The organism is Massilia aurea, assembly GCF_014200505.1.
Classification (GTDB): domain Bacteria; phylum Pseudomonadota; class Gammaproteobacteria; order Burkholderiales; family Burkholderiaceae_D; genus Telluria; species Telluria aurea_B.
This window is the reverse complement of sequence record NZ_JACHBX010000004.1, coordinates 454,364-569,706: the sequence shown is the minus strand read 5'-3', so window position 1 is coordinate 569,706 and position 115,343 is coordinate 454,364. Positions and strand designations below refer to the sequence as shown.

Genomic DNA, 115,343 nt, shown 5'->3' with positions numbered 1-115,343 from the left:
ACGCAGCGCAAGCGAGGTCCAGGCCAGGATCACCAACGCCCAGCCCGCGCTTTCAATAAGAGACCAGATAATCCAGAACGCCGAATGTGGATTGCTGCCGAAACTGGCCACGCGGTGCATCAGCGCCGTATCCCACATCACCAGCGCCACGCTGGCCAGCATGAGCAACGGCGCAAAGCGACGCAATTGCGTCGTGTAACGCGCATACGCCATGGCGGCGATCATGCCGATAATGAACTGGTCGAAGCGGCCGACAAACGTGCTGAAATACATGAGCGTGCTATTGGTATTGACGGTGAAAGCGGCTGCCTTGAAGAACAGCAGCAAAACCAGCCACCCGGCCAGATAGCGCATGCCGCTGTCCATCGCGAAGCGCGCAAGAAACGGAAACACCAGATAGAACAGGAACTCGAGCGAAATCGTCCAGGCGGCCCCGGTGATCGCCGTGCCGGAGGTCGGCGCCAGGCCCAGGTTGGTCGCGAACAGGTAGAGCAGATCGGCCGGCTGAAACTTGTCACGACCGATCGAGGTAGCGACCAGGAAGATCACGAGATACAGCGGCAGGATGCGCAGGATGCGGTTGCGCAGGAAGTCCGCATACACAATCTGACGCTGGTGCAGCGCGATCAGCATGAACAGGAAGCCCGACAATGTGAAGAACAGGCCGACGCCGGTATGACCTTCAATGATCAGGGCGCCCCATGAGCTGCTCAGGCCGGTGCCGCCCAGGCCGCGGTATTCGAGATGAAAGTGGAACAGAAAAACGAGGGTGGCTGCCAACCAGCGCAGCTGGTCAATGCGTGGGTTGTACTGGATATTCAGCGACTGCATGCCATGCCTCTTTATCAAAGACAATATTGTAGCGGTAGCGCTCCTGGGATAGTTTGGTATTTTATGGTCACCTTACCGGGCTGGACTTATAATATTGCCCTGTGTCTCTTTGCTATCCAACCATGCCGGCCACTGTAACGCAGCATTCTCACAGGCCATTGGCGCGCCTGAATGCGTGAACAATCCCGACACTAACCGGCATGGCGCTTTCAGTCGCGTGCGATAACCTCTACCGATCATGTCCCGACTTGAAACATGGCTTGCATGGATTCTGCTAGCTGTAGCCATTTCACTGCTGCATCTGCGCATCGTGCTGCAAAGCGATATCCTTTTCTATGACGACCTGCTGAATGATTTAATCGTCCATGGCGGCGCGTGGAGCAACTGGAAATTCAGTGCGGCGCCGGGATTTTTTCCTGACCTCGCGTTATATGCCGTGGGATTTTTTGTTTTTCCGGATGTGCCTTCCCGCATTCTGTTCGTCTCTGCCATGCAGGCGGTCGCACTGGCACTGTTGTCCATCGCATTGGTACGGCGACTGACCCGGCACGGATTGCGCCGCAACGATGCGCAGGTCGTGCTGGCCGTCGCCTTCGCCACACTGGTGTCGGCGCAGTCGGGCATGTGGCTCTACTTCCAGACGACCAACAACCATTTTGGCGCAGTCCTGTTCGGCCTGCTGGGAACGATGCTGGCACTGCGCCTCGCGCGTCAGTCGTCGTGGCCGCATGCGCTCGCATTGCTGGTCGTGGTCGGCGCGGCGGGCGTGTCATCCAGGCTCTTCGTTCTCACCTTCACCCTGCCCTGCCTGGCCGTGGCAGCAATGGCGCTGTTGCTGACGCGCCGCACTGAACGAAGCGCCCTGCGCCAGCAGCGCACTGCGACACTGGCGCGCCTGATCGCCGTCCTCGCGGGCGGCCAGGTATTGGCCATGCTCCTCGAGCATCTGCTGATCCATCACATTCCGGTTGAGGCCAGGCCGCCGTTGTCGGTCGAGTCGATATCGGCCTCACTGACCTTCCTGACCAGGGCGACGGTCGCCGCCTTTGACCACGACAATGTCGCGACGCTGCTCCTTGCGCTGCTGCTGTCCGGCTGCCTGCTGTATCTGCTGTATCTGCTGTACCTGCGGCTGAGCCGGAAAATCCACCACGACCATGCCGCCACCGCTCCCGCGCCGATCCGGACCGATGCCGTCGACAGCGACATCCAGGCCGTTGGCGCCCTGCTCTGCGTTTCCCTGCCGCTCACCATTGCCGGCGCCGTGTTTTCCGGCGCGATCGTCGACAATGCGGGTTATCGCTATCTGGCATTTCCTCTCGTGCTTGCGGTACTGCTGGCTCTCGTTCATGCCAACCGACGCGCGTGCCGCCTCTGGTGGGCGCACCGGGTGTGGGTAGCGGGCGCTGCCCTCGTTGCCGGCAACGCGGCCTGGCTTGCGTACCAGGCGCCACAGCCTGGCGCACCGTCCACTGCCGTCGCGCAGTGCGTGGCCGCAGCCGGCGCAGAAGGTTTCCCGCTGCAAGCCGGCATTGCCGATTACTGGAATGCGCGTGCAGTGAGCTATCAACTGCCTGACCGTAACCCGATTATCGCCACATTGCGCGATGTGAGCCCCTTGTTCTGGGTGTCGACGCTCGGCCCCCTGTCAAACCCGGACCGCTATCCTGGATACCATTATAATTTTGCAATATTGCGGCGTCCGGGCGGTGGCGATCAGTTCGATTACACCCCGGAGACGATCGGGCGCCTGCTGCCCCGGCCGGCCCGTATCCGGACCTGCCCGGATGGCGTCACCCAACTGTGGCTATATAACGATGCAGAATTGCACACGGTAGTGCAGGCAGCGATCACCACGTTCATGCAACAAAGAAAAAATACTCCATGAGCTCTCCCGGCACCGAACGAATTCTTGTTTTTATTCCGGCCTACCGCTGCGCGGCCCAGATCACGCGCGTCATCGACCAGTTCGACGCACAGGTCCAGCACCGCATCGATACCGTCATGGTGGTCGACAACCGCTCACCCGACGACACGCTTGAAGCGGCGATCGCACAGGCGCGCTCGCGCATCACCGGTTGCCAGTTCATCGCATGGCGCAACGATGACAACTATGGCCTGGGCGGCTCGCACAAGGCCGCTTTCCGCTACGCGATCGAACACGGCTACACCCACCTCGTCGTCCTGCACGGCGACGACCAGGCCGATATCCGCGACCTGCTGCCCCTGCTCGACAGCGGCGCCCATCGCGACCATGACTGCCTGCTTGGCGCCCGTTTCATGCCGGGCAGCCGGCTGGTCGGCTACTCGCTGACGCGCTCCTGGGGCAACCGCGTGTTCAATCTGCTGTTTTCGCTGGCCGTGCGCGGCCGGGTGCGCGACCTCGGCTCGGGATTGAACATGTACCGCCTGAAGGCGTTCGAGCAGTTCTACTACCTGACCTTCCCGGACGACCTCACGTTCAACTACATGATGTTGTTGAGCAGCTACGCTCGCCGCCACCGAATCCGGTATTTCCCGATCAGCTGGCGTGAGGAAGACCAACGTTCGAACGTGCGGATGGTGTCGCAGTCCTTCAGGGTCCTCGGGCTGCTGGCGTCGTTCATGATCGACCGTACGCGCTTTCTGGCCAGGGATGTACGCGAACGGGTGCGGGCGGCGTACCCTGGAACAATCGTGCACCGGCACGGCGCCGAATGAGCGCATCCCTGCGCGTCTACCTGTGCCTGCTCGCTTCGCTGGCGCTGGGCTGGCTGGTGCTGCAGCTGCGCACCACTGGCGCCGGCTGGCCTGAACCGGACCTGTTACTGGCCGGCGCAATCGCCTTGTACGTGGGATCGCATGGCGTACGCATGCTGCGGCTGGGCCTGCTGACACTCGATCAGCGCGACAAGGCGCTGGCGCTGGTCTGCGCGCATGCGCTGACCGCGTTTCCCAGCGCGCTGATCCCGTTCAAGATCGGCGAAATATTACGGCTGGCCGCGTTCCGTCACGTGTTCGGGCAATGGGGCAAGGCGCTCGCTGTCTGGCTGGCCGAGCGTTTCGGCGACGTTCTCGTGCTCGCCGCCTGCATCCTGGCGCTGTATCTGCTCGATGTGCGCCTGCCGGAATCGATGCGCTGGGTATTTTTGCTGTTCGTCCTCACCAGCGTGTTCGGCCTGCTCGGCCTGTTCGCAGTGGCCACCACCTTCGTCTACCTGAACCGGCACCTCGTGCTGGCCAGTCATAGCACACGCGGCCTGCGCCTGCTCAGGGCAAGCCACGCCGTGCGCCATCTCGAACTGAACATCCAGCGCTCGGTGGAAGGCAGGATGAGCGGCCTGCTGCTGCTGTCGATCCTGACCTGGGCCCTGGAGATTGCCGCTTTTGCGCTGTTCGCCCACCGTTTCGCCGACAATGCGCCCGATGCCGGCGCGATGTTCGCGTCGGGACTGCTGGCGAGCCTGCCGGGTGGCGCGGCCGGTGCCGGCGCCTTCGGCATGATTCAAACGTTCGCCCTGGCCGCCCTGACGCTGGCGTTCCTGGCGGCCCTGTTACTGGCACTGCGCCTGCGTATCGAAAGACCCTGACATGCGTCATTCATCCCAGAATATTGTTCTCGTCCTGGACGATCGGGAGAGCACCAGCGATGAGGTACGCAGCCTGGTAGGCCACCGGCGCTACGGCAGCATCATCCTCAAACGCCAGGCGCTGAGCGACCGGTTCAAGGCAGCGCTCCCTGCCTGGTGCGCGACGCGCCTGTTCCATCTGCGCAATGCAGACGACCTGCCAGCACTGCGCGCAAGCCTGGAAAGCAGCGGCCATGACACCGTGCTGTGCGTGATCGCCGGGCGCGCCGGGTTCAGTGATCCCGAACGGCTGCGCCAGCTGTGCGAACGTATTCCGTACGCCGAGGAAGACTTCACCGATCGCCTGTACAAGCCGCTGCTCGTATTCATGCGCAACCCGCATCGCCTGGTGGAACAGTGGGAGGCGTTTTGTGCTGCGCCGCTGCACCAGTGGGGGCAAGCGTGGCAGAGCAGCCAGCGCCTGCAATCGTTGCAGCCCCTCGACCTGGCGAACATCCGCGACTTTTTGACGTTCATGCATGGCGCGACACCGGCACGCCATTTCAATGCGCTGTCGGCCGATGCCCATTATTTCACCAAGAGCTCCGCCGACCGCGACAAGATGCGTGCCGAGTACACGTTCTATCAGCTGGTGCCGGAGTCGATGCAGTCGTGGCTGGTGCAGCCGTTCGATTTCCGCGAAGACCGCAATGGCGCATCGTATCGCATGCTGCGCTATTACCTTGCAGACGCAGCCTTGCAGTGGGTCCACGGCGCCTTCGACGCGGAAAGCTTCGAGGCATTCATCGAGCGACTGCTGTTTGTCTTGAACGAACGCCCGCGCCGGCCGTGCACGAAGGCTGCATCGGCGGCCGCCGCGCGCACGCTGTTCGTGGACAAGCTCACTGCGCGTTGCGCACAATTCCTGGATTCGGCCGAAGGCAAGCGCATCAACATGCTGGCGGCCAGCGCATCGCCGGCGCTCGACCTTGAGCGCCAGCTTGCGCGTTTTCGTGGCCTGTACGAACGTCTTGCGCGCGGTTTCGAGAGCGATTACATGGCGGTGGGACACGGCGATCCGTGTTTCTCGAACATACTCTATGACCAGCAGCGTTATCTGCTGAAGCTGATCGACCCGAAGGGCGCAACGACCGAGGCCGATTTGTGGACGCACCCGCTGTATGACATATGCAAGGTGTCGCACAGCGTGCTGGGTGACTACGATTTCATCAACAGCGGGCTGTACCGTGTAGGTTTTACGGACAGCAACGATCTGCTGCTGCACCTGGAACACACCAACCATCCCGCGCTCAAGCAGCAGTTCCTGCGCCAGCTGCGCAAGCTCGGTATCGACCCCAGAGTGGTGCGCCTCGGCGAGGCGTCCCTGTTCCTGTCGATGCTGCCGCTGCACAGCGATCATCCCAACAAGGTCATGGCCTTCATGCTGCGCGCCAGACAGATTCTCGACGAGGTTGAACATGACAAAGCAAGCTGACTCAGGTACCACGATCGTGATCACCATGGCAGGTCGCGGCTCGCGCTTTCGCGAGGTGGGTTATACCGTGCCCAAATACGAGATCGTCGTGCACGGGCACAGCCTGTTTTATTGGTCGATGCTGTCGCTGAAAAATTTCATCGGGCCGCGCACCCGGGTGGTATTCGTCAGCCTGGCCGAGAATGCATCGGCCCCCTACATCCGCGAACAGTGCGCCGCACTGGGCATCGACGACCTGCGCATCATTGAACTCGACGCGCTGACCGATGGACAGGCGACGAGCGCCCTGGCGTCGCGTTCGTTGTGGCTCGGCGACGACAGCCCGCTACTGATCTACAACATCGATACCTTCGTGCAGCCATTCGCCTGGACGCCACAGCATATCCGCGCCGGATCGGACGGGTGGATACCGTGCTTCCAGGTCGCGGGCGACCACTGGAGCTTCGTCAAGATCAACGGGGATGGCTGGGCGACCGACGTGGCCGAGAAGCAGCGCATTTCCGACTATGCGTCGGTCGGGCTGTACTGGTTTGCGCGCGCCGGCGATTTTGTACGCGCCTACGATGCATTCTTCGCCGACCCGGCCAACCTGGTGCGTGGCGAACGCTATGTCGCGCCGCTGTATCGGCAACTGCTGGCCGACGGTGCACGGGTCTCGATTGCCGACCTGAATCCCGCTGACGTCCACGCGCTCGGCACGCCAGCGGAAGTGACGGCATTCAGCGCGGCGTCCGCGCCGCCAGCCGCTTCTGACAGCCATTGAAAGACTGTAAGCGGTGGCGCTCAGGCGCCACCGATGCCTGACGCGCCCCTGGCGCGCCTGGTTACTGGAAAAACGCTGCGATCTCTCGCACCGCTTCCGGCGCCATCGTGCCGGACGCTGCGCGTAGACGCATCAGCCCCACGAGGTAGGAATAGCGCGCCTGGGCCAGATCGCGCCGGGTCGTGACCAGCTGCGACTGGGCATTGAGCAGGTCGAGATTGATGCGGACCCCGCCCTTGATGCTTTGCTCGGTGGCCTTGACCAGCTCCTGGCCCGACTCTGCCGCCTTGGCAAGGGCATCGATCTTGCGGCCACTGCTCTGGACCAGGTCGTAGGCCCTGCGTAATTCGACCATGATCTCGTTGGTACGCGCATCGAGCTCTGCCTGCGAGCGGCCATAGCTGGCTGCCGCCTGACGCGTCTGGGCATTGATCGCGCCACCCGAATAGATCGGGATATTGACCTGAATGCCGAGCGTACGGTTGGTCGTTTCCTGGCCCAGCACATTGATCGTCTCGCTCAGATTCTTGCTGTACGACGCAACAAAATCGACGCGTGGCAGGTGACCGGCCTTGTTGCGGCCGATCTCCAGGCGCGAGTTTTCTACCGCCAGCCGCAGGGCCGCCAGCGTATTGTTCTGGCGCAGCGCCAGTTTCTGCCAGTCTTCATACGTCGCAACGTCGAGCGTCACCGGGCGGAAGTTCGCGCCGATCTGCCTGAGCGTGCCCGGATCCATGCCGATCACACCGGCCAGCGTGTTGCGTACCGAGGTCACATTATCCTGCGCCTCGACCAGGCTGGCTTCGGCCACGTCGAGCCTGGCCTGGGTTTCCAGCATGTCGGTGCGGGTGCCCTCGCCTTTCTCGAACAGGTACTGGTTCACCTTTTGTTGCTCGGCATTCATATCGCGCTGGGCGATCGCCAATGCCAGCTGGTCTTCGGCGAACAGCGCGTCCATGTAGGCGCTGACCGCGCGCACCGATACCTCGTCGATGCCGGCCTCGTAGGCCTGCTCCGCTTGGGCACTCTGCACCTTGCCCTGCCGATAGCGCTGCACCGCGTCCATATTGAACAGCGACTGGCGCAGCTGCACGACCGACGAGCGCCCCAGATATTGCGGGTGATCGAGCTGGAGCCGGCCGTTCTGGGTGTACTGGCGATCCACCCGGTTCTTGTTGACGGTATGGCTGGCCGAAATATTCGGCAGCAACTGGGAGCGACCGAGGATCTGGTTTTCCTTGCCGCTCTCGTTTTCGAAATAGCGCATACGGAAGACCGGGTCGTTCTTGAGAGCGGCCTGGTAGGCTTCTTCAAGTGTGAGGGCCGAGGCGCTGCCAGCAGCGCACACACCGGCGGCAAGCAGGGCTCGGGCCATGAGGCTGCGGAAATGGAACTTGGTTACAGGCGCCATTGCTTATTCCTCGCTCAGTGCCGAGTGGGCACGGTCCATGATTGGCTTGAACAGGTAACTCATCATGGTACGTTCGCCGGTCTTCACGAACAACTCGACCGGCATGCCGGAGCGAATGTCCATTTTGTGTTCGGCGATCATCTTCTCGCCCTTCGGTGTCACCTTCACGTGCACCTTGTAGTACGGGTTACCGGTACGCTCCTCGACACTGCGGTCGGCAGAAATATGCGTGATTTCGCCATCGATATGCGGAGTCTTGTTGACGTTAAAGGCAGAGAAAATCAGCTCGACCGGCAAGCCCGAATGAACCTTGTCCACCAGGTTGGTTGCCAGTTGTCCTTCGACGATCAGGGGTGCATTGCTCGGCACGATATCCATCATCTTGAACCCGGGTTGCACCACCCCGCCATTGGTAAAGACCGCCAGGCCCACCACGGTGCCATTGACCGGTGCCTTGACCTCAACATTCGACAGTTCGAAACGCTGTGCCTGAAGACGCGCGCCCTGTGCTTCGACTTCTTTCTGGTACTCGGACAACTGGCCACGAACTTCCTTCTGATAGTCCTGCATGCGCTGCGAACGACGCATGGTGAGTTCGATGACCTGACGCTGGGAGCGACCGATATTGCCGATGTCTTCCGAAATTTGACCGCCTAGCTGGGCATAGGTCCGCTCCAGATCAAGCAAACGGTTACGTGCGACGTAACCATCCTTAGCCAGGTCGCGCATGCCGCCGAGCTGCTCCTTCAAGAAATTGACCTGCTCTTTCTTGCTGTCGCGCGACTCCTGCAACCCTGTAATCTGCATCTTCAGGCCGGCAATGCTGGCATCCAGGCCAGACAACTCATTCTGCAGCGAACCCTGGCGCGACATCAGAAACTGCCGCTGCACCGTCATGAGTTCAACAACGCGCGGGTCGGACTGACGCTTTTCCAGCTCTGGCGGGAATTTGATAGTGCTCGATCCGTCGCGTTCAGCCGAAAGTCGGGCGATATTGGCCAGCGCCGACAGGTATTGTGCGTCGGTAATGTCGACCGCGGACCTGGCCATGACCGGGTTCATGCGCACCAGCACCTGACCAGCTTTCACGACATCACCGTCGCGCACCAGCAACTCCTGCACCGTGCCACCACTCTGGTGTTGAACAGCCTGGCGATTCGACTCGGACGCGACTGTGCCGGACAAGGGCACACCCTTGTCGAGTGGCGCCAGGAACGCCCATAGCAGGAAGCCGCCGAAGCCGGCCAGCACAATGAGCCAGCCGATGCGGGTAAACGCACGTGCATCCGTGTTGACTTCGAGCGGCGTCGCATCATGGGTGATGACTTCCGCTGCATCTTTCTTGGCAAGTTTCATGAATTTAACCTTCCGTACCGGTCGGTGCAGCTGCACCGGTTTGCTGCGCCTGCAGTTGCGCTTGTTGCGCCTGCAAAGCCTTCGTGTTCACTTCCTGCAACGCCGCCAACACCTGCTGCGTGGGCCCGAACATGTGCAACGCACCGTCGCGCATCAACAGCAACTTGGTCGTCGCACTGATAATGCTGGTCCGGTGGGTGATCAGGACAATCGTCTTGCCGCGTTGACGCAGGTCCTTCACCGCTGTGACCAGTGCCAGCTCGCCCGCTTCGTCCAGGTTCGAGTTCGGTTCATCCAGCACGATCAAGGCAGGGTCGCCATACATTGCGCGCGCCAGGCCCAGCCGTTGCCGCTGGCCGCCAGACAGGCCACCGCCGCCATCGCCGAGCCGGGTGTCGTAACCTTCGGGGAAGTGCAGGATCATGTCATGCACACCAGCGCGCTTGGCGGCTTCGACCACTTTTTCAGCATCCACGTCGCCAAAACGGGCAATGTTTTCGCTGACGGTACCGCCAAACAATTCAATATCCTGCGGCAGGTAACCCATGTGCGGGCCAAGTTCAGCCTTGTTCCAGCTATAGATATCGGCGCCATCCAGACGCACCTTGCCCATCATTGCTGGCCATACGCCAACCAGCAACCGCGCCAGCGTCGACTTGCCGGAACCGCTCGGTCCGATTACGCCAAGCACGTCCCCGGGAAGGATGCCAAAAGAGACGTTCTTGACGATTGGATTGCGCATCCCGGGCGGCGCCGCAGTGACGCCTTCCAGCGTCAGGTTGCCGCTTGGCTTGGGCAGCGCCATGCCGGCCTCGCGTTTCGGGTTCGTCTCGAGCAGTTTGGTCAGGCGCTCGTGCGCACTGCGGGTGGTTGCCCAGCTCTTCCAGACACCGATCACTTGCTGCACCGGCTGCATTGTGCGACCGAGCAGGATCGATGCGGCGATCATCATACCGGCCGTGATTTTGTGGTCAATCACCAGCAGGGCACCCAGGCCCAGCACCAGCGACTGCATCGAGGTCTGCACGAACTTGGTCGCGGCGCCAATGCTGCCGGCCTTCTGGCTTGCCTCTGCCTGCAGGTTCAAAAACTTGCCATGCAATTTGAACCAGCGCCCCATCAAGTTAGGCAACATGCCCATCGATTCGATGACCTCTGCATTGCGCAGGTTGTTGGTGGCCAGCGTGCTGGCCGAAATCGCCATAGTGTTGGCTTCATTCAACGGCTTCTTGGTGATGCGCTCGTTCACCACCGCCAGGATCACCAGGATAATGGTGCCGCCCAAGGCAAACAGACCCAGCATCGGGTCGAACATGAAAATCACCAACAAATAGATTGGGAACCAGGGGGCATCAAAGAACGCGAACAATGCATTGCCCGTCAAAAACTGACGCAAGGTGGTCAAGTCGTTCAGGGCCTGACCGGCATTCGCACCCGCCTGCTTCAGGTTCTGCTCGAATGATGCGGTGTACACGCGCTTGTTCATCATCATGTCGAAGCGTGCACCCACACGCACCAGAATGAAAGAGCGGATGACCTCCAGTGCGCCCATGAACAGGTAGGCCCCCAGCATGATCAGCGTCAGCATGAGTAGCGTGATCTCGTTGCGGCTTGCCAGTACGCGGTCGTAAACCTGCAGCATGTACAGGGATGGCACCAGCATCAGAAGATTGATAATGGCGCTGAAGACACCAATCGTGATAAAGGTGCGCTTGAAAGCGCGAAGCGCCTGGCCAATTTCGGTTTTGTCGTCTAAGAGTTTCATGAATGAATACGTGCGACCTTCGTCGTTAAGTGAGGATTCCTACGGGAATTACCGCGCAGCGTATTATGACGTAAATTTTGAAATTTTTGTGACACTGATCACAAATTGTTGACCAGATAGAAATTATTTGTGGCGAAGCTACCTCAAATAAAAAAACCCCACCTCCTTACGGAGGCGGGGTTCTTCGCTTTAATTTCGACCTGGTTGCCCAGGCAAAAACCTTAGGCGGTGATGATGCCGTTGTTCATCACGATATCAGCTGCATCGACGCCAACCAGGGTGATGGTGATGATTTCTGGGGTCGCGGTGCTCGAGCCGAAGACCGACGTTTCCATTTTCAGGACGGTGTCGCCACCGACTTGCGAGACGAACACTTCCAGAGCAGCGTTGTTGCCGGTGGTCAGTGCGCCGGTGTTCAGGGTGTAGCCCGAACCGACATACAGCGAGTCGGTGCCTTGCAGACCAAACAGGCTGATGGTGCTAGCGGTGCCAGCAGCGCCGACGGTTTTACCGACGACAAAGATGTCCGAAGCAGCCGAACCGATTTCGCTGGCGGTATCAACTTGTTGCAGAGCGTAACCGTTGTCGGTGAAGACTTTGCTCGATGCGGTCACAGCAGCGTGCAGCGCGTCGTACTGAGTGACGTTGGCTTCAGCTTTTTGCAGGCCGGCCACAGCATCGTTCAGCGCTTTGATCGAGTCATTTGCTGCCTTGACACTACCAGTAGCGCCAGTGGTTGCATCGGTCAAGCTAGCGGTCAGTGGGTTGGAATCATCTGCCAGCCCTTTGTGGGTGGTCACAGCAGCCTGGAAATCTTCAAACAGGCTCGAACCCGTGGTGTCACGAGCTTGCAGCAGTTGCAGCTGTTGATTGACTTGTGCTTCGGTTGGCAGAACACCAGTGGCGAACGTGAAGTCGGTCATCAGCTTAGCCAGGTTTTGCAGCGAGGTCACTTCAGCTGGGGTCGTGTCGAGGAAATCAACACTTGCCTGCGACAAGGACACGACGGTATTAGCGCTAGTATTAGCAGCTTGGGCGGCTTCCAAAGCAACCGACGAGTTCAGCAGCGCGGTCACACCAGGGTTTTTGGCTTCGGTCACGCCGGTTGCCAAGGTGAGCTTGCCGTCCACAAGGCTGATCAGGCCGGTCACCGAACCGTCAGCTGCAACGGTCACAGCCGCACCACCTTTGGTCGTGTTGTAGAACGCCAGGTCGGCGGCCAGCTTGGCTTCAGCAGCGCCCTGAGCCTTCAGAGTGGCTTCAGCCGATGCTTTAGCACCAGTCAGCGTGGTCACAGCGGCGGTCAGGCCGGCGACTTTGGCGATATTGGCGTTGGCGGCAGTAACGTTATCGCTTGCGGTTTTCAGTGCAGCTGCATTCGCAGTTTGCTGGTCAGCAACCAGAGCTGCCTTAACGGCCGTCGACGTACCAGCGGCGCTGTAAATGGCTTTAGCATCAGTAGGCAGTGCATTACCGACTGCAGTCGAAGCAGTGCTTACTGCGAGATCCAGCGAAGCTTCGGTAGCGCTCGTCGTTGCAAGAGTATCGCCATCAGCGGTCACCAGGAAAGCAGCTTCTGCTTTCGTGGCGACGTCCAGGTTTTGCAGTGCGCCGACCACGGTGAATGGGGTACCTGCGACAACAACAGCCGACACGGTAGCAGCCAGCGAGGTAGGAGCGATAGCAGCATCCAGAGTTGCATTGGTGGTGATGCCAGCAACGAAGGCCTTGGCCAGGACGGCAGCAGCAGCACCCGAGTAGCCAGCTTGCTCAGCCGAGGTATCCAGAGCTGCGGTGAACGCAGTTGCACCAACAACCTTGTTGTTGACTGCCGTGTCATCGCTGCCCTGAGCGCCTTTAGCGACTTCAGCAACGATCATGTCGACCGAGACGGTGCCTGCGGTCAGCAGATCGACCCAGTACGTACGACCAGCAGCGTCAGCAGCGTGGCCAAACATGTTGGTGTAGATCATGTCGATGATCTGAGCGTTGGTCTTGCCAGCGAACAGGTCGGTGTACTCTTTTTCTTTTGCGAAAGCAGCCGACACAGCGGTCAGCTTGCCGCCTTCAGCTGCAACGACATTGGTCCAGTAGTCCAGGCCAGCGACATCAGCAGGACGGCCGAAATATGCGACATACAGTTCCTGAACTGCTGCGACGTGGGTAGTGACGATTGCCATGTGTAACTCCAATTAGAAAGATCGATCAATCAAATGTTGATTCAAGCATTGCAAGAGTGCGTGCACCCTTGAAGACCAACGGATCGCATCATGACAGATGCGTGGCGGGGCCGGGTGTGATGGGCATCACATTTTCGACAAAGTTTCTGGAAGAATTTACATAAAGGGTACAAATAAGTAATAAATCCAGTCATCCGCCTTCCATTCTCAACAATTGTCACAAAAAACCATAAGAAAATTACCACGTTATGAGAAAGGAGTGCGGTTACATCTTGAAACAAATTGAAAGGATTTTATGCATCGTTTATAAAGTCTTACTAAATAAAAACCCCGGAGAACCGGGGTTATCTATTCAACAATCCTAATAACATTATCAGCGCCAGGTGGCCGCTCCATTCACAGTCCGACGCTCATCCATCCGGCCATCGAATATCGTGGCAGCACTGGCTGAGGAACCACGCTCATTGCTGAGCAAACCCTGCACGTTCAGGTAGCCGTGGCGGCCACCTGAGTCGCCGCTAAGGTACCCGCTGCCTGAAACAATCCCTTCACCACGCATATTCACGACGTTTGCATCTGTGATCACGTCGACGCTGGTAGCGAAGCTGCGTTTGCCGAAGTCGATATTCAGGAAACCATTTCTTAACTGCGCTGAACTTGTCGTGATTATTCCACTTCCATACTCGGTGATTACATATGCCTCGCTGCCGCGTATGGTGAATCCTACGGCGCCATTGTTTGGTGTGACGTATTCAGCACCTGGCGTACGGAACAGCGCGAAATAACCATTGAGCGCGATGCGTTCACTCGACGCATGCTGACCAGCGTAATCGAATGCTGGTGGCAGGCCGTTCACTGCCTGCCAGCGTCCCCATACGACTCTCTGCTCTGGCAAAACAGCCACTGGCGGCTGGATCGGCGGCGTGATAACGGGAGGCACCACGACGGCTGGCGGTTCGACGACTGGCGGCACGACGACAACCGGGTCTGTAACGCCGCCAGGAGAAGGCGATGGCGATGGCGATGGCGATGGCGGCAGGTTTTTGCTGATGGCCTCATTGATACCTGCGTTTTTCGCAGCCTCGACCGTCACCTTCGAGTCACCCGCCCCACCATTCTTGACAACCGGCTCGTCTGAACGCGCCGGCGCGCCTGTCTCGCTACCCGAAGGACCAGCACTCAGTACCTGCGGTGCTGCCTGACCACGCGTCACTTGGAGTAGTTGTCCACGCTGGGTGGCATTGAGTTCGCGACTGGCGGTACCTTCACACGGCCCCCCGCCTTCCGGACGGCAACCACTGGCAAAACCACTGACCACCACGCCGCCGGAGAACACCGACACACGCGAGGTGTCGTCATCGGTCACGACAGTGAAGTCAGTACCGCGCACGCCGATCGCCGCGACAGGCGTATTGAAGCGAAAATTCTGGCGGGCCTGTTTAACGGCATCGCCAGAACGGCTACGCGCGGTGCCGCTGATCAGCTCGAACTTGACCTTGGTATTGGCAGGATTCTGCTGGTCGATGTGATAGGTGACGATACGCGCCTTCGTTTGCGGCCGCAGGATGAAAAGACCATTGTCAGCCGTCTTCACATAAATATAGCCATCGACGCCGGTGGTGAGCATCTGCCCTTCTTCGACCGGAGCGCCCTGCGTGGCAGGACGACCGTCCGACTGCGCCGCGCCGGCGACAAAGATGATCTTGCCCGCTTCGGCTGCATGGGCGAATTGTGCCGAACATGCGAGCGTCGCGATAACAAGTAGTTTATGCAAGATGGGTCCCCTTTACTTTCCTTCTCACTTTACCGCGTTGCAAAGACGTGGCTCTGTGACGATGATCACATTCTATCCCAAAGGCTACATGCAAATAAATGCATTACAGTCGCTTACGTTTCCAAAAAAACAATGCAAATGAGAAACCCTAACGATATACTTACGGTCTATCCTATAGTGAGATCGTCTCGAACGAGCGGCGTGTGGCGGAACCTAGAACCCTAGCAGTATCTCGTGGTCGCTGGATCATTGCCGCAATGGCGTTCACGGTCACCCTGTGGTCGCAATATGCTGGCACGACGCGTCTGTCGTCCACTGATGACGTCTGGCTGCGCACGATCCTGACCCAGGTGTCGTTTCTGCCCAACGAATGGCTGCGCGACGCCTTTCTGCGTATGCAGGTAAGCGATGCGCCTGAACCTCGCGTGCTCGTGGTCGACATCGATGAAGCGTCACTGACCGAGCTCGGTCCCTGGCCATGGCCGCGCGCCCGCCTGGCCGACCTGGTCGAGATTTTGCTGGCCGATTACGATGCGCGCGGCGTGGCGCTCGATATCCTGCTGCCCTCGCCAACCGATACCGATGGCGATACGCGCCTGGCGTTGCTGGCTGCGCACGGGCCGCTGGTCCCGGCCCAGGCATTCGACTTCGATTTCGCCGGCAACCGCCCACAGCCCGTTCGCGACGGTCACCTGGGCGGCGCGAGCACGATATACAAGCGCGGCGTCCCGGCGACTGGCTACCTCGGCAACTACCCGGCACTCGCTGCGGCGCCCCATGTCGGCGCCATTGGCTTCATTCCTGATCCGGATGGCGCCCTGCGCCGCATTCCTCTGGTAACCCAGTTCGGCGGAAAACAGTATCCGACCCTGGCGCTGGCGCTGCTCAATTGCTGCAGCGGCCAGCCACCGCTGGCGCTTGCCGATACCGGCCTGATGCGCATTCCATATCGCCGCGACTGGAGCGCCTTTACAGTCGTCAGCGCCGCCGACATCCTGCAGCATCGCATCGCCCCGGCAGGCGCCAGTGGCCGGCTGGTGCTGGTGGGCTCGTCCTCGCTGGGCATGGGCGACCGCGTCTCGACGCCGCTCGCTGCCAACCGGCCTGGCCTGGGAGTGCAGGCCACCATCCTGTCGGCCCTGCTCGACCGCCAGCAGGGGGCGCTGCCCGCGCCCCTTCCCGGACGCCTGGCTGCCTGCCTGTTCGCGCTGGTGTCGAGCATCGCCTGCACCCTTGCGTTCCCACGCCTGTCGGCCGCTGCCGGCGTTGCACTGCTGGGTGCCAGTTCGGCGTTGTGGCTGGCGCTGGCATATGCCTTGGCACCGCATGACCCCGCTTTCGCGCCAACCGGCCCCCTGGCGACCAATTTGTTCCTGCTGACGGTGGCCGTGCCCTATCAATGGCAGCAGGCCCAGCGCCGCTCGCGCCACCTGTTGCAGACGCTGCGCCAGTACGTTGCGCCGGCCGTGGTCGAGCAATTACTGCGAAGCGAAGAACTGGATCCGCTACGCCCGCGCCGCTGCGACGTGACCACCCTGGTGGCCGACATGGAGGGTTACACCACCCAGGTCGAAACCCTGCCGGTGGAAGAAGCGGCCAGATTGACGCGTGACTTCCTCGACTGCCTCACGGGCGAAGTGATCGCTCACCAAGGTACGCTGGACAAATACACGGGCGACGGCATGATGGCATTCTGGGGTGCACCGCTGCCGTTGGAACAACATGCCGATCTGGCGCTGGATGCAGCCCATAAAATGACGCAGCGCGTGGCCGCCCTGAGTGCTGCGCGTGTGCGCGAAGGGTTTCTGCCGCTACGCGTGCGCATCGGCATCGAAAGCGGCGCTGCCATGGCCGGCGACTTTGGCACGTCGTTCCGCAGCATCTATACTGCCGTCGGCGACAGCGTGAACACCGCAGCGCGGCTCGAACAGGTAGCGCGCGATTTTTCGCACGACATCATCATCGGGCCGGGCACGATCGATCGAAGCCGGCGCCACCGTTTTCTCTCCCTTGGCGAGCGCCTTCTGCGCGGCAAAGAAAGAGCGACTCCTCTGTATACCCTCGACATGACTTTACTCGCCCCTGGAACGACTCCAGACCGCCGCGACACTGCGAAAGGCACTGCATGAACCCCGTGCGTGCGCTGGCTGCACCGTTGCTGCTGCTTTCATTATTCCTGACTCTGCCACTGGCACCCGGGACGGCGCTGGCGCAGTCCGTGCCGGATGCGCCGTCAGTCGCGCTCACACCCGAAGAGCAGCTCTATCAGCAAGCCCTGCAATCGCTGGCCGAGGGACGCAAGGGTGATGCATCGCAGCAGATGTCGCGCCTGGTCAAAATGGTGCCGCAGCACGCAGGCGCCTGGCTCGACCTGGCGCTGATCCAGTGCAGCCTCGGGCAGGCCGACGAGGCCGAGCGTCTGTTCGCCAATGTCGAAACGCGTTTCAACCCAGCACGCGAAATCCTGGAGCTGATTGCCGAAGCGCGCGACACCGGCTGCATGGCCTGGGCACCGTCAAGCTCCGGCACCATCAGCGTGAGCCGCGGTATCGACGACAACGTCAACCAGGGTGCCAGCAACTCGTCTTTCATTATCGAGGGGCCGGATGGTTCGGTCGAGCTGCCGCTGCTGGACGACTTTCTACCGAAACGCGACGGCTATACGCAAATGAGCGCCGACTATGTCCGCGACCTTACTGCCAACGGCACGCTGGGCTTTTTGCAGTTTCAGGGCCGGCGCTACGACAGCATGCGCCGTTACGATACCGCGTCGCTGTACGCGGGCATCGAGTCGCCCTGGCGCTTCGGGCGCTGGCTGGTGCGCACTACCGGCGCGCTGGGCGTCTCTGGCATGGGCGGGCATTTGTACCAGCGCCAGGCTCAGGCGCAGTTACGCGTCACGCCGCCCCTGCCGTTGCCGCCGCGCACCCAGTTGCACCTGATCGGCGCGGCCACGCATATCGATTATGCAACCCTCGATACGTTCAATTCGGACATGTTCGAGCTGCGCGCCCTGCTCAGCCATTACACCGGGTCGTTCAGCGCGAACGCCACCGTCGGCCTCATGAGTGATCGCGCGCGCGCCGACCGGCCGGGTGAAAATCGTCATGGCAATTACGTGAGCCTGACCCTGCGCCAGCCGATCGGCTTAAAGACCGTGGCCGAGCTGGCCTACACGCGCCAGACCTGGGACAGCGCCAGCGCGTATTCGCCCGAGCTGCTGATCGACCAGGTACGCGCACAGCGCACCCAGGTGCTGCGCGCGTCACTGACGTACCCAATTGCCAAGCGGCAGAACGTCGTGCTGGAAGCCCGTGCAGTGCGCAACCGTGAAAACATTTCAATCTTTCAGTACAACAACCGACAGATCCAGCTGAGCTGGCAGTGGCTTTATCCTTGAGTTGGGCGTTACAATCAGCACATTCTGAATTTACAGGTTGTCGGTGGCATGGGGCTGGAAGTAATCTTGTTTGTCTGCGCCGCCACCTGCGTGTGCATCGGTTGCCTGGTGCCAAACCGATGGCTGCCGCCACTGCCCAACGATAAATTCCTGCATTTTTCCGCGTTTGCGGTGCTGACGGTGCTGGCTCTGCGGATCGCTGACGGCCCGACGCAAAGTGCCTGGTGGCTAGTCAGCCTGCTATTGGCCGGGTGGGTGATCGAGTGCCTTCAAGCGCTGGTTCCAGACCGCCGCTTTTGCTGGCGCGATATGGCGGCCAACGCTGCAGGCATCGCCTGCGCTGCGCTGGCAATGGCGCTGCTTGCATCGACTGGATAACGCATCCAGGCCTGTATTTTTACAAGATTGAACGATCGATGAGTTCCACCGCCAAGCCTTCAGAGAATGCTGACAGCGCCCCCGGCGCAGTACCGCAATTACACGAGCAGAAGATCCAGATTCATCTGCGCAAGATCCCGTTGCTGGCCGAACTGACTGAAGACGAATTGTTGCAGGTCAAGACGGAGCTGCGCTTCCGTCACTTCCCCAAACGTACCGTGGTACTCCACAAGGGCGGCGCTGCCGATGCCCTGCTCTTTCTGCTATCCGGCCAGTTGCAGGTGATCGATGTCACCGAAGACGGCCGCGCGATCGGCTTGCGCATGCTGGCCGCCGGCGACTTCTTTGGCGAGATCGCCCTGATCAACGGCTCGACCCGCTCGGCTTCGGTGGTGGCAACGTCGGAGGTGCTCGTTGCGTTTCTGCCAGCGTCCACCGCACTGCACCTGTTCTCGCATTCGCCATCGGTGGCGCGCAAGATGCTGGGCCACCTGGCGCAAAAAATCCAGCGCGATTCGGAATTCCGGGCCGTGCTCAGCATTAACAATACATCGCGCCGCATTTTCACCTATATCTCCCTGATGCCCCAGGTCGAAAACAAGGACGGCCAACGCGTGGTCGAAAACCTGCCGACCCATCAGGACATTGCCAACATGATCAATACCAGCCGCGAAACGGTCACCCGTGCGCTCCTGACGCTGGTGCAGCAGGGTGTAGTGCAGAAGGACACGAACCGGCTGGTGATCCTCGATCCCGGCGCGCTGCTACGGCTGGCGCAGGGTATCTGAGCGACGGCGCAGGCTGGTCGCGCACCGGTCGCAGCACCTGCCCGTATGCCCGCGCCGGGCGGCACGTCGTTACAATTGAACAATTTTGGTACTGGACCGTGGAGTATAATTCCGCTGTTAACGATCCTGCACCATTATGAAAACCACCCTGCCGCCTCTCTTCCTGGCGCGCCCCGACGCGACGACCATTCAATGATTTCGCCCCTGATGCTACGTGGCCTCTGGGCCTACCGTGGTTTCGTGCTGGGCAGTGTCAAGCGCGAATTCCAGTCGAAGTATGCCAACGCTGTCCTGGGCGCCGTCTGGTCGGTACTCAGCCCGCTCGCGATGATCCTGGTGTACACCGTGATCTTTTCCGAGGTCATGCGCACCAAGCTGCCGGGCGCCGACTCGGGCTTTGCCTACTCGATTTATCTATGCGCCGGCATTCTCACCTGGGGATTGTTCGCGGAGATCATCGCGCGCGGCCAGAGCATGTTCATCGAACAGGCGAACCTGATCAAGAAGATCAGCTTCCCACGCATCTGCCTGCCGTTGATCGTGGTTCTCAATGCCCTGGTCAACTTCGGCATTATCTTCGGATTGTTCCTGGTGTTCCTGATCGCGACCGGCAATTTCCCGGGCTGGATCTTCTTCACGCTGCTGCCCGTGCTGGTGGTGCAGGTGCTGCTGGCAATCGGGCTGGCGATGATCGCCGGGGTGCTCAATGTCTTTTTCCGCGACGTCGGCCAGTTCGTGACGATCGCGATGCAGTTCTGGTTCTGGCTGACACCGATCGTCTACCCGATCAGTATCCTGCCGGCCCAAGTGCGCAGCATGCTGGTCTGGAATCCGATGGCGCCACTGATCGGCGCCTATCAGTCAGTGCTGGTGCACGGCACCGCGCCCGACTGGGCCGCGATCTGGCCCGTGGCCGTGCTGGCGCTGTTGCTGTGTGTATTCGGTATGCGCCTGTTCCGCAAGCGCGCCGGCGAAATGGTGGATGAACTCTGATGGGCTTGATTACTGTATCCGGCCTGGGCAAGGCCTATAAAACCTATCCTACCCGCCTGTCGCGCCTGGCCGAATGGCTCCTGCCGATGCGCGGCCCGCGCCACGCGCTCAAGTGGGTGCTGCGCGACGTCAGCTTTCAGGTCGCGCCGGGCGAAGCGGTGGGCCTGATCGGCATCAACGGCGCCGGCAAGAGCACGCTGCTCAAGCTGATCACCGGCACCACGCAACCGACCACCGGGGGCGTGGCGATGCACGGCAGCGTCGCTGCGCTGCTCGAACTGGGCATGGGTTTCCACCCTGACTTCACCGGGCGCCAGAACGCCTATATGGCCGGCCAGTTGCTCGGCATGACAGCCGACCAGATCACGGTGCTGATGCCGCAGATCGAGGCCTTCGCCGACATCGGCGAGTACATGGACCAGCCGGTGCGCGTGTATTCGAGCGGGATGCAGATGCGCGTGGCGTTCTCGGTCGCCACCGCGCGCCGCCCGGACATCCTGATCGTCGACGAAGCGCTGTCGGTGGGCGACGCCTATTTCCAGCACAAGAGTTTCGATCGCATCCGTCAGTTCCGCAAAGAGGGCACCACCCTGCTGCTGGTCTCGCATGACAAGCAGGCGATCCAGTCGGTGTGCGACCGCGCCATCCTGCTCGACGGCGGGCGCCTGGCGCGTGAAGGCCGCCCAGAAGAAATCATGGATTACTACAACGCCATGATCGCCGAGCGCGAAAACGACACCGTGCGCCAGCAGGAAGCCGCAGGCGGCAAGGTACAGACCGTGTCGGGCACCGGCGAAGCCACGGTGGCCGATATCGCGCTGCTCGACGAGACGGGCGAACGGGTCGAGGTGGTCGATGTAGGCAGCGCGGTCACCCTCGAGATCCGGGTCCGGGCCCATGCGCCGATCCCGCGCATGGTACTCGGCTACATGATCAAGGACCGTCTCGGCCAGCCGATGTACGGCACCAATACGCACCTGAAGGAACTGCCGCTGGACGACGTCCGGGCCGGCGAAGACGTGGTCTACCGCTTCGCGTTCCCCATGAACCTGGGCCCGGGTACGTATTCGGTCGCCACCGCGATCGTCAGCACCGAGACCCACCTGGTCAACAACTACGAATGGCGCGACCTGGCGCTGGTGTTCACGGTGATGAACATGCGTCGCCCCCACTTTGAAGGCTCGGCCTGGCTCGACCCGGCTGTCGAGATCCAACGCACATGACTTTCGTTTCCTATTCCCAGAACAGTGAGGACGTGCTGCTGTGGCGCGCACTGGGCAACATCCCGCAGGGCTTCTATATCGACATCGGCGCCAACGACCCGGTCGAACACTCTGTCACCAAGGCCTTCTATGACGCCGGCTGGCGCGGCATCAGCGTCGAGCCGCTGCCGTCGTTTCACCAGGCGTTTCTCGACCAGCGTCCGCGCGATGTCAACCTGGCCGTTGCGGCCGGCGCCACCAATGGCGAACTGACGCTGTATGACGTGCCGGCCGTGCGCGGCTGGGCCTCGCCCGAAGAGTCGGTGGCCGAACTGCACCGCAGCGAAGGGCACACGGTTGCCGAGATCACGGTGCCGGTGCGTACCCTGGCGTCGATCTGCGAAGAACACGTGCACGGCGAGATCCATTTCCTGAAGATCGACGTCGAAGGCTTCGAAGGCGAAGTGCTGCGCGGGATGGACTTCGCGCGCTGGCGTCCGTGGGTGCTGGTGATCGAGGCGACGCTGCCCAACAGCCGCGCCACCAACCACGCCGCGTGGGAGCACATGGTCACGAGCCAGCGCTACCGCTACGCCTGGTTCGATGGCCTCAACCGCTACTACGTGGCGGAAGAACACGCCGAACTGCTGGCCCATCTCGAGATCCAGCCGAACGTATTCGACGAGTATATTTCGCACCACCTGGACGGCGCCTGGAAGCAGATCGAGACGCTGCGTACGCAGGCAGCCGAAGGCTGGGCGCGCGCCGCCGACATGGAACAGAATGCACTCACGCTGCAGGAACAATCTGCGCAGGCCGCGAGCGCGCATCAGGCCCAGGTCGAGCAGATCGCGCGCGACGCTGACGCTGCAGCGCAGCGGTTCGCGCGCGAAACGCAGGCCTTGGCACAGCAAAGCGATCGGCTGCGCCAGGAACTCGGCGCCGTGCGCCAGGAATTGCACGCGACCGAAGTCCATGCACATGGGCTTGAGCTGCAATCACAGATGCTCACCTCGCAGCTGCATGACACCGCGGCCTGGGGCAAGGATCTCGAACAACGCCTGCTGGCAACCCTGGCCAGCACGTCCTGGCGCATCACCGCCCCCTTGCGCTTTGTCGCGCGCCGCGGCTCCAACAGCATGGCCGCGATCGCGCGCCGCAAGGCGCGTGGCGCCGCGCGCCGCGCCTTGCGCTGGCTGACCTCGCGCGAAGCGCTGCGCCGTATCGTGCTGCCACTTGCGATGCGCTCGCCCAGGCTGCAGACGCTGCTTGCCCGCACCTTGAGCGCCGCCAAGCAGGCCACCTCCGAGAACGCCGCGCCACATGGCGACGTGCCGCACTCGCTGCGCGACCTGCCACAGTCGGCGCGCGACGCGCTGGCGCAGCTGCGCCGTGCCTACGAACCGAACAAAGACTGAGCATGCGCCTGATCTTCGACTTTCATGCGCCGCAGGCGCACCCCGCCCACGATACCGCCATGCTGCGTACGCTGGCCCTGGCGCTGCTGCGCGAGCGCGGCCAGGCAACGGCGGACGCGCAAATCCATGTCGCCGTCAGCAGCCGTCATCCTGCCGACATCGATGTACTGCGCCAGTCCTTCGACGGCGTACTGCCCGCGGACCGTCTGCACGTCTATGCACAGCCGGTGGGCGACGACCCCTGGCGACGCCACAGCGCGGGCGCCCTGCGCAGCAACTTCCTGCGCGCGCTTGCGCCTGACCTGATCGTGGCCATGTGGCAGCCAGATGCAACTGCCAGCCAGCTGCCAGCTGATGTGCCGTATGTGCTCGGCGTGGCCGATGCCGCCGGAGTGCTCGCCGCCGGCCGGGCGCAACAGGATCTGCTGCGCAGCGCGGCGCTGGTGGTGGCCATCGATGCCGACGCGGCCAGCCGGCTCGATGCGGTGCTGGCCCCTGCGCAGGTCGTATCGGCAGCCGACGTGTCGGCCGTCGGGCACGCACTCGCGCGCGCCGTACAGAACACCCCGGCACGCCTGCCTGCAGCGCTGCCGGCAGGCACGAAGCCAAGCCTCGCGCTGGTTTCGCCCCTGCCGCCCGAACACTCGGGCATTGCCGACTACAGCGCTGAACTGGTGCTCGAACTGGAGCGCCATTACGCGGTCGAACTGGTGCTCACGCCCGGTGCCGTACCCGATCCGGCGCTCAAGCGTTTCGCGCAGCGCGATGTCGATTACTTCATGCGCCACGGCGCAGCTTACGACCGCGTGCTGTACCACTTCGGCAATTCAAACGTGCACAAGCATATGTTCGCGCTGCTGCGCCAGCATCCGGGCACGGTCGTGCTGCACGACTTTTTCCTGAGCGGCGTGCTCGACAATATGGAGCGCGACGGGGACGTGCCCGAAGCCTTCCTGCAGGCGCTGTACGCGTCGCACGGCTACACCGGTTTGCGCGACCATCGCGAACACGGCCGTAATGCAGCGATCTGGCAGTACCCGTGCAATAAAGAAGTACTGGACCGCGCCGCTGGCATCATCGTCCACGGCGATTTTTCGCGCCGCCTGGCCGAACAGTGGTACGGCCCCGGGGCCGCCCACGCCTGGCGCAGCATTCCGCTGCTGCGCGGCCAGGTGGCCGGGGACACCGATCCCACGGCCGCGCGCGCTGCCGCGCGTGCGCGCCTGGGCTTGAGCGCGGGCGACTACGTGGTCAGCAGCTTCGGCATGCTGGGCGCGACCAAGCTCAATCATCGCCTGCTCGACGCTTTCCTGGCCTCGCCACTGGCCGCCGATCCGCACTGCCGGCTGGTGTACGTCGGCGCCAACGACGCCGGTCCGTATGGCATCGAACTGCTGCGCAAGATCGCCGACAGCAGCGCCGGCGCGCACATCCGGATTACCGGCTTTGTCAGCGCCGCCGAGTACCAGGACTGGCTGGCGGCAAGCGACTGCGCCGTGCAGCTGCGCACCAGGACCCGTGGCGAAACCTCGGCCTCGGTGCTCGATTGCCTGATGCATGGCTTGCCCGCCATCGTCAACGCCCATGGCGGCGCCGCCGACCTGCCGGCGGACTCGCTGCGCATGCTGCCCGACGTGTTCGACGATGCCGCACTGACGGCGGCGCTGGCGAGCCTGCATGCCGATGCGTCGCAACGCGCCGCGCTGGCGCAGGCCGGCCGCGCCCATATCGCGCGGCACCATGCCCCCGCCGCGGTCGGGGCGCTGTATGTCGAGGCAATCGAAGCTTTCGCCAGGGACAGTGCGCCGATGCTGCGGCAACAGCTTGTGGCTGCGCTGTCCGCACCCGGCACGCCGCGCGCGCCGAACGAGACGGCGCTGATCGAAACCGCGTCCATGATCGCCGCCAACGACCTGCCGCTGGCGCCGCGCCAGTTGCTGATCGACGTCTCGGCGCTGGTCCAGGCCGACCACAAGACCGGCATCCAGCGCGTGGTGCGCAGTATCGTGCTGGCCCTGATCAAGGCGCCGCCGGCGGGCTATCGCATCGAGCCGGTGTATAGCGACGGCGGCAACCGCGCCTACCGCTACGCGCGCCGCTTCACCTGCACCATGCTCGACACGCCCCCGCTGGCGCTCGAGGATGCGCCGATCGAAGCGCGTGCCGGCGACGTGTTCCTGGGCCTGGACCTGGCCACCAACATGACAACCCAGAACCAGCCGCTGTTGCTGGCGCTGCGCCGCAAGGGCGTGGCGGTCTGGTTCACTGTCTACGACCTGCTGCCGCTGCTGCGGCCCGACTGCTTCCCGTTTGGCGCCGAAAAATACTACGGCGACTTCATCGACACCATTTCGCTGGTGGCCGACGGCATCGTGACGATTTCGCGCGCCGTGGCTGACGAACTGGCCGAATGGCTGGCGCAGCGCCCCAACCGGCGCCTGTCGCCCCTCAAGCTGTCGCACTTCCACCTCGGCGCCGACATCGACGCGAGCGCGCCGAGCAGTGGCTTGCCGGACAACGCCGCGCACGTGCTGGCCGCGCTGCGCCAGGCGCCGTCCTTGCTGATGGTTGGCACGCTCGAGCCGCGCAAGGGCCAGGCCCAGGCGCTGGCGGCCTTCGACCTGCTCTGGGCACGGGGCGTAAAAGCGAATCTGGTCATTGTCGGCAAGAACGGCTGGCTGGTCGATGCGCTGGCCGAGCGCCTCGAGACGCACCCACAGCGTGAACAGCACCTGTTCTGGTTCAACGGCGTGTCCGACGAGATGCTGGTGCAGCTCTACGAAAACAGTTCGGCCCTGCTGGCGGCTTCCGAAGGCGAAGGTTTCGGCTTGCCGCTGATCGAGGCGGCCCAGAAAGGCCTGCCGATCATCGCGCGCGGCATTCCGGTGTTCCGCGAAGTGGCAGGCGAGCACGCATTCTATTTCGATGGTGGCACGCCGGAAGACCTGGCCGCCGCCATCGACGCCTGGCTGGCCCTGCATGCGGCCGGCAAGGCGCCGCAGTCGGGCGGCATGCCATGGCTGACCTGGGAGCAAAGCGCGCAACAACTGACCGATGCTGTCATTGGCGGGCGGCATCACGCCAGCGTGGCCGCCGAACACCTGGCCCCGCAGTTGCTGGTAGACGTCTCGGCAATGGTGCGCGAAGACCTCAAAACCGGCATCCAGCGCGTGGTGCGGGCCCAGTTGCTCGAACTGCTGCGCCTCCAGGGCCGCCATGTCCAGGTGCTGCCGGTGTACCTGAGCGACGCCGGCGGCGCGTGGCACTACCGCCATGCGCGACGCTACCTGCATGACCTGATGGGCACCGTCGGCGACGGCGTGCACGACGACGAGGTCGTGGCCGGGCCGGGGGACGTGTTCTACAGCCCGGACGTGTTCCCGCGCGCGGTGATCGAAGCGGCGCGCCACGGCCTGTATGCGCGCTGGCGCCAGGCCGGCGTGCGCATCCATTTCATGGTGCACGACATCCTGCCGGTGCTGCGGCCTGACTTTTTCCCGCCCGGCGCCGAGCGCGAATTTGCCGACTGGCTGCGCACGGTCGGCCGCGAAGCCGACGGCCTGGTCTGCATCAGCGCCGCCGTGGCCGATGAAACCCGCACCTGGCTGGCGGCAGATGCGCCGGCGCAGTTACCTGAATTCATGGTGCTGCACCATGGCGCCGACATCAATGCCTCGCAACCGAGCATGGGCCTGGCGCCCGACGCCGATGCCGTACTGGCCGACATCCGCAGCGCGCCGAGCTTCGTCATGGTTGGCACCATCGAGCCGCGCAAGGGCCATCTGCAGGCCCTGGACGCGTTCGAGCGCCTGTGGGCCGCCGGTCTTGACGTGCGCCTGGTGATCGTCGGCGCCGAAGGCTGGAAAGGCTTGCCCGATGGCGCACGCCGCACCATTCCGGCACTGGTGGCGCGCCTGGGCAGGCATCCCGAACTGGGCCGCCGCCTCTACTGGTTGCAGGGCATCAGCGACGAATACCTCGACCGCGTGTACGCGGCCAGCACCTGCCTGCTGTTTGCCAGCGAAGGCGAAGGCTTCGGCCTGCCACTGATCGAGGCCGCGCGCCACGGCGTGCCGCTGCTGGCGCGCGACCTGCCGGTGTTTCGCGAAGTTGCGGGCCCGTACGCCAGTTACTTCGACGGCACCGATGGCGCAGCGCTGGCCGGCGCGGTGCAGGACTGGCTGCGCCTGCATGCCGCCGGCCAGGCGCCGGCCCCTGACGGCATCACGGCGCGGACCTGGGCCAACAATGCCACCGACCTGATGGCGCATCTATTTCCGACACCATGACCACTGCCGACATTTCTGCAAGCGACGTCACCAACCGCCCGCTGGTGGTCGATCTGGACGGCACACTGATCCATTCCGATCTGCTGTGGGAGTCGATCGTGCTGTTCTTGAAGAAGCACTTCCTGCGCGCCTGGCAGTTGCCGCTGTGGCTCCTTCTCGGCAAGGCCGGTTTCAAGGAAAAGCTGGCGCACGAGGTCGAGCTCGACCCCGCCGCCCTGCCCTATGACCAGACCGTGCTGGAACTGGTGAAGGCCGCGCGCGCGCGCGGGCGCACCGTGGTGCTGGCCACCGGCTCGCAGCGCATCTTCGCCGAGCAGATTGCGGCACACCTCGGCCTGTTCGACCTGGTGCTGGCCACCGGTGACGGCATCAACCTGACCTCGCACAACAAGGCGCACCGCCTGAACGAACTGTACGGCAGCAAGGGCTACGACTACATCGGCAATTCGCGCGCCGACCTGGCCGTGTGGCTCGACTGCGCCGATCCATACTCGGTCACGCGCAAGCCGTTCCGCCTGGCCGACGGCCGCGACACGACCCACTCGGGCAGCGTGCGCGGCGGTGCGGCAGTGGCCCTGTTCAAGGCCATGCGGCCACGCCAGTGGCTCAAGAACCTGCTGGTGTTCGTGCCGATGCTGGCCGGCCATGCACTTGACCTGTGGACTTTCGAAGCCTCGCTGCTGGCCTTCGTCGCCTTTTCGCTGTGTGCCTCGAGCGCCTACCTGCTCAACGACGCTCTCGATGCCCAGGACGACCGCGCGCACCCGACCAAGCACCGCCGTCCGATCGCGTCGGGCGCCCTGCCGCTGCCGCTGGCCCTGGCCGCCAGCCCGTTGCTGGCGCTGGCCGCGTTGACGCTGTGCGCCATCTACAATCCGCTGCTGCTCCTGGTGGTTGCGCTGTATTTCGCCAGTACGGTGGCCTATTCGCTCTACCTCAAGCGCCTGCTGATGGTCGACATCGTCACGCTCGCCATCCTGTACAGCCTGCGCATTCTGGGCGGCAGCGCCGCCACCGGCATCGCGCCCTCGTTCTGGCTGCTGGCATTCTCGTTTTTCATCTTCCTCAGCCTGGCCCTGCTCAAGCGCCATAGCGAGCTGTTCAATCTGCAGCGCGAAGGCAAGGCGAAGACCCGCGGACGCGGCTACACCACGGCCGACGCGAGTCCGATCGGCATCATGGGCATCAATGCGGCCTTCGTCTCGGTATTGATCTTCATGCTCTACTTTAATTCCGACAACGTGCTCGACCTGTATGCCAGCCCGGGCTGGCTGGGCGGCATCCTGCCGCTGCTGGTGTTCTGGCTGGGTCGCCTGTGGGTGCTGGCCTGGCGCGGCGAAGTCAACGAAGATCCCGTGTTGTATGTCAGTAAGGACAAGGTCAGCCTGATCGTTGTTGGCTGCTGCCTGACCCTGGCCGTGCTGGCCGCTTATTGATACCGACCATGCGCGATACCGCTTTTGATGACACCCGTCCCGCCATGGGCAGTACCTGGCGCTTTCCATTGCTGCTGGCCTTGGTCCTGGCAGCGCTGCTGTCCCTGTTCAAGCCCTACTATGGCGGCGATGTCGTCGAATACTCGCTGGCCACGGTGGCCATCGCAGACCACGGGAGCCCTGATATCCGGCTGGAGGACATTGCGCGCGTACGCGCGCTGATCCCGGGGATGTTCACCGAACCATTCGACTGGCTCGAACGCGATATGCGCGCCGGTAACGAAAAAGTGTACCCCGCTTTTGTGCGTGGGGGCGACGGTGACGTGTTCACGGTGCACTTCTTCGGCTATTCGCTGCTGGCAGCACCGGCCTTCAAGCTGTTCGAGATGGTGGGGATCCCACCCTTCAAAGCCTTCCAGGCGGTGAACCTGGCGGCGATCTTCGTGCTCGGCCTGGCGCTGCGCCGTTTTTTTGGCAGTGAGCGCCAGGCCTGGATCGGCCTTGGCCTGTTCATGCTGTGCGGCGGGGCGCTTTACTGGCACTGGACCAGTCCCGAATGCGTCAGCGCGGCGGCCTTGCTGGCAGCCCTGCTGCTGTTTAACAGTGGTGCGATGCTCGCCGCCTGCCTGCTGGCCGGGCTGGCAGGCCAGCAGAATCCGACCATCGTGTTTTTCTTCGCGTTCGCGCCGTTACTGCGGATGTGGCTTGACTGGCAACCGGATACAGGCCTGGTTGCCAACGTGCGGCGCCAGATCAGTGTGAAACTGATCGTGGCGCTGGCCTGTGGCGTGGCCATGATCGGCCTGCCGCCACTGTTCAATCTGATCCAGTTCGGCACGCCGAACATCATCGCGCGCCTGTTCACCGATTCAGGCCACATCGGTATCGTGCGCCTGCTGTCGTTCTACTTTGACCTCAATCAGGGCATGATCGTCGGCATACCGGCTTTGTTGGCTGGCCTGCTGCTGTGGGTGTACAAGAGCAGGCGGCACATGGCCAGCGGCCTGGTGCTGGCACTGCTGTTCACGCTGGCGCTGGCATTGCCCTCGCTGGCCATCAATAACTGGAACTCGGGCGCAGCCGGTGTGATGCGCTATGCCTTCTGGGCCGCCATGCCACTGCTGTTTGTCTTTTGCGTATTACTGCGCGATACGCCACGCTGGCCGCGCGTGCTGGTCATCGGCGTGTTCGCCTGCCAGGCCGCGGCGATGGCGCATGCCGCCAGTTACAGTTACGTCAGCTTCAGCCCGGTGGTGGACAGCCTGCTTGGTGCAGCACCGCAACTGTATCATCCTGAACCGGAAATCTTCGCCGAGCGCGCGGGTGGCAACGACGACTACATCTGGCCCGACAAAATCTACACTTACGAACGCCATGGCGTGCTGATCAAGGCACTGATCAACGATGCCAACCCGCGCGCCGAAGAAACCTTGTGCGGGCGTGACAACGTCTTCGCGCCTGACCAGCAGATCACGCAGACAGCGCGCGGCTGGCGCTATGTGGACGGTCCACTCCGCTGCGTGCATGGCGGCTACACCCGCCACAACTTTGGCATCGACGCCCTGCGCGCCGGGCAGGCCTTGCGTCTTGAAGATGGCTGGTCGACACCCGAATCCGATGGCGTGGCGTGGCATGGCGTATGGTCGACCGGTGCGCGTTCGCGCCTGCGCATCAAGGTTGGGGGCACGCCGCTGGAAAGCGTCCACCTGACCGGCGCCTACCATGGCAGCAACCGCCAGACCCGGGTCAGCGTCAACGGCGTCGACCTCGGCTGGCATGCCCTCGACCGCGAAGGCGCGCTGCCTTTGCCTGCCAGCACACGCGGATCAGAACTCGTTATCGAACTAGAACACGCTTCGCCAAGCTCGCCCGGCCCGAGTGATGGACGTCTGCTGGCCTTCTTCCTGCGCGAGGTGAGCGTACGTCAACCATCGAAACCACAACCATGACAGTTCTCGACACCCAGGCACCATTTGCCGCAATCCCGGCCCCGGTCGCCAGTGCCGCTGGCCCCACCTCGATCGCCGTTGTCATTCCGAGCTACCGGGTCACGCGCCATATTCTGGGCGTCATCGCCGGCATTGGCCCGGAAGTCACGCGCATCTACGTCGTCGACGACAAATGCCCTGACGGGAGCGGCAACTACGTGCGTGAGCATTGCCGAGATGCACGCGTTACGGTGCTCGAACATGCCCAAAACCAGGGCGTTGGCGGCGCCGTCATGACCGGCTACCGCGCAGCAATTGCCGATGGCGCGGCGGTGATCGTCAAGCTCGATGGCGATGGCCAGATGGATGCTGCCCTGATCCCGATGTTCGTCGCCCCGATCCTGGCCGGCGAAGCCGACTACACCAAGGGCAACCGCTTCTTCGACCTGGAACGCATCGGCGAAATGCCGCCGGTACGCCTGTTTGGCAATGCCATGCTGTCGTTCATGACCAAGCTGTCATCGGGTTACTGGGACCTGTTCGACCCGACGAACGGCTATACGGCGATCCACGCCGATGCGGCGCGCTATTTACCATTCGACAAGATCAGCAAGCGTTACTTCTTTGAAAGCGACATGCTGTTTCGCCTCAACACATTGGGCGCGGTAGCGCTCGACGTGCCGATGGACGCGGTCTATGGCGACGAGGTCAGTAACCTGAAAGTGTCGACGGTGGTCACCGAGTTCGCTGCCAAGAACGTACGCAACTTTTTCAAACGCCTGTTCTACAACTACTATCTGCGCAACCTGTCGGTAGCATCGATCGAGCTGCCGGCTGGCGTATTGCTGACCGGCTTTGGCCTGATCTATGGTCTGAGGCACTGGATCAAATCGGCGCAGACCCATGCCGAAACCCCGGCCGGTACCGTGATGCTCGCAGCCTTGCCAGTGATGATGGGTGTGCAATTGATTCTGGCGTTCCTGAACTACGATATCGCCTCCGTGCCGCGTCGTCCCCTCCACAAGAAAACGCTGTTCCGGCGCCGCGCTCATGGTTGATGCAGCTTCGCTACGCCAGATGGCGCTGTATATCGCCGGTGGACTGCTGTGCGCCGGGATCGACATTGCTGTGATGCAGCTTCTGATCGGCAACGGCATGCACCACTCGGCCGCCGCCAGTGCCGGCTTCCTGTCCGGACTGGTGGTGAACTACACCTACCATAGCCGCCTGACTTTCAAGCAGGCAGCCACCAAATCCAATTTCGTGCGTTACATGTGCGTCGTGGGCGTCAATTACGTGCTGACCATCGCCTGTGTCGCGCTGGCAGTGTCGCTGATCGACAGTCCGTTGATAGGCAAGATCCTGTCGCTGCCGATAGTGGCAGTCAATGGCTACCTGCTCGGGCGCTACTGGATCTTCAAGTGACGCGCTCTGCCCCTATCGATTTCACCCCCAGTTTGCCAATGAAACAACGCATGCCAAAGTCTTCTCCCCTGCCGCTTGCCGGTCCACACCTGCACCGCTGGAACGTGTTGCTGTGTCTGGGTATGGCCGGCATCGGCTGGTTCCTGCTGCAGCGCATGCTGGGCCTGTATCCAGGCGTGTTCGCCGACGAGTGGTACTACAGCAAACTGGCGCGCCTGACGCCCTTGTCCGATGCGATCCTTCCTTCGTATCTCTACCTGTGGGCATTCAGCGCAACCAATCCATGCGGCGCCGGTTTCCTCGATTGCGCGCGCATTGGCAATACCCTTCTGTTCATCGCCGCCGCACCGTTCCTGTATTTGACGGCACGGCGTTTCATCGCGCCCGGCCCGGCCTGCGCGCTGGCCCTGCTCGCATTGCTCGCCCCGCTGAATCTGTACACGGCGTTCTTCATGCCCGAGGCAATGTTCTTCTTCGGTTTCGCAGTGCTCGGTTGGGCAGTCCTGGGCACGGGACACTGGACGGCATGGCGCCGCGGCGCGCTCGGCGGCATCATCCTCGGCCTGATGAGCCTGGTGAAAGTGCACGCCCTGTTTTTATTGCCGGCCCTGGCATTGTTCGTGTTTGCCGACAGCCGCGCACGCGACGGCCGGCTGTTGGCCGTGCAAGGCCTGGTCGCGGCGCTGATGGCGATCGCTACCTTCTTTGCCGTCAAGTTCGGACTCGGCTACCTGTTCGCCGGCGCAGCAGGCGTGTCGCTGTTCGGCAGCTTCTACAAATCCGGCGCCAGCTCGGCAGCCCAGCATTCCCTGCTGCAGCTGGCCGCGCCGTTGTGGATCAGCGCACGCGGCCACCTGATGGCGCTGGCGGTGGTCGTCGGTTTGCCACTGGCAGTGCTATTGCAGTTCGTTCTTGATCGTCATGCGCGCAGCGCCGACAGCAGGCTGACCAGGCTGTGGCTCTATGCGTTCCTGATGTTCGGTTCGGCGGTGGGCGTGGCCGCACTGTATACCGCGACGATCGCTTCGGCCGGCCCGGACGAGGGCATTCGCCTCCATTCGCGTTATTACAGCTTTGCCCTGCCGCTCCTGCTGCTGGCGGCGCTCGCACCAACGGTGGGCGCGCCTGACCGGCAGGCGCGCGCGCCAGGCACGAGGCTGCCACGCCTGCTCGTGGCACTGGTCGTGGCAGGGCTGATGCTGGCAGGCTGGTTCCTGCTGCCAGGCTATGCGATGCGCATCACCGACGGCCCCGAATTCACGATGCTGGCAACGATGCAGAGCGCGGAACACCTGCTGTTCGCGCTTGGCCTGGTGGTGCTGGGGCTGTGGGTGATGCGCCCGCGAGCAGCGACGTTGCTGTTCGTCTGCGTGATATTGCCGTTGATACTGCTGCGTGCTGGCCATGGAACCGGTGTGTATCTGAGGGGCCTGGCCGCCGCGGCCGCCGCGGACAGCGCAGGACGCGCCGCGCGCGCCGTGATCCCTGTCGATGAACTGGGTGCCGTCACGATCGTGGCAACCGACGCCGACCTGTTCCGGGTACAGTTTCAAATGGACGCTCCGGATGCATTGCTGATCAATCTGCCTCCGGCGGCCCCGGTGGAAGCCTACAAGCTGGCCTCAAGCAGCCGTTGGCTCGTGGTCTCGGGCGCGCGCGCCATTCCGCCGGGACTCCAGGCAGTGAGCGCCGGCAGCGATTGGCAGGTGGTTCGCCTGCCCCACAGCAACCGGCGCCTGGTGGCGACATTTGCGTTCAGCGCGCCCTTTGGCAATGGTCTGGTGCAGGCAGCCGACGGCCTGCCCAGTGCGGAGAGCTGGGGGCGCTGGTCAGAAGGCAAGGTGGTGCGGCTGCACCTCGACCGTCCGCTGCCGCCCCACGCAACCCTGATCCTCAAGGCCAATGCTTTTGGCGCCAATATCAACCAGTCATTCATCGCACGCGCCGGCAGCGCCAGCGCCACCTTCGAGCTTGGAAATGATCCGCGCGAAGTCGTACTGCAGCTCGAGACCGACGGCATGCAGCGGACGCTGGAGATCGAGGTACCGCACCCGCAACGCCCAAGCGAAGATGGCCTTTCGGTCGACACCCGCATGCTGGGGATCGCCCTGTCGACGCTGACGATCGAAGCGCCAGCGTCGGACTGACCTACCGGCGCTGCAGCGCCCTGGCCTGCTGCTCCTCGGCGAATTTTGCGCCGACATACAGGTCACCATCGTAGGAAAGATGGTTGGTGTCGCGATACAGCAGTTTGTTGTCGCGCTTGGCCAGGCAATGCTGTTCGTCACACAAGTACCTGGCTGGTTCAAAGGTCAGGACAGACGGGAATGCCTGCAGCACCGATGCAACGATCTTGTTGTGCCCCTGGACCGCCTTGTTGAAATCAGCGACGTCCATGGCGCAATCGCGATTCGTGGTCGAACTTGGTATTCCAGCCCGTTTGATGCAGGACCGTGGGTCAAAGTTCAGCGTCGGCACATCGTACAAATAAATGACTTCCTTGCCCGCGTCGCGCAACTGCTGCAACGTGGTGCGGAATTGCTCGATCAGCAGCCTGCCCTCGGGGGATTCGTCATTGTGCTTCAGGATCGTGGAGATGATGACGGTCTTGATACTCCTGGTCGACAGGACCAGCTCCAGCATCTGGGCCGTGGCTTCCTGATAAGGATCATTCAAGCCTGGCTGCACGCCGATGTAAGGAATCCGGGTACCGAAATACACGAGATTCTCGCCCTGCCCGGTATAGTATTTCATCAGACCGGCAACGACGTGATAGGCGTGACTGTCGCCAACCATGGCAATCGTTGGCGCATCATCGACGTGCGCCATCAGGCAGTACTCATAAATTGTGTCGAAGCCGTAGCGCTTCTTGCATGCTGCCGCATTCGCGACGTCTTCCACCAGAATCAGCGCTTTCTGGAAGTTCGCATTCTCGACAATGCCTGCGCGTGCCGGCATGCCATCGTTCTTGTACACCCATGCGCCAGCGGCGCCGACCACCACGACCAGGATGGCCAGGACGATCGCCACTGCCGGATGGCGTGCCCCGCGCCGACGGATCGGCTGCTCCACAAGCTTGTACGTCAGCCATGCGAGCACGATGGCGCCTGCCACGGCCGCCATCCGGATCTCCCGCGCCGGCACGCCCGACTCGACGATCTGCGCGTACGACAGCAACGGCCAGTGCCACAGGTACAAGGGGTAGCTGATCAGGCCGACCCAGACCAGTACACGGTTCGAGAGAATGACGCGGTTGACCCAGGCCTGCGGCCCGGCGGCAATCAGGCAGCCGGCGCCCAGCGTTGGCAGCAGTGCCCACCAGCCCGGAAACCCTTTACCGCCGCGCACCAGGACGCACGCCAGGACGATCAGTGCCAGACCGGCGAACGACAGCGCATTGCGGCCGCCCGGACTGTTCGAATCGAACAAGGGCTGGGTTTGCATCCCGCTGCCGTCGGCGGCAGGCCGGCGCATGCCTCCGAAAAACACCGAGACTTCCTGCAGCGACAAACAGGCCAGCATGGCGCCAATCAGCAATTCCCAGGCGCGGCTTGCAATGGAATAGAACGTCGCGCTCGGGAAGTGACGGATACCGCCGACATTGACCAGGAACGACAGCGCCAGCAGCGTCATCGTCAGCCAGAACAGATTGGCGCGGAAGCGGAACGCCAGTGCCAGCAGGATCGGCCAGAAAATATAGAACTGCTCTTCGATACCCAGCGACCAGAGGTGCAGCAGCGGCTTGGTTTCGGCGGCAGTGTCGAAATAGCCGACTTCAAACCACAGGAACACATTCGACAGGAAGGTCGAGCCGCCGACGATGTGCTTGCCCAGCATCTTGAATTCGTCCGGGAACAGTGCGACCCAGCCAAAGGCCAGCGTCGCACCCATCACCAGGATCAGGGCCGGGAAGATGCGCCTGGCGCGGCGCGCATAGAAATGCCCGTAGCTGAACGTCCTGGTCTCGAATTCGGTGATCAGAATCGTCGAAATCAGATAGCCGGAAATCACGAAGAAGATATCGACGCCAATGAAGCCGCCAGGGATCAGTGTGGGGAAAGCATGGAACAGGACGACGATGGCCACTGCAATGCCGCGCATGCCATCAATGTCTGCGCGATACGGCGAATGTTGAGCAGCGACGATTGCCTGACGATCAGTGTGCACGAGAACTCCGAGAGAAAATGCAGGTCAGAAAATAGCTTTAAGGCAAGATTATCGCATGGGGTGCTTGTTACCGAAAGGTATTTGCCTGCATGAGCCCCCAAGGTGAACGTTTTTGTGCGCTCACGAACGGAATCCTCTGCTATCCGACAGTTATATTAATTGCCATACTCCGAGATGCGTCTTCAGCATCTTGGCCTCCCACGCTCAAGGAAACGCATGGTACTCGGACCACCCAAGGACGACACGCTCAAGAAAGACCTCGATGTGCAAGGAGGCGGCCAGAGCCGCGGCGTACCGGCCGCCGGCCAGGTCGAGGGCAATGCCGTCAACCCGATGGGCCCGCCCGAGGACAATCCCGGTGTGAACCACTGGCAGGCCAGCTATATCGAGCATGGCGGCCTGGACGAGCGCGGCAATATCTTCTTCGCGGCCGTGGAAATGACCCGCATGCCGATGCTGATCACCGACCCGCGCCAGCCCGACAATCCGATCGTGTTCGCCAACGGCGCGTTCGAAGACCTGACAGGTTACACGCAAGAAGACATCCTCGGGCGCAACTGCCGCTTCCTGCAGGGCCCCGACACCGACCGCAACACCGTGGCCGAGCTGCGCCAGGCCGTCGCCGAGGCGCGCGCGGTGGCGGTCGACCTGCTGAACTACAAGGCTGACGGCACGCCGTTCTGGAATGCGCTGTTCTTCGGTCCGATCTTCGATAAGGAAGGACAGCTGCTGTTTTTCTTCGCCTCGCAGATGGACATCACCGAGCGCCGTACGACCCAGGAATCGTTCCTGCAGGCGCAGAAGATGGAAGCAATCGGCCAGCTGTCGGCTGGCATGGCGCACGATTTCAATAACCTGCTGCAAGTCATCAACGGCAACCTGGACGTGGCCCTCTTGGGCACCGAGCGCCAGCACAAGGCGCTCGAGCCGATCCGCCGCGCCCAGCGCGCGACGATGCAGGCGGCCAAGCTCACCCAGCAACTGCTGACCTTTGCACGCAAGCAGCGGCTCGAGCCGAAGCGCCTGAGCCTCAATAGCCTCGTGGTCGAGTTTTCCGACATGCTGGTGCGTACGCTGGGCGACAAGATCAACCTGCAGCTCGACCTCAAGCCGGGCTTGCCGGCCTGCACGATCGATCCGACCAACCTCGAAATGGCGCTGCTCAACGTGGTGCTCAATGCACGCGATGCGATGCCGGGTGGCGGCGGCGTGAAGGTTGGCACCACCGTGCTGTCCGAAGAGCGGCGCCGCCAGCTGGGCCTGCGCGCCGGCGACTATGTCTGCATCTGCGTGGTCGACGAAGGCCAGGGCATGACGCCCGACGTGCGGCGCCGCGCGACCGAGCCGTTCTTCACCACCAAGGGACCGGGCACGGGGCTGGGCCTGGCGATGGTCCACGGTTTCGTGCAGCAGTCGCATGGCCGCCTGGACATCGACAGCGAACCGGGGCGCGGCACACAGGTGCGCATGATCTTCCGCGTGGCAGATCAGGCCGAGGGCACTGAGGATGCGAGCACAACGGCGCAGGGACCCGGCGCCGATGGCAAGCGACGCTGCCGCATCCTGGTGGTCGAAGACAATGTCGACGTGCGCGAACTGGCCGAGGCGATGCTGCAGATGGCGGAGTATGACGTGGTGGCCGCGCCCAGCGGCGAGCGCGCGCTCGAGATTCTCGATGCCGACCAGGGGTTTGACCTGCTGTTCACCGATGTGATCATGCCGGGAGGAATGAACGGACTGGAGCTGATCGAGCGCGTGCACGCCCGGCTGCCCGAGATGCCGGTGCTGGTCACGACCGGCTATATGGAACAATTGCCGGGCTCGGACATGCGCAGCGACGGCCTGAACGTGCTGGCCAAGCCGTACCAGCATCAGGACTTGCTGGACCGGATCAAGGCGGCGTTGAAGCGCGCGCCTTGACGTTGGTTTGAACGCGTGGACGGGAAACCCGTCCACCCTACGGTAATGCAGCGGTAGGGTGGACGGCTATGCCGTCCACGCGTTCAGATTCATGTAATGTTCGTTGAACCCGTCCACGCGAACCAATGGTTACTTCGGCCCGCCGCCCAGCAGGAACGCCAGCTTCTGCTTGCCCGGTTTGGCCGGTGCGTTGACCGGATCGGGCTCCTTGCGCGGGCTGCTGGTTGGCTCGTAAGGCTTCAGGAACCATGGATCGATGCGCTCACGGCGCGAACCCGGGCCGGGTCCGGTGCGCGGCGTGCGTGGCGCGCCACGGCCGGCTTCGGCGTCGCGGCGCGGCCCCCGTTCGGTATCGCGTGGCGCTGCTGCATCGCGGCTGCCATCGCGCACGAATTCTCGGCTGGCGTCGCGTGGTGGACGGGCGGACTCTCGGCCCGAATCGCGGCCAAATTCGCGACCACCAGCAGCATCACGGCCACGGCTGGCCGGCGCAACGAACCCGTCGAGCGTGCCGCGCGTGATCGTCTGCTTGATCAGCTTTTCGATGTCGAGCAGCAGGCGCTCGTCTTTTTCGGAATACACCGACAGCGCATCGCCCGAAGCGCCCGCGCGGCCGGTGCGGCCGATCCGGTGCACGTAGTCTTCAGCGTTGTACGGCAGGTCGTAGTTGATCACGGCCGGCAGGTCGGTGATGTCCAGGCCGCGGGCGGCGACGTCGGTCGCGACCAGCACTTCGACACCGCCATCCTTGAACGCGTCCAGGGCGGCCATGCGCTCCTGCTGCGTCTTGTCGCCGTGGATCGCCGAGGCCTTGATGCCACGCTTTTCGAGGTGCGTCGACAGGCGCGAGGCGCCGATCTTGGTGTTCGAGAAGATGATCACCTGCTTGAGGTTGCGCGAGCGGATCAGGTGCTCGACGACATCGCTCTTCTGGCCTTCTTCGACCTTGTAGACGATCTGCGTGACCTTGTCGGCGGTGGCATTGCTGCGCGCGACTTCGATGGTCAGCGGATTGTTCAGGAAGGTGTTGGCCAGCTTTTTGATCTCGGGCGAGAACGTGGCCGAGAACATCAGGTTCTGGCGCTGCTTCGGCAGCAGGTTGATGATGCGCTGCAGGTCGGGCAAAAAGCCCATGTCGAGCATGCGGTCGGCTTCGTCCATCACCAGCATCTGCACCTGGCCGAGGCTGACGTTCTTTTGCTCGATGTGGTCCAGCAGGCGACCCGGCGTGGCGATGACGATCTCGACGCCACCGCGCAGGATTTCGGTCTGCGGCTTCATGTCCATGCCGCCAAAGACGACGGTGGCGCGCAGCGGCGTGTGCTTGGCGTAGGCCTTGACGTTTTCGGCGACCTGCACCGCCAGTTCGCGGGTCGGCACGAGGATCAGCGCGCGCACCGGGTGGCGCGCCGGCGACATGCTCGGGTTGGCATGCTGCATCAGCAGCTGGATGATCGGCAGCGAGAAGCCGGCCGTCTTGCCGGTGCCGGTCTGGGCCGCGCCCATGACGTCACGGCCCTGCAGCACGACAGGAATGGCTTCGGCCTGGATCGGCGTCGGGTGCACATAGCCCTGGTCCGTCAGCGCGCGCAGGATTTCCGGCGCCAGGCCGAAATCGGCAAAGCGCACGACCGGGACGGCGTCGGCAGCGACCAGCACGTCCACGTCTGGCGTGACAGCGACTTCGGTATTGTTCGGGGTATCAGACATAGTTTTTTCGGGAAATCATTCGTTCAGCTCTACGATCGGGCAGGTTGGCCCATCGCGATCGGCAGTACGCAGCGAGGGGTGACAACGGAAACCGGACGCCGGCGCAAGGCGGCGGGACCGGAAGATTGGCCTGCAAGCGGGCCGGAGAAAGCGGACGTAGAGACACTTTTAGCGGGTGACAAGATACCCGAAATCGGCAACCCTGTATATGCCCGCCACTTTTTTAAGCAGTTTATCAGAAGAAACAGCAGGAAGCGTGCAGCGCGCGGCGGGACCATCCTCACCGGATCCAGCCGCGTTGCTGGGCGGCGCGTTCGGCGGCCGGGTCGAGCGCATTGCCGGCGATGCGGGCCTCGATGGCGGCGCGCACGGCAGGCGGCGGAATGCTGCCGTCGAGCCAGGCGGCGCCGGCCGTGCCCTGGGACAGGACCGGAATCGTCCAGCGCCCACGGCGCAGGCAGGCCAGGCCGGCGGTGGTGTCGACCACGAAGCTGCGGCAATAGCCGCCATCCTTGGCCACGAACGTGATCCCGATGCGCACGCCGCTGTCGGACGGGCCCGGCGTGGCCAGTTGCTCGGCCAGGGCCGTCACCAGCGCACCGCGCGCGATCAGCACGCCATTGTCATGGTCGAGCACGGCCACGCCGGTGCCCTGCCCCAGGTGATGCCAGCCGACCGCGCCCAGTATGGCGCTGCCGAGCAACGCCGCAGCCAGCGTCACCCAGTGCAGGCCGACGACGCGGTTGGGCGCGGGCGCTTGCGGCATCGGCATCGGGCGCCCGGGGCGCAGGCTGTTCAGGTGTACCACCTTGGCCCCGTGCGGCACCGCGCGCTGCGCGCTGGGACCGCCATCGTGGCCATTGGCCGAGACCCCGATGCTGCGCCCGTCCCCGCTGCGCAGTTCGGCCCGATGCTGCGCCACGCGCGCCGCCAGGACCGGATCGGCCCGCGCAGCCCGTTCGACCGCCGCACGCGCCGGCTCGGCAAGGTCGCCGTTGATGTACGCAATGAGCAGGTCGTCCGAGAATGTCATGCTGGCTGAACCCCGATGAGCGGCTAGGAAGTGATCAACCCATGTTCGTCGAGGACATCGTGCAGCAGTTCAAGCCGGATCACGGGGTTATCAAGCATCAGCATATTGTGCTTTTGCTGGTTGGGCAATGGCAATAGCTCACACCAGCGATTGGCGACCCAGCCACAGTCGTCCAGCCGGAACGGCGGCTGCACCGGCCAGCGGTGCTGCGGGACTTCGTGCAGCGAATTGAGCACGCGGTCGAGCGCATCGGCGGCGCCCTGCAGCTCGGACGGAATGCGCACGATCTGGTCATCTTCGGCCAGTTCGGCTTCGGCCACCCACAGCCCGTTGACACGCTGCTCGGCAGTAACGACATTGAAACGCGCCCCGCCACGGCACAGCACTTGCAGCAGGCCCGGGGTTTCGGCGGTGGTTTCGGTAACCGAGGCGATGGTGCCGGCGGCCACGAAGCGCTCTTGCTGGGCATCGGCTTTGCGCACCTCGTGGCCGCTGGTGAGCAAAACGACGCCGAACGGCGTGCCGTCGACGATGCAACGGCTGATCATGTCGAGGTAGCGTACCTCGAACACCTGCAGCGGCAGCACCCCGTCCGGAAACAGCACCGTACTGAGCGGGAACAGTGGCATGGAAATCGTCGACATGGGTTCATGATGACAGAATCGTCGCCAACACGGGACACGATTGCCCGGGCCCACGGCTGCTGCGGATCACCCTGCCTTTGGGGCCCCGCCGCAGCTCATCAGTCCTGCGGCGAGCGCAGCGGCAGGTAGCGCACCCACTGGCGCAGGCTGCCCAGGCGCCAGACCAGGCGCGCCCAGCCGGGGCCGGGTGCGGTCACCACGCGCACGCGCACCACCTTGCCCAGCACCGGCGGGCACACGTACTCGAACACGCCCTCGTCACTGAATGGCAGGCGCACGTCGCGCCCGGGCGCGATCTTGAGCGGACCGAATACGATCGGCACCCGGTCGCTGTTGCGTAGAAGCAGCACATCCTGCACGCCACGCGTCAGGCGGATTTCGCCAGGGACGGCCATGCCACTGACCGTCACGCCGGGTGGAAACGCCAGGAGTAACTGGTGACTGCGGCCCTTGACCGGCGCCAGCATGCTCCACAGCACGACCAGGCCAAGCACTGCAGCCAGCACCGTCAATGGCAGATAGCGATACAGGAATTGCCTCATACCGCACCCGCATACTTACAACAAAGAAGATTCCGGCTAGAATGTTTCATAAAATAAATTAACAGCGACGAGCCCGATTGGCAGCTCATTAACAAATTAGCAAAGTTGCGTGCGCCCCATGAATGCGAGGGTGCGTATCCTGTGGTGACCCTACCGCTCCCATCTACTGCGCCACCACGGCTGCACTACACAAGGACATGCAGCACACCCCTCTCCGCCCTCCTGCCTCACCGCCGCCGCCCGCCGCCGGCCACGCGCCACTGTTGATGGCGCTGCTGGTGTTCGTGCTGACGCTGCTGGTGACCTGGGCGGCCTGGGCGAGCGCGCAGCGCAGTGCCGAGGCGCAGCTGCGCGAAGCCTTCGATTATCGCACCCGCGCGATGACCTACAACATCAGCCGGCGCATGCTCGTCTACGAGCAGGTGCTGCAAAGCGCGCGCGGGTTCCTGCGCGGCTCGGTCGACCTGCCGCGCGCCGTGTTCGGCGAGTATTACCAGAGCCTGGACCTGGTGCAGAATTTCCCCGGCATCGGCGCGCTCGGCATCGCCACGCGGCTGGCGCCCGGCGACGTGGCGGCGCACGAGGCGCAGGTGCGCGCCGATGGCTTTCCCGATTACCGTGTTCAACCAGCGCCGGGCGACCCGGCGTCGGGCGCGCTGCTCGCGGTGATCTCGCACATCGAGCCGTTCAATGCGCGCAACCTGCGCGCGTTCGGTTTCGACATGGCCAGCGAACCGGCGCGCCGCGCGGCCCTGCTGGCAGCGCGCGACAGCGGTCAGGCGACCCTGAGCGGCAAGGTGGTGCTGGTGCAGGAAGACGATGGCAGCGCCGAATCCGGGGTGCTGATGTACCTGCCCGTGTATCGCACGGGCCGCCTGACCGACGACACCGCACAGCGCCGCGCCGCGCTGACCGGCTGGATCTATGCGCCGTTTCGCATGAATGACCTGATGCGCCGCGTGGGCGGCGTGAGCGCGCTGGACCTCGACGTCACGATCCACGATGGCGACACCAGCTCACCGGCCACGCTGCTGTACGAGTCGGCCGGCGTCGCCACGCACACGGCGCCGCGCCTGTCCACGACCACCCGGATGATGATCGCGGGCCGCGTCTGGACCGTGCGGATGGGTTCCGGCACCACGCTGGAAGCCACGCTCGACACCGCCCGCCCGCGCATGATCGCCATCGCCGGCGTCGTGCTCGGTGCACTTGCCAGCCTGATCGTCTGGCTGCTGGCCAGCTCGCGCCGGCGCGCGCTGGAACTGGCGCATGCCATGACGCTCGAATTGCGCGAGTCGCACGATCGCATCGCCGCTGACGGCCGCCGTACCCGCGTGATCCTCGAAACTGCCTACGACGGCTTTGTCGCGCTCGACCGCCAGGGGCGCGTGACCGACTGGAACGCGCAGGCGTCGCAGATCTTCGGCATGGAAGCCGAAGACGCCATCGGCCGCCCGGCCGAGGAATTGCTGCCTGCCGAAGGCCATGCAGCCTTCCGCAACGCGTTCGATGCGTTTGCCAAAAGTGGCGTGGGCCCGCTGCCGGGCCAGCCGGCCGAAACCGAGGTGCTGCACACGAGCGGCCGGCGCGTGCCGGTCGAACTGGCGGTGGCGCTGTTGCCGCCGTCGGACGGCGCCGGCGCCACCGTGTTCGTGCGCGACATCACGTCGCGCCGCGCCGCCGAGGAACGCGAACTGCAGCGCCAGGCGCGCCTGGTCGAAGCGCGCATGGCACTGCACCGTGCGCAAAAGCTCGAAGCGGTGGGCAAGCTGACGGGCGGCGTGGCGCACGACTTCAACAATATCCTGCACATCATCAGCGCCAACGTGCAGCTGATGCTGCGCGCCGATGGCCCGCCCACGCGCAAGCGCCTGCACAACGTGCTCGATGCGGTCGAACGCGGCTCGAAGCTGGCCGGCCAGCTGCTCGCGTTCGCACGGCGCCAGCCGCTGCACCCGAGCGTGGTCAACGTGGCCGAGCTGCTCGACCGTAGCGACAGCCTGCTGCAGCGCGCCGCCAGCGATGCCGTCAAGCTCGAGCGCAGCAGTGCGCCCGACCTGTGGCCGACGCTGGTCGACCCGAACCAGCTCGAGCATGTGCTGCTCAACCTGATCATCAATGCACGCGATGCAATGGAAGGCGGCGGCCACATCGCGCTGCGCCTGGAGAACGTGACGATCAGCACCGCCGCCGGCCAGCTCGATGCCGAGCTGGCGCCGGGCGACTACGTGATGATCACGGTAGCCGACACGGGCCACGGCATGCCGCCCGAGGTGATGGAGCACGCATTCGAGCCATTCTTCACCACCAAGCCGGAAGGCAAAGGCACGGGACTGGGACTGTCGATGGCGCACGGCTTCGTGCGCCAGAGCGGCGGGCAGATCCGGCTGGCGAGCAAGCCGGGTGCCGGCACCACGGTAACGATCTACCTGCCGCGCCACACGGCGCATGCGCTGCCGACGCAGGCGGCGCCAGACATGGGCGCGCTGCTGTGATGCCGGCCGCCGGCTGTCAGCCGACGCGGGTGCGGTAGCTGCCCGAGATCCGGTTGCGCCCGTGCGCCTTGGCGTCGTACATCGCCAGGTCGGCGCAGTGCAGCAGCACTTCGCCATCGTCGCCGCAATCGGGATACATGGCGTAACCAATGCTGCCGGAGATATTCAGTTCGCGCGGGCCGTCGATGAACGGTTGCTCCAGGCAGGCCAGGATGGCGGCGGCCACGCGCTCGGTGTCCTGGGCCTGCGCGCAGCGCGGCAGCAGCACGGCGAATTCGTCGCCGCCCACCCGCGCAAGCGTGTCCGATTCACGCAGCACCCCGCGCACGCGCTCGGCCACCATGCACAGCAGACGATCGCCCACCGCGTGGCCGTAGGTGTCGTTGACTGGCTTGAACTTGTCGAGGTCAAAATAGATCAGGCCCACCTTGTGGCCGTCGCGCGCCGCAACCCGGATCGCCTGGCGCATGCGGTCGTCGAGCAGCACGCGGTTGGGCAGCTTGGTCAGCGGGTCTTCATGCGCCATGCGCCGCATGCGCTCTTCTTCCTGCTTGCGCGCGTCAATGTTCGAGAAGGTGCCAACCATGCGCAGCGGTTCATTGCGCTCGCCCCGCTCGGTAACGGTGCCACGTGCCTCGATCCAGCGCCAGCTGCCATCGCGCATGCGGATCCGGTGCACCATCGCGTAGTCGGGCGTGATGCCCTCGATATGGTCGCGCAAGGCTGCGCGCACGGCCCCGAATTCGTCCGGATGCACCAGCTCGGCCAGGCCATTGCTGCCAAACCACGAGACGGTCGCATGTTCGCTGTCGAGGATGCGCTGCGCACTGGGCGAGAGCAGCGCCGTGCCTTGCGTGATGTCGCAATCCCAGACGCCATCGCCGGCAGCGTTCAGCGCCAGCTTCCAGCGCGCCTCGGCCGCCGCCAGCGCCCTGAGCGCGCGCCGGCGTCGGTCGGCAGCGCCGATTGCCGCCCACCCCAGCAGACCCAGCACGAGCGAGACGACCACGCCCACATTGCGCATCATCGCGCTTTGCTGGGTGAAGCGCGCCTCGGCGTCGTGGACGGCCTGGCCGACCGTGACCACCAGGCCGTAATCCGGCATCTTGTACCAGGCAAAGATACGGTCGATACCGTCGAGTACGCTGACCTTGCGGAACATGCCGCTGATACCTTTGGCGCGAATATGCGGCGCCTGCGCCATGTTGACGCCCATATAACGTTCGCCGTCCGGGAGCGAGCTGCGCGCGATGATGGTGCCATCCAGGCGCATCAGGCTGACAGCGGCATCCGGCCCCAGATCGATACTGTTGTAAAAGCGCAGGAAATACGACGGCGGCACCGCAGCAGCAATCACGCCCGTCAGGCGCCCGCCGGCATCGCGGATCGGGCGCGTAAACTGGACCGACCACTGCCCGCTGACACGATGTCTCTCGGGGCGGCCGACATACAACCGGTCGCCGGCCTGCGTGCGGTGGATGGCGAACTCGGGCAACTCTCCCAGCGCCAGCCCTGGCGGGCCCGCACCATCATTCGTGTACAGCAGACGGCCACCCGCATCGGTGACGGTGAAATGGATGGGCATGCGCAGATGGCGCGCGTGTTCGGCCACGCCCTGGGCGAAATCAGCCGGGTCGCGCTGCCACGTACCGCGCAGCTGGACCAGCGACAAATCGATCAGCCCGACGGTGGCCTTGACCTCTTCCGAAAACGCGCGCGACAGGTTCTGGACATTGCTCTTGCCGCCGGCTTCGGCCAGCTCGGCAAAGCGCGCCTGTTCGACGGCGACCAGGCCCCAGACGACTAGCAGCATGAGCGCCAGGTACAGCAGCAGGTGGCGCAGCACGCGGCGCTTGACGTAGCCGCCGAACACGGCCACGGAAGAGTGGGACGACATGGGATAAGGCATGGAAGACGGCCGGATCGAGCCAGGCAACAGATGGACAGCACATGGAATGGATAGCCGGGCGTCAAAACAATTCCTGGTCCTGCCAAATAAACGCGCCCGTCGTTGGACTGGACATTATACTGACTTCTGCGTTAAAAGTTGCAAATGGGAATTTAAAGTTGTGTAACAATATACGGTTCAACCACGCGTCATGCGACCGAGTTGCAAAGAATGCATACCGGGTAGTCATTTCGACAAGTTTGATCCGAGGGTGCTAGAGTAACGCCATGAAAGTTTTCTATAACGTCCTCGGCGTGCTGGCTGTACTGCTGGGCATCCTCGGCATCTTCCTGCCGCTGCTGCCGACGACACCCTTCCTGCTGCTGGCCTCGGCCTGCTTCGCGCGTGGCTCGGTGCGCCTGCACCGCTGGCTGATCGGGCACCGGGTATTCGGCAAGTACATCGCCAATTTCGAGGCCGGCCACGGCATCCCGCTCAAGGGCAAGATCGTGGCGACGGTGATGCTGTGGGGCTCGATGGCATGGTCATCGCGGCACTTCGACAGCATCGCGATCCTGATCATGATGGGCGTGATCGGCGCCTGCGTGAGCACGTATATGTGGTGGTATCTGCCGACCCTGAAGCTGCCTTCTACTCCCACCAAGCCCATCGTTTCCCCCACCGAGCTGCCGTAAATCGCTGCTTTTCCAGCGCATCACGATCTGCTGCCCGTTTTTGTACTATCATTAGTTACATGAAACGCGACAGCAAACTCTCTTCCGTCCTCCACGTGCTGCTGCACCTGGCCTACAGTGACCGCCCGATGACCTCGGAGCAGATGGCCGCCATGCTCGGCACCAACCCAGTATTGGTGCGGCGCGTGCTGGCCGGCCTGCGCGAACGCGGCTACATCAGCTCCGAGCGCGGCCATGGCGGCGGCTGGACCGTGACGTGCGACCTGGCCCAGGTCACGCTGCGCGATGTCTACGATGCCGTCGGCGCGCCCACTGTGTTCGCAATGGGCAACCGCAACGAGCACAGCGAATGCCTGGTCGAGCGCGTCGTGAATGCCTCGCTCGAAAGCGCGTTTGCCGATGCCGAGGCACTGCTGGTCGAGCGCCTCGGCCAGGTGAGCCTGGCCGACCTGTCGCGCGACTTCAACGGACGTTACGACAATCACCTTCATACGAGGCCCAAGCATGAACACGACTGACCCGACACCGGCATCACCATTGCCCTACGACGCCATCATCATCGGCGGCAGCTACGCCGGCCTGTCGGCCGCGCTGCAACTGGCGCGCGCACGGCGCCGCATCCTGGTGGTCGACGCGGGCCAGCGCCGCAACCGCTACGCCGCCAATTCGCACGGCTTTCTGACACGCGACGGCCAGCCGGCCGCCGACATCGCCGCCGAGGGCCGCGCCAACGTCGCCGCCTATCCCAACGTGGACTGGCACGACGGCACGGCGACCTCGGCCCGCCAGGATGGCGATGGGTTCATCGTCGAACTCGATGGCGCCGACACCGTGCGCGCTGCACGCCTCGTGCTGGCCACCGGCGTGCGCGACGACCTGCCCCCCATCGACGGCCTGGCCGAGCGCTGGGGCAAGAGTGTGTTCCACTGCCCGTACTGCCACGGCTACGAACTGAACGAAGGCCGCATCGGCGTACTGGCCAGCGGCCCGCTGTCGGTGCACCAGGCGCAGATGCTGCCGCACTGGGGCCAGGTGACGTTGTTCACCAACGGGGTGTGCCCGCTGGACGACGCGCAACGGGCCGACCTGCAGGCACGCGGCGTGGAGATCGACGAGACACCGGTGCGCCGGCTGGTCAATGTCGCTACGGTCGTGCTGGAAGACGGGCGCCAGGAAATCATGACGGGCCTCTTCACCTACGGGCGCGTGCACATGACCAGCCCGATTGCGGAGCAACTCGGTTGCGCATTCGATCAGGGGCCGCTGGGACCGTTCATTCGCACGGACGACAGCCGGCAGACCACGGTGCCCGCCGTGTTCGCCGCTGGTGACGCCATGCGCGCCGCCAGCACGGTGGCGCTCTCGGTGGCCGATGGCGCCATGGCGGGCGTCGGCGCGCATCGCTCGCTGCTGTTTGGCGTGACGCCGTTTGCGGCACCGATGATGCCTGCCGTGGCATCGTCGGCGCCTGCGGTCACCCGCGAATAAGCTTCTGCCCGTTTGCGTTGGCGTGACGGATAATGGCAACGTCACTTCACGGGAACCGCTTATGGAAATCATTGTCCTGGGGACGTCGGCCGGCACGCCGACCCGGCAACGCAATATGTCGGGCCTGGCGCTGCGCCTGCGCGGTGCAAAACAATGGGTGCTGGTCGATTGCGCCGAAGGCACGCAGCACCGCATCCTGCGCACGCCTCTATCCGTCATGAGCCTGCGCGCCGTGTTCATCACGCACCTGCACGGCGACCATTGCTACGGCCTGCCGGGGCTGCTCGCCAGCGCCGCCATGGCGGGCCGCAGCGACGCCTTGACGGTCGTCGGCCCGCCGCCGCTGCGCGGCATGATCGAGGCCATCATGGTGGCGAGCCAGCTGAGTCTGCCCTTCCCGCTCGTCTGGCTGACGCCGAGTGATCTGGCTGGCGACTCGGCTGGTGACTTGGCCAATGCGCCGCTCATGCCCGAGCTGGCGGTGGATGCAACGGCGTTGTCACACGGCCTTCCCTGCTGGGCCTATGGATTCACGGAAGCGGCCATGGCGCGCCACCTGGACACGGAGAAATTACGTGCGGATGCCGTGCCGGCGTCGCCGTTGTGGGGCGATCTACAGAAAGGGCGCGACGTGACGCTGGCCGATGGACGCTTCATCAAGGCGACGGACTACCTGATGCCGCCACGCCGCGCGCGGCGTATCGTCGTCGCCGGCGACAACGATCGGCCAGAGCTGCTGGCCACCGCAGCGCATGGCGCGGACGTGCTGGTGCACGAGGCCACCTATACCGAAGACGTGCTGCAAAAGATCGGCCCGGGTCCGCAGCACACTTCAGCAATGCGGGTAGCGCGCTTTGCCGAAGAAGCGGGCGTGCGCAATCTGGTGCTGACGCATTTCAGTCCGCGCTATCAGGACCATGGCGCGCTGCCGATGGCGCTGCTGGAGGATGAGGCACGCGCGCAGTACAACGGCAATCTGATCCTGGCGCGCGACCTGGATCATTATGTGCTGGACCGCAGCGGCGCCCTGGCGCACGCGGAGCAAGCGCCCACCGGCGCCAGGACGGCGCCGTCAACGTCCGACAGACAACCGCGTTGAACTGACGCCGTATTACGCTGTTTCGCCAAATTCGGTTCTGGCGACCTGCACCCGCTTCATGGCGGTATCCGGATCGATGCCGGCCATGATCAGGTTGACGATTTCCTGCTTGTCCTCTTTCCCGATCCACTCACATTCCTTGCGGTGCGAGCAGAAATAGGCGTACCACGACACGTCGGCCGGCCGTTCCTTGCGCGGCTTCAGGCGTGCCGACACGGCGGCGCGTGCGGTCTTGGCATAGTCGGCAAGCTGCGCGTTGATCGTGGTCCAGTCGAACGCCGCGACGGCGTGGCGGTCAGCGTCCCAGTCGCCCTCGTACTGCGCAGGCGGCCGCATCGTTGTTGGCCCGACGGCAAGGACCGCGAGATTGGGCAAGCCATGGGCCGCGCAGAATGCCTCGACGAACCGGAGTTTGGCACCGATACCAACCTGCACTGCGCGATCGAGGATCAGGTCTTTGGGATACAGAAGACGGGCCAGCCTGAGCAGGTCCTTGTAGTTGACAGGCGCGCCCTTGGCAGCGCCCGCGTGGTGCCGCAGAGCGTCGACCAGACGCACGCCGACGTCGATATCATTATGCGTACGCTGTGTATCTGCGGCGGTATGGATGACCATGCGAATCTTGTCAGAGGAATCTGGCCGTGGGCCCAATCCGTCATTATGCATGGGTTTGCATGCCCGATGAATGGCGCTCGACCAGATTCCCGGTGTCGCGGCCTGCGCCTTCCTGCAAGCAGATAAGGCATATCAATGTTGCACAAAATGCCGTGCTGCGATGATTTGGCCCTACAATGGGACGGATAACGTTCTGAAAAACAGCACTCATGCCAATGGAGGCTGCAGGCGTCTTGCCTGGGAGGCCGACCATGATGTATGAATTCCTGTCCAACAATGCGGATGATCTGATCCAGCGGTGTATCGACAAGGTGAACAAGCGCCCGCAACGGAACGCATCCAGAGAGCAACTGCGTACTGGCATACCCATGTTTTTGGAGCAGTTGACGAAAACGCTATACGCAGAAGAGAAGATTGACACAGCGGCTGCAATGGCTATCTCCGGCGCCTCCGGGGGCGAGAGAAAGGACGCATCGGAAATGGGTGCGACGGCTGCCGCGCACGGCGCCGCGTTGCTTGCTCTGGATTACACGGTGGACCAGGTGGTGCACGATTATGGCGACTTGTGCCAGGCGATCACCGACCTGGCCATCGAGCGCGATGCACCGTTTTCAGCGGATGAATTTCGTACCCTCAACCGCTGCCTGGACAACGCCATCGCCAGTGCAGTCACTGAATTTTCCTTCCAACGCGACTGTGCCATCTCTGATCGCTACGCCTCCGAAACCAACGAGCGCCTCGGTTTCCTGATGCACGAACTGCGCAATTCGCTGAGCGTGGCCACCATGGCAGTCGCCGCGATGGAAGTTGGCCATCTGTCCATTTCGGGCGCCACCGGCGCCTTGCTCAAACGTGGGCACGCGGCGATGCAGCGCCTGATCAACCTGTCACTGGAAGATGTGCGAGCCGAGGGCGCCGCAGCGGGGCCGAAAGGCATTTTCTCGCTTGCCGATTTCATTCACGAAGCACGTGATTCGGCGCAGCTTGAAGCTGACAAGCGTGGCTCGGCCCTCGTTGTCGCTGACGTCGACAAACTGCTGGCCATCCAGGGCGACCGGGATCTGTTACTCGCCGCGCTGGCCAATCTGCTCAATAACGCGCTGAAGTTTACCTGCGCGCATACCGCTGTCTCACTGACAGCGTATGCGGAAGGGCAACGTGTTCTGATCGTTGTGCGAGACCACTGTGGTGGTTTGCCAGCGGGGAATGCAGAAAAAATGTTTTCACCGTTCACGCAACGTGGTGATGATCGCTCGGGGCTTGGCTTGGGCTTGTCGATTGCGCGCCAGAGCATCTCGCGTAATGGCGGTCAGCTGTCGGTGGAGGATTTTCCGGGTGTGGGGTGTGCTTTTACGATGAATTTGCCGCGGCATCTGGCGCTGGATGGAATTCCGCCTGCTGAACAGACGCATTGAGTTGAAGAAAAGGGATAGCTTGTCAGCTAACCCTTTTTGATTAATAGATCTCTGGCCTGTGCAGGGCTCTGACGCACTTGCATAGGCTACTAATCGTTCATTATTTCTTGACTCGCACAGCATCAAAAAACCAACCCTGCCAAAAAATGACCAAGTGATTTGGCTTGGTGATAAAGACGGAAGTACAGCTCAGGTCGACGACCGTAACTGGCGTGGGCATACCAAGTTCCTTTGAACTGGCATGAAATTCTTTGCGCAAATGAAGCTGCGGTTCGACCTTGTGCGCATCAAATCCCGTTTTTCCGCAGTCCATTTCTCCAAATTTTACTTGCTCTTTTTTTATTGTAAAAACCTGGCCAAGCAGTTGTTGTGCCTCGCGCTCGTCAAGGGAGGCAATCTCCGCACCGTCAAGCGCAGCAGTAAATCGCCATTCACCAGTGACTCTGCGCTCAATCGGGTCCGAGGCGTGAGCGGATGACGATATGCTCATAGCAATGACTACAATAAGCAACAATATATTGCAGCGCTTAATCCAGGCCATACATGCAAGAAAAGACATTTTCATTCTCCTCATTTACTGACTGCAGTCGCCCGCTACCAAAACTGCCCTAGTAGGACAGTTTTTCTGATTCGTGACAGCGCATTGATTTTGCTTGTCCCACTCGCTCGAAAAATGTCCTAGTAGGACACTTTCGCCGCATGAGTTGCTCGCGCCTGCCGCGGCGGCAAAATGGATAGGCCGGCGGCGAGCTTCGGACTAGAAAGTGTTGCTCGACAGTTTCGCGCCAAGTGCCACCTGACGCGCTCAGCTCAGCTCAGCCCCGGTTGGTCGGCCAATAAAATACCCAGAAATAAAGGTGTCCTAATAAGACAGTTCGCCCCGTGGTTGCTAGGCATGCCGACTGCAATGCCGCCATGTATGAGCTGAACAACGAGACCCGCCGCAAAACTGTCCTACTAGTAAAGTTTTCTACCGCCCTTGCGAATACACGGCCGAAGTCCATTTGCCGCGCGCATATGCGAGTCACTGGTTAAAGAACTTCGCGTCGCATAACGCGGCGTCAGTATCTAGCCGGAGATTAGTCACCGAGTGCTTTCAGAAGCGCATCACGTCCATCCTGATAGAACTCGATGTCGAGCTTTGTGGCCATTTCATCAGACAGGTCAAATAGCTGCCGACGGCAAGCTACAGGGAGCAGCAGCGCCTTTGCTCCCTTTTCGACGGCAATCTCGGCCAAAGTAACCGCGTTGTGGATTGGCTCGATGGTTCCACCCAGTGTCACCTCACCAGCGACTACTAAACCACCTCGAACCGATTTTTTTAGAAGCGCGCTCGAGAGGGCGATTAACGCGGCCACTCCGGTCTTAGCACCCGACTTGGCTGCGTCAAAGCCACGCAGTTGTACTGAGAACTCGTGAGAACGCGGGTCTCGGTCGCCAACTAGCTGCTGGGCTCTCGCATAAAGGTTCTGTTCAGCACAGCGGATGGACTCTTTAAACGGTGCTGGTACAGGGTTGTTGAGAACTCGAACCCCACTACCGGGCCCCTCTGTCACTTCAAGGCGGAACAGACCTGAGTGCTCATCTTGACCACCAGGACTAAGCGTCCAAATCTGCCCACATTCCAGTGGTTCATCTCCAATGCCGGCTTGACTCTGAAGCTCGGGCGTGCTGACGAACTTTTCAACACCTTCGATGCCCATCTTGTAGCTAAAGTGCGTGTTTCGGAACTCGGCTGCGCCGATGCGCTTTTGCTGCTCCTTCACCCGCCGCCGTACCTCTAATGCCAGGCGCACTGCCCACTCGAGGTCCTCGTCGCTAACCGGCATCTCGGCGTTCGGATAAAGGAGCTTGAGAAGGCCGCTGACCGTCTTGTTCACTCCGTTGAGGTCGCGGCCCGAAAGCGCGCCGCCCCAGAATACGCGGCCTTGCAAGGTCGAGACGCGGCTCTGATTCCGCAACTGCGTGAAACATTCGGAAAGGAAGTCGCTGACTAAGCCGAAATGCTCGGTGAACGACCCTGGATTGAGCTTAGGCACGTCCCAGCCAGGCAAGAAACAGTGAATTCGGTCCATGAAGGCCGTGTCATCACGCATCTCTGGCGGCAACGGCCCGAATAGGTGGCCGATTCGCTGCTGATGTTCAACATCGACGTCGAAGTTACCCACCAATACGATGGAACCGTCCGCTCGAATGCTTTCTTTGCCTCGCGAGAACTCACCGCTCTCCATGTAGCCCTTCATAATGTTGACGCCATCCTTTTGGTCGAAGGACACGCCGGACACCTCATCGAAACAGACAACATCGTATTGACACACTAGCCCGCGCTGACCGCTAGCGTTATTGACGAACATACGGGCAACCGTGGCCTTGCCCCCCGAGATGAGGTGCGCGTAGGGAGATACCTGCTGGAATAGGTGTGACTTACCTGTGCCGCGTGGGCCTAACTCCACCAGGTTGTAGTTGCGCTCGACAAATGGGACGATGCGCAATAAGAGCGCATCCTTCGCACGTGCAGACAAGGTTTCCGGCTCAAAGCCCACACTGCGCAGCAGCAGGTCGCACCATTCCACCGTCGAAAATTGCTCGCGTCCCTTGGCCAGCACATCCAGCACCTCGCGCTTGGAGAGTTGAATGGCACGTAAAGCATCCACACCAAAGGGCCGTCCGCCCTTCTCTTGCGCAATCGACGAGTCATAGCCTAGCGTGACTTCGGCGTAGAAGCCGCCAGTCAGCATGCGCTCGTTCTCCTTTACCATCTCTGGCGTCAGCCGTACGTCATTGAGTCGTAAGCTAGGCAAAGTGGCAACATAAGAATCTGTCTTCGAGTCCAAGCGCGCAGTGATGATATCAATGATTTTCACAGAACCGGCCTCACGGGCGCGGGCCTTAAATAGCTCTTCCTCACCCGCCTTGACCGTACGCGAACCCAGTTGTCGCTGCACGATGTCCAGGCCTTCCTGGATTTCGGCTTCGTCGGTCGTAGCGCAGTAGCGGCCAAGTAGGAACTCCACCACGTAGGTTGGCACAGGGAACTGACGACTGAAAGTTCGCACCAGGTCCTTTCGTACCACATAGCCTTCGAACGCTGTTGTGGCCTTACGGTCCAGCTCATCGAGTTGCATTACTATTTCTCTCCCACCGTGGTGGCCTGCTTCAGAAGTATCTCGCCTTTGGAGTCCAACACAACCACCACAGCGGCCGCGTCCATGTGTTCATCATCGGCCACAGCTAAGCTGGCCTTACCCCCTTCCAAAAGCTTGACGCTGGCCACCAGCGAGCTGGAAGCTAAAGCCGCCTCAGTGCGGATGTCCACGCGCTGACCGGGCGATGCGCCCTCCACGACGACCGTGCAGCGTAATCCTTTCCATGTCACCGCTTTCAGCACGACAGGGGAAGCCGCCCCAGAGGTGCCGACACTGTTCAACTCCAGCACCGGCACCAGGCATTCCTGCAGACTAATGCCGCCATGAGCATACTCGGCCCCGGCGATGAAGTTGGTCACCCCAGGCGCATACGCCACTTGTACATCCTTGCACCAGTCCCAGCCAAATGTCAGCGAGGTGCCATGTGCACTGTCCTTAAGTACGGCGCAACGGCCCCAACGCGTCTCCGCCTGATGCTTGGCCAGGTCGGATTTAGGTAAGCCGTACGGAATAAGCAGCCAACCGTGGTCAGTGACGATGCGGATGCGTCTCCACCCTGCGTCGCAAAGTTCGTTGACCCTCTCGACTACTTGGTCGAGTTGAGTGTCCATGTCGCGAGCCAGTCGAATGCCATGTTCGTGCCCATAGTGGTCCAGGTCGCCAGCTTCTGTCCAAGCACGGCCCTGCGGGTCGCCGCACTCATGCTTGCCTAGTGGCTGCACGCCGTGTTCGGCGAGAAGCTTGCGAAAGTTATGACCGGACAGAGGCTTGCCGTCTGCAGCCACCCGAGGTTCGAAGTCGACGTCATCGGCAGCACCAGCGATGAAGGCCGCCACCGGCGAACACCACGCCTTTCCCGACGCTGTCACCGACGGAAGGCTGGTCCAGCGTGCTGACAACTTCGTTGTTCCCAAGGCCGAAATGCGTTGTTGAAGTCGCATTGCAACGTCGTACCGCAGACCATCAACAAACACAGTACAAGTGCCGGCAGCCAGGGCATTGACAGTCGAGAGCTCAACCGGCGTCAACCCACCCGTCTCCTTCACGGCCTCCTGCAACCGACGTGCCGCTTCTTCCAGCCAGGGTAAGTACATCGCGCGCATCGCTCCACTCACAGCCTCCAGGTCGCTCTTAGAATGCACACATCCAAGTGCCTGCAGCGCGGCGTTGTCAACACGCCACCCAGTCTGCTGGTAGCTCACTGCCAATTCCGAAGGAGTCTGCCCAACGGGCACATTTGCGCTGCATTGGGCCAGCTCAGTCAAATGCTCCAACGCCGTCGCCAGCTGCGAGCGCCCCATGCGGGCCCACAACCAGCCACGCCGAAAGCCGTGCTCTTTCTCAGCAGCAGCGACGGCCGCGCGAGCCTGCGGTGCATCCATGACGGCACAAGCCGATAGGGCATAGCGCAACGCAGCTTCGCCCTGCTCGTTGGCCTGCGGATAGCCTGCCAGCTGGTCCTGTTCGGGGAAAAGCCCAAACTGCGGCGGCTGGACCTTGGACAGTAGACCGAAGATATTCGGGAAGCTTGCAAAGGAGTCTCGGTAGAGCACTGCCACCGCTCCCCATTTGCCTTCACCCTTGGCCAAACGCTCGGTGGCAACCAGCACACCATCGGCCAACGGGTCAAAGCCGAAGTCCGACTTGCAGCGCTTGGCAAATACCTCCCATAGCACGAGTCCCCAGTCCTGGCGTGCCGCTTCTGGCGCATTCATCCACAGCAACAGGTCGCGTGCTGGGTTCGGCGCTAGCAGACTGAGCAACCACTCCGCGTTGATGGCGCGGTTGTGTAGTTCTTCCATTGAGTGCTCAAGTAACAAGCCAGCTTGCAGCGCTTGGCCCAGGACCTCTTGCGTCGCATTGTCTTGCGCTACGTTCAAACCCAGGCCGCCACTTTTCGATGCCAAGAAGGCGCTCACCGTCCAGTCCTTTGCATTGGCCTGGCTCCAAAATACTCCGCGGTATTGCAGTTCGGCCAAAGGCTGCAGGTCGCGTGGGCAGGACTCGATGGCCCGTAACTCCGCGCGACTCACGCCCGGCAGATATACGATTGGCACGCCCTCGAATGAAACTTCGGGAATGAGGCCGGCCAATGCGCACTTGAGCCACACCGCCGGGCCGCGACGCCCGTCAGGTTCATAGGAACCCAGTTCGCACAGTCCGGGTAGCAGACTTTTCAACGCAGGCATGGCGGTTTGCCACTGCCGCTCTTTGTCGGGCCATAGCACTGCGGCAGCAGGCGCAGCGGCATGCGAATTAACCTTGGACGCGGCCTGCAAGGCGGTCACAAGTTGTGAGCAGACTGTTGCTCCAGGGGGAAGTCTCATGCGGCTAACTCCAGCGCCTTAAAGTCACGAAAGCTGAGCACGCTTAGTAGTTTCATGCTGCATCACCTCTTGCTTTTTTCTTCTCCGCCACCGTCAAGTGATAGTCATTGATGCGGTCGCCACTAAAGACCTTGAACCAGGGTGCTCTTTCCAAATCTTTTCCGCGGTCTTTGTCCCAAGTGATGTTGAGCTTCGGCTTCTTGTTGTGCCGCAAGACCTCGGCGGTCATGAACGGACGGATATTCAGGCGTATTCCGTCGTTGAGGTCTGGGTTCCAGCCGATGGGTTGCTCAGATAGCGGTTTCCAGCGCACGAAGATGTCGTAAGGTGTCTCGCCTTCGAGGATAAGTTCCAGACGGCGCTTCAGGTCCTGGGCAACGGCCAAACGCAGTTGTGCACCGTCGATACCATCGCGGACTCCAGCCTCCTGCTGGCGAATCCAGTCACCTAAATAAGTGTGGACGAGGCGTTCTAGGTTTTTGGCGTCAAGCTGGTGATAGTTTACTATCGCGGAGAACCCATCTTTTAGGCCGTCCCACACATGCCAAACAAAGGGGCGGTAGTGAAAACGCTTAGCGTGCTGCTCGAAGAACTTATCGCGCAGCCAGAACTCTAGGCTTTTGCCGGCGCAGTCCGCATCGGCTAGTAGCTTGTCGAGCACACTCGGCTTCCAACTGCCGGGCTGCACGGTCTCCCAACTGGCGATTAGCAATTTGAGCAGTCGTTCGTGCGCAGCTGGCTCGCCACGCACCGCAGGCAGGCAAATGATGCCATCATCGTCGGTATATTCGGCCAGTTTCTCACAGTGGGTAATCCATTCACGCGCCTCGTCGGCCAACTCCATTGCAGCATCAGTTTCTGCGGGCCAGCGGTAACCAGTTAAGCGAGCGACTGCAACATGCAGCGGGTCAGTAGCGGGCTGCGGATGGCCGTGAAACAGCCATTGAGTGGGGTCGTCGGAATATGGCTTAGGCAGCCCGCAGGGGTACCGCTCAGCCGCAATTTCCTGCCAGCGGAGAGAATCAAATGGGAGTTTGGCTAAGTATCCGTTATCAATGCTTAGCGACTGATTCATTGCCCGTGCAGAGGAAAGAAACTCTTCGCTGGAGAGGAAGCACCATAGTGCGGGCAGTAGAGACTCATTTACCGGAACGACAACAGGCATGGTGTTAGCGAAGTAGTCGCCAAAATAGAGTGAGGCTGCCAAGCTGCGCACTCGGCAAATAGAGATGCCTCGCTTGTTCCATGCCTCCCGACCTCGCAATGCTGCAGTTGAGGTCGGACCGAAGACATTCGTATTTAGGAGCGATTGAAAACCTGCGAACATTTCTGTCTCGTCAGCGGGCGTTTGAAATAGCGTGAACTGGGAACCACGCTTCTCTACCTCCCAAAAGCAAATAACGAATCGTGGATTGTCTCCAGTGGAAATGCCTTGATATGAGCCAGCGACCCGAGCAAGCAGGGGCGTAGCCGAACGCTCGCCAAGCGAAATAATTGCATCTGGGTTTCCCAGTTGCTCCATTTGGCTGACCGAGATTATCTCTCCTTCACGTATCAAAACCGCTTTCTCCTGTGCCGCCTTTGGCGAACTGGCATCCAGACCGCGTAGCTGAAAATCTTTTGCCGCTGGAATCTTAGTCTGTGTCAGCAAGACGATGAATGCCCCGGCAGCCTGTGGGCTGTCGAATCCGCCTTCGCCCAGCCGCGCAAGCAAGTTCCATTGCACGCGCTGAAGCAACGATTCGCGCTGCTTCTTGTAACTGGTGAGGAACAACCAGTTTTGCGGCATTACGATTTGGACAGCACCCCCACCCTTATCGCTGCTGAGTTCTAGGCAGCGCTCCAGGAAGACGTTAGCCAAGTCGTTCTTAGCCTCAGGGTAGTGGGTCTCGCAGTAGCCCTTCAGCGTGTCGTTCTGCTTTCCGCGCGCCAAATAGGGGACGTTAGTCACCACTAGGTGATAGCGCCCATCGAGCAGCCTAGCCGCATCTAGCAAGCCCTTGGCCGTGAGCGCCAGGTCCCAGCTGTCGTCCTGCAACTCGCTGGCCTGGCCCCACAGAGTCCCAGGACGTTCGGTAGCCAGCGCACGCTCCAATAGGACGCGCAAGGTGTCGAAGCTGGTCGTGGCCAGGTCGTTTTTCAGGCTGCGTGCCGGGTCCAACAGACTACCCAGCAGCGGCGCCTGGGCAAAGCTGGCGTGAAGCAAGCGCAGTTCCTGTCGCACATAGGCGGCGTTGGCTGTACCGTCAGGCACCAGTGCCATCCAGTCCTCGGGCTTGGCCGCCACCTTCAAGCCGCAACAGGCTACCTTCGGTGCCGGCATGTTGGCGCGCACGCCCAGTGGGTCGCCATTCTCGTCCGGAAAGCGCCAGGCCGCCAAGGCTAGCGCGAAGACGGCGATTTCAACGCAGCGTGCATCCAGCTCCAGCCCATGCAGGTTATCAGCAAGTACAGCATCCACTGCGTCCATTGCGCTCAAGCCCTCAGCCTCCATGCGCATGGGAACTAGCATCAGGAAAGCCGCAACCAAGAAGTGGCCTGAGCCGCAGCAAGGGTCGAGCAACATGAAGTCTTGCAGGCGGTCGGGCCAGCCTTCGAACTTGCCAGCGGCGGGTGTTCCGTCTTCCAGCGTGCGTAGGTAGGTCAGCGGAACCGGGCGCGGCTTGGCAGGATGGTGCGTTACCCACCAGGCGCCAAGCGAGTTGTGGAGCAAAAAGTCCACCATGTAGGGTTCAGTAAACAGTTGGGTGACGGCGGGCAGCTCGTCGGCGCCAATCTTCACTTCGGCGGCGTTGACCTCATCCTTGCGCTTGGCCTGCCAGAACTGGTAGACCCAGCCAAGGCTGTCGCTGGCCTTGAACACTTCGAGCGGCAGTGCGGCCAGCAGACGCTCAAGTTCACGCTGATGCTCTGGAGCCAAGGCTAGCTCGAACACCGGGCTCTGCGGCTTAAATACCTGCGGCAGCATGCGGGCGGCAAGCTTGCCGGCCAGCTCCCACTTGGTCGTGGCAGCCAGGTTCATCGCCGGGTCCGCCTCCTGCATCAAAGCTTCGCAGTCGTCCAGTGAGACGGCTGCGCCAGGCTCCCACAACAGCAAGCCGTTCTCAGCAAGAAAGCGAGCAAATAGCATGCGGTGCCAGTGTTCGTAGGACACTTCCCAGACCAGGTGTTGCATGTCCTGGGTATCGTCGGCAGCCTTGACATCGCCTAGGGCGCGACCGTGGGCGCGCAAGCGACGGCGCAAAGTCTTGAGCTCGTCGGTCAGATAGTCGGGAGCCTTGGCTTCACCGACTGCGACCTGACTCAGGGTAGCGCGAGCTCCTTTTTCGGCAACCTCACGTGCCGTTTTGACGGTATTCTCAAGCTGGGTGCGCAGTGGCTTAGCCAACGGCTGGTTATTGATGCTGTGGGTCGGCATGTGTTCTGTATCTTGTTTTCGACATAACGTGGGAAGCGTATACCCGACGTCCTTGTTCATTGTTCAAAGCGCTACAGGGCCGTGCTTGAGTTTGGCGTTCAACAGCGCCTCAACTTCCGTAAGCCATGCCGTGAGCTCTGCTTCGTCGTTCAACGTGCGTTTTGGCAGCGCCACATGGACGACGTTGGGCTTCAAGAGCTGGACCGCCGCGTGCCGGGCCGCCTCAAAGCGACTAGAAAGCGCCTGGGTCTTCGAGACCCAGTGGTCGAGGTCACACTCGTCCAGAGCATCCTGCAATTGCTCTGGCGTGCCAAGCTGCACCGTGCCAGGGGCAGTCAAATTATGCTTGGAGCTGAGTTCGGCACGTTGGACTTCGTCCAGCTTGTTCCAGTCGGTATCCGCCTGGAGCTGGGCCTGCTGTTGCTCGAAGGTTTGATGAAACACTTCCAGCTTGGCGTTCAGGGCCTGGCGCAGTAGGTCTACCGTTTTGTCCAGCAACGGTCGAACTGGGTTTGGGTCGGCCAGGAGGCTGCGCTGCAACTCAATGGCATCTACCTCGGCCCTGAGCGTGGCGTAAGGACCCAGTCCCTTCGCATGGCGCAGAAGCTCCTTTAACTTGCCCCATACAGGCAGCCGCTTGGCAATGTCGTCGGCCGTCTTAGTCCAGGCTTTGGAGAGGCCAATTACTTCGTCGTTGCGAGTGAACAGCTCTAGTAATTGCGCGTTGCCGGTTTGCGCCTCAATGGCCTCAATTGACGTTAGCTTTGGTTCTTCGGGTACGGGTGCTTGGCCACCCGCTTTTGATGCTTGCTCTCGCAATTTAGCCAGCAGGGCTGGCACCTTAGAAAGCTCTTCCTTTGGTTGGCACGGCACACCGACAGTGCTGAAAAGAGTGCGAATCTTGATGAGCTGCGGCGGCGTGATGTTCACGCTCTCACGCTGGAAGCTGGCCTGAGTAAGTTTGGCACGGTCCAGACTTTTGGCGTCAACTGACTTAGAAGACGCATCATTCGCTTTGATGTGCCCCGCAGATAGCAGAGCATACAAAGCACCATCGATTGCATCCCGAGGCCACCCAAAAGGCGGTGCTTCAAAATTCTCGCGAATCTCGGCCCCCTTTTTTCCAGGCCCAATGTAGCTCAGCAGCTTCAGGCACACTGGGTGTTTGTCCGTCTCCTGAGTATGCCCTACGGCCTTCAGCGCCTCCATGTTGCCTTTGCGAGCCTCATCGAGCACCTTACTCCACATGTCGTGGTCGGCGGCATCAAACTGGCTGTAGAGGCGAATGGTAGAGGATTTGGCCGCACGGTTGATGCGGTCGGCTAGGTCATTACCGTCGGTTGCTTCCTGCCCGCCTGCTTGGAACACCCGCACTCCCGCCACGAGTTGGTCCAGCAATTCGGCCAACTCCCTCTCGGCGGTACGCTGTCGACTCTCCATTGAGCGCTGGGCATCACGGCCTTCTTCCGTAGAGGGGCTCCCTTTTTTCTGCAACGTGGTACGTGCTGCTTCCAATGCGACGATAGCATTGCTCAGTTCTGTCTTATGCTGTGCCGGCAGGAAAGCAAACAAAGTCGGGTTATTGGAATTCTTCACCTTGGCTTCGGCAACGACAGATTTTTCTTCGGCCTGCCAGCCATCCTGAATCCACAGGTAGAGATTCTTGTCGTGGTCTTTGGGTAGACTATCGTCGTAAGTAGGTGTGAGACGACGCTCAACGTTGTCCTTGCCCTGCACAACGCGTACCTTCTTCAAGACGTCGCTAAAGCGAGCCTTGAGCAGGTCCGCGCGCTTTTGCTCCACTCGTTGAGGCGCTGCCTTGAGCTCGGCCTCTTGCGCACGGAACTCGTCGTACCAGGAACTCGACTCTCGGGTTTGCAGGCGGTACTCGGTGCCGCTACTCCCCGCCATCGCCATCACCAGGCGGTCCTTGTTCTGGAGCTCATCGAGCAAATCGGGTAGCTTTTTGCGCAGTTCGGAGGAGCCGGCGGATAGGTCTGTAACCAGCAGGTCAGCCAGCGAATCCTCGGTCGCCTTTAGGCCGAGGTCCAGCGCAGCATCGGCAGGCAACTTGTTGATGAGGTAAATGAGCTTGAGCAGTTTGCCTTTCAGCTGTGCCCGCTCGTCGCCAGCGGCAAAGCGTTGGACGTTCTCAAATACCTCCTTGGGTAACTGGGCGGTGGCAAGCAAGTTTGCGGCAATCTGGTCATACAAAAAATCGCCAGACACGACATGACCAAGCGGTGCTTCTGCCGTATCGAGCACGGCCTCATGCACCACGCGAAGCTGGCTACGTAATTGCGACACCGTGCCTGTCGTGTCGATTGTGCGGAGAACACGCTCCCAGAAGCGACGTCGCACCGGCAATAGCGGATAGTCGGATGTCAGAACATCTTCGTCATCGGTGACATGTTCAAGCTTAGTACCACGCAGGTGCCGAGAAATCTCACCCAAGTTAGCTCTCCAGACTTGCTCTACCTGTGGTTGCGCAGAGGGCTTTTTGGCCAGGATAATTTGACGCGTGACATTCTCAACATCCCAGTCACCGAGCATGATTTGAACAGGAAAGCGCCCCATCAGTCTCTGTAGGTTGGGCATGCCAGACAGCGCTGACTGACCAGTACCAACAACGAGCAACTTGCCGTTGAAGTGCTTGCTGAGCGTTTCGGTGACTTCCTGCACCTGGAACGCTTTCTCTGCATCTGCGCCAATGAACTGCTGCACTTCGTCGAGGACAAGCAGTGTTAGTGGAAACTTACCGTCTACTGAAAGCGCAGCATCAACTGCATGCACCAGTTGGTCGCTAGTGATGTCGGAAACCTCAGGAAATTGGCTCTTCAAAATCAGTCTCAAATCCTTCTGACTGCCCGCCAAGTCAGGACGGTGCTTTAAGAGTGACTGAGCCAACGCCATGGACACGTACATTTCAGCCAAGGTTTTTTCGAGGCTGCGCCCTTCGGCTTCCAAGTCAGCGCGTATTGCTTCTAGAATACCCTCCCGCTTCAGCCACATATACAACTGCGCTTGGTTGTATTGCGCCGGCAGGCCTTTGGACTTAAAAACAATGCCCAGCAATGCCAAGCGCACTTTATCGCCAGCACCAGCTCCCAGCTTGCCTGCAGCAGCGTGCAGCGACCCGTATCGCTTACCCTGGATGCTCAACTCCGTCAGGTGTTCAAAAACGCCAGTCGGCAGCTTGGCAAGGCTGCGAGCTGTGGCGGAGTCAGAGAACTGATAATCAGTCCATAACGTGCGCAGCATCTTGACCAAGTGTGATTTACCGCTACCGTAGAAACCGGAAATCCAGACGCCCGGCTGCTCAGTGCCGGCATCCAAATTCAACAGGAACTTGTCGAGAATAGTCTCCAGGCCCTTCTCATATTGGCCGTCACAAACAAAGGACTCCAACTCATAGCGCAGGACAGCCTGAGCCGCGTCAGAATGGTCCTCCGATACTTCAGCCACCCCGTTATTGACGAGGCGGTTCTCTTTCGGTGCCTTGTTGTAGATTTCTTTGTTCAGCATGTTGTGTTCTTTGCCCGTTTTACGATATGGGTAATTAGTCTTGCGCCAGCAGAGGGACGGCCAAATAATCCCAGCCGTCGCGTGCATCCAGCAGTCGATAGGTGTGGTTTTCCGGATGGTGCTCACCTGGGAAGAACACCAGCAAACGGCCTTGAACCGCATCTTTTATGCCTTCCACTACAGACGAAACACGCGCCAAACCAAACAGCGCGCCGGCGCCTAGCAGCGCGACAACGGTGTCCGCGCCTGCCTCAGCACCGATGCGCGCTTTCAGCTTCGTCGTAAGGTCGGCGACAAACTCGGTCAATTCGCCAGCCTGGTAGCCCGCTAAGTCCTCAGGAAATTCAAAGTAGGCTTCGCGGTACTCTTGACTGGCCATCCACTCTGGAAAGGCATTGGTCACATCGAGCAATAGCCACTGTTTGCCCGCCTGATGAGTGGCCAACTCAAACTCCTCGACATTGGCTCGCAGGCGCAGCTCATCGGCCTTGTCGTAAACAGCAAAGATAACCCGCTGAATGGCAGCAAGTCCTCCTTGCCAAGGAACAGTTAAGTGCTGTCGATAAGCCGACACTAGCTTTGATACCTTAGATGACATGGGCAACCTCTTGGCGGATTTGTTCTTCTTCAGAGGTAACGTATCCCGGGAAACGAACCTCTTTAACTCCACCTGCATTCATGAAGATTAACAATCCCCGATGGGATGCGGAATTGGCAAGTGACTCGAATTCCTCGGCCGAAACACACAGCAAGCTCACCCATTCGGAGGTGAACAATCTCTGTCCGCTACGACCTTCGAGAAATCCCAGAAACAGCAGCATCGCCGCAGATTCGGGACGCGCCTCGGGCAGTGCGCGTGATTTCCGGACATGACCCAGCAGGTGGCCTGCAGCCGTCCATGTGCCGGCCACGTTCTGCGAGAAGGATTTGAGAGAAGCAGGACTGAAACGGTCCGGGTAGGTTGAGCCTAGAAACGCTTCGACGGCATCCCGCGTTACTCGAGCTCCTGGCGACAGACCCAAGATGAACTCCTGCGTACTGCGCAAGAGTGGGTCGCGTGCGAGTGCGACAGCAAGAGCCAGCATCGGTTGAGCACCCTCATCCAAAGCCCAAAGCTGGCGCATGGCACGAAAAATTGGGTTGACCGGGTCTAGGTCATACAACGCCGTCATGTGCCTCAATGCCAACTCGCGCGACTTGCGTGTAGGCTTGCCTAAAACATTATTTTCTACGATGGCGATGACGTAGTCAGCACGTGATGCATTCAGCTGAGTGTGCGACAGTAGCACACGCAGGTCATCGAGCATCATGGTGCGAGCAGCATGAGGCCCATTGAGTCCGTAGCGAAAACCAAGCCTGGTGAGTAGTTCGTAGCGCCGTTCAGTCACGTAACACTTCCATGCAGCTTCGTGTTGGCCAAGGTCTCTTTGGAAACTCCTTCCAACGGATAACCCTGTGCTCGACAGTAGGCTACGACCATGACCTCGACCATATTCGCAAGGCTACGCATTTCTCGGTCAGCCGCCAGCTGCAGAGCCGCCTTGAGATGCGGTTCTACTCTGACACTGACTACCTGTGACTTGGCAACGGGCATTGCACGACTCCTGTAAGCATAACGCTAGCGAAATGCTATCTTAACGTAAGTAAATTAGGCATGCTAGGCGGTATTAGCCACAAGATTAGAAGCTGTGACAAGGTGGGTTCTCGCCGCACCGGCGAAATGCTTAATCTGCCACTCGGGAGATATGCGCTATGCTTTGTCGACGTTGACATATCTGCGTCGAATTGTAGAAAAATGTGCCGTTTGGCAATTTTGAAATAGACCCACTGTCCGCAGGCAATAATCCCTATTTGCAATAGTATTGCACACGGGATTGTGAGAAACAAATGAAAAAACTGCGCAGCATAGGTGCGAAAAATGGTTTTTTTAGCACTGCCTGAGTAGTACAAGTCACTGATTTATTAGAAAACTATGACTCGCAGAACTGTGACTGTATTGGTAGGCCTCCCGTGAGTCGAACACGGCACCAACGGATTATGAGTCCGCTGCTCTAACCAAGCATGAGCTAGAGGCCCAGAAACTGGGATAGTGGCAAGTAACTCGCCACCTGCTCACCAACACGAACGTGATGAGCGAAGTGGCGAGAGCATATTGCCTTTAGTACAGATTCGTCAAGCCCGCATCAGCAATCAGCTGTTGTTCTCGAGGAAGCTCTTGAGCTTGTCCGAGCGCGATGGGTGACGCAGCTTGCGCAGCGCCTTCGCCTCGATTTGGCGAATCCGCTCGCGGGTGACGTCGAACTGCTTGCCGACCTCTTCCAGCGTGTGGTCGGTCGACATCTCGATGCCGAAGCGCATGCGCAGCACCTTGGCTTCGCGTGGCGTCAGCGAGTCGAGCACATCCTTGACCACGCCGCGCATCGAGGCGTGCAGCGCGGCGTCCGATGGCGCCAGCGTGTTATTGTCTTCGATAAAATCGCCCAGATGCGAATCGTCGTCGTCACCAATCGGCGTTTCCATGGAAATCGGCTCTTTCGCGATCTTCATGATCTTGCGGATTTTATCTTCCGGCATTTCCATCTTGATCGCGAGCGTGGCCGGATCGGGCTCGGCGCCGGTCTCTTGCAGGATCTGGCGCGAGATCCGGTTCATCTTGTTGATCGTTTCGATCATGTGCACCGGAATACGGATCGTGCGCGCCTGGTCGGCGATCGAACGGGTGATCGCCTGGCGAATCCACCACGTTGCGTACGTCGAGAACTTGTAGCCGCGGCGGTACTCGAACTTGTCCACGGCCTTCATCAGGCCGATATTGCCTTCCTGGATCAGGTCGAGGAATTGCAGGCCGCGGTTCGTGTATTTCTTGGCGATCGAAATCACCAGGCGCAGGTTGGCCTCGGTCATTTCGCGCTTGGCCTTGCGCGCCTTCATTTCACCGGCCGCCATCTGGCGGTTGATGTTGCGCAGGTCAGGCAGCGGCAGCACGACGCGCGCCTGCAGGTCGATCAGGCGTTGCTGCAGTTCCTTGATCGTCGGGATGTTGCGGCCCAGGATTGCGCTGTAGGCGTGGCCGGCGTTGACTTCGCCATCCACCCATTCCAGATTGGTTTCATTGCCCGGGAAGACCTTGATGAAGTGGGCGCGCGGCATGCCGCAGCGGTTCACGGCCACGTCGAGGATCTGCTTTTCGATGTGGCGCACTTCATCGACCTGGCCGCGCAGCGTGTCGCACAGCTTTTCCACGACCTTGGCCGTGAAGCGGATGCCCAGCAGCTCGTTGGAGATCGCGTCCTGCGCCTTGACGTAGGCTTTCGAGTTGTAGCCATCCTTTTCGAACGCCTTGCGCATCTTGTCGAATTGCTGGGCGATCTCGGCGAACTTGGCCAGGGCCGTGACTTTCAACGCTTCGAGCTGCTCGGCCGAGTAGCCGGCGGCGCCAGAGTTGCTCGGCGCCTCTTCTTCTTCCTCTTCGCCTTCGGCGTCGTCCTCGTCTTCTTCGTCCTCGTCCGACTCGCTGGCGACGGGCGCGGCGACTTGCGGCGTGTTGTCTTCGCCTTCCTGGTCGACCAGGCCGTCGACGATTTCGTCGATCTTGATCTCGTCGCTGTCGATCTTGGCGGCGGTGCCGATGATCTCGGCGATTGTCACCGGGCAGGCCGAGATGGCCTGGATCATGTCCTTCAAGCCGTCTTCGATGCGCTTGGCGATCTCGATTTCGCCTTCGCGCGTGAGCAGCTCGACCGAACCCATTTCGCGCATGTACATGCGAACCGGATCCGTGGTGCGGCCGAAATCGGAGTCGACCGTCGACAGCGCAGCTTCGGCAGCCGCTTCGGCTTCATCGTCGCTGGTGGCGTTGGGGACGTTGTCGGACAGCAGCAGCGTCTCGGCATCGGGTGCGTGCTCGTAGACCGCAATGCCCATGTCGTTGAACGTGCCGATGATGCCTTCGATCGCTTCCGGATCGACGATGTTTTCGGGCAGGTGGTCGTTGATCTCGGCGTACGTGAGGAAGCCGCGCTCCTTGCCCGACTTGATTAGGGCCTTGAGCTTGCTGCGGCGCAGTTCGAGTTCTTCTTCGCTGGCCTCGGTATCGGACGAGAACGCATCCTTGAGCAGCGCCTTCTCTTTGGCCTTGCGGTCCTTGGCCTTGGCCTTGTCCGCAGCCTTGAGCTCGGCGCGCTCGACCGCGTTCAGCGCGGCGATCTCATCGTTTTCAGGGGTGAATTCTTTTGGCTTGCGACCGCGCCGGCCCGGCACTTTGACAGACGGCAAGACGTAGCCCGACGTGTCGATGGCGGCAAGCGTGGCCGCATCGGTCGTCTGGTTGACAGGCGCCGAGGTCGCCGTACGCACCTCAGCCTTGTCTTGCGCGTTGTCGGCCTTGGCGGCGGACGTTCTCGTGGTCGTGGCAGCCACGTTGGTTTCGGGTTTCTTGGTTGGCACAGGCGCTTTCGATGTCACAACGACTAACTTTACGGTGGTTAAGAATAAAGTTTTGTTACCTTCATCATCCTGCAGGCACAAATCCATGCCCCGCTAACTAATACTCCACGCACGCAATTGAACCAAGAAGTGTTTCAACAGTTGCAATAGTTAGCGTTTTATTATAGCACGCACCCTTTCTTTTTCCAGTCGTGAGCGCCTTGGCCCACGGGGAGAAAGCCCGTGTTCATCGGGGTGCCATCGCCGCGGTGGCTTCACGTTCCAGAAGGTCCAGCTGGGCAGTAATCTCGCGATAGCGAGTACTGACCTGATCTGGGGTCAAGCCGGCAGAAAACAACTGGTTCAATTCTTCTCGTAACGAATCCATCTTGATTTGGCGTACTGAACTGAGCAGGACGATGCGATCGCCATCGACCTCGTTTTCGGGTTCGGCGGCGATTTCGGCAATCATGCCATCATACTCGTTAGTGACCTCATGCAACTGTTGTGACAGTGCGGCAAACGTGCCGTGCTGACCAAGGGCCTGCGCCGTGTCGATCAGATGCCGCAGGCGATCCGCGCCCTCTTCGCCAAAATAGTCGAAGGCGCTCAGCGCGACCTCGTCGAGTTCGAGCGCCAGGTGCGGATGCGCGACCAGGATGCGCAGCATCTTGCGCTCCAGGCCCACTGGCTCAGGCCGGCCCTGGCGTGGCGGCGCGCGGCGCGCGGTGGCCACTGGTTTGGACAACTCGAACAGGCTTTCGATCTCCGCCGGTGTCGATTGCGTCATGCTGGCCAGGCCGCGCACGATCTGCAGGCGCAGACTCGACGGTGTCATCGATTGCAGCAGCGGCTTGGCGTCGAACTGCGATTTGGCGCGTCCTTCCGGCGTGTCGAGGTCGTGCTCCTGCGTCACTTCGCGCAGCAGGAATTGGGACAGCGGCATCGCATCGGCAATTTCTTGCTCGAAGGCTTCGGCGCCGCGCTCACGCACGAAGCTGTCCGGGTCGTGCTCTTGTGGCAGGAACAGAAACTTGATGGTCTTGTTGTCGCTCACTTGCGGCAGGCACGCTTCCAGGGCGCGGCGGGCAGCCTTGCGGCCGGCCTTGTCGCCGTCAAAGCTGAAGATCACGTCGTCGGTCTGGCGCAGCAGCTTTTGCACGTGGGTACTGGTGCAGGCGGTGCCAAGCGTGGCCACCGCTTGCGGGAAGCCCAATTGTGCCAGCGCGACGACGTCCATATAGCCTTCGGTCACCAGCACATAGCCGGCGTCGCGAATCGCCTGGCGCGCCTCGAACAGGCCGTACAGCTCCAGGCCTTTCTGGAACAGCGGCGTTTCGGGCGAGTTCAGGTACTTCGGTTCGCCGCTGTCGAGCACGCGTCCGCCAAAGCCGATGACCTGGCCCTTGGTGTTGCGGATCGGGAACATCACGCGCTCGCGGAAGCGGTCATAGCGTTTGTGGCGGTTGCCTTCTTCGTCGACCTTGTCAATCACCAGGCCCGACTCGACCAGCACATGCGCCTCGTACTCGGGGAACACGGCGCGCAGGCTGTCCCAGCCGGCCGGAGCGTAGCCCATGCCGAAGCGGGCGGCCACTTCGCCGGTCAGGCCACGGTTCTTCAGATACGCGATGGCGTCCGGTGCGTCGCGCAGCTGGGCGCGGTAAAACGCGCACGCCTGCGTCAGCGCATCGGTCAGCGCCAGCGACTGCGCCTGCTGGGCGGCGCGCTGGGCCGGCGGGATCTTGTCGTCGACGTCGGGCACGATCATGCCGACGTTCTGGGCCAGGTCTTTCACCGCATCGACGAAGCCCATGCCCGAGTATTCGATCAGGAAGCCGATCGACGTACCATGGGCGCCACAGCCGAAGCAGTGATAGAACTGTTTCGTTGGGCTGACGGTGAAGCTGGGGGACTTTTCGTTGTGAAATGGGCACAGGCCCATGAAGTTCGCCCCGCCCTTCTTGAGCTGGACGTAGCGGCCCACGATATCGACAATGTCGACCCGGTTGAGCAAATCGGTGATGAAAGTTTGCGGAATCACTTGAGCTTACACAGTGTTTGTCTAGGGCCAGACTATACCGCAGCGCCTGCTGCAAATTGATATGCAACAAGTTGTCGTCCCTGCCCGAGGGTGGGCAGGGACGACGCGTTGCAGGTGACGCTTATGGCGTTTATGCGCCAGCCAGGGCTTTCTTGACCAGGCCGGAGACCACGGTCATGTCGGCGCGGCCAGCCAGCTTTGGCTTGAGCACGCCCATCAGCTTGCCCATGTCCTGCGGGCCGGTCGCGCCGGTTTCGGCAACGGCAGCAGCGACTTCGGCGGCGATTTCTTCGTCCGACAGCCCAGCCGGCATGTAGGCCGACAGGATGACCATCTCGGCCTTCTCGATGTCGGCCAGGTCAGGACGGTTGCCGGCTTCAAACTGGCTGATCGAATCCTTGCGCTGCTTGATCATTTTTTCGATCACGGCCAGCACCTGGGTATCGTCCAGCTGGGTCTGCTCGTCGAGTTCCTTGCGCTTGACTTCGGAAATGATCAGGCGCACCGCTGCCAGGCGGCCGGTTTCCTTGGCGCGCATGGCGCTTTTCATGTCTTCGGTCAGTTGTTCTTTTAAGCTCATGGGATCTCCGTATTCAAAAGGGTGAAACGACAAAACCCGCTGCGGCGAAACCGAAGCGGGTTTGCGGACTTCAGCGACTCGCCGGGACTGGCAATGCCGTCACCGGGTCTTGGCCGTCTGAACTGTCTTAGTACAGTTTCTTCGGCAGTTGCTGGCTGCGGATGCGCTTGTAGTGACGCTTCACTGCTGCTGCCAGCTTGCGCTTGCGTTCTGCGGTCGGTTTTTCGTAGAACTCGCGTGCGCGCAGTTCCGTCAACAGACCGGTCTTTTCGATGGTGCGTTTGAAGCGACGCATGGCGACTTCGAACGGCTCGTTTTCTTTAAGGCGGATAGTGGTCATGTAAAAATCAAACCGTTGGATTTAGGGAAGAACGAAATTCTAGCATCGTTTGCAGTTCAGTGGAAGCTTTAATCACGAAGTGGTGTTTTCAAACGTCAACTATTTGCCACCGCCAGACCGGCTGCCACGCCCGATGCCCAGGCCCACTGGAAGTTGTAACCACCGAGCCAACCGGTCACGTCGACCGTCTCGCCGATGAAGTACAGGCCGGTCACGTTGTTGGCCATCATCGTCTGCTGCGACAGGCCCTTGGTGTCGACGCCGCCCAGCGTGACCTCGGCCTTGCGGTAGCCTTCCGAGCCGGTCGGGACGATGGCCCAGCGGTTGATGGCGTCACCCAGCGCGCGCAATTTCGCGTCGGCCATGTCGGCCAGGCGCGCGGTAGCGTCAAAGCCATTGGCCGCAAGCAAGCCTTCGGCCAGGCGCGCGGGCAGCCACTGTGTCAGCACATTGCCCAGCTGCTTTTTCTCGGTTTTCTTCAGGCCGATCAGCGTGTCGGCCACGTCCATTTCAGGCAAAAGATTCAGCACAATCGGCGTGCCTGGCTGCCAGTAGCTTGAAATCTGCAGGATTGCCGGACCCGACAGGCCGCGGTGCGTGAACAACAAGTCTTCACGGAAGTGGCCTCCCCGTGCGCCCTTGCCTTTGCTGCTGCCGGTGCTGACCTCGACCTCGAGCGCGATGCCCGCCAGCGGCACGAACGGCTCCCAGCTGGGGCCGTCGAACGTCAGCGGCACCAGGCCCGGACGGGTCTCGATCAGTTTCAGGTCGAATTGCGTGGCGATGCGATAGCCGAGATCGGTAGCGCCGATCTTCGGGATCGACAGGCCGCCCGTGGCGACCACGACACTACCCACCAGCAACTCGCCGGCGTCGGTGTCGATGGCAAAGCCACCATCGGTCTTGCGCACACCGGCCACCTTGCACGGCATGCGCCACTCGACACCGCCCAGGTCGCACTCGGCGCGCAGCATCGCGATGATCTGCTCGGCCGAATCGTTGCAGAACAATTGGCCGCGGTGCTTTTCGTGGTGGGCGATCCGGTACTTCTTGACGAGCGCCAGGAAATCCTGCGCCGTGTAGCGCGACAGCGCGCTGCGGCAGAAATGGGGATTGTTCGACAGGTAATGCTGCGGCCCGGCATTGACGTTGGTGAAGTTGCAACGTCCGCCGCCCGAGATGCGGATCTTTTCGGCCAGCTTGGCCGCGTGGTCGACCAGCACCACGCGCTTGCCGCCTTGCGCCGCCACGGCCGCGCACATCATCCCGGCCGCGCCCGCGCCGATTACCGCCACATCGAATTGATTTGCCATGCCTGCCACCACCTTTGCTCAACCCGCCATTGTAAGGCAGTGGCGGATTGGCGAACAGCGGCGCGGTGGGTCTTTACTCGACCACAGGCAGGCTGCGCGCGCGGATCTTGCGCGAGACTTCGACGCAGTACGCCACCTGCGTGGCAATCGATGGCGGCACCGGCACCTCGCCGCGCAGCGCGGCGCCGATCCAGGCAGCCGTGGTAGCCGCATCGCGGCCGTCGGGCACGATGGCCAGGTCGTCGGTGGGCGCGTCGCGCTCCACCAGCAGGGCGCGCTGGCCGGCGTGGAACCAGTCGATGCGCTGGGCGCGGTGCGGGTGGGCAACGGTTTCGCCCTCGGTGCCGCGCATCAGGAATGCGTCGCCCCGGGTTTCACTGTCGACGCCTTCGAAGTATTCGCCCAGCGTTACCAGATATTCAGGGTGCGTGTACGACACCAGGCGCAGCGCCGGGCCGTCGAAGGGCTGCAGGATCTTGACGATGGTGTGGGTCGAATTGCGCACGCCCAGCACGCGGCGCAGCGCGAGCATGCGCGCCAGTTCCGGGGCCAGATGCTCGATCGGCATGAACGCCACACGGCCATGGACGAATTCGTTGTGCACCTCGGCGCCGGTGGTCGCGTCGGTCACGCCCAGTTCGTGCAGGATTTCTGCCGTGGTGACGCGCCCCGGATCGTTGCTCACGCCATGCACCAGCACTGGCACGCCTTCGCGCGCCAGCAGCAGCGCCAGCAGTGGCGTCAGGTTGGCCAGCTTGCGCGAACCGTTGTAGGTGGGAATCGATACCGGCGCGAATTCGCCGCGCGGCGCAGGCAGCGGCGTGAACGCGGCGCTTGCTGCATCCATGAAGCCGGCCAGTTCATCCACCGACTCGCCCTTGATGCGCATGGCAAGCAAAATGGCGCCCAGTTCGAGGTCGGACACGCGGCCCTCGAGGATGGCCGCGTAGAGCCGGTGCGCGTCGTCGCGCGTCATGCTGCGCGCCCCTTTTACGCCGCGGCCGATTTCCTTGATGAAGGGGGCAGCGACAAAGCGTTCGATATCGGTAGTCATGACAAAAGGATACACGGGAACGTCGAACGAAGGCAGCACGCACGGGTGCAGAGCGCAGCGAGACGCCGCCCGACGCTGCCATTTGGGGCTGCGCATGTGCACATACAGCAATTTCCGCTTACACTGATCCATCCCCCAAAAGAAATATAGATCGCATCATGACCAGTACGCCACAAATCGAAAATACCAACGTCAGCTCGTTCGCCCGCATGCCAACGCCGGTCGAGCTGCATACCACCCTGCCGCTGAACGAACGCGCCTATGCCACCGTGATGCAGGGCCGCGAGACGCTGCGCAATATCCTCGACCGCAAGGACAAGCGCCTGTTCGTTGTCGTGGGTCCGTGCTCGATCCATGATCCCGAAGCTGGCCTGGACTATGCGCGCCGCCTCAAGGCGCTGCAGGACGAAGTGAGCGAGACGATGGTGCTGGTGATGCGCGTGTACTTTGAAAAGCCACGCACGACCACCGGCTGGAAGGGCTATATCAATGACCCGTTCATGGACGATTCGTTCCGCGTCGAGGTCGGCATGGAGCGGGCGCGCCAGTTCCTGCTGGATGTCTGCGAAATCGGCTTGCCGACCGCCACCGAGGCGCTCGATCCGATCTCGCCGCAATACCTGGGCGACCTGATCGCCTGGACCGCCATCGGCGCGCGCACGACCGAATCGCAGACGCACCGCGAAATGTCGTCGGGCCTGTCCACGCCCGTGGGCTTCAAGAACGGCACCGATGGCGACGTGAGCATTGCGATCAATGCGGTGCTGTCGTCGTCGAACCCGCATGCGTTCCTGGGCATCAATGGCCAGGGCTCCGTGTCGATCGTGCGCACTAGCGGCAATGCCTACGGCCACGTGGTGCTGCGCGGCGGCGGCGGCCGGCCGAACTATGATTCAGTCTCGGTGGCCATTGCCGAACAGGCGCTGACCAAGGCCAAGCTGCCGGCCAACCTGGTGGTCGACTGCTCGCACGCCAACAGCTACAAGAAGCCGGAGCTGCAACCGCTCGTCATGTCCGACGTCATCCAGCAAATCCGTCATGGCAACAAGTCGCTGGTCGGCGTGATGATCGAGTCGAACATCGTCAGCGGCAGCCAGTCGATTCCGAGCGACCTGTCGCAGCTGGTCTATGGCTGCTCGGTGACCGACGGCTGCATCGGCTGGGAAGAAACCGAAACCATGCTGCGCGAAGCGCACAAGGAATTGCTGCAGCGTCCGTAACAAACCGCGCAACATCCGCAGGGTGGGCGGCGGCGCCCTCCGCCCTGCGGTAGAATGCCCGGTTCCGCTTAATCTACCTGGCCTTCCCCATGATCGTTCTCGGCGTCGAATCCTCCTGCGATGAAACCGGCTTTGCTCTGTATGACACCGAGCGCGGCCTGCTGTCCCACGCCCTGCACTCGCAGGTCGCGATGCACGAAGAATATGGTGGCGTCGTGCCCGAACTCGCCTCGCGCGACCATATCCGGCGCGCCATTCCGCTGCTGGACGAGGTGCTCAAGCGCGCCAATCTGCCGGCGTCGAATATCGACGCCATCGCTTACACGCAAGGCCCTGGCCTGGCCGGCGCGCTGCTGGTCGGCTCGTCGGTGGCGTGCAGCCTGGCGCTCGCGCTCGACAAGCCGGTGCTGGGCGTGCATCACCTCGAAGGCCACCTGCTCTCGCCGCTGCTTGCCTCGGAACGCCCGGACTTCCCGTTCATCGCCCTGCTCGTCTCGGGCGGTCACACGCAGCTGATGCGCGTCGATGGCGTGGGCAGCTACACGCTGCTGGGCGAAACGCTGGACGATGCTGCCGGCGAAGCCTTTGACAAATCGGCCAAGCTGCTGGGCCTGGGGTATCCGGGTGGCCCGGCGATCTCGCAACTGGCCGAGCGTGGCGACCCCGCGGCCTACAAACTGCCGCGGCCGATGTTGCACAGCAAGGATTTCAACTTCAGCTTTTCGGGCCTGAAGACGGCGGTGCTTACGGTCGTCAAGAACCACGACATCAAGGTGATTGCGGATATTCCCGAACAGGACAAGGCCAATATCGCGCGCGGCTTTGTCGACGCGATTGTCGACGTGCTCACCGCCAAGTGCGTGAGCGCCATGAAGCACACAGGTTTGACCCGTCTGGTGATCGCCGGCGGCGTTGGCGCCAACAAGCAATTGCGCGCGTCGCTCAATGCAGCTGCGGCCAAACGCAAGTTCAAGGTCTATTATCCGGAGCTGGAATTTTGCACCGACAATGGCGCGATGATCGCGTTTGCCGGCGCGATGCGTCTTGAGCGCAACCCTGCGCTGGCACAGCGTGATTATGCATTCAATGTGCGTCCGCGCTGGCCGCTGGACGAGCTCGAAGCGGCCTGAACTCAGCGCCAAAACCAGCCTTAAGCTACGAGAAACAGCCTGCCGCCAACATTGAACTTGCCTGTCTGACACCGATCCTACGGTGTGACCGTTGCCATTAAAACGGTGGCAATATCCGTCGATCAAGTTTTACGGAGGTGAGCAATGCGCGTAGTCAGCTGGAATATTCATTGGGGTTGTGGCAAGGACGGTCGGATCCGCATTCACGCGATGATCGACGTGCTACGCCGCTTGAACCCCGATGTGATTTGCCTGCAAGAGGTGGCTGCCAATCACCCCGAGCTCGAAGGCAGCGCCAGCGCCAACCAGTTCAAGCAACTCGCCGGCGCCTTCGGCGGCTACCACGCGATGGAGCACGCGCCGAGCGAGATTTACCAGAACAATGTCCCGCGCCTGTTCGGCAACCTGATCCTGTCCAAATACCGCATCTCGCAAGTGCACCGGCACCTGCTGCCATGGCCGGCTGACCCTGACCATGCGGCGGGCATGCCGCGCGGCCTGCTCGAGACCGTCGTCGAAGCACCTGGCGGCAAGCTGCGGCTGCTCACGACGCATCTCGAATATTATTCGCCCGTCCAGCGCATGGCGCAGGTCAACCGCATCCGTGAACTGCATGCCGAGGCCAGCGCACGTGCACTGCTGTTCCAGCCCGATCCGAACCTGGACGCGCCGTACCAGCTGGGCTTTCGGCCCGGCTCGGCAATCCTGTGTGGTGATTTCAATTTCGCGCCCGATGCGCCGGATTACGCGGCACTGCTGGCCCCGCCGGATGGCAGCGCGCTGGCGCTGGTCGATGCCTGGCGCGTCGTGCACGGCGACATGGCGCGCGCGCCAACCACCGGGCTGCACGGCTATCCATGGCCCGAGCGGCCTGAATGCTACGATTATTTCTTTGTCACCGATGACCTGGCGCCGCGCCTGACCGCCCTGGACGTGCAGTCCGAGACGGCGGCGTCGGACCACCAGCCGGTGGTCCTCGATCTGACTTAAGCGACGGCGTCGGCCGGCGTTTCCAGGCCCGGAATCTCGCGCAGCGCGCGCTCGAAGACTTCAGGCAACTGACCGCCCGAAATCAGGTGTTTCTGGTTGATGATCACGGCCGGCACCGACTTGATGCCGGCGTTGAGGAAGAACTGCTCGCGCTCGCGCACTTCGTCCTTGTACTCGTCCGACGCCAGGATGCGCGCGGCCGTCTCACGCTCCAGGCCAACGCTCTCGGCCGCGCGCAGCAGCACGGCGTGGTTGCTCGGGTCTTCGCAGCGGGTGAAATATGCTTCGAGCAGCGCGACCTTGAGCTGGCGCTGCTTCCCTTCTTCTTCGGCCCACGACAGCAGGCGGTGCGCGTCGAAGGTGTTGTAGATGCGGCCGCGCCGCTCCATGTCGAACGTGAAGCCCACGGCGGCCCCGCGCTCGCGGATCATTTCGCGGCTGGATGCCTGCTGCTCGAGGCTGGCGCCATATTTTTCAGTGACGTGCTCGACGATGTCCTGGCCTTCCGGCGGCATGTTCGGGTTCAGTTCGAACGGCTGAAAATGCAGGTCGACACGCACGTCGTCGCCTAGTGTCAACAGTGCCTGTTCGAGCGATTTAAGACCGACCGCGCACCATGGGCACGAGACGTCCGACACGAAATCAATCCTGAGTTGCTTGGTCACGGCGTACCACCTTTCTGTCCGGCGCGGCACGAATGTGCCGCTATTGCCGACCATGGTAACGCCTCGGCAAAAAAGCCGCGCACGCTGCCCTGCTTTGCCTTATTTTGCCTTCCCTGCCCCGGCTGACTTGCTGCCAAGCTTGGATTCCTTGCCGGCGATCAGGTTGCCGATATTGCCGGTGTGACGCCACACGAGCAGCGCGCTCATGACGATCACGGCCACCAGAATCGCATCGACGCCGAACAGCATGCCGTAGTACAAGGGCGCGAAGACGGCAGCCACCAGGGATGCCAGCGACGAGTAGCGAAACGCATAGGCGATGATCATCCAGGTGGCCAGCGTTGCCAGCCCCAGCCATGGATTGATGCCGAGCAGCACGCCCAGTGCGGTAGCCACGCCCTTGCCGCCGACAAAGCGGAAGAACACGGGCCACAGGTGGCCGATGAACACGGCGATGGCCACCAGCGCGATGCCGGTATCGTCCAGCCCGTAATCGTAGCCATAGCGCATCGCCAGCCAGACGGCCAGCCAGCCCTTGGCCGCATCGCCGATCAGCGTGGCAATCGCGGCTTTCTTGCTGCCGCTGCGCAGCACATTCGTGGCGCCGGGGTTTTTCGAACCATACGTGCGCGGATCGGACAGGCCGAACGCGTGGCTCATCACGACCGCGAAGGAAATCGAACCGAGCAAATAGGCGGCAATGGTGGCAATCAGGGTGTTCATCGTGTCTCTTTCGTGGGCGCCGGTATCGGGCTCATTTTTCTACCGGAAATTGGTGCGTGAATATACACCATCGGATGCATGCGGCGAAGCTACTCGGCGATGGCGCAGATCACCGGCTGCGCCTGCAGCACATCAACCAGCACATGCGGATCGATGCCCACCAGATAGCCGCGGCGCCCGCCGTTAATGTAGATCTTGTCGAGCTGCAGGATGCTTTCTTCGACATACACCGGCATCGCCTTGCGGATGCCGAACGGCGATGTTCCACCAACCAGATACCCTGAATGGCGCTGGGCCACATCCGGCTTGCATGGTTCGACCGACTTGCAAGGGATGGCGCGGGCCAGATTCTTGGTCGACACCTTGCAATCGCCGTGCATCAGAACGATCAATGGCCTGGCTGCTTCATCCTGCATGACCAGGGTCTTGATCACGTCATGTTCCGGCACGCCCAGCGCGCTGGAGGAGACCGATGTACCGCCGTGCTCCTGGTACGCATACGGATGCTCTGTAAAGGCGACGCCATGCTTGCGCAGGAATTGGGTGGCGGGGGTCTCGGAGACGTGCTCTTTCTTGGCCATGCGTGTTACGCTAAAGACGAACAATAGGGGTTTCTATTATGCAGGAAGAACTTCGGTTTGCCACCTTCAATACTTTCAATCTGGCACCGCCCGGTGCACGCTTGTACGACAATCTGGCACCCACGACGGCCGACGAATACGAAGCCAAACTGGACTGGACGGCGCACCAGCTCGACCTGATCAATGCCGACGTAATCGGCTTTCAAGAAATTTTTTCGCAGAGCGTGCTGGCGGAAGTCCTGCAGCGCACGCGGCGCTACCGCGACGCGCACCATATCGGCTTCGATCCCGACCCGGGCGCCGTGCGCCTGACGCCCAGCGTGGCCCTGGTTTCGCGCCTGCCGCTGGCCGAACCGGGCACTGAACTGGGCAAGTTTCCGGCCAATGTCACGATGCCACCCGGCAGCCGCGACCCCGACCGCTTCACGCGCGCGCCGCTGCATGCGGGCGTGATTGCGCCGTCGGGTGTGGTGATCGACGTGATCGTCGTGCATTTAAAATCGCGCCGCCCCGATTACCGCTCGAGCGACAGCGGGGCCGACCCGCACCTGTACGCGCTGGCTTGCCTGCGCTCGCTCATCCGGCGCGGCACCGAGGCCACCGCGCTGCGCGTGCTGCTCACGGACATGGCGCACACGCACCGCCGCCCGCGCATCGTGCTGGGCGACTTCAATGACGTGGCCGATTCGGTGACGACCGAGATCGTGCTGGGGGCGGGCACGCCGCTGGCCGAGCGCCTGTACGACGCGAGCCAGGTGCAGCGCCGGCTCGATCATCAGCGCCATGTGGGGTTTTCGATCCTGCACGACACGCGCCACTCGACGATCGACCATATCCTGGTGTCGCCCGAATTCAATCCGGCGCTGCCCGAAGCGATCGGCGAAGTCATCGATGTGGTGTACTTGAACGATCACCTGAACCTGGCGTTGCCCGAGTCGTCGGACCACGGGCAGGTGCTGGCCAGGATCCGGCTGTTCGACTAGGGCCGCCGCACCAAGGTCGCCGCATCACGGCCTCCGCATCACTGCCTCCGCATTAGGGCCTCATATACCAGGCCCGGTGCGGGCTCAGGTTCGGCCGTGTGCTGGCCGCGCTGGCATAAAACCCCTGGTAGTCGTCGCACCCATGCCGGCGCAGAAAGTCGAGCTGCTCGGCCGTTTCTACGCCCTCCCCCACGACCCGCAGCTGCAGGCTGCGCGCCACCGCGATGATGGCCGGCACCATCGCGGCATCCACCGGATCGTGCCCGACGTCGCCCACGTAACTGCGGTCGATCTTGACCGTGGTGAGCGGAAAGCGCCGCAATGCCTCCAGGCTCGACAGGCCGGTGCCGAAGCGGTCGATACTCAGCCGCACCCCGCGGGCACGCAGCGCCAGCGCCGTATCGGCAAACGCGGGCTCGCCCCGGATCAGCGCGTCTTCTGCGATCTCGAGTTCGAGCGCGTCCGGCGGCAGGCCGGCGCCCTCCAATGCGGCATCGATTGCTGGCAGCAAGCCGTCGTGTTCCAGCTGGGCGTCCGACAGGTTGACCGCCACCGCGACGGCGGCCCCGGCATGGCGCCACGCACGCGCCCGCTGGCATGCTGCGCGCAACACCCACTCGCCGATCGGGATGATCAGCCCGGAATCCTCGGCCACCGGCAGGAATTCGTGCGGCAACAACAGCCCGCGTTGCGGATGACGCCAGCGCAGCAACGCTTCGACCGATGTCACGCGCCCGGTCGCCACTTCGATCGCGGGCTGGTATTGCAGCATGAATTCCTTGCCGTCGAGCGCCTGGCGCAGGCGGTTTTCAAGCTCGACGCGCTCGATCACGTGGGCGTTCATGGCGGGGCTGAAAAACTGGAAGCTGCCGCGCCCGTTCTGCTTGGCGTGGTACATCGCGACATCGGCGTGGTGCAGCAGGGTATCGACCTCGGCGCCATCGTCGGGGCACAGCGCGATGCCGATCGAGGCCGACAACGTCACTTCCTGGCCGCCGATGTCGATCGGCAGCGCCACGGCCTGGGTCACGGCGAGGGCCACGTGGGCAGCCTGGTCGGCGCCCTTGATATCGGCCAGCAGCACGACGAACTCGTCGCCACCGAGCCGGCTGATGGTGTCGACCTGGCGCACACAGGCACGTACGCGCAGCGCCACTTCGCGCAGCACGATGTCGCCGGCCTGGTGGCCGTGGGTGTCGTTGACAGCCTTGAACTTGTCGAGGTCGAGGAACATGACGGCGGAGCTGCTGCCGTGGCGGCGCCAGGTGGCCAGCGCCTGGTGCAGGCGGTCCAGGAACAGGATGCGGTTGGGCAGGCCCGTGAGGGCGTCGTGCTCGGCCTGGTGGCGCACCTGCTCTTCGATGCGCTTGCGCTCGCTGATATCGGACAGCATCGCCATATAGCTCGATACGTCGCCATGGGCATCGCGAATGGCCGTCAGCGTGACGCGCACCGGATAGCGCTGGCCGTTGCTGCGCGCGCTGGCCAGTTCGCCTTCCCAGTGGTCGGCCCCCTCAAGCCCGGTCCAGATGCGCTGATAGAAGTCGTCGTCGACGCCCCAGCCGAGGCTGGCCAGCGGCTGGCCGATGATCTGCTCGGGGGCATGCCCGGTGATGGCGGTAAAGGCGCCATTGACGGCGCGCACGCGGTACTCGGCATCCATCATGATGATGGCGTCGCGCGCATTCTGGAACACTTGCGCAGCCTGCTCGAGATTGGTCTCGGCCTCCTTGCGCGCCGTGATGTCGATTTCCATGCAGAACACTTCGTGCATCACGTCGTCGTGCTTGACGGGATAGTGGCATGAATAGACCCAATGGCGCCGGCCCGTCATCGATTGCACGAGCCAGTCGCTTGCCTGCGGCGCCTGGCCGGTGCGCCAGATGGTGGCGATGACGTCTTCGAATTCGCTCTGGCGATCGAGATGGAATACCAGGTCGCGAAACGCGCGGCCGACGGCGTCGCCCGACGGGATGCCGTAGAGCTCTTCGCTGGCGTGGTTCCAGAAGCGGATGATGCCAGCGCGGTCCATCGAGTGCACGGCAACGGCCGGCGCCAGCTCGAGGGCCGTGACGAAATGGTAGAGCCAGTCGAAGGCTTGTACGCCGCCCCCGGATGGGTCAGCCGCCGGACGACCCGGGGAATCTGGCAGTAGCTTGCTCACGGCAGCGCCTTTCGCTTGGGCAGCGACAGCAATCAGAAAGACAAGCCTGTCAGTGGCATGCTGGAGACACGCTTTGTGTGCGAAGCGGCACATGGCGCGCTGGCAAAGAATCGGGGAGGTAAGAAGGCAATTGCACCCCGCCATCAACTCGGGCAGCCAGCTGGCCGCTTGTCGCATTCAGATGGCTCAGACCGCAATTGCCGCGGTTAGTTCAATGATGGGTTCAGGCCGGGCTGGCAGGCACGGCTGCCGGGGCAACGGCGTCGCTGTCCGTATTGCTGTCGGTATCGTTGTCGCTGGCGCTGTCAGCGTCTTGCACGATGGCGTTGCCATCGGCATCGACATCATTCTTTGGTTCGAGCTTGCGCTTGGCCTTGTCGTCGGCCTTGCGCTTCTTGTCGAGTTCCCGTTGCCGTTTTTCGTATTGAAAATTATTCCGTGCCATAGTCACCTCGATATGATGGAGCGGTAGGGCTACCGTCCTGACCGGCCATTATGGACTACCGCGCCGATCCCGGCTTGCCTTAACGCTAACCGCGGGGATGGTGCTCGGTGTGCAGGCGCTTGAGGCGCTCGCGCGCCACGTGGGTATAGATCTGCGTGGTCGAGATATCGGCATGGCCCAGCAGCAGTTGCACCACGCGCAGGTCGGCACCATGGTTGAGCAGGTGCGTGGCGAACGCGTGGCGCAGCGTGTGCGGCGACAGCGGCCCCGTGATGCCGGCTTTCTTTGCGTGCTTCTTGATCAGGATCCAGAACATCTGGCGCGTCATCGGGCCACCCCGGCTTGTGACGAACAGGGCGTCGTCCATCTGGCCATTGAGGATGATGCCGCGCGCATCCTTCAGGTAGCGCTCGATCCAGCGGCGCGCCTCTTCGCCGAACGGCACCAGGCGCGTCTTGCTGCCCTTGCCCGTCACGCGTAGCACACCATCGTTGAGGCTGACTTCGACCAGCTTCAGGGCCACCAGTTCCGACACCCGCAAGCCGCTGGCATACATCAGTTCGAGCATCGTGCGTTCGCGCAGGCCCAGCGGCGTGGCCACATCCGGCGCAGCGAGCAGCGCCTCGACCTGGCTTTCGTTCACCGTGTGCACGAACCGGGTCGGCTGGCGCGCCGACGCCATCTTCAGGCACGGGTCGACGTCGATCCGGTTGCGGCGCAGCGCCAGCCCATAGAAGCGCTTGAGCACCGACAGCCGGCGGTTGGCCGTGCTCGGGCGCGAGTCGGGATGGCGGTCGGCAAAATAGGCAGACAGGTCGTCCGCGCCGACCGCCAGCAAGCCACGGTCGGGCTGGCGCGCGTGCAGCCAGGTGGCGAACAGGCGCATGTCGCGCCGGTAAGCGTCGAGCGAGTTCTTGGCCAGGCCCTGTTCCAGCCAGAGCGTGTCGCAGAACTCGTCGATCAGGGCCAGATCGACTGCTGTTGCCATGGGCTTGCGGTGGCGCCTTCATGGCGCAGCAACCAGCGTTTGACGGACAAATGGAAGCCGTTTTCGTCATCCTGGTTGGCAAAGCCGCCCAGGCCGCCGGTGGCGGTGACGCGATGGCACGGGATCACGAGCGGGAACCGGTTGGCACCGCAGGCCTGGCCGACGGCGCGCGGGGCCGAGCCGATCATGCGCGCCACGTGCCCGTAGGTGTGCACGGCGCCGCGCGGGATCGCGTGGATGTGCTGCCAGACCTTGCGCTGGAATTCGGTGCCGACCTCCAGAAGCGGCAGGTCGAACATAACATCGGGATCCTGCAGGTAGCGCGCGACCTGCTGCGCTGCCTGCCCGGCAAGCGCGCTGTCGGCGCTTTTTTCGGCGAACGATGGCGGCAGGTAGACCAGCTCGCATACCTTGTCGTCGGCCGTACGGATGCCCAGTGCGCCAAAGGGCGCCGGTACGATGGCGTTGAACAACAGGGAGGCGCGATCTGGCTTCATGGCGACGGTTGGCAGTGCGCGGCAACGGGACCATCCCGCTGGCAGGCACTCCGGCATCTTACCCGCCGCAGCGCGTGCGCGGCCAGTCGTTTGGCATCAGGAAATAAAAAAACAGGCAAAAAAAAGCGCACCATCAGGTGCGCTCCAATTCGGGTCACGTTCCCGGTCGTTTGGCAGTGCCAACGACTTCTGTAAAACGTGGTGTCTCCTCGAATATTCTCCGGTACGAGTACCGTTCTTATAGCAATGCTCCCCCAAAACCTGTACTGCCTGCTGCTGGCCCTGCACCGCACCACTTCAGTGCGTATGAGCGCCATGATAACGCAAATGCTTATAGAAAATGTATCTTTTAGGTCACAAAATCAGAAAATTGTTTTACTTATAAACAAAATGCCTTGGTGACCAGACACTCGCGCTCATCGTGCAACTTCGCGCAGGATGGCATGTACCGTCTCCTTGCCGATCCTGTTTTCCATCTGGCCGTACACGGGCTGCAATGCGCGGCGCCATTCGGCCTGCTGCGCCGGATTGAGTGTATGGATCACCGTGGTGCCGGCCTTGCGAATCTTTTCCATCGACTCATCATTGGCGCGCTGGGCAATCTGCTTTTCGTACACGGTCGCTTCGCGCATCGCGCGCGCCAGAATCGTGCGGGTCGCTGCCGGCAAGCCATCCCAGAATTTCTTGTTGACGATCACGGCGTAACCCAGATAGCCGTGGTTCGACACGGTCAGGTGTTTCTGCGTTTCGTGCATGCGCTGCGTGTACATGTTCGACGGCGTGTTTTCGGTGCCTTCCACCACGCCATCACGCAGCGCCGGCGCGGCTTCGGAAAACGCCAGCACCATCGGCTGCGCGCCCAGCGCCCGCATCTGCGCATCGAGCACCATGGAGGCCTGGATACGCATGCGCACACCGTCGAAATCCTTCAGCGCAACCAGCGGCTGATTGGCCGACATGACCTTGAAACCGTTGTCCCAGAAGGCCAGACCGGTGATGCCCTTCGGTTCGAGCTTGCGCAGCAGCTCGCGCCCGATGCGCCCTTCGGTCACCTTGTACAGCGCCGCCTTGTCCGGAAAAATATACGGCAGGTCGAACGCTTCGAATTCGCGCACGCCCAGCGGCGAAAACTTGGCCAGCGACGGCGCCAGCATCTGCACGGCGCCCAGTTGCAGCGCTTCGAGTTCTTCGCGGTCCTTGTACAGCTGGCTGTTCGGATAGACTTCCACCCTGACCTGGCCGCGCGTCATTTGCTCGGCCAGCGCCTTGAATCGCTCGGCGGCGCGGCCCTTGGGCGTATCCGGCGCCACCACGTGACTGAACTTGATCACGATCGGCCCCTGTGCCCAGGCATTCATACTGGCGGCTGCGGCCAACGCGGCGCACAGCGCACGGATGGCCAGGGAATTGAGTTGCATGACGGTTCGATTCTTCCTGATGAAACGTTACACTGGCACATGCCGCATTGCCCGCCATCGCGGCGATGCCGCGATGCGCCCGACAGTGTAACCAAAACAGGACCTTGCATGAAATTTCCATTCATCCAGCCCGGGGCGACAGACGACCTGGACGCCGAGCCCGAGCCGCGCGCGCGCTCGCGCGGCTGGCGTTTCCTGCGCTGGATGGTGCCAATCCTGCTGGTGCTGCTGTTTTTGGCCGTGCTGATCTGGCTGCCATGGCAGGCGCGCCAGATGGAAAGCAACGATCGGCAAGAGCAATTGATTGCCGATACGCTGTGGGTCGAGCAGACGCTGCGCTTCGAACTGGCGCGCAGCGAAGAAGCACTGGCCGCCCTCGGCGCCGACCTCGTCGTCGCGCCGCTGCCGCCGGCCAAGCTGACGGCGCGCTTCCGCCAGATGTTTACCAATGGCCCCGAACTGGTGCGCGTCGTCTGGAGCGATGCCGACGGCGTCCAGCAAGCCATCCACGGCAGCGACCTGCCTGCCACCGGGCTGCCCGCGGCCACCGTGCTGGCCGGTGAAATGGCGCGCTCGATCCGGCGCGGCCGCTACAGCGTGCCGTATGGTGCCACGGCGTCGACCCACGGCGTGATCGATTACTACCTGCCGCTGTTTCGTGGCGGCCAGTTCGCCGGCAGCCTGGTGGCGACCTACAGCCTGCAAGTGCTGCTGGATGAAACGGTGCCGTGGTGGTTCGCGCAGGACAATGCGCTGACGCTGCTTGACCGTAATGAATTGCCGGTGGCGCGCCGCGCATCGGGCGGCCCAGGCCGCAACGTCTACACGCACCAGCGCGAGCTCGACCTGCCCGGCGCCCAACTGGTGCTGTCGACCAACAGCGTCAAGCGCGCGCCGCAACTGCTGCCCAATCTGCTGGTCGGCTCGGTGATCGTGCTGGCGCTTGGCCTCTTGATGAGCCTGGCGGCGCTGTGGCGCCACATCTCGCGCACGCTGGCGGCCGAGGCCGCGCTGCGCCAGCAGATGGCGTTTCGCACGGCAATGGAAAACTCGCTGATCACGGGCTTGCGCGCGCGCGACCTCGAAGGCCGCGTGACGTACGTGAACCGCGCCTTCTGCCAGATCGTCGGCCTGTCGCAGGAAGAATTGATCGGCAAGAAGCCGCCGATGGCGTACTGGGCGCCGGAAGCGATGGCCGAATACGAAGACCGCTTCCAGGGCATCCTGTCGGGCAAGGTCACGCCGCAGTTCGAGACCGTGTTCCAGCGGCCTGACGAAGTGCGGGTGCCGGTGCTGGTGTTCGAGTCGCCGCTGGTCGACGTCGACGGGCGCCATACCGGCTGGATGAGCTCGGTGCTCGACATCACGGACCGCAAGCGCGTCGAAGAACTCAACCGCCAGCAGGAAGAAAAGCTGCAGGCCAGCGCGCGCCTGGCCACGATGGGCGAGCTGTCGTCGATGCTGGCGCACGAGCTGAACCAGCCGCTGGCCGCGATCTCAAGCTATACCGTTGGCGCGCTGAACATGCTCGACCGCGCCGCCGGCGCCGGCCAGGAAGTCAAACCCGGCATGCTGCGCCACGCGCTCGAACAGGCGCGCCAGCAGGCCCAGCGCGCCGGGCACATCATCCGCAGCGTGCACGAGTTCGTCAAAAAACGCGAACCGCTGCGCCAGGAACTGACGATCCGCAGCGTGATTGCAAGCGTGCACGCGCTGATCGAATTGCAGGCACGCCAGGCCGGCGTCGTGCTGCGCGTGCACTTGCCGCCGGGCTTGCCGCCGGTGCTGGCCGACCGTGTCCTGCTCGAGCAGGTGCTGCTGAACCTCACGCGCAACGGCATCCAGGCCATGCAGGACACCGTGCCTGACCAGCGCGTGCTGCGCATCGAGGCAGCGCACATTGACGACCAGGTGGCCGTCTCGGTGATCGACCGCGGCCATGGCATTTCGGCCGAAGTGGCCGAGCGGCTGTATTCGCCGTTCTATTCGACCAAGGCCGAGGGCATGGGCATGGGGCTGTCGATCTGCCGCACGGCGATCGAGTTCCATGGCGGCACGCTGAGCCACGCGCCGTACCCGCCCGGAGGCACCGTGTTCACGTTTTCGCTGCCGGCGCAGGCGGCAAGTCGGGCGGTCGGCTAGAATCGCGTGCGGCGCCCTGCCCGACTATTACGGAGACCCCCATGCTGCACATCGTCGACGACGAAGAAGTCATACGCGATTCGCTCGCCTGGCTGGCGCAATCGCGCGGCCTCAACGCGCGCAGCTATCCCGGCGGCCAGGAATTTCTCGACGTCATCAAGGATCTCGACGTCAGCGGCGACTGCGTCCTGCTCGACGTGCGCATGCCCGGCATGAACGGCATTGCCGTGTTCGACCAGTTGATCGGCCGCGGCCTGTTGCCGCGCCTGCCGGTGATTTTTCTGACCGGCCACGGCGAAGTGCCGATGGCGGTCGATTCCCTGAAGCGCGGCGCTTTTGATTTCTTCGAGAAACCGTTCAACGACAATGTCTTGATGGACCGCGTGGAAGAAGCGCTGGCCGCCTCGCGCAAGGCAGCCACGTCCGCTGCAGTGCAGGCGCGGCTGGCGACGCTGTCCACGCGCGAACGCGAGGTGCTCGACCTGATCCTGGCCGGCATGATGAACAAGGTCGTGGCCGACAAGCTCGGCATCAGCATGCGCACGGTCGAGGTGCACCGGGCCCATATCTTCGACAAGATGCAGGTCAAGACGGCGGTCGAACTGGCCGGCCTGCTCAAGTAACTACCGGCGGCGCGCTCGCGCTGCCTTCACATTGTCTTCATTTCCTGCGCGTAAAGGGTCTGAAGGGTGCGCAACAGCCTTGTAAAATAATGTCTGAACGCGCCGCGGCCAGGGCGCCGCGATGCACAGGCTTTTTCAGGAAACGCGCATGAACGAAAAGACAGTTGCAGACAAGATGTTTTTACGCACGGCGACATCAATGCTCGTGCTCAATGGCCAAGCCAATCCAACCGTGACGGCGCAGCTGCCGGCCGACATCGTCAAACAAGGGGACGGGCCGTTCGACGTCATCCTGATGTTTTGCCTGGGTCAGAACGACCTCGCGCATTACCTGCCGCTCGCCAAACAACAGCTGAGTGACACCGGCTCGCTCTGGATCGCGTACCTCAAGCAGACCGCGTCCAAGGCAACCGACATCAACCGTGATTCGATCAATGCCTATGCCAAGGAGCATGGCATCACCGGCGTGGCCATGATTTCCATCGATGGTGACTGGTCGGCGCTGCGCCTGAAACGCATCGCAGTCTAAGTGGCCGAATGGCGGTTAGGCACCGTGGCGCGCCAGCGCCCACGCCACATGCTCACGCACCAGCTCGGATGGATGCTCGGCCCGCGCTTGCAGCGCCGCCACGATGGCCGCATCGCCAGGCAGCTGTTCGGCCGCATTGCCCAGCCCCACCGCCAGATTGCGCAACCAGCGCTCGTGCCCGATGCGGCGGATCGGACTGCCTTCCATGCGCCGGTTGAATTCCGCTTCTTCCCATGCGAACAGGCCGATCAGGTCGCCCTCGCCCAGGCCGTTGCGCTCATCGAAATCGGGCACCTGTGCACGCTGCGCGAACTTGTTCCACGGGCACGCGACCTGGCAATCGTCGCAGCCGTAGATGCGGTTGCCGATCAGCGGGCGCAGCTCTTCGGGGATGCTGCTTTTCAGCTCGATCGTCAGGTACGAGATGCAGCGCCGCGCGTCGAGCTTGCCCGGGCCCAGGATCGCGCCGGTCGGGCACATGTCGATGCAGGCCGTGCAGCCGCCGCAATGTTTGCCGGTGGGCGGGTCGACCGGCAGCGGCAGGTCGATCAGGATTTCGCCGATGAAGAAGGTCGAGCCGGCCGCGCGCGACAGCAGCAGCGTGTGCTTGCCGCGCCAGCCCAGGCCCGCTTTTTCGGCCAGCGGCAATTCCATCACGGGCGCCGAATCGGTGAACACGCGAAAGCCGAACGGCCCAATTTCTTGCTGGATTTTCTCGGCCAGTGCTTGCAGCCGGTTGCGCAGCACCTTGTGGTAGTCGCGGCCCCGCGCATACACCGACACGACGGCCGCGTTCGGGTCAGCCTGGCGCTGGCGTTCCCCGGCCCGCCAGTCGCCCTGGCGTTCGGTCGGCAGATAGTCCATCCGCACCACGATCGCGCGCACGGTCCCGGGCACGAGTTCGGCCGGCCGCGCACGCTTCATGCCGTGGGTTGCCATATAATCCATCTCGCCGTGGTAGCCCGCATCCAGCCAGGCTTGCAGGCCTGCTTCGAGGTGCCCCAGGTCGACATCGGCAATGCGCACGTCGGCAAAGCCCAGCCCCGCGCCCCATCCCTTGATGGCGCGCGCTAGCTGGGGCAGATCGACGGATGAGGTTGGGGAATCGGCCATACCGGGGTGGGAACACCACAAGAAAAGAATGCAGCAGAATGCAGTACAACACGCTATTTTATGCCATGCAGCCCATCAAAGCGCACCAGCACCACTATTTGCCGGACGAGTCCGCCACCAACGCACTGGGCGGCGCGCTAGCCCGCGCGCTGGCGCCGGGCCTCGTCATCTACCTGCACGGCGACCTGGGCGCCGGCAAGACCGCCCTCACCCGCGCCCTGCTGCGCGCGCTGGGTCATACAGGCACGGTCAAGAGTCCGACCTACACGTTGTCGGAGCCGTACAACGTGATGCTTGACGACAATCCGCTGAGCGTGATCCACTACGATCTGTATCGCATGGCGAGTCCGGAAGAATTCCTGGACGCCGGCTTTCGCGAAGATTTTGACGGCCACAACGTCTGCATCGTCGAATGGCCCGAAAAAGGCGAGCCCGTATTGCCGCCGCCGGACATCCGTTTACTGCTGAGCGTCAGCGGAAACGGCCGTGCTGTAGAATTGCAAGCGTTGTCTGAATTAGGCCTGCTATGCCTCGATCGTCTCGCTTTCCTCCCGCCGCCCCAGTAACTACTGCGTCCGCACGCCGCCGCGTCATGCTCAAGGCCGGCGGCACGTTGCTGCTGTCCGTCGTCGCGCCGCTGCCTGCCAGCGCCAACCAGATCCTGGCAGTACGTGTCTGGCCCGCGCCCGAATACACCCGCGTCACGCTCGAAAACGATACCAATCTCAAGACCGAGCACTTCCTGATTCCCGATCCGCCGCGCCTGGTCGTCGACATCGACGGCCTGGGCTTGAATCCCACGCTCAAGAGCCTGGTGGCCAAGATCGAATCGAACGACCCGTACATCAAGCAGGTGCGCGTGGGCCAGAACCGGCCGAACGTCGTGCGCCTGGTGTTTGATCTCAAGGCCGAGGTCAAGCCGCAGGTGTTTACGCTCGCGCCCGTGGCCGGCTACCAGCACCGCCTGATCTTCGACCTGTACCCGGTCACGCCGGTCGACCCGATCGCAGCGATGATCGAAAGCGGCGAATGGAGCACCGGCCCGACCAAGACCGTGGCAGCCGGCACGCCGGCGCTGGGCGATCCGGTGTCCGGCCCGCCGGGCGCCACGATGCCGGCCACCGTGCTGCCGCCGTCCGGAGCCATCAGCCCGGGCACGGCCGCGGCAGCAGGCGCCATCGTTGCCGCCACGCCGCCGGTACAGATCCCGACCCCGCCGCCAGTGGCGCCGCGCACCCAGCCGAACGCCGCGCCGGACGCTATCGCCCGGCTCGAATCCGAGATCTCGGGCCTGCGCGGTACACCGCCGGCCCAGGCAGTGCAGCCCACACCCGGCAGGGCCAGCGCGCGCCAGCCGCAGAAAGTGGCGCGCATGGTCACCATTGCGCTCGACCCGGGCCATGGCGGCGAAGACCCGGGTGCGATCGGCGCCAACGGCAGCCGCGAAAAAGACATCGTGCTCGAAGTGGCCAAGCGCCTCAAGACCAAGCTCGAACAGTTGCCCAACACGCGCGTGATGCTCACCCGCGACGGCGACTTCTTCGTGCCCCTGAACACCCGCGTGCAAAAGGCACGCAAGGTGCAGGCCGACCTGTTCGTGTCGATCCACGCCGACGCCTGGGTTTCGCCAACGGCGAGCGGCTCATCGGTGTTCGTGCTGTCCGAAAAAGGCGCCAGTTCCAGCGCCGCGCGCTGGCTGGCCAGTGACCAGAACCGGGCCGACCTCGTGGGCGGCGTGAACCTGGCTGGCGGCAGCGCCGACAAGCAGCTTGCCAGCGTGCTGTTCGACCTGTCGACGACGGCGCAGATCAACGACAGTCTCAAGCTCGGCAAGGCCGTGCTGCGGGAAATCGGCGGCATCAACCGGCTGCACAAGGCATCGGTCGAGCAGGCCGGCTTTGCCGTGCTGAAGGCGCCGGACATCCCGTCGATTCTTGTGGAGACTGCGTTCATCTCGAATCCGCAAGAAGAAGCGCGCCTGAACGACAACGGCTACCAGGACCAACTGGCCAACGCCATCACAAACGGCATCCGCCGTTATTTCGCCGACAACCCGCCGATGGCCAAGAGCCGCCAGACCTGACATGGACCACATCACTTTCGGGCAGCTGCCCGCGATCCGCATCACGGCGCCCGACGGCGCCACCGCCGTCGTCACGCTATACGGCGCGCACCTGGTCTCGTGGCATGGGGCCGATGGTGGCGAGCGCCTGTTCCTGAGCGCCCGCTCGGCGCTCGACGGCAGCCGCGCGATCCGTGGCGGCGTGCCGGTGATCTTCCCGCAATTCGCCGAGCGCGGCGACGGCATGCGCCATGGCTTTGCGCGCGTGTCCACCTGGCGCCTCGAAGACAGCGGTGTCGAAGATGGCGCGGCGTGGGCCGTGTTCGGCCTGAACGAGGCCGATCTGCCGCCAGCCATGGCGGGCGCGTGGCCGCACCGGTTTGCGCTGCAACTGCGCGTGGCCGTGCGCGCCAACGAACTGATCATGGCCTTGAATGTGCGTAACACGGGCGACGCAGCATTCCCGTTTGCGGCGGCGCTGCACAGCTACCACCTAGTGCCGCACCTGGCCGACGTGCGCATCGAAGGGCTCGAAGCCGGCACGCTGTCGATCGCCGACAAGCTCGACGTGGTGTACGAACAGGTCGACGACACCATCTTCCTGGGCACCTGGGCGCGCGTGCTGACGCTCGAGCAGGAAGGCTTTTCCGATGCAGTCGTGTGGAATCCGGGCGCAGCCGACACGGCGGCGCTGCCGGACATGGAAGACGAAGAGTATCAGCGCTTCGTCTGCATCGAACCGGCGCAGCTGACGCCGGTGCAGCTCGAACCTGGCGCGGCCTGGGAAGGCCGCTACCGCGTTAGCTGAGCGCCGTCACATTGACTCTTTAATCATCCGTCCATTGCTCGGCTGCACAGGCCGCGCATTGTACGGATAGAGGCGCGAGAACAGGGCCATCTGCTGCGGCGAGGCCGTCATCGGCTGTTTCATCACGATCCACAGCACGTTCTCGGTACACGGCGGCTCGCTCAGCGAGCCCATGTACGTGAAGTAGTCGCGCCGCGTCGGCAGGATCTCGTTCACATTCAGCACGATCGATGGCGTCACGGTCGTCAACTTTTCCAGCGGCAGGTTGTTCCACACGGTCTGGATCATCGGATTGGCGTCGCCACGCTCGAGCTGCACCGCCAGCACGGCGATCTTGTTGTCGTAGCTCTTGTGCACCAGGTGCACCACCATCTCGGTGCCGCGGCCATTCACGCGTTCTTCGCCCGGCCGGTGAAAGTGAAACTGCTGCAACTCGTACGTGGTGCCGCCCACGGTCAGGAAGTTCCCGCCCGCGACATTGACCTGCACCGTGTGACCGTTGTCGATCTCGTTGAACGAGCTCGGCTGATAGTCGAACGTGATCTGCTCGAGATTGACCTTGATGCCGTCGCGCAGGTCGATCGGCGACTGGCGATTGCCCGCATTGCAGGCCGCCCACGCGGTATTAATCTTGGACCAGTTCTCGGGCCCGAACTCGCCGTCGTAACTCCAGTGCGTGCCGTTCTTCGGTTTGGCTGCTTCAACGGCCACGGCCGCCACCATCGCGGCTTCCCGCTTGCGACGCGCGTCGGCCGCCTTGCGGGCGCGCGCGGCTTCTTCGGCGCGCAGGGCCTGCTTGGCGCGCAGCTCGGCGAGCTTTTCGGCGATGCGCACCGACAGGTCGACCTCGGTATCCTCTTCGGATTTCGCGGGCGTAGCGGCAGCAGCAGCAACAGGCGCAGCAGCTGGCTTGAGGTTCGGCCGAATGGACGCGATCGCAGGCTTGGCCGGCTCGGCCACAGGCTTGGCGGTCTTCGGTGTCGGTTCGTTCGCCTGTGCCAGGGCAGTGACCAGGCCCAGCGTACAAAGTGCGATCAGGTTACGCATGTGATTTTCGGATAGTTTGATTCTCTCCATCCTTTATCGGACCGGGGGCGGGTAACTTGAGTGCGCTGCAGCAACATCGGGCATTTAATGTCCGGATCGGCTGCTTTGCTGGCAAGGGCAACAACACCTCATACCATCCTTGCATCACCGGCCCTGCGCGCTGTGCCCTCGATTACAATTGCCCGATACTTATAAGGCGGCGCCGCCGCGACAGGGAGAGCAGATGCAGGCAGTGTCATCAAAAAAGAACACGATCCACGCAACCGTCGGCGCGGCGCTGTGCGCGCTGCTGACCATCGCCAGCGCGCACGCCGCAGCGGCCAAGGCCGAGCAGGAATTGCCGCCCCGGCTGACGGTGGCCGATGTCGTCAAGGCGTCCAAAGCAGCCGAATGGCGTGCGCTCGATCCCGAAAACACGATGTACATCGAGCTGCCAACAGGGCGCGTCGTCATCGAACTGGCGCCCCGCTTCGCGCCGAACACGGTGGCCAATATCCGCGCACTGGTACGCGAGCGCTACTTCGACGGCTTGTGGGTGATGCGCGCGCAGGACGGCTTTGTCGTGCAATGGGGCGACCCGGATGAAGAAAAGCCGCGCCCGTTCAAGGCCGCCAAGACCGTGGCCGCTGAATTCACCGTGCCGTTCACGAAGAGCGACCCCTTCACGCGCCTGAAGGAACGCGACGTCTACGCGCCGCAGGTCGGCCACGTCGACGGCTTTCCCGTCGCGCGCAATCCGGCAACCAGGCAGACCTGGCTCCCGCACTGCTACGCGATGATCGGCGTGGCGCGCGACAACGGCGCCGACACCGGCAATGGCTCGCAGCTCTACACGGTGATCGGCCACGCGCCGCGCCACCTGGACCGCAACATCACGGTCGTGGGCCGCATCGTGGCCGGCATGCCGCTATTGACCGTCATGCCGCGCGGGACCGGCGCCTCGGGCTTCTACGAGAAGGCCGAACAGCGCACGCCGCTCGCCAGCGTGCGCATGGCAGCGGACGTGCCGCCTGCCGAGCGCAGCAAGCTCGAAGTCATGCGCTCGGACAGCGCTGCTTTCCAGGCCGTGATCGACGCCCAGCGCAATCGCGGCGGGCCGTGGAGCAAGGTCGCGGCTGGCGCGATCGACCTGTGCAACGTGCCGATTCCCGTGCGCGAGCAGCTCTGAAGCGACAGGGGCGGCCGCGCAATTTGCAGCCGGGGACGATCCGGCGCTTTTTGGGCGGGCTATAATCTGCGGATGAACGCCCCTGCCCCGACCATCCGCCCCATCCAGCAGCTTCCCGACCAGCTCATCTCGCAGATCGCCGCCGGCGAAGTGGTCGAGCGGCCCTCGGCCGTCGTCAAGGAGTTGCTGGAAAACGCGCTCGACGCCGGCTCGACGACGATCACCATCCGCCTCGAAGAAGGCGGCGTCAAGCGCATCGCCATCACCGACAACGGCCGCGGCATCGCGCCCGAGCAGCTGCCCCTCGCGCTGTCGCGCCACGCAACGTCCAAGATCGCTTCGCTGAGCGACCTGGAAAACGTGGGCACGCTGGGCTTTCGCGGCGAAGCGCTGGCTTCGATTGCGTCGGTCGCCTCGGTGCGCGTGACCTCGCGCACGGCCAACGCCGCCCACGCGTTCGAGATCGTCGGCTCGCACGAAGGCGTGGTGGCGCCATCGTCGGGCGCCTGCGGCACCACGATCGACGTGCAGGACCTGTACTTCAATACGCCGGCGCGGCGCAAGTTCCTCAAGTCCGAGCAGACCGAATACGCCCACTGCGCCGAGGTCGTGCGCCGCATCGCGCTGTCGCGCCCCGATGTGGCCTTCAGCCTGTCGCACAACGGGCGCACGATCGACCACTGGAACGTCAGCGAAGCGGCCAAGCGCAGCGCCCACATCCTGGGCAACGATTTCGCCGAAGCGCGCCTGGCGCTCGACGAAGCGGCCGGCCCGCTGCACCTGCACGGCTACGTCGGCCTGCCGACGGCCTCCAAGGCGCGCGCCGACGGCCAGTTCTTCTACGTGAACGGGCGCTTCGTGCGCGACAAGGTGCTGGTGCACGCGGTCAAGGCCGCCTACCAGGACGTGCTGCACGGTGACCGCTTCCCGGCCTATGTACTCTCGCTCGACCTCGACCCGGCGCTGGTCGACGTCAACGTGCACCCGTCGAAAACCGAGGTGCGCTTCCGTGACAGCCGCGCGGTGCACCAGTTCGTGTTCCACGCGGTGCAGCGCACGCTGGCGCAGACCTCGGCCACCGCGCATGGCAGCGTGCCGGGGCCGATGACGGCGGCCGAGGTGCGCCCGAGCGGCACGCCGCTATGGCAGTTGTCGCAGTCGCCATCGCAGCCGCAACAGCGCCCGCACGAGCAGACCTCGTTCGGCGCGCAGCTGACGCAGACCTTCTCGCCATCGCCGTATGCACCTGGCAGCCGCTGGGACGATGCAGCCACCGGTGGCGGCGTGGCGCAACGCCTTGAAGCCTACGGCGCGCTGTTTGCCTCCGATGCGGCCAGCAGTTCGTCTGGCACTGCGTCGAGCCCGGCGCCGATGCCGGTACCGATGACAGCGGCCGACAAGCCGCTGTCGAATGACGACTTCCCGCTCGGTTTCGCACTGGCCCAGCTGCACGGCATCTACATCCTGGCGCAGAACACGCGCGGCCTGGTGCTGGTGGACATGCACGCGGCGCACGAGCGCATCCTGTACGAGCAGATCAAGAATGCACTCGACGCCCAGGCGCAAGGTCAGGAAATGCAGGTGCAGGCGCTGCTGATCCCGGTCACGTTCTACGCCGACGCAATGGAGGTCGCCACCGTGCACGAGCATGCGGACACGCTGGCAACGCTGGGCTTTGACATCGCGGCCCTGTCGCCGACGACGCTGGCAGTGCGCAGCGTGCCGACGCTGCTCAAGAACGCCGATGCGCAAACGCTCGCGCGCGACGTGCTGCGCGACGTGCGCGAATTCGGTGGCTCGCGCGTGTTGATCGAACGGCGCAACGAGCTGCTGGGCACCCTCGCCTGCCACACGGCGGTGCGCGCCAACCGCATCCTGAGCCAGCCCGAAATGAACGCGCTGCTGCGTCAGATGGAAAGCACCGAGCGCGCCGACCAGTGCAACCACGGCCGCCCGACCTGGGTGCAGCTCGAGATTTCTGCGCTCGACAAACTGTTCCTGCGCGGTCAGTGATGGTGGACATGAACAAACCGCTGGCCGTGGCCATCATGGGCCCGACCGCCTCCGGCAAGACCGCCGCCGCCCTGCGCATCGCCCAAACGCGCCCCGTCGAAATCATCTCGGTCGACTCGGCCCTGGTCTATCGCGAGATGGACATCGGCACCGCCAAGCCCACGCCGGCCGAACTGGCCGCCGTGCCGCATCACCTGATCGATATACTCGATCCGCTCGATGCGTATTCGGTGATGCAGTTCAGGAACGATGCGATCCGCCTGGTGGCCGAGATCACGGCGCGCGGCGCGCTGCCGCTGCTGGTCGGCGGCACGATGATGTATTTCAAGGGCCTGGTTGAGGGGCTGGACGACTTGCCCACCGCCGACGTGGCACTGCGCGCCGCGCTCGACGCCGAAGCCGCCCGCATCGGCTGGCCCGGCATGCACGACAAGCTGCGCGCGCTCGACCCCATCACCGCTGACCGGCTGGCGCCGAACGACGCCCAGCGCATCAACCGCGCACTGGAAATCATCGAACTGACCGGCAAGCCGATGTCGGCGCTGCTGGCGCTGCGCACCAAGCCCGTGCTGCCGTTCAGGCTCGTCTCGTTTGGCCTGGAGACCGACGACCGCGCGGTGCTGCACAAGCGCATCGCGCAGCGTTTCGATGCGATGCTGGGCACGCGCGACGACAGCGGGCTGGTGGCAGAGGTAGCGCGGCTGCGGGCACGGGGCGACCTGTCGCCGCTGCTGCCGTCGATCCGCTGCGTGGGCTATCGCCAGGCCTGGGATTACCTCGACGGGCGCATCGACCGCGCCACGCTGCGTGAGACGGGCATCATCGCCACGCGCCAGCTGGCCAAGCGCCAGATCACGTGGCTGCGCGCGATGCCCGACCGGGTCGTCATCGATTGCCTGGGCCCGGATCCGGCCGGCGCGATGCTGGCGCACCTTGCGCTGTTGGAAAATTGACATGGCGGCGACTATTTGTGACCCACACGCCCTAGCGATCTTGACAGCCATCCACTCACGCCGGATAATACTTGCCGTTGCGGTGATATAGCTCAGTTGGTTAGAGCACAGCACTCATAATGCTGGGGTCGGTGGTTCAAGTCCACCTATCACCACCAAAGATTTCAGGCGATGGCCTGGCTCCAACGAGTCAGGCCATTTTGCTTTTGCCCGTTCCGGTGATATAGCTCAGTTGGTTAGAGCACAGCACTCATAATGCTGGGGTCGGTGGTTCAAGTCCACCTATCACCACCAGAAGTACCAAAAAGCCGCTGCATCGAACGATGCAGCGGCTTTTTGTTTGTGCGCTGGTTTTCTTGAAGGGGCATCAATTCTTCTTGCCGCCACCCGAGACCTTGTTCTCGGTAGCCCACGCGCGGCGTTCTGCTTCCTTCTTTCCGACGCCCTTCTTCTCGTACCCTTCTTCGATATGTTTGACCTGGCGCTTCTGCTTGTCGGTGTACGACGATTTATCACCTTGCGGCATGATGATTCTCCTGTCAGCAAATGCGTTGGCCAGCCGGGATGACCGGCCACGACAGCATCAGCCTACGCCGCTGCCGGTTCGCGTTTTGTGCGCCAGACCACCGATCCTAGCACTTGCTCCAGCCACCTCAGGTCGGCGTGCGCCACTCGCCATCGGGCGCATCCTCATCCAGCGCGAAGTCCCCGCGCGCCAGCGCCAGCAGCACCTCATGCGCCGCCTGCACATGCTCGGCCGGCACCAGGAGCCGCACGCCGCCCAGCGCGGGCGCCAGCAGCAGGTCGGTCTGCATCAGGTGGGCGTCGGCCAGCATCGCCGGGATGCCGGATGCTTCCAGGCAGCCCTGCGCCAGCGTGGCGTCCACGGGAATCATGTAGCGGGCCACGACGTAGAGATCGCGCTCGGGCACGGCTTCGATGTCGGGGTGGGCGGCGAGCCAGTCGTTCAGGGAGAGCGTGTGCATCTGGGTTCCTTGGCTTAGCGCAGCAGTGCGGGAAGGTGCGACAACAGGTACAGGATCACGCCAATCATCCCGCCCACGATGGTGCCGTTGATGCGGATGTATTGGAGGTCCTTGCCGATATTGAGTTCGATCTGGGCCGACATTTCGCGGTCGTCCCATTGCTTGACGGTGTCGGCGATGTGGCGCGTGAGGTAGCCTGCGAATTCGGGTGCCACGCCGCGCGCCGCCGCCTCGAGGTTTTCTTGCAGCGACTGGCGCAGTTGCGGATCGTCGCCCAGCGCCTTGCCGATCCAGGCGCCCATGCCGATGATGCGGCGACGCATGCTCGAATCGTCGCTGGCCAAGTCGCGCTTGAGCCACGCCTTCAGCTCGGCCCACAGCGAACCGACGTAGCCGTTGAACGTGTCGTCTTCCAGCAGGTAGCGCTTGACGTCGTCGGCCTTGGCGATGAAGTCGGGGTCGGCCTTCATGCGCTCGATGAAATCGGCCACGTACTCGTCGAAACGCTCACGCAACGGGTGCGCGGGGTCGGCTGCGACCTTGTTGAGAATACCCGACGCCAGGCGCACGGCAATGTCGGCGCCCTTGCGGCCAATGAGTTCGGACGGCAGCATGCGTTCGACCAGCGCGTAGTCTTCCTTGAGCCAGTCGACAATGCCATTGGCGATGGCGCCCTGGGTCTCGGTATTGTCCAGCAGATGGGCGAGCTGGCGGATGCCTTCGTCGAGCAGTTGCTGGTGGCGCCGGCCGCGCGTCAGGCTCTCGAGAATGGCGCCGCCGGACTTCGATAAGTCGACGCTCCCCACCATCGTGTGCACCGCGCGCCGGATGACGTTCTGCACTGGCGCATCCTCGATGAAGTCGAGCATGAAGGTGGCGGCGCGCACCAGGTGCGCGCCCATCAGTTCGGTGTTGGCGGGTTTCGCCAGCCAGTCGGCCAGCAGTTGCACCGGGTCGTGGCGGCGGATCAGCTTGAGGATCGACTCGGTGTCGAGGAATTTTTCGCGCACGAACAGCGCCAGGTTGTCGGCGATCTTGTCCTTGTTGCCGGGGATGATGGCGGTGTGGCGCGAGATGATCGGGATCGGGATACGCTTGAACAGCGCCACCACCGCGAACCAGTCGGCCAGCGCGCCGACCATCGCGGCTTCGGAAAACGCGCGCAACAGGCCCGTCCACCAGGTCTGCGGCAGCAGCAGGCTGACCACGAACAGCACGGCTGCGCCGACAAAGAAGCCGAGGGCGATCAGTTTGGACTTGCGCAGTTCGTCGTGCTTTTGCATGCGGGGCGGCCCGGCTGTGGCGATGCTGCCATGCTAGCCGACTTTGCCCGCGCGTGACGCGCCGGCTACCCGCGGCGCATCCTTCTTCCAGGGGAGATCGGGCGCGTTACGCCGCCACTTCTTCCTCGCACAAGGTCAGCTTCGCGCAGCGCTGTCCGTGCAGCTGCGGCAGCAGGAGTTCGCTGCGTTCTTCCAGCAGCGCAAACACCTCATCCTTCGACAGCACGTACTGCTCCAGCAGCGTGTCCTTGAGCGATTCCATCATCAGCTTGTAGTCGCGGATCGCGTCCAGCGTGTAGCTGTACAAGGCGTCGGCCTTTTCTTCCACCAGCCGCACCGTGTGCTCGCCGCCGATCTCCTTCTGCAGCTGGCTGTAGTCGATCTTCGAGCGCGAATACATCGACAGGCGGCTCACCATCAGGTTGAGCATCTTGGTGATCTTTTCGATGTCGTTCTGGCTGCCCACCGAAATACCGCGCGGGCCATAGAACATTTCTTCGGCCGCGACGCCTCCGTACAGGCCCACCACGTCGCGCTCGAGTTCTTCCAGCGTGCGCAGCGACATGTCTTCGCCCGATTGCAGCACATAGCCCAGCGCGCCAATCTTCGACACCGCCTCGGTGCTGATCTTGAGCAGGTGCGAGCGTTCCTTGACTTCGGCCAGCGTCAGGCCCTGGCGCAGGAACGGGTCGATCTGCATGAAGAAGTGGCCCAGCTCGTGCAGGGCGATCCGTTCGCGCTGCTTGTGCTTGTCGAGCGTCGTGGCGCGGTCGGTCAGGCCGATCGTGGCGCGCTCGTAGGCGCGGAACAGCAGGTTCGTGTTGATGATCGTCTTTTCCTGGATCGACAGCATGCTGGCGCGTTCGACCACGGTTTCCAGCAGCGCCGGGCTCAGGTTCTGGGTGATCTCGGCGACCTGGTCCAGGTTCAGGTCATTCCAGTCGACGAGGCCATCCTTCTTGCGCGACAGGAAGCTGCGCAGCAGTTCGCGGCGCTCGGCCTTGTTCGGCAGGCGGAAGTTGATCTTGACCGAGAAGCGGCGCAGCATCGCTTCGTCCATCTCGGTCGAGCTGTCATCGAAGTTCGACGCGACGATCCAGATGACGCCCGCGCCCTTGTCGCTTTTCACGCCATCCAGCAGGCCAAGCATCGTGTTGGCGGTGTCGTCTTCCCATTTCTTTTCGCTGCGGCCGCGCGGCATGAAGAGGCTCTGCGCTTCGTCGAGGAAAATGATGCACTTGCCCTTGGCGCAGGCCTTGCGGTGCAAGGCGTTCAGCGCCTTGGAGCCGCCGCCGACATACCCCGATTCGAGCGCGGAGCCGGATGCCGAAATCATCGGCAGGTCCAGGCGCTTGGCCAGATAGCCGACCAGCTTGGTCTTGCCGGTGCCGGCCGGGCCGGTGAGCATGACATTAAACGGCTTGTCGATATTGTGCGACTGGTACTCGGCGCGGTTGCGGATCATTTCTTCCAGGTGCAGCACTTCCTGCTTGATGTCTTCCATGCCGATCAGGTCATCCATGCTGCCCTTGAGCTTGTCCGGCGTGATGACCGATGCGCTCATGCCCGTGCCCGGCATGCCGAATTTGATGAGGTAGAGCACCAGCAGCACGATCGCGATATTGAACGCGTTCTGCTTGAAGAAGGCACCGGTGCGCGCCAGCGTGCTTTCACCCTCGTCCATGACGGCTTCGTGGGCTGCGAGGAAGTCGTCCTTGGCGATCGAATACGGAATCGCGTTCTTGAGCAGCACTTCGCGCTCGAGCGACAGGTGCGACGTGCTCGGCACCTTGACCACGTTCAGCGCTGCCGAATCCTTGAACTTGTAGATATAACGCGGCGCTTCGGACAGCGGTTTGGCAATCAAGAGGTATTCCAGGCGAGCTTTCTGGTTGGCCAGCGCGGTAATCTCGGCGATGTTCTGCGAATGGACCACCGGGCGTGCATCCTGCGGCACATTGGATTTGAAGATCGCCAGCGTCACCAGCATGGCCATCAGGATGACGGCGAGGATGCGGACGTAGACGTTCTTGAATGCAATCTGAAGACGGGAAAAATTGGGCATAAGGTGTACTCGTCGAAAATGCGTACAGCGAAGAGAGACTGGGGTGCCATGCCATCGGTAACCGTGGCCGGCGTCGGCAGTGGGCCGACGAATTCGAGATATTGCAGCTTGCTTTTTGATGCTTTGCGGCAAGGGAGTAAGAAGACTATACCTTCAAAAAAAACCGCCGGGAATACCAAAAAGTCAAAAACGGACGCGATTTAAGTCGAATGAAAGTCTTGATAAGAGAATTGATTATCCGACTGACAGCATTCGTGATGAGTCTGTCAAATAAATCGAACATTCTTGCGAGAACGGCATGATGAAATGCCTAGAAGATGAATAACCGTATTGCTGAGCGCTGCATATTTACCACAGTCAACTTTTTCGGACTGCACGCAATATGACGCTATCGGTATATAAAGTGATGGCTATTTCTGCAACTGCTCCGGCAAAGGCGTGCCGGCTCGCGCCGATTGAACAAACCATCGGGCGAGAATGGGGGGGGGGGGGAATCAGGCGCTGAAATTGATGCCATCAAAAGGCAGCAAATGTTTATTCAGGCAGGCGTCGGTTAATCGGCGCCAGCGCAGCACAGGCTATGCAACTTGATCATCGTATTCCAGTTGCGCGACGTGGCGCCATCGCCCAGCCGCTTGCCGAGCGCCGCCGCGGCTGCGCTGTCGAGCAAGCCTTGCGGACACCAGACATAGACAGCGCGACGTCCAAGCGCCATATTCTCGGGCGCCCAATCCTGGCCGCACAGGTCTGCCGCCAGCGCGCGTTGCGGCGCACCTGCCAGCAGGAAGACGAACAGGCGCGCGTGGTCGGTGGCCACGTGCAGCAAAGGGTTGTCGTCAACGATCTCGGCCACTTCATGGCTTGCAAACACGAACACGCGCGCGCTGACACCCAGATGCAGGGCCATAGCCGCTTCGATCTCTTGCGCCGCATCGCTCGGCGGGACAACGGCGTCGAACACGATATTGCCGCTATTAAGCAGACTGCGCACGCCCGTATAGCCGAGGTCTTCGACCAGTTTGCGCAGGTCGGCCATGGCAATGCGTTTGGCGCGGCCGACGTTCACACCGCGCAGCAGGGCAATGCAGCGCGACCGCGGCGCGGTGTCGGCCCCCATGCTATTGCAACCCTTCCTGGCGCATCGCTTCCTGCACCGCAGGCAGTGCCTTGATGCGTGCATGATAGGCCTGCAATGCCGGCCAGTTATCCAGCGAGAAGCTGGTAAACCCCACCCAGTTCAACACGGTAAACAAGTAGGCATCGGCCACGGTGAACCCGTCTCCCATCAGGTAGCCGTCGTCACCGATCTGGCCCGCCACATAGGTCAGTGGCGCGGCCAGCGCGGCCCAGGCGGCTTCCTTGGCCTCGCTCGACGCGCCCGGTGTGAAGATGGGCGAAAAGCGCTTGTGCAGCTCGGCCGATGTCCACGCCAGCCATTCCATCGATTCGTAGTGTTCGAAGGTACCGGCGGCAGGCGCCAGCGCGCTTGCCGGAGCCTGGTCGGCCACGTATTGCAGGATGACCTGGTTCTCGGTAAGCAGATGGCCATCTTCCAGCGCCAGCACCGGCACATAGCCCTTGGGATTGATGGCCCGGAAATCTTCGCCGCCTGCGGTCAGCTTGGTGCGCAGGTTGACGCGCTCGCTGTCGAACGGCAGGCCGGAGGCGATCAGGGCGATACGGGGCGCAAGCGAGCAGGCGCCGGGGCTGAAGTAGAGTTTCACGGGGTTCCTGAAAATAATGATGGATGGCAAAAGCCTACAGTATTTTGGCACCGCCCTCCAGCCACAAGTCATGCGGCATGAATGCGACATATTGCGTCGCCGTCGTGATCGGCCTGCACACCGGTGATACCATCTCCAGAGTATTGAATGGAGGAAACTATGAGCGACGATCATGAGCTGGTCCCGGTGGCCAGCGCCCTGCCGGGGATGGTGCTGTCGGACGAACTGCTCGACAGCCATGGCCTGGTGCTGCTGGCCAAAGGCACGGTCTTGAGCGAGGCGATCATCGCGTCGTTCGCGCGCCATCAGATCGACGTGGTGCCGGTGGCGCGCGTCGAAGCGCACCGCGCGCCGGATGCGGCCGCGGTGCAAGCGCGGCTCGACATCCTGTTCCGCCGCCACGACCGCGACGACGACAACGACTGGGCCGGCAACCTGCTGCGCCGCTACGTCGAGGATTACCGGCTCGAACGGCAGGTGGCGCCATGACTCTTGATGAATTGACGGCCGGCCTGGACGACCTGCCCTCGCTGCCGGCCGTCGTGATGGAGCTGCTGGGCAGCATCGACCAGGAAGATGCCGATCTGGCCTTGCTGGCAAAAAAGGTGGCGCTCGATCAGGCGCTGACTGCCAAGACACTGCGTCTGGCCAACTCGTCGGCCTTCGGCCTGCAGGTCAAGGTCACGACGATCCAGCAGGCATTGACGTTCCTGGGCGTGCAAGCCACGCGCAACCTGATCATGGCAGCATCGATCACCGGCTGCTTTCCCAGCGGCCGCTGCCCGGCGTTCAATGACAAGGCCTTCTGGCGCTTGTCTATCGCCACCGCCGCCTGCGCGCGGGTGCTGGCGCGGCACATGCACTTCAATCCGGATGTGGCGTTCACGGCCGGCTTGCTGCACGGCATCGGCCGCCTGGTGCTGGTAACGCGTTACCCCGAGCAATACGACGCCGTCCTGCGCGAATGCGAGCGCGTCGATGGCGATCTGCTCGAGACGGAGCGCGCCATGCTGGGTGTCGACCACGTATTGGCAGGCCGGGCGCTGGCCGAGCACTGGCAATTTTCGGACACGCTGCGCCAGGCCATCGCGTTTCATGTTCAGCCGGAGATGCCGGGCGCGGGTTTCCTGGCCACCATCGTGCATGTGGCAAGCGCGGTGGCGCATGCGCTCGATCTGGCGGGCTATGCCAACGAAGTGGTACCGACGGTGTCGAGTGTCGCCTGGACGGCGCTGGGATTATCCGAGGAAGCGTGGTTGCAGGTGTTCCGCGAGACGGAGCTGCAATTTGAAGAGATGACCGCCATCCTGTTGGCGTAGGCCGCAGGACGGAATCAACGGGTAGGAATCAGGTAGTACGGGGAGAACTGCGACGGGGAGAACTGCGGTGCGGCGCCACTCAGGCGGCGCCGCGGCACGCCAACAACGAAGGCATGACAGACACGTCTGCCATGCCCACGATTTCAGTGCGCATAATTACCGGTTTTTGGCGTCACGTCGCCCGACTGGTTTGCCTGACCCTGTGCTGGCTGACCTGCCTGCTGGGCTGCTGCGGCAGCGGCTGCTGCTGCTTTTTCTTCTGGCTTCGGACGGCCTTGTGCATCCGACAGACGGTACTTGGTGCGGCGATCGCCCATCAGATCACGCAGGTCACGGATGCTCATGCCCGTCACTTCGTGCATGCGGATCAGCAGCGACGCGCCAACCGGCAGACGGTGGTGACGAATCTTGCTGATCACGGGTGGCGCCACCTCGAGCATGCGCGACAGCGCAGCGTCGTTCTTCAGCTGCATCTTGCCAAGCAGAATGTCGAGCAGATGGTTCGGGTTGTAACTCTCTTGCGACGACAGAGCGTGATGTTGTTGTGCCATGATATTACCTCACGAGTTGGTTAAAATAGTTCCCTTGTGAACCTTAGTAGAAGACAACATGTCTTCCACTTAAGTTCCCGGAACGTGTTCAGGAATTAAACAGGGCGAATCTGAGTAGTTCCTTAAGAATTCCGGTCTTGCCGTGCACTACGTCGTTTCTGCATGCGCACTTGTCTTTCAAACAAATTATGGCGGCGTGCGCCGGACCGAGGCCGACCCTGCGCACGTGACTCCTTGTCAGAAATCAAGCTAACGTATGGAAAGCTTGTCACGTTTGCATTTCAGCACATGGGGCCACATTGTGGCGCACGCAAGAGATTTCCCTGATAAATTTTTCCAATCAGAATGATCACGGAACTCTTTGATTTACATAGAGAAATACTTGATGCGTGCGGTGCCATATCGCAGCGAAAATAAAGTATGTTCGCTAGCGGACATTTAACATTGTAAATAAAACGATAATTACTTAAAGTAAAGAAATTAACAATTCCAACAGGAATGATTTCTTCGTTCCTGCCCGTGTTTTTATCGGGTCAATACCGAATTACGGTAAACTGGTTCTCCTGCCTTGTCGGCACAGCAATTCGTCCCCAACTACCCTCTCCATGCAGAAAAAAGTCTTTATCAAAACCTTCGGTTGCCAGATGAACGAGTACGACTCGGACAAGATGGTCGATGTCCTTGGCGCCTCGGATGGGTTGGTACGCACCGACAAGCCGGAAGACGCAGACGTCATCCTGCTCAACACGTGCTCGATCCGCGAAAAAGCGCAAGAGAAAGTGTTCTCCGATCTTGGCCGCCTGCGTGAACTCAAGCGCAACAAGCCGGACCTCGTCATTGGCGTGGGCGGCTGCGTTGCTTCGCAAGAAGGCCAGGCCATCATCAAGCGCGCGCCGTTCGTCGATGTCGTGTTCGGCCCTCAAACGCTGCACCGCCTGCCCAAGCTGATCAGCGACCGGCGCGCATCCGGCGTGGCCCAGGTCGACATCGCCTTCCCCGAAATCGAAAAGTTCGACCACCTGCCACCCGCCAAGGTCGACGGCCCCGTGGCGTATGTGTCGATCATGGAAGGTTGCAGCAAGTACTGCAGCTACTGCGTCGTGCCGTACACGCGTGGCGAAGAAGTCTCGCGCCGCTTCGAGGACGTGCTGACCGAGGTCGCGGGTCTGGCCGCGCAAGGCGTCAAGGAAATCATGTTGTTGGGCCAGAACGTGAATGCGTTCCGGGGCGCGATGGAAAACGGCGAGATCGCCGACTTCGCGCTGCTGCTGGAATACATCGCCGAAATCCCCGGCGTCGAGCGCCTACGCTTCGTGACCAGCCACCCGAAAGAATTCAGCCAGCGCCTGATCGACGCCTACGCCAAGATCCCGCAACTGGTGAACCACCTGTACCTGCCCGTGCAGCATGGCTCGGACCGCATCCTGTCGGCCATGAAGCGCGGCTACACGGGCCTCGAATACAAATCGATCATCCGCCGCATCCGCGCGGTGCGTCCCGATATCACGTTCTCGTCCGACTTCATCGTGGGCTTTCCCGGCGAGACCGAGGCCGACTTCGAGGCCATGATGAAACTGGTGGCCGACGTCAATTTCGATAACAGCTTCAGCTTCATCTTCAGCAAGCGCCCCGGCACGCCGGCCGCGAACCTCGACGACGACACGCCGCACGAGGTCAAGCTGGCGCGCCTGCAGCGCCTGCAAGCTCTGATCGACGCCAACACCCGCAAGCACAGCGCCGCCATGGTCGGCACCGTGCAGCGCGTGCTGGTCGAAGGGTATGCCAAAAAAGATGTAACCCAGCTCCAGGGGCGCGCCGAGAACAACCGCGTCGTCCTGTTCCCCGTGGATGCGACCAATGTCCAGCTCATCGGCCAGCTGGTCGACGTGCGCATCAGCGCCAGCCACGATTATTATTTGCGCGGCGAACTCGTCGCCAACCTTGATACGATTGCCATCGCCAGTTGAAAACACAGCCAACCCAGCCCTCGTACTTCATTCCTGAGCCGCTCGACAACACGCGGCTTGCCCACCTGTGCGGTCCACTCGATGAAAACCTGCGCCAGATCTCGGCCGCGCTCGACGTGACCGTATTTCGCCGTGGCGAGAAATTCATCGTCACCGGCGACAACGCCGAGCGCGCCGTCGAATTGCTCGAACGCTTCTACGCGGTCGCCAACAAGGTCGTGCCGATCGAAGAAGTGCAGCTGGCCCTGGTCGAGCAGCGCGCCGGCATCAAGCCGCGCAGCCTCGAGGCGCCCGGCGGCGAGCCGCGCGCCATCAAGGGCGTCAAGGCGGTCAAGGCCGTGCCCGACGTGGCGCAGGCCGACGCGCAGGACGACGTTGCACCCAACGACACCGACAGCCCGGCCCTGAGAACCCGCCGCAGCGATCTGCGCGGGCGCACGCCGCACCAGATCCAGTACCTCAACGATGTGCTGAACCACGACATCGCCTTCGGTGTGGGCCCGGCCGGTACCGGCAAGACCTACCTGGCCGTGGCGTGCGCGGTGGACGCGCTCGAACGCGACGCCGTCAAGCGCATCATCCTGACCCGCCCTGCAGTCGAGGCCGGCGAGCGCCTGGGCTTCCTGCCGGGAGACCTGGCGCAAAAGGTCGACCCGTACCTGCGTCCGCTGTACGACGCGCTGTACGACCTGCTCGGTTTCGACCGCACGCAAAAGCTGTTCGAAAAGCAGATCATCGAGATTGCCCCGCTGGCCTATATGCGTGGCCGCACGCTGAACCACGCGTTCGTCATCCTCGATGAAGCGCAGAACACGACCGTCGAGCAGATGAAGATGTTCCTGACCCGTATCGGCTTTGGCAGCAAGGCCGTGATCACGGGCGACGTCACCCAGGTCGACCTGCACAAGAACCAGCGCAGCGGCCTGGTCGACGCCATGCACGTGCTCAGGGATGTGCGCGGCATCGCGTTTTCCCAGTTCTCGAGCGTGGACGTGGTGCGCCACCCGCTGGTCGGGCGCATCATCGATGCCTACGAATCCGACAATTCGGTGCAGGAACTGGCCGATCTCCCCAAACCGATCCCGGTGAAAAATGCAAGAAAAAAAACATCCGCTTGAACTCGAGGTGCAGTTCGCCGACCCGCGCCTGGAAAGCCTGCTGCCCGAGGCCACCCTGCGTACCTGGGTCGAGTCTGCCCTGCTCGGCCCGGCCGAACTGACGATCCGGTTTGTCGATGCGGCCGAAGGCCAGGCGCTGAACCTGGCGTATCGGGGTAAGGACTACGCGACCAACGTCCTCACCTTCGCCTACAACGAAGATGAAGACCTGGCCGAGGACGATCCGGTCAAGGCCGACATCGTCCTGTGCACCGACGTACTGCAGCGCGAAGCCGACGAGCAGAAGAAAACCGTCGAGGAACACACGGCGCACCTGGTCGTGCACGGCGTGCTGCATGCGCAAGGCTGGGACCACGACAACGACGACGATGCCGAAGAAATGGAACAGTTCGAGCGCGACATCATGGAAGTGCTGGGGTTCCCCGATCCCTACGCGGACTGAGTAAAGTCACCTTGACCTGAGCGGCGGCGTGCCCGCTGCTCAGGCCGCACGCCTGCATCAAAAACAGGCAATGTGCCTTTTGGTGTATCCTACGCCCATCGCAACAACGGCTTCTCGCCAACTATGCCCGAGTATCCCAGTGACGTCCGTCCGGACGCCAAACCCCATCGGTCCCTGCTGGAAAGGTTGACCGCATTCATCTCCCCCGAGCCTGAAAACCGCGCAGAGCTGCTTGAAGTGCTGCACGACGCCCACGAACGCAACCTTCTCGATGCCGACGCCCTGTCGATGATCGAAGGCGTGTTCCAGGTGTCCGACCTGTCTGCGCGCGACATCATGGTGCCCCGTTCCCAGATGGACGTGATCGATATCACGAAGCCCATCGAAGAGTGGATGCCCTACGTGCTCGAGACCGCCCACTCCCGCTTCCCGGCCATCGAAGGTGAACGCGACAAGGTCGTGGGCATCCTGCTGGCCAAGGATTTGCTGCGCTATTACGCCGAAGAATCATTCGACGTGCGCACCAAACTGCGCCCGGCCGTGTTCATTCCGGAATCGAAACGCCTGAACGTGTTGCTGCGCGACTTCCGCGCCAACCACAATCACATGGCGATCGTCGTCGACGAGTATTCCGGCGTGGCCGGCCTGATCACGATTGAAGACGTGCTCGAGCAGATCGTCGGCGACATCGAGGACGAATACGATTTCGACGAAGAAGAAGACAATGTGATCTCGATCCGCGAAGGCCAGCTTGGCCCGCGCTGGCGCGTCAAGGCGCTCACCGAGATCGAACAGTTCAACGACGAAGTCGGCACCAACCTGCCGGACGACGACGTCGACACCGTCGGCGGCCTGGTCGCCAGCCACCTCGGCCACATGCCCCACAAGGGTGAAGTGGTCGATCTGCACGGTGTGCGCTTCGAAGTGCTGCGCGCCGACGCGCGTCAGATTCACGTTCTGCTGGTCGAAAAACTGCCATTGGCGGACGACGAACACGACTGATGCTGCGTCGCCGTACCCAATCAGCCGCAGCGCCGGTCCCGGCGCTGCGCGCAAACAAGCCCTCGGCCCTGCTGCTGCTGGGCGCCGCACTCGCCGGCGCCTCGTCCCTGCTGTCATTCCAGCCTGTTGGCTGGTGGCCGCTGCAATTCCTGTCCCTCGCCTGGCTGTTCTATCAGGTCGGCATGAGCCCGTCCGTCAAGCGCGCCACACTGATCGGCTGGGCTTTCGGCTTTGGCTGGACGCTGGCCGGCGTGCACTGGCTGTACGTCTTCATGACCGATTTCGCCCACTTGCCGGCCGTGCTGGCGGCGGTGGGCTTGACGCTGCTGTGCCTGTACATGGGCTTGTGGGGCGCCTTCACGGCCGGTGTGGCCACCTGGCTGCGCCGCCGCTGGTCGCTGCCGGTGGCCGCGTTCCTGCTGCTGGTGCTGCCCGTAACCTGGGGCGTCTCGGAATGGCTGCGCGGCTGGGTATTCACCGGTTTTCCATGGGCCTCGTCCGGCTACGCGCATGATCTCGCGCCACTGGCTGGTTACGCGCCGCTGATCGGCGTGTACGGCATGGGCATCGTCGTGGGCATCATCGCCGGTTGTTTCGCCATGCTGACCCAGCGCGCGCGCTGGCCGGCCATGGGTTTGATGGCTGCCTTGCTGCTGGGCGGCGCGGGCCTGCGCACGGTCGAATGGACGCAGGATGTCGGTCAGCCGATCAGCGTGCGCCTGTTGCAAGGCAACATCGCGCAAGACCGCAAGTTCGACGCTGAATTCCTGAACAGTATCCTCACGCGCTACCAGGGCCTGATCACGGCGGCGCCGGCCGACCTGATCGCCACGCCCGAAACAGCGATCCCGACCTTCCCGCAACACCTGCCCGACGGTTACCTGGCCGGTCTGCAGCGCTACGCCACCACCAGCGGCAGCACGCTGGCCATCGGCATGCCGCTGCTGGACGGCCCGGGCAAGTACGGCAACAGCCTGGTCACGCTGACGCCGCAGCCCCAGGCCACCGTGTACCGCTACGACAAGGCGCACCTGGTGCCGTTCGGCGAATTCATCCCGCCGGGTTTCCGCTGGGTGACGGACATGCTCGACATTCCGCTGAATGACGCCACCCGTGGTGCCGCGCTGCAGGCACCGTTCGCGGTCAAGGACCAGCTGGTGCTGCCGAATATCTGCTACGAAGACGTGTTCGGCGAAGAAATCGCCTACCAGCTGCGCAATGCGCCGCAACCGGCGACGCTGCTGCTGAACGTGTCGAACCTGTCGTGGTACGGCCAGTCGGTGGCGATCCCGCAGCACCTGCAGATTTCGCGCATGCGCACGCTGGAAACGGGCCGCCCGATGCTGCGCGCGACCAACGACGGCGCCACCGCCATCATCGACCGCCGCGGCAATCTGACGCACGCGCTGCCCTTCTACACGGACGGCATGCTCGCTGCCACCGTGCGCGGCGCGACCGGCATGACGCCGTTCATTCGTCTGGGGAGCGCATCGTTCCTGCTGCTGGGGGCATGCATGCTGCTTGGCGCCTGGTTTGCCGGGCGGCGTTATCTGCGCAAGAAAGCGTAGCGTGGATGGCTCTGCCATCCACGCGGTGATGGTTACCGGTTGATCCGAGGTAGACGAAATCGAAAGCGGCTTCGTCAACCTATGCGTCTTGTTGACGTTATCGATCACCGCGTGGACGGCGTAGCCGTCCACCCTACGCAAAACAGCTCCCAGAGGTGGGAAGAAATTCAGTAGAATTGGCCATTTGGCAAACATACCGCGTTCACGGTCCACGGGCCGCGTTCCACTCGACATGCTCACATTCCAGCAAATCATCCTCACCCTGCAGTCCTACTGGGACAAACAGGGTTGCGCACTGCTCCAGCCCTACGACATGGAAGTCGGCGCCGGCACCTTCCACACCGGTACCTTCCTGCGCGCGATCGGCCCGGAGCCATGGCGCGCCGCCTATGTGCAGCCATCGCGCCGCCCGAAGGATGGCCGTTACGGCGAGAACCCGAACCGCCTCCAGCACTATTACCAGTTCCAGGTTGCGCTCAAACCCGCGCCCGAGAATATCCTCGACCTGTATCTCGGTTCGCTCGAGGCACTGGGCCTGGACCTGAAGAAGAACGATGTGCGCTTCGTCGAGGATGACTGGGAAAGCCCGACGCTGGGCGCCTGGGGCCTGGGCTGGGAAGTCTGGCTCAACGGGATGGAAGTCACGCAGTTCACCTACTTCCAGCAAGTGGGCGGGCTCGATTGCAAGCCGGTGCTGGGCGAGATCACGTACGGCATCGAGCGCCTGGCCATGTACCTGCAGGGCGTCGAGAACGTGTACGACCTGGTCTGGACCGAGTGGCAGGAAGACGGCAAGACCAAGAGCCTGAGCTATGGCGACGTGTTCCACCAGAACGAGGTCGAGCAGTCGACCTACAACTTCGAACACTCCAACACCGAGATGCTGTTCCAGGCGTTCGCCAACCACGAATCGGAAGCCAAGCGCCTGGTCGAACTGGCGCTGACGCTGCCGGCCTACGAGCAGATCATGAAGGCCTCGCACAGCTTCAACCTGCTGGACGCGCGCGGCGCCATTTCCGTGACCGAGCGCGCCGCCTACATCGGCCGCGTGCGCACGCTGTCGCGCCTGGTGGCGCAAGCCTATTACGACTCGCGCGAAAAGCTGGGCTTCCCGATGGTACCAAAAGCTGACGTCACCGCTGCTTGATAAGAACAGAACAGACCATGAACCAAACACTCCTCGTCGAACTGCAGACCGAAGAACTGCCGCCGAAGGCGCTCGTCAAGCTGGGCGCTGCTTTTTCCGCCGGCATCGCGAATGGCCTCAAAGCGCGCGACTTCCTCGAAGCCGACAGCGTCGTCACGACGTACGCCACGCCACGCCGCCTGGCCGTCTCGATCACGAACGTGCGCGATACGTCACCTGACAAAGCGATCCGCGAAAAAGTGCTGCCGGTGACGGTAGCCCTGGACAAGGAAGGCAATCCAAGTGCGCCGCTGGCCAAGAAGCTGGCGGCACTGGGCTTTCCCGACCTGACGATCGACCAGCTCGAACGCGCCCCGGATGGCAAGACCGAAAGCTTCTTCTATACCTACACCGCCGCCGGCAGTGCGCTCACCGGCGCGCTGCAGGACGTGCTGCAGGATGCAGTGGGCAAGCTGCCGATCCCGAAGCTCATGAGCTACCAGCGTCCGAACGGCGACACCGTGCAGTTCGTGCGCCCGGTGCACCGGCTGCTCGCGCTGCACGGCGAGCAGGTGCTGCCACTGACGCTGCTCGGCCTGACGGCCGGCCGCGAGACCGCCGGCCACCGCTTCCTGTCGCATGGCGGCGCCATCACGATTGCGCACGCCGATCAGTACGCGAACACGCTGGAAACCGAGGGCAAGGTCATCACGTCGCCGCAGGCGCGCAAGGACAGCATCCGCGCCCAGTTGCTGGAACAGGCAGGCGCCGACCAGGTCCTGATGCCCGAGTCGCTGCTCGATGAAGTCGCGGCCCTGGTCGAATGGCCGGTCGTGTACGAATGCCGCTTCGAAGAAGAATTTTTGGCCGTGCCGCAGGAATGCCTGATCCTGACGATGCAGACGAACCAGAAATACTTCGCGCTGACCGATGCCGACGGCAAGCTGCGCTCGCGCTTTCTGATCGTGTCGAACATCGCGACGGACGACGCGTCCGCGATCGTCGGCGGCAACGAGCGCGTCGTGCGCCCGCGCCTGTCGGATGCCAAGTTCTTCTTCGAGCAGGACAAGAAGAAAACGCTCGAGTCGCGCCTGCCGGCACTCAGCAACGTCGTGTACCACAACAAACTGGGCTCGCAGGCCGAACGCAGCGAGCGCGTGACCAAGCTGGCCATGTACATCGCCACGCGCCTGGGTTTTGACGCGTCGCTCGCCGAACGCGGCGCGCGCCTGTCGAAGGCCGACCTCTTGACCGACATGGTCGGCGAGTTCCCGGAACTGCAAGGCATCATGGGCACGTACTACGCGCGCCACGATGGCGAGCACGATGAAGTGGCGCGCGCGGCGTCCGAGCACTACCAGCCGCGCTTTGCCGGCGACACCTTGCCGACCACCGATACCGGCCTGGCCGTCGCACTGGCCGACAAGCTCGAAACGCTGGTGGGCATCTGGGCCATCGGCCTGCAGCCAACGGGCGAAAAAGACCCGTTCGCGCTGCGCCGCCACGCGCTGGGCATCATGCGCATGCTGGTTGAAAAGCGCCTGCCGCTCGAACTGTCCGACATGCTGCGCGATGCGGTCACGACGTTTGCCGACCAGCCGGCGTTCAAGGACCCGAGTACGGAGGTCACGGCCTTCATGCTCGACCGCCTGCGCGGCCTGCTGCGC

Annotated in this window: 90 protein-coding genes and 3 tRNA genes (2 of these 93 running past the window's edge); 49 read left to right on the top strand and 44 right to left on the bottom strand. The window is 62.5% G+C overall.

The features are described from left to right. Positions 1–831: the 5' portion of an acyltransferase family protein gene (locus HD842_RS19595; RefSeq protein ID WP_183556417.1), read on the bottom strand. Its footprint begins 282 nt before the window's first position; 831 of the gene's 1,113 nt are visible here — the first part of the coding sequence; its start codon is at positions 829–831; its stop codon lies beyond the left edge, outside the window. Positions 832–1,069: 238 nt separating this feature from the next. On the opposite strand from HD842_RS19595, the gene HD842_RS19590 reads away from it, so the two are divergent. From HD842_RS19590 to HD842_RS19570, 5 genes are read left to right on the top strand one after another with little or no spacing between them, the layout of a single operon-like run. Beyond that, entirely contained in the window at positions 1,070–2,719 is a 1,650-nt protein-coding gene (locus tag HD842_RS19590) for a hypothetical protein (protein ID WP_183556416.1), read from the top strand. Then, positions 2,716–3,531 (top strand): glycosyltransferase family 2 protein, encoded by an 816-nt coding sequence (locus HD842_RS19585; protein WP_183556415.1) that lies wholly within the window; start codon positions 2,716–2,718, stop codon positions 3,529–3,531. The genes HD842_RS19590 and HD842_RS19585 overlap by 4 nt, the downstream gene beginning before the upstream one ends. After that, a complete protein-coding gene (locus tag HD842_RS19580; protein WP_183556414.1) occupies positions 3,528–4,400 on the top strand; it encodes a lysylphosphatidylglycerol synthase domain-containing protein in 873 nt (290 codons plus the stop codon). Before HD842_RS19585 ends, HD842_RS19580 begins: the two co-directional genes overlap by 4 nt. A gap of 1 nt (position 4,401) precedes the next feature. After that, positions 4,402–5,874: a hypothetical protein gene (locus tag HD842_RS19575; RefSeq protein ID WP_183556413.1), complete on the top strand. Its 1,473-nt coding sequence runs from the start codon at positions 4,402–4,404 to the stop codon at positions 5,872–5,874. Beyond that, positions 5,858–6,637: a glycosyltransferase family 2 protein gene (locus HD842_RS19570; protein WP_183556412.1), complete on the top strand. Its 780-nt coding sequence runs from the start codon at positions 5,858–5,860 to the stop codon at positions 6,635–6,637. The genes HD842_RS19575 and HD842_RS19570 overlap by 17 nt, the downstream gene beginning before the upstream one ends. Positions 6,638–6,698: 61 nt before the next feature. Here the strand turns inward: HD842_RS19570 and HD842_RS19565 are convergent, their stop codons facing one another. The 5 genes from HD842_RS19565 to HD842_RS19545 all read right to left on the bottom strand — a co-directional run bounded on the left by HD842_RS19565 (position 6,699) and on the right by HD842_RS19545 (position 15,123). Continuing rightward, positions 6,699–8,048, bottom strand: coding sequence for a TolC family outer membrane protein (locus tag HD842_RS19565; RefSeq protein ID WP_183556411.1), 1,350 nt, complete (start codon positions 8,046–8,048; stop codon positions 6,699–6,701). A gap of 3 nt (positions 8,049–8,051) precedes the next feature. Beyond that, a complete protein-coding gene (locus HD842_RS19560) occupies positions 8,052–9,404 on the bottom strand; it encodes an HlyD family type I secretion periplasmic adaptor subunit (RefSeq protein ID WP_183556410.1) in 1,353 nt (450 codons plus the stop codon). A 4-nt stretch (positions 9,405–9,408) separates the two neighbouring features. After that, positions 9,409–11,169, bottom strand: coding sequence for a type I secretion system permease/ATPase (locus HD842_RS19555; protein WP_183556409.1), 1,761 nt, complete (start codon positions 11,167–11,169; stop codon positions 9,409–9,411). 221 nt (positions 11,170–11,390) lie between these two features. Then, a complete protein-coding gene (locus HD842_RS19550; protein ID WP_183556408.1) occupies positions 11,391–13,349 on the bottom strand; it encodes a DUF4214 domain-containing protein in 1,959 nt (652 codons plus the stop codon). A 373-nt stretch (positions 13,350–13,722) separates the two neighbouring features. Beyond that, positions 13,723–15,123 (bottom strand): FecR family protein, encoded by a 1,401-nt coding sequence (locus HD842_RS19545; protein ID WP_183556407.1) that lies wholly within the window; start codon positions 15,121–15,123, stop codon positions 13,723–13,725. Between the two features lie 257 nt (positions 15,124–15,380). Between HD842_RS19545 and HD842_RS19540 the strand changes: the two genes are divergently transcribed. The 13 genes from HD842_RS19540 to HD842_RS19480 all read left to right on the top strand — a co-directional run bounded on the left by HD842_RS19540 (position 15,381) and on the right by HD842_RS19480 (position 34,527). Then, complete coding sequence (locus HD842_RS19540; protein WP_183556406.1) at positions 15,381–17,252, top strand: CHASE2 domain-containing protein; 1,872 nt, start codon at positions 15,381–15,383, stop codon at positions 17,250–17,252. Next, the gene (locus tag HD842_RS19535) at positions 17,249–18,523 is read left to right on the top strand and encodes a tetratricopeptide repeat protein (RefSeq protein WP_183556405.1); all 1,275 of its coding nucleotides are present in this window, start codon (positions 17,249–17,251) and stop codon (positions 18,521–18,523) included. Before HD842_RS19540 ends, HD842_RS19535 begins: the two co-directional genes overlap by 4 nt. Positions 18,524–18,589: 66 nt before the next feature. Continuing rightward, positions 18,590–18,901 (top strand): VanZ family protein, encoded by a 312-nt coding sequence (locus tag HD842_RS19530; RefSeq protein WP_229424838.1) that lies wholly within the window; start codon positions 18,590–18,592, stop codon positions 18,899–18,901. A 38-nt stretch (positions 18,902–18,939) separates the two neighbouring features. Next, positions 18,940–19,689 (top strand): Crp/Fnr family transcriptional regulator, encoded by a 750-nt coding sequence (locus tag HD842_RS19525; RefSeq protein WP_183556403.1) that lies wholly within the window; start codon positions 18,940–18,942, stop codon positions 19,687–19,689. A gap of 192 nt (positions 19,690–19,881) precedes the next feature. After that, positions 19,882–20,682 (top strand): ABC transporter permease, encoded by an 801-nt coding sequence (locus tag HD842_RS19520; RefSeq protein ID WP_308638596.1) that lies wholly within the window; start codon positions 19,882–19,884, stop codon positions 20,680–20,682. Beyond that, positions 20,682–21,905, top strand: a complete 1,224-nt coding sequence (locus HD842_RS19515; protein WP_183556402.1) for an ABC transporter ATP-binding protein — start codon at positions 20,682–20,684, stop codon at positions 21,903–21,905. Before HD842_RS19520 ends, HD842_RS19515 begins: the two co-directional genes overlap by 1 nt. After that, positions 21,902–23,302: an FkbM family methyltransferase gene (locus tag HD842_RS19510; RefSeq protein WP_183556401.1), complete on the top strand. Its 1,401-nt coding sequence runs from the start codon at positions 21,902–21,904 to the stop codon at positions 23,300–23,302. Before HD842_RS19515 ends, HD842_RS19510 begins: the two co-directional genes overlap by 4 nt. Before the next feature lie 2 nt (positions 23,303–23,304). After that, entirely contained in the window at positions 23,305–27,591 is a 4,287-nt protein-coding gene (locus tag HD842_RS19505) for a glycosyltransferase (RefSeq protein ID WP_229424837.1), read from the top strand. Next, complete coding sequence (locus tag HD842_RS19500; protein WP_183556400.1) at positions 27,588–29,027, top strand: UbiA family prenyltransferase; 1,440 nt, start codon at positions 27,588–27,590, stop codon at positions 29,025–29,027. The genes HD842_RS19505 and HD842_RS19500 overlap by 4 nt, the downstream gene beginning before the upstream one ends. 8 nt (positions 29,028–29,035) lie before the next feature. Next, the gene (locus tag HD842_RS19495; RefSeq protein ID WP_183556399.1) at positions 29,036–30,976 is read left to right on the top strand and encodes a hypothetical protein; all 1,941 of its coding nucleotides are present in this window, start codon (positions 29,036–29,038) and stop codon (positions 30,974–30,976) included. After that, positions 30,973–32,013, top strand: coding sequence for a glycosyltransferase family 2 protein (locus HD842_RS19490; protein WP_183556398.1), 1,041 nt, complete (start codon positions 30,973–30,975; stop codon positions 32,011–32,013). Before HD842_RS19495 ends, HD842_RS19490 begins: the two co-directional genes overlap by 4 nt. Further along, positions 32,006–32,380 (top strand): GtrA family protein, encoded by a 375-nt coding sequence (locus HD842_RS19485; protein WP_183556397.1) that lies wholly within the window; start codon positions 32,006–32,008, stop codon positions 32,378–32,380. The genes HD842_RS19490 and HD842_RS19485 overlap by 8 nt, the downstream gene beginning before the upstream one ends. Before the next feature lie 50 nt (positions 32,381–32,430). Beyond that, positions 32,431–34,527, top strand: coding sequence for a DUF7024 domain-containing protein (locus HD842_RS19480; protein ID WP_183556396.1), 2,097 nt, complete (start codon positions 32,431–32,433; stop codon positions 34,525–34,527). 1 nt (position 34,528) lies between these two features. On the opposite strand, the gene HD842_RS24490 is transcribed toward HD842_RS19480, so the two are convergent. Beyond that, positions 34,529–36,547 (bottom strand): acyltransferase family protein, encoded by a 2,019-nt coding sequence (locus HD842_RS24490; RefSeq protein WP_370660859.1) that lies wholly within the window; start codon positions 36,545–36,547, stop codon positions 34,529–34,531. A gap of 216 nt (positions 36,548–36,763) precedes the next feature. Here HD842_RS24490 and HD842_RS19470 point away from each other — a divergent pair, with 216 nt between their 5' ends. Beyond that, positions 36,764–38,467 carry a PAS domain-containing protein gene (locus HD842_RS19470; protein WP_183556395.1) on the top strand — a complete coding sequence of 568 codons (1,704 nt, stop codon included), beginning with the start codon at positions 36,764–36,766 and terminating at the stop codon, positions 38,465–38,467. Positions 38,468–38,596: 129 nt separating this feature from the next. Here HD842_RS19470 and HD842_RS19465 read toward each other — a convergent pair whose 3' ends face one another. The 4 genes from HD842_RS19465 to HD842_RS19450 all read right to left on the bottom strand — a co-directional run bounded on the left by HD842_RS19465 (position 38,597) and on the right by HD842_RS19450 (position 42,396). Further along, positions 38,597–40,177, bottom strand: a complete 1,581-nt coding sequence (locus HD842_RS19465) for a DEAD/DEAH box helicase (protein WP_183556394.1) — start codon at positions 40,175–40,177, stop codon at positions 38,597–38,599. Between the two features lie 280 nt (positions 40,178–40,457). Continuing rightward, on the bottom strand, positions 40,458–41,210 hold the full coding sequence (locus HD842_RS19460; RefSeq protein WP_183556393.1) for a hypothetical protein: 753 nt from the start codon (positions 41,208–41,210) through the stop codon (positions 40,458–40,460). Between the two features lie 23 nt (positions 41,211–41,233). Further along, positions 41,234–41,854 carry an LON peptidase substrate-binding domain-containing protein gene (locus HD842_RS19455; protein WP_183556392.1) on the bottom strand — a complete coding sequence of 207 codons (621 nt, stop codon included), beginning with the start codon at positions 41,852–41,854 and terminating at the stop codon, positions 41,234–41,236. A gap of 98 nt (positions 41,855–41,952) precedes the next feature. Continuing rightward, positions 41,953–42,396 (bottom strand): hypothetical protein, encoded by a 444-nt coding sequence (locus tag HD842_RS19450; RefSeq protein WP_183556391.1) that lies wholly within the window; start codon positions 42,394–42,396, stop codon positions 41,953–41,955. A 197-nt stretch (positions 42,397–42,593) separates the two neighbouring features. On the opposite strand from HD842_RS19450, the gene HD842_RS19445 reads away from it, so the two are divergent. Further along, positions 42,594–44,891, top strand: coding sequence for a CHASE domain-containing protein (locus HD842_RS19445; RefSeq protein WP_229424836.1), 2,298 nt, complete (start codon positions 42,594–42,596; stop codon positions 44,889–44,891). Positions 44,892–44,907: 16 nt separating this feature from the next. On the opposite strand, the gene HD842_RS19440 is transcribed toward HD842_RS19445, so the two are convergent. Further along, positions 44,908–46,788 (bottom strand): bifunctional diguanylate cyclase/phosphodiesterase, encoded by a 1,881-nt coding sequence (locus HD842_RS19440; protein ID WP_229424835.1) that lies wholly within the window; start codon positions 46,786–46,788, stop codon positions 44,908–44,910. Positions 46,789–47,066: 278 nt separating this feature from the next. Between HD842_RS19440 and HD842_RS19435 the strand changes: the two genes are divergently transcribed. From HD842_RS19435 to HD842_RS19420, 4 genes are all read left to right on the top strand, one after another. Next, entirely contained in the window at positions 47,067–47,474 is a 408-nt protein-coding gene (locus tag HD842_RS19435; RefSeq protein WP_183556388.1) for a YbaN family protein, read from the top strand. 59 nt (positions 47,475–47,533) lie between these two features. Beyond that, positions 47,534–47,992 (top strand): Rrf2 family transcriptional regulator, encoded by a 459-nt coding sequence (locus HD842_RS19430; protein ID WP_183556387.1) that lies wholly within the window; start codon positions 47,534–47,536, stop codon positions 47,990–47,992. Then, positions 47,979–48,962, top strand: a complete 984-nt coding sequence (locus tag HD842_RS19425) for an NAD(P)/FAD-dependent oxidoreductase (protein WP_183556386.1) — start codon at positions 47,979–47,981, stop codon at positions 48,960–48,962. The genes HD842_RS19430 and HD842_RS19425 overlap by 14 nt, the downstream gene beginning before the upstream one ends. A 61-nt stretch (positions 48,963–49,023) precedes the next feature. Next, on the top strand, positions 49,024–50,061 hold the full coding sequence (locus tag HD842_RS19420) for a ribonuclease Z (RefSeq protein WP_183556385.1): 1,038 nt from the start codon (positions 49,024–49,026) through the stop codon (positions 50,059–50,061). A 12-nt stretch (positions 50,062–50,073) separates the two neighbouring features. On the opposite strand, the gene HD842_RS19415 is transcribed toward HD842_RS19420, so the two are convergent. Continuing rightward, positions 50,074–50,676, bottom strand: coding sequence for a hypothetical protein (locus tag HD842_RS19415; RefSeq protein WP_183556384.1), 603 nt, complete (start codon positions 50,674–50,676; stop codon positions 50,074–50,076). Positions 50,677–50,927: 251 nt separating this feature from the next. Between HD842_RS19415 and HD842_RS19410 the strand changes: the two genes are divergently transcribed. Beyond that, complete coding sequence (locus tag HD842_RS19410; RefSeq protein WP_229424834.1) at positions 50,928–52,091, top strand: sensor histidine kinase; 1,164 nt, start codon at positions 50,928–50,930, stop codon at positions 52,089–52,091. 100 nt (positions 52,092–52,191) lie between these two features. Here HD842_RS19410 and HD842_RS19405 read toward each other — a convergent pair whose 3' ends face one another. From HD842_RS19405 to ybiB, 14 genes are all read right to left on the bottom strand, one after another. Continuing rightward, positions 52,192–52,650: a hypothetical protein gene (locus HD842_RS19405; protein WP_183556383.1), complete on the bottom strand. Its 459-nt coding sequence runs from the start codon at positions 52,648–52,650 to the stop codon at positions 52,192–52,194. Positions 52,651–53,170: 520 nt separating this feature from the next. Then, entirely contained in the window at positions 53,171–55,216 is a 2,046-nt protein-coding gene (brxL, locus tag HD842_RS19400) for a protease Lon-related BREX system protein BrxL (protein ID WP_183556382.1), read from the bottom strand. A 2-nt stretch (positions 55,217–55,218) separates the two neighbouring features. Next, complete coding sequence (gene pglZ / locus HD842_RS19395; RefSeq protein ID WP_183556381.1) at positions 55,219–57,564, bottom strand: BREX-1 system phosphatase PglZ type B; 2,346 nt, start codon at positions 57,562–57,564, stop codon at positions 55,219–55,221. Between the two features lie 52 nt (positions 57,565–57,616). Next, on the bottom strand, positions 57,617–60,982 hold the full coding sequence (locus HD842_RS19390; protein ID WP_183556380.1) for an Eco57I restriction-modification methylase domain-containing protein: 3,366 nt from the start codon (positions 60,980–60,982) through the stop codon (positions 57,617–57,619). A 63-nt stretch (positions 60,983–61,045) separates the two neighbouring features. Then, the gene (gene brxC, locus HD842_RS19385; protein WP_183556379.1) at positions 61,046–64,507 is read right to left on the bottom strand and encodes a BREX system P-loop protein BrxC; all 3,462 of its coding nucleotides are present in this window, start codon (positions 64,505–64,507) and stop codon (positions 61,046–61,048) included. Between the two features lie 34 nt (positions 64,508–64,541). Further along, complete coding sequence (locus HD842_RS19380) at positions 64,542–65,105, bottom strand: DUF1788 domain-containing protein (RefSeq protein ID WP_183556378.1); 564 nt, start codon at positions 65,103–65,105, stop codon at positions 64,542–64,544. Beyond that, on the bottom strand, positions 65,095–65,817 hold the full coding sequence (locus HD842_RS19375) for a hypothetical protein (RefSeq protein ID WP_183556377.1): 723 nt from the start codon (positions 65,815–65,817) through the stop codon (positions 65,095–65,097). The genes HD842_RS19380 and HD842_RS19375 overlap by 11 nt, the downstream gene beginning before the upstream one ends. A gap of 687 nt (positions 65,818–66,504) precedes the next feature. Further along, positions 66,505–66,583, bottom strand: a tRNA-Ile gene (locus HD842_RS19370). Between the two features lie 114 nt (positions 66,584–66,697). After that, positions 66,698–68,953: an RNA polymerase sigma factor RpoD gene (gene rpoD, locus HD842_RS19365; protein ID WP_183556376.1), complete on the bottom strand. Its 2,256-nt coding sequence runs from the start codon at positions 68,951–68,953 to the stop codon at positions 66,698–66,700. Between the two features lie 226 nt (positions 68,954–69,179). Further along, positions 69,180–70,976: a DNA primase gene (gene dnaG / locus HD842_RS19360; protein WP_183556375.1), complete on the bottom strand. Its 1,797-nt coding sequence runs from the start codon at positions 70,974–70,976 to the stop codon at positions 69,180–69,182. 130 nt (positions 70,977–71,106) lie between these two features. Then, positions 71,107–71,556 (bottom strand): GatB/YqeY domain-containing protein, encoded by a 450-nt coding sequence (locus tag HD842_RS19355; protein ID WP_183556374.1) that lies wholly within the window; start codon positions 71,554–71,556, stop codon positions 71,107–71,109. A 127-nt stretch (positions 71,557–71,683) separates the two neighbouring features. Then, positions 71,684–71,896, bottom strand: a complete 213-nt coding sequence (gene rpsU, locus HD842_RS19350; protein WP_005665410.1) for a 30S ribosomal protein S21 — start codon at positions 71,894–71,896, stop codon at positions 71,684–71,686. A 95-nt stretch (positions 71,897–71,991) separates the two neighbouring features. After that, positions 71,992–73,209: an NAD(P)/FAD-dependent oxidoreductase gene (locus HD842_RS19345; protein ID WP_183556373.1), complete on the bottom strand. Its 1,218-nt coding sequence runs from the start codon at positions 73,207–73,209 to the stop codon at positions 71,992–71,994. Positions 73,210–73,282: 73 nt separating this feature from the next. Further along, the gene (gene ybiB / locus HD842_RS19340) at positions 73,283–74,263 is read right to left on the bottom strand and encodes a DNA-binding protein YbiB (RefSeq protein WP_183556372.1); all 981 of its coding nucleotides are present in this window, start codon (positions 74,261–74,263) and stop codon (positions 73,283–73,285) included. 158 nt (positions 74,264–74,421) lie between these two features. On the opposite strand from ybiB, the gene HD842_RS19335 reads away from it, so the two are divergent. The 3 genes from HD842_RS19335 (at position 74,422) to HD842_RS19325 (ending at position 77,603) form a co-directional block, all read left to right on the top strand. Beyond that, positions 74,422–75,483 (top strand): 3-deoxy-7-phosphoheptulonate synthase, encoded by a 1,062-nt coding sequence (locus HD842_RS19335; RefSeq protein WP_183556371.1) that lies wholly within the window; start codon positions 74,422–74,424, stop codon positions 75,481–75,483. 89 nt (positions 75,484–75,572) lie between these two features. Continuing rightward, on the top strand, positions 75,573–76,613 hold the full coding sequence (gene tsaD / locus HD842_RS19330; protein WP_183556370.1) for a tRNA (adenosine(37)-N6)-threonylcarbamoyltransferase complex transferase subunit TsaD: 1,041 nt from the start codon (positions 75,573–75,575) through the stop codon (positions 76,611–76,613). 144 nt (positions 76,614–76,757) lie between these two features. Then, positions 76,758–77,603: an endonuclease/exonuclease/phosphatase family protein gene (locus HD842_RS19325; protein WP_183556369.1), complete on the top strand. Its 846-nt coding sequence runs from the start codon at positions 76,758–76,760 to the stop codon at positions 77,601–77,603. Here the strand turns inward: HD842_RS19325 and HD842_RS19320 are convergent. The 3 genes from HD842_RS19320 to ybaK all read right to left on the bottom strand — a co-directional run bounded on the left by HD842_RS19320 (position 77,600) and on the right by ybaK (position 79,572). Then, positions 77,600–78,268 carry a DsbA family oxidoreductase gene (locus tag HD842_RS19320; protein ID WP_183556368.1) on the bottom strand — a complete coding sequence of 223 codons (669 nt, stop codon included), beginning with the start codon at positions 78,266–78,268 and terminating at the stop codon, positions 77,600–77,602. The genes HD842_RS19325 and HD842_RS19320 overlap by 4 nt on opposite strands. A gap of 99 nt (positions 78,269–78,367) precedes the next feature. After that, positions 78,368–78,991: a glycerol-3-phosphate 1-O-acyltransferase PlsY gene (gene plsY, locus HD842_RS19315; RefSeq protein WP_183556367.1), complete on the bottom strand. Its 624-nt coding sequence runs from the start codon at positions 78,989–78,991 to the stop codon at positions 78,368–78,370. Between the two features lie 89 nt (positions 78,992–79,080). Further along, positions 79,081–79,572 carry a Cys-tRNA(Pro) deacylase gene (gene ybaK, locus HD842_RS19310; protein WP_183556366.1) on the bottom strand — a complete coding sequence of 164 codons (492 nt, stop codon included), beginning with the start codon at positions 79,570–79,572 and terminating at the stop codon, positions 79,081–79,083. Positions 79,573–79,610: 38 nt separating this feature from the next. On the opposite strand from ybaK, the gene HD842_RS19305 reads away from it, so the two are divergent. Further along, on the top strand, positions 79,611–80,555 hold the full coding sequence (locus HD842_RS19305; RefSeq protein ID WP_183556365.1) for an endonuclease/exonuclease/phosphatase family protein: 945 nt from the start codon (positions 79,611–79,613) through the stop codon (positions 80,553–80,555). 52 nt (positions 80,556–80,607) lie between these two features. Here HD842_RS19305 and HD842_RS19300 read toward each other — a convergent pair whose 3' ends face one another. The 5 genes from HD842_RS19300 to HD842_RS19280 all read right to left on the bottom strand — a co-directional run bounded on the left by HD842_RS19300 (position 80,608) and on the right by HD842_RS19280 (position 86,067). Beyond that, a complete protein-coding gene (locus HD842_RS19300; protein ID WP_370660858.1) occupies positions 80,608–82,719 on the bottom strand; it encodes a putative bifunctional diguanylate cyclase/phosphodiesterase in 2,112 nt (703 codons plus the stop codon). Positions 82,720–82,942: 223 nt separating this feature from the next. Further along, positions 82,943–83,164: a hypothetical protein gene (locus tag HD842_RS19295; protein ID WP_183556588.1), complete on the bottom strand. Its 222-nt coding sequence runs from the start codon at positions 83,162–83,164 to the stop codon at positions 82,943–82,945. Positions 83,165–83,249: 85 nt separating this feature from the next. Further along, on the bottom strand, positions 83,250–84,152 hold the full coding sequence (gene xerD / locus HD842_RS19290; protein WP_183556363.1) for a site-specific tyrosine recombinase XerD: 903 nt from the start codon (positions 84,150–84,152) through the stop codon (positions 83,250–83,252). Beyond that, a complete protein-coding gene (locus HD842_RS19285; protein WP_183556362.1) occupies positions 84,125–84,649 on the bottom strand; it encodes a methylated-DNA--[protein]-cysteine S-methyltransferase in 525 nt (174 codons plus the stop codon). The genes xerD and HD842_RS19285 overlap by 28 nt, the downstream gene beginning before the upstream one ends. Before the next feature lie 416 nt (positions 84,650–85,065). Continuing rightward, complete coding sequence (locus HD842_RS19280; RefSeq protein ID WP_183556361.1) at positions 85,066–86,067, bottom strand: TRAP transporter substrate-binding protein; 1,002 nt, start codon at positions 86,065–86,067, stop codon at positions 85,066–85,068. A gap of 108 nt (positions 86,068–86,175) precedes the next feature. Between HD842_RS19280 and HD842_RS19275 the strand changes: the two genes are divergently transcribed. The 3 genes from HD842_RS19275 to HD842_RS19265 all read left to right on the top strand — a co-directional run bounded on the left by HD842_RS19275 (position 86,176) and on the right by HD842_RS19265 (position 89,361). Continuing rightward, complete coding sequence (locus HD842_RS19275; RefSeq protein ID WP_370660857.1) at positions 86,176–88,209, top strand: two-component system sensor histidine kinase NtrB; 2,034 nt, start codon at positions 86,176–86,178, stop codon at positions 88,207–88,209. A 41-nt stretch (positions 88,210–88,250) separates the two neighbouring features. Then, a complete protein-coding gene (locus HD842_RS19270; RefSeq protein ID WP_183556360.1) occupies positions 88,251–88,832 on the top strand; it encodes a response regulator transcription factor in 582 nt (193 codons plus the stop codon). A 148-nt stretch (positions 88,833–88,980) separates the two neighbouring features. After that, the gene (locus HD842_RS19265; protein ID WP_183556359.1) at positions 88,981–89,361 is read left to right on the top strand and encodes a DUF3052 family protein; all 381 of its coding nucleotides are present in this window, start codon (positions 88,981–88,983) and stop codon (positions 89,359–89,361) included. Between the two features lie 15 nt (positions 89,362–89,376). On the opposite strand, the gene queG is transcribed toward HD842_RS19265, so the two are convergent. Beyond that, positions 89,377–90,474, bottom strand: coding sequence for a tRNA epoxyqueuosine(34) reductase QueG (queG, locus tag HD842_RS19260; RefSeq protein WP_183556358.1), 1,098 nt, complete (start codon positions 90,472–90,474; stop codon positions 89,377–89,379). Between the two features lie 65 nt (positions 90,475–90,539). Here queG and tsaE point away from each other — a divergent pair, with 65 nt between their 5' ends. Genes tsaE through HD842_RS19245 form a run of 3 tightly spaced genes read left to right on the top strand, consistent with a single transcriptional unit; the run spans position 90,540 to position 93,344 of the window. Beyond that, the gene (gene tsaE / locus HD842_RS19255) at positions 90,540–91,040 is read left to right on the top strand and encodes a tRNA (adenosine(37)-N6)-threonylcarbamoyltransferase complex ATPase subunit type 1 TsaE (RefSeq protein WP_183556357.1); all 501 of its coding nucleotides are present in this window, start codon (positions 90,540–90,542) and stop codon (positions 91,038–91,040) included. Further along, positions 91,001–92,557 (top strand): N-acetylmuramoyl-L-alanine amidase, encoded by a 1,557-nt coding sequence (locus HD842_RS19250; RefSeq protein WP_221290722.1) that lies wholly within the window; start codon positions 91,001–91,003, stop codon positions 92,555–92,557. Before tsaE ends, HD842_RS19250 begins: the two co-directional genes overlap by 40 nt. 1 nt (position 92,558) lies before the next feature. Then, complete coding sequence (locus HD842_RS19245) at positions 92,559–93,344, top strand: D-hexose-6-phosphate mutarotase (RefSeq protein ID WP_183556355.1); 786 nt, start codon at positions 92,559–92,561, stop codon at positions 93,342–93,344. Positions 93,345–93,350: 6 nt separating this feature from the next. On the opposite strand, the gene HD842_RS19240 is transcribed toward HD842_RS19245, so the two are convergent. Then, positions 93,351–94,391, bottom strand: coding sequence for a carbonic anhydrase (locus tag HD842_RS19240; protein ID WP_183556354.1), 1,041 nt, complete (start codon positions 94,389–94,391; stop codon positions 93,351–93,353). Between the two features lie 223 nt (positions 94,392–94,614). Between HD842_RS19240 and HD842_RS19235 the strand changes: the two genes are divergently transcribed. The 5 genes from HD842_RS19235 (at position 94,615) to HD842_RS19215 (ending at position 98,819) form a co-directional block, all read left to right on the top strand. Further along, positions 94,615–95,559 (top strand): peptidylprolyl isomerase, encoded by a 945-nt coding sequence (locus HD842_RS19235; RefSeq protein ID WP_183556353.1) that lies wholly within the window; start codon positions 94,615–94,617, stop codon positions 95,557–95,559. A gap of 72 nt (positions 95,560–95,631) precedes the next feature. Next, a complete protein-coding gene (mutL, locus tag HD842_RS19230; protein ID WP_183556352.1) occupies positions 95,632–97,572 on the top strand; it encodes a DNA mismatch repair endonuclease MutL in 1,941 nt (646 codons plus the stop codon). Beyond that, on the top strand, positions 97,572–98,525 hold the full coding sequence (miaA, locus tag HD842_RS19225; protein ID WP_183556351.1) for a tRNA (adenosine(37)-N6)-dimethylallyltransferase MiaA: 954 nt from the start codon (positions 97,572–97,574) through the stop codon (positions 98,523–98,525). Before mutL ends, miaA begins: the two co-directional genes overlap by 1 nt. 81 nt (positions 98,526–98,606) lie before the next feature. Next, positions 98,607–98,683: transfer RNA gene (locus tag HD842_RS19220), tRNA-Met, on the top strand. A 59-nt stretch (positions 98,684–98,742) separates the two neighbouring features. Beyond that, positions 98,743–98,819 (top strand) — tRNA-Met (locus HD842_RS19215). Between the two features lie 73 nt (positions 98,820–98,892). Here the strand turns inward: HD842_RS19215 and HD842_RS19210 are convergent. The 6 genes from HD842_RS19210 to gstA form a co-directional block, all read right to left on the bottom strand. Next, positions 98,893–99,051, bottom strand: coding sequence for a hypothetical protein (locus HD842_RS19210; RefSeq protein ID WP_183556350.1), 159 nt, complete (start codon positions 99,049–99,051; stop codon positions 98,893–98,895). Between the two features lie 127 nt (positions 99,052–99,178). Continuing rightward, positions 99,179–99,511, bottom strand: coding sequence for a putative signal transducing protein (locus HD842_RS19205; protein WP_183556349.1), 333 nt, complete (start codon positions 99,509–99,511; stop codon positions 99,179–99,181). A gap of 14 nt (positions 99,512–99,525) precedes the next feature. Further along, positions 99,526–100,794 (bottom strand): DUF445 domain-containing protein, encoded by a 1,269-nt coding sequence (locus HD842_RS19200; protein ID WP_183556348.1) that lies wholly within the window; start codon positions 100,792–100,794, stop codon positions 99,526–99,528. Between the two features lie 106 nt (positions 100,795–100,900). Continuing rightward, entirely contained in the window at positions 100,901–102,859 is a 1,959-nt protein-coding gene (locus tag HD842_RS19195; RefSeq protein WP_183556347.1) for an AAA family ATPase, read from the bottom strand. Between the two features lie 553 nt (positions 102,860–103,412). Next, entirely contained in the window at positions 103,413–103,976 is a 564-nt protein-coding gene (locus HD842_RS19190; protein ID WP_183556346.1) for a DUF1697 domain-containing protein, read from the bottom strand. A gap of 1 nt (position 103,977) precedes the next feature. After that, positions 103,978–104,583, bottom strand: a complete 606-nt coding sequence (gene gstA, locus HD842_RS19185) for a glutathione transferase GstA (protein WP_183556345.1) — start codon at positions 104,581–104,583, stop codon at positions 103,978–103,980. 159 nt (positions 104,584–104,742) lie between these two features. Between gstA and HD842_RS19180 the strand changes: the two genes are divergently transcribed. Both HD842_RS19180 and HD842_RS19175 read left to right on the top strand, forming a co-directional pair. Next, positions 104,743–105,072 carry a hypothetical protein gene (locus HD842_RS19180; protein ID WP_183556344.1) on the top strand — a complete coding sequence of 110 codons (330 nt, stop codon included), beginning with the start codon at positions 104,743–104,745 and terminating at the stop codon, positions 105,070–105,072. After that, complete coding sequence (locus tag HD842_RS19175; protein WP_183556343.1) at positions 105,069–105,902, top strand: HDOD domain-containing protein; 834 nt, start codon at positions 105,069–105,071, stop codon at positions 105,900–105,902. Before HD842_RS19180 ends, HD842_RS19175 begins: the two co-directional genes overlap by 4 nt. 143 nt (positions 105,903–106,045) lie before the next feature. Here the strand turns inward: HD842_RS19175 and HD842_RS19170 are convergent, their stop codons facing one another. Continuing rightward, a complete protein-coding gene (locus HD842_RS19170; protein WP_183556342.1) occupies positions 106,046–106,453 on the bottom strand; it encodes a hypothetical protein in 408 nt (135 codons plus the stop codon). A 605-nt stretch (positions 106,454–107,058) separates the two neighbouring features. Between HD842_RS19170 and miaB the strand changes: the two genes are divergently transcribed. The 7 genes from miaB to glyS form a co-directional block, all read left to right on the top strand. Then, positions 107,059–108,420 carry a tRNA (N6-isopentenyl adenosine(37)-C2)-methylthiotransferase MiaB gene (miaB, locus tag HD842_RS19165; RefSeq protein ID WP_183556341.1) on the top strand — a complete coding sequence of 454 codons (1,362 nt, stop codon included), beginning with the start codon at positions 107,059–107,061 and terminating at the stop codon, positions 108,418–108,420. After that, positions 108,417–109,538, top strand: a complete 1,122-nt coding sequence (locus HD842_RS19160; protein ID WP_183556340.1) for a PhoH family protein — start codon at positions 108,417–108,419, stop codon at positions 109,536–109,538. The genes miaB and HD842_RS19160 overlap by 4 nt, the downstream gene beginning before the upstream one ends. Continuing rightward, the gene (gene ybeY / locus HD842_RS19155) at positions 109,513–109,980 is read left to right on the top strand and encodes an rRNA maturation RNase YbeY (protein ID WP_183556339.1); all 468 of its coding nucleotides are present in this window, start codon (positions 109,513–109,515) and stop codon (positions 109,978–109,980) included. Before HD842_RS19160 ends, ybeY begins: the two co-directional genes overlap by 26 nt. A 123-nt stretch (positions 109,981–110,103) precedes the next feature. After that, positions 110,104–110,982, top strand: coding sequence for an HlyC/CorC family transporter (locus HD842_RS19150; protein ID WP_183556338.1), 879 nt, complete (start codon positions 110,104–110,106; stop codon positions 110,980–110,982). Then, on the top strand, positions 110,982–112,550 hold the full coding sequence (gene lnt / locus HD842_RS19145; protein WP_183556337.1) for an apolipoprotein N-acyltransferase: 1,569 nt from the start codon (positions 110,982–110,984) through the stop codon (positions 112,548–112,550). Before HD842_RS19150 ends, lnt begins: the two co-directional genes overlap by 1 nt. 232 nt (positions 112,551–112,782) lie before the next feature. Continuing rightward, positions 112,783–113,697, top strand: coding sequence for a glycine--tRNA ligase subunit alpha (gene glyQ, locus HD842_RS19140; protein ID WP_183556336.1), 915 nt, complete (start codon positions 112,783–112,785; stop codon positions 113,695–113,697). Positions 113,698–113,714: 17 nt separating this feature from the next. Continuing rightward, a protein-coding gene (glyS, locus tag HD842_RS19135; RefSeq protein ID WP_183556335.1) for a glycine--tRNA ligase subunit beta crosses the window boundary here: on the top strand, positions 113,715–115,343 show its 5' portion. The gene runs 468 nt beyond the window's last position; only the first 1,629 of its 2,097 coding nucleotides appear in the window; the start codon lies at positions 113,715–113,717; its stop codon lies beyond the right edge, outside the window.

Bases quoted from the DNA above. Each gene is read 5' to 3' on its own strand.
- HD842_RS19325 (WP_183556369.1), top strand. From the start codon at position 76,758: ATGCGCGTAGTCAGCTGGAATATTCATTGGGGTTGTGGCAAGGACGGT.
- HD842_RS19585 (WP_183556415.1), top strand. From the start codon at position 2,716: ATGAGCTCTCCCGGCACCGAACGAATTCTTGTTTTTATTCCGGCCTAC.
- tsaD (WP_183556370.1), top strand. From the start codon at position 75,573: ATGATCGTTCTCGGCGTCGAATCCTCCTGCGATGAAACCGGCTTTGCT.
- HD842_RS19305 (WP_183556365.1), top strand. From the start codon at position 79,611: ATGCAGGAAGAACTTCGGTTTGCCACCTTCAATACTTTCAATCTGGCA.
- HD842_RS19480 (WP_183556396.1), top strand. From the start codon at position 32,431: ATGCCAAAGTCTTCTCCCCTGCCGCTTGCCGGTCCACACCTGCACCGC.
- HD842_RS19200 (WP_183556348.1), bottom strand. From the start codon at position 100,794: ATGCAAAAGCACGACGAACTGCGCAAGTCCAAACTGATCGCCCTCGGC.
- HD842_RS19180 (WP_183556344.1), top strand. From the start codon at position 104,743: ATGAGCGACGATCATGAGCTGGTCCCGGTGGCCAGCGCCCTGCCGGGG.
- HD842_RS19150 (WP_183556338.1), top strand. From the start codon at position 110,104: ATGCCCGAGTATCCCAGTGACGTCCGTCCGGACGCCAAACCCCATCGG.
- HD842_RS19570 (WP_183556412.1), top strand. From the start codon at position 5,858: ATGACAAAGCAAGCTGACTCAGGTACCACGATCGTGATCACCATGGCA.
- HD842_RS19575 (WP_183556413.1), top strand. From the start codon at position 4,402: ATGCGTCATTCATCCCAGAATATTGTTCTCGTCCTGGACGATCGGGAG.
- HD842_RS19410 (WP_229424834.1), top strand. From the start codon at position 50,928: ATGATGTATGAATTCCTGTCCAACAATGCGGATGATCTGATCCAGCGG.
- HD842_RS19580 (WP_183556414.1), top strand. From the start codon at position 3,528: ATGAGCGCATCCCTGCGCGTCTACCTGTGCCTGCTCGCTTCGCTGGCG.
- HD842_RS19415 (WP_183556384.1), bottom strand. From the start codon at position 50,676: ATGGTCATCCATACCGCCGCAGATACACAGCGTACGCATAATGATATC.
- HD842_RS19355 (WP_183556374.1), bottom strand. From the start codon at position 71,556: ATGAGCTTAAAAGAACAACTGACCGAAGACATGAAAAGCGCCATGCGC.
- HD842_RS19275 (WP_370660857.1), top strand. From the start codon at position 86,176: ATGAAATTTCCATTCATCCAGCCCGGGGCGACAGACGACCTGGACGCC.
- HD842_RS19460 (WP_183556393.1), bottom strand. From the start codon at position 41,210: ATGACATTCTCGGACGACCTGCTCATTGCGTACATCAACGGCGACCTT.
- lnt (WP_183556337.1), top strand. From the start codon at position 110,982: ATGCTGCGTCGCCGTACCCAATCAGCCGCAGCGCCGGTCCCGGCGCTG.
- HD842_RS19170 (WP_183556342.1), bottom strand. From the start codon at position 106,453: ATGGCACAACAACATCACGCTCTGTCGTCGCAAGAGAGTTACAACCCG.
- HD842_RS19265 (WP_183556359.1), top strand. From the start codon at position 88,981: ATGAACGAAAAGACAGTTGCAGACAAGATGTTTTTACGCACGGCGACA.
- HD842_RS19450 (WP_183556391.1), bottom strand. From the start codon at position 42,396: ATGAGGCAATTCCTGTATCGCTATCTGCCATTGACGGTGCTGGCTGCA.
- HD842_RS19235 (WP_183556353.1), top strand. From the start codon at position 94,615: ATGCAGGCAGTGTCATCAAAAAAGAACACGATCCACGCAACCGTCGGC.
- HD842_RS19195 (WP_183556347.1), bottom strand. From the start codon at position 102,859: ATGCCCAATTTTTCCCGTCTTCAGATTGCATTCAAGAACGTCTACGTC.
- HD842_RS19175 (WP_183556343.1), top strand. From the start codon at position 105,069: ATGACTCTTGATGAATTGACGGCCGGCCTGGACGACCTGCCCTCGCTG.
- HD842_RS19465 (WP_183556394.1), bottom strand. From the start codon at position 40,177: ATGTCTGATACCCCGAACAATACCGAAGTCGCTGTCACGCCAGACGTG.
- miaB (WP_183556341.1), top strand. From the start codon at position 107,059: ATGCAGAAAAAAGTCTTTATCAAAACCTTCGGTTGCCAGATGAACGAG.
- HD842_RS19565 (WP_183556411.1), bottom strand. From the start codon at position 8,048: ATGGCGCCTGTAACCAAGTTCCATTTCCGCAGCCTCATGGCCCGAGCC.
- HD842_RS19210 (WP_183556350.1), bottom strand. From the start codon at position 99,051: ATGCCGCAAGGTGATAAATCGTCGTACACCGACAAGCAGAAGCGCCAG.
- HD842_RS19425 (WP_183556386.1), top strand. From the start codon at position 47,979: ATGAACACGACTGACCCGACACCGGCATCACCATTGCCCTACGACGCC.
- HD842_RS19190 (WP_183556346.1), bottom strand. From the start codon at position 103,976: ATGGGGGCCGACACCGCGCCGCGGTCGCGCTGCATTGCCCTGCTGCGC.
- HD842_RS19590 (WP_183556416.1), top strand. From the start codon at position 1,070: ATGTCCCGACTTGAAACATGGCTTGCATGGATTCTGCTAGCTGTAGCC.
- HD842_RS19380 (WP_183556378.1), bottom strand. From the start codon at position 65,105: ATGTCATCTAAGGTATCAAAGCTAGTGTCGGCTTATCGACAGCACTTA.
- HD842_RS19550 (WP_183556408.1), bottom strand. From the start codon at position 13,349: ATGGCAATCGTCACTACCCACGTCGCAGCAGTTCAGGAACTGTATGTC.
- HD842_RS19520 (WP_308638596.1), top strand. From the start codon at position 19,882: ATGATTTCGCCCCTGATGCTACGTGGCCTCTGGGCCTACCGTGGTTTC.
- HD842_RS19345 (WP_183556373.1), bottom strand. From the start codon at position 73,209: ATGGCAAATCAATTCGATGTGGCGGTAATCGGCGCGGGCGCGGCCGGG.
- ybiB (WP_183556372.1), bottom strand. From the start codon at position 74,263: ATGACTACCGATATCGAACGCTTTGTCGCTGCCCCCTTCATCAAGGAA.
- HD842_RS19490 (WP_183556398.1), top strand. From the start codon at position 30,973: ATGACAGTTCTCGACACCCAGGCACCATTTGCCGCAATCCCGGCCCCG.
- HD842_RS19555 (WP_183556409.1), bottom strand. From the start codon at position 11,169: ATGAAACTCTTAGACGACAAAACCGAAATTGGCCAGGCGCTTCGCGCT.
- HD842_RS19250 (WP_221290722.1), top strand. From the start codon at position 91,001: ATGCCTCGATCGTCTCGCTTTCCTCCCGCCGCCCCAGTAACTACTGCG.
- HD842_RS19540 (WP_183556406.1), top strand. From the start codon at position 15,381: ATGGCGTTCACGGTCACCCTGTGGTCGCAATATGCTGGCACGACGCGT.
- HD842_RS19335 (WP_183556371.1), top strand. From the start codon at position 74,422: ATGACCAGTACGCCACAAATCGAAAATACCAACGTCAGCTCGTTCGCC.
- HD842_RS19485 (WP_183556397.1), top strand. From the start codon at position 32,006: ATGGTTGATGCAGCTTCGCTACGCCAGATGGCGCTGTATATCGCCGGT.
- HD842_RS19285 (WP_183556362.1), bottom strand. From the start codon at position 84,649: ATGAAGCCAGATCGCGCCTCCCTGTTGTTCAACGCCATCGTACCGGCG.
- HD842_RS19455 (WP_183556392.1), bottom strand. From the start codon at position 41,854: ATGTCGACGATTTCCATGCCACTGTTCCCGCTCAGTACGGTGCTGTTT.
- plsY (WP_183556367.1), bottom strand. From the start codon at position 78,991: ATGAACACCCTGATTGCCACCATTGCCGCCTATTTGCTCGGTTCGATT.
- HD842_RS19270 (WP_183556360.1), top strand. From the start codon at position 88,251: ATGCTGCACATCGTCGACGACGAAGAAGTCATACGCGATTCGCTCGCC.
- HD842_RS19240 (WP_183556354.1), bottom strand. From the start codon at position 94,391: ATGCGTAACCTGATCGCACTTTGTACGCTGGGCCTGGTCACTGCCCTG.
- HD842_RS19560 (WP_183556410.1), bottom strand. From the start codon at position 9,404: ATGAAACTTGCCAAGAAAGATGCAGCGGAAGTCATCACCCATGATGCG.
- HD842_RS19495 (WP_183556399.1), top strand. From the start codon at position 29,036: ATGCGCGATACCGCTTTTGATGACACCCGTCCCGCCATGGGCAGTACC.
- HD842_RS19280 (WP_183556361.1), bottom strand. From the start codon at position 86,067: ATGCAACTCAATTCCCTGGCCATCCGTGCGCTGTGCGCCGCGTTGGCC.
- HD842_RS19295 (WP_183556588.1), bottom strand. From the start codon at position 83,164: ATGGCACGGAATAATTTTCAATACGAAAAACGGCAACGGGAACTCGAC.
- brxL (WP_183556382.1), bottom strand. From the start codon at position 55,216: ATGCAACTCGATGAGCTGGACCGTAAGGCCACAACAGCGTTCGAAGGC.
- miaA (WP_183556351.1), top strand. From the start codon at position 97,572: ATGGTGGACATGAACAAACCGCTGGCCGTGGCCATCATGGGCCCGACC.
- ybeY (WP_183556339.1), top strand. From the start codon at position 109,513: ATGCAAGAAAAAAAACATCCGCTTGAACTCGAGGTGCAGTTCGCCGAC.
- glyQ (WP_183556336.1), top strand. From the start codon at position 112,783: ATGCTCACATTCCAGCAAATCATCCTCACCCTGCAGTCCTACTGGGAC.
- HD842_RS19430 (WP_183556387.1), top strand. From the start codon at position 47,534: ATGAAACGCGACAGCAAACTCTCTTCCGTCCTCCACGTGCTGCTGCAC.
- HD842_RS19510 (WP_183556401.1), top strand. From the start codon at position 21,902: ATGACTTTCGTTTCCTATTCCCAGAACAGTGAGGACGTGCTGCTGTGG.
- HD842_RS19515 (WP_183556402.1), top strand. From the start codon at position 20,682: ATGGGCTTGATTACTGTATCCGGCCTGGGCAAGGCCTATAAAACCTAT.
- HD842_RS19500 (WP_183556400.1), top strand. From the start codon at position 27,588: ATGACCACTGCCGACATTTCTGCAAGCGACGTCACCAACCGCCCGCTG.
- HD842_RS19440 (WP_229424835.1), bottom strand. From the start codon at position 46,788: ATGTCGTCCCACTCTTCCGTGGCCGTGTTCGGCGGCTACGTCAAGCGC.
- pglZ (WP_183556381.1), bottom strand. From the start codon at position 57,564: ATGAGACTTCCCCCTGGAGCAACAGTCTGCTCACAACTTGTGACCGCC.
- HD842_RS19470 (WP_183556395.1), top strand. From the start codon at position 36,764: ATGGTACTCGGACCACCCAAGGACGACACGCTCAAGAAAGACCTCGAT.
- HD842_RS19505 (WP_229424837.1), top strand. From the start codon at position 23,305: ATGCGCCTGATCTTCGACTTTCATGCGCCGCAGGCGCACCCCGCCCAC.
- rpsU (WP_005665410.1), bottom strand. From the start codon at position 71,896: ATGACCACTATCCGCCTTAAAGAAAACGAGCCGTTCGAAGTCGCCATG.
- HD842_RS19420 (WP_183556385.1), top strand. From the start codon at position 49,024: ATGGAAATCATTGTCCTGGGGACGTCGGCCGGCACGCCGACCCGGCAA.
- tsaE (WP_183556357.1), top strand. From the start codon at position 90,540: ATGCAGCCCATCAAAGCGCACCAGCACCACTATTTGCCGGACGAGTCC.
- HD842_RS19445 (WP_229424836.1), top strand. From the start codon at position 42,594: ATGCAGCACACCCCTCTCCGCCCTCCTGCCTCACCGCCGCCGCCCGCC.
- HD842_RS19205 (WP_183556349.1), bottom strand. From the start codon at position 99,511: ATGCACACGCTCTCCCTGAACGACTGGCTCGCCGCCCACCCCGACATC.
- brxC (WP_183556379.1), bottom strand. From the start codon at position 64,507: ATGCTGAACAAAGAAATCTACAACAAGGCACCGAAAGAGAACCGCCTC.
- HD842_RS19535 (WP_183556405.1), top strand. From the start codon at position 17,249: ATGAACCCCGTGCGTGCGCTGGCTGCACCGTTGCTGCTGCTTTCATTA.
- HD842_RS19525 (WP_183556403.1), top strand. From the start codon at position 18,940: ATGAGTTCCACCGCCAAGCCTTCAGAGAATGCTGACAGCGCCCCCGGC.
- HD842_RS19390 (WP_183556380.1), bottom strand. From the start codon at position 60,982: ATGCCGACCCACAGCATCAATAACCAGCCGTTGGCTAAGCCACTGCGC.
- HD842_RS19405 (WP_183556383.1), bottom strand. From the start codon at position 52,650: ATGTCTTTTCTTGCATGTATGGCCTGGATTAAGCGCTGCAATATATTG.
- ybaK (WP_183556366.1), bottom strand. From the start codon at position 79,572: ATGGCCAAGAAAGAGCACGTCTCCGAGACCCCCGCCACCCAATTCCTG.
- xerD (WP_183556363.1), bottom strand. From the start codon at position 84,152: ATGGCAACAGCAGTCGATCTGGCCCTGATCGACGAGTTCTGCGACACG.
- queG (WP_183556358.1), bottom strand. From the start codon at position 90,474: ATGGCCGATTCCCCAACCTCATCCGTCGATCTGCCCCAGCTAGCGCGC.
- HD842_RS19245 (WP_183556355.1), top strand. From the start codon at position 92,559: ATGGACCACATCACTTTCGGGCAGCTGCCCGCGATCCGCATCACGGCG.
- mutL (WP_183556352.1), top strand. From the start codon at position 95,632: ATGAACGCCCCTGCCCCGACCATCCGCCCCATCCAGCAGCTTCCCGAC.
- HD842_RS19375 (WP_183556377.1), bottom strand. From the start codon at position 65,817: ATGATGCTCGATGACCTGCGTGTGCTACTGTCGCACACTCAGCTGAAT.
- HD842_RS19435 (WP_183556388.1), top strand. From the start codon at position 47,067: ATGAAAGTTTTCTATAACGTCCTCGGCGTGCTGGCTGTACTGCTGGGC.